Here is a 113635-nt window from a genome sequence, read left to right as displayed (position 1 = left end):
AGGATCCGCTGGGCCCGCTGTCCTCCGCATCCCCCAACCGCGTGGCGCCGCTGCCCGTGGAACGCTGGACACCGCCCACCCGGCCGGGACCGCTGCCGGCGGCTGCGCGGCGTCGCGCCGCCGCCCTGGCCGCCGCCCAGGAACGCGTTGCCCTCCGCCTCGATGAAGTCCGTTTGGACGTTGCCCGCCAGCTCCAGGCGGTGTCCTCGGTACCTGGCGTGGGGGAGTCTTCCGCCGCCATCTATCTCGACGTCAACGGCTGAAATCTCCTCAGCTCAAATCTTCGAAAGAACTGTTGCATTTTCTCCTAACGCGGCGCTGACCAGTGCCGATAACCACTGTAAGAGCACGGATCGCTCGTTTACCGGCCACGGATCGGCCACCCCCACCTTCCCAGGCAGGACTCTGTGCTCGAATCCGTGACTTCCGCCGCCTTGGCCAGTGCCATGGACGGGCTGGCATTGCGCCAGCGGACCATCGCGAACAACATCGCGAACGTCAACACGCCGAATTACCACGCGAAGCGCGTCAGCTTTGAGGATGCCCTCGCGGAGTCGGTGAAGTCCGGGGACGGCCACATCCAGGCAACCACGGCGTCATCCTTGGAGCCCACCCAGCTGAACGGCAATAACGTCAACCTGGACACCGAGACCCTGTCCAACATTGACACCGTGCTGCGGTTCCAATTCGCTGCCCGCGCCGTCAATAACGAGTTCACCGCCGTGCGCTCCGCCCTGAGGACCAGCTGATGACCTTCGACATGATCGGCATCGCCGGCTCCGCCCTCACCGTCCACCGCAAGTGGCTCGATGCTGTCTCGGACAACCTCGCCAACATGAACAACGCCTCCGCCACGTCCGGCCCTGCCTTCCGAGCCCGCTACGTCGAGGCCACAGAAGGCTCGGAGGGCACCGGCGTGTACGTCAAGGGCACCCAGCTCGGCAACGCCGAGGGCAGGATCGTCTACCAGCCCGACCACCCGCTGGCGGACGCCAACGGCAACGTGAAGTACCCGGATATCGACATGGCCGAACAGATGGGTGCGCTCATCATCGCCCAGCGCGGCTACCAGGCCAACGCGCAGGTTGTGGACCGCGCCCGCGAAACGTACATGGCTGCCCTTGAGATTGGACGCTCCTAATGACTGTCGCCCCCATCGCCCCCGTCCAGGGTGTCCTGCCGACCGACTACGTCGGGGGAGCGGCCCCCGTAGCGGGCACGGACGGTTCTGCCTTTGCCACGTCCCTCACCGGCGCGGTGGATAACCTCCAGCAGCTGCAGTCGACGTCGAACCAGCTGGCTGTCTCCGCCGTGACCGGCAACCTGGACGACATCCACAACGCCACCCTCGCCGCAACCCGCGCCCAGGTGACGCTGGAGCTCATGGCCACCGTGCGCAACAAGGGCGTTGACGCGTTCAACGAGATCATGAGGATGCAGGCCTGATGCCTCCGCAGATAACCGCTTTCTTCCAGCGCTTCGGCGCTGGCCTGAAGAGCTTCACCACCGGCCAGCGGACGTTGGCCGTGCTTGGCGCCGCCCTGCTGGTGGTGGGCGTTGTGGCCTTGTCCGCCTGGCTCACCCGCCCGGTGCTCACCCCGCTGTTTTCCGGCCTCCAGACCACCGACGCCAACGGCATCGTCGAACAGCTCCGCAAGGACAACGTTCCGTACGAGCTCAGCGACGGCGGATCCACCATCATGGTGCCTCAGGACAAGGTTTACGACGAGCGCCTCAAGGCCGCGGCCGCCGGCCTGCCGACGGCCGCCGCCACCGGTTACTCCCTGCTGGACAAGATGGGCGTGACGTCCTCGGAGTTCCAGCAGTCCGTCACGTACAAACGCGCCCTCGAAGGCGAACTTGCCAGCACGATCTCCGCGATGGACGGCGTCAAGACCGCCGCCGTCCGGCTGGCCATCCCCGAAAAGACCGTGTTTGTGGCCAAGGCCCCGGACACAACCGCCTCGGTGTTTATCGACACCGACGCCGGCACCACCCTGTCCGGCGACAAGGTGCAGGCGATCGTCCATCTCACCTCTGCCGCCATCGAAAACCTCAAACCCGCCAACGTCTCGGTGGTCGATTCCCAGGGCAATGTGCTCTCCACCGTCGGCGGCGGGGCCGCCGGATCGTCCACGAAGCAGGCCAGCGACTACCAGCTGCGGACCTCCGACGCCGTCAGGGCCGTCATGGACCGCGTGGTGGGCCCGGGCAACTCCACCGTCGCCGTCGCTGCCGACGTCACGGGCGAATCTGCGCAGCAGAAGAGCGAGACTTTCTCCAACACGGCCGGCGCCCTGCCGCTGAGTGAATCCTCCAAGACCGAGAAATACACCGGCACCGGGGGAGGCGCCGCCGGCGTCCTCGGCCCGGACAACATCGCTGTACCCAGCGGCACGAGTGGCAACGGCAACTTCAATTCCTCCACCGAGACCAAGAACAACGCCGTCAACAAGGTCACCGAGGACCGGGTCATCCCTGCCGGTGCCATCAAGCGGCAGACCATCTCCGTGGCCGTCAGCCAGGCGGCCGCCGGCGGCCTGAACCTTGCTTCGCTGAAGAATCTCATCACCTCCGCGGCCGGAGCCGACACCGCCCGCGGCGATGTGGTCACGGTTGAGGTTGTCCCGTTCAGCACCGCCGCCGCCGACGACGCCGCCAGAGCGCTCGCCGATGCCAAGGCCAACGCCGAAGCCGAAAAGCAGGGCGCGTTCTTCGGAACCCTCGTTACCGCAGGCAGCATCCTGCTCGGACTGCTGATCCTGGCCCTGGTGGTCACGATCGTTCTGCGGCGCCGCCAGAAGCGCGAGCCTGTGGACCTCGGCGAACGCCTGGACCTGGAGATCATGCCGGTTGCCCCGCCCGTTGTGGCCCTTCCGCCCGCGCCGGCGACGTCGGCGATCCCGATCACCGCCCTTCCCCCGCTTCCGGGCCCGAGCACCGAGCAGTTGGAATCCGAGCGCCGCCGGTTTGAAATCGACAGCATGGTCGCCGCCAACCCGGAACGGGCCGCCGATTACCTGCGCGGCCTCATGGATGACAGGCAACCCGCATGAAACCAGCCGATACGCTCCTCACCGGCACCCAGCGCGCCGCCGTCGTCCTGATGCAGATGAGCCCCGAGAACGCCGCCAAGGTCATGGCCCAGTTCACGGACAACGAGGCGGAGGAGATCGCCGGGGAGATCGTCAAGCTCCGCAAAGTGGACCCGGACGTCACCGAGCAGATCATGAAGGACTTCCACCAGACCGCGCTGACCAGCCCGCGCCAGGCCCGGGGCGGCCGGGAACTGGCCGAGGGCCTGCTGGAGGCGTCCTTCGGCTCGGAAAGGGCCGCCGGACTCATGAACCGCCTGACGGTCAACATGGCCGGCAAGTCCTTTGAATTCCTCGAAGACATCGAACCTGTGCAGATCCTGGCCCTGATCGACGGCGAACTGCCGCAGACCATCGCCCTGGTCCTCGCCCACCTCAGCCCGCGTAAGGCCTCGGCAGTGATGTCCGGGCTGCCCGGCTCGCTGCGCGCCGACGTCGCCCTCAGCATCGCCACCATGGGATCCGGCGCGCCCGAAGCAATCGGGATCGTCGCCGACACCCTCAAACTCCGCGGCGGCGCCGCCGTCTCCCAGCAGGCTTCGAAGGTGGTCGGCGGCATCCAGCCGCTGCTGGAGATCATCAACCGGACCGACGCCGGCACGGAACGGTCCGTGCTGGACGGCCTGGACCTGCTCGATCCCGACCTTGCGGTGGAGATCCGGGCCCAGATGGTGACGTTCGACGACATCGTGAAGCTGGAGCGCCGTGACGTGCAGCTGGTGCTGCGCGGACTCGACGCGGCCGTCCTGGCGATGGCCATGAAGGGTGCCTCCGAGCCGGTCTTGGAAACCATCACCACCAACGTCTCCGGGCGCAACCTGGAAATCCTCGAATCCGAGATCGCCGCCCTGGGACCGCTGCGTGCCTCGCAGATCGAGGAGGCGCGTGCCGCCGTCGTCCGGTCCATCCGCGAGCTCGAGGCCGAGGGCCAGATCACCATCCAGCGCGGGGACGAGGAAGACTATGTCTACTGACAGCGGCGCTGTCCCTGCCCCGGCGCGGATCGTCTTTCCCTCGCTGCGGGCGAGCGGCCCGGCCGCCGAGCAGGCCGGCTACACCGAAGGCCACGCCGCAGGCTATGCCGCCGGTGTGCGCGCCGCCGCGAAGGAACAGCGCCGCTGGCGGGACCGGATGGCCGCCGAGCAGGCCGCCTCCCTGGCCGCCGGGCAACAGGACCTGGACCGGGCCGTGCGTGCCCTCGCCGTGGCCCGGACCGACTTCGCGCACCGCAACGTGCAGGCCCTGCAGGATGCCGAAGAAATCCTGGCCCGCACGGCGCTGGAATTGGCCGAGGCCATCCTCGGCTACGAACTGGCCGAAGGCACGCGGACCGCACGCGCCGCCTTGGCCCGCGCCCTCTCCGGAAACGACGCCGCCACGGTGCTGGCCATTCGGCTCCACCCGGCGGACATCGAGGTCCTCAGCGGGGAAGGGCAGGAACGGCCCGCCGGGCTGCCGCTCATCGCGGACCCCTCCCTGGGCCGCGGCGACGCGAAGGTCGAATACCAGCATGGCTGGTTCGACGCCAGCCTCCGCGGCGCCCTCGGGCGTGCCCGGGCGGCCCTCTTGGGAGATGCAATGTTGGCCGACAACGGCCACGCCGACGCCGATCCGTCCGCCGGCATTGCCGCCGGAGTTCCCGGCGGATTTGGCAGTGAATTTAGCAGTGAATTTACCGGTGCCGGTCCCGGCGGCACTTACCGGGGCCACGCATGATCGCCGAGTGGCGCCCGAAGGGTGCCGACTATGCCGCCGCGCTGGCCGCGGCCGCCCCGCAGAGGGTCGGCGTCGTCACTTCGGTCATCGGGCTGGGCCTGGAAGTGTCAGGACTGGACTGCGCGCTGGGCGACCTCGTGACCGTGGGGGAGAACCCGGGCCTGGACGCCGAAGTTGTCGCGGCGCTGGACGGTTCCGTGCGCTGCATGCCGCTGGGGCGGCTGGCCGGCGTGGCTGCCGGTGACGCCGTCCGCGCCAAGGGCGGCGCGGTGCTGGTTCCCACCGGTAAGGGTCTGTTCGGCCGGGTCCTTGACGGCCTGGGACGCCCGATCGACGGCAAGGGCCCCCTGTTCAGCGGACCGCGCGTGCCGATCGACAACGAAGCACCGAACGCCATGAAGCGCGCCCGCATCGACACCGCGCTGCAAACCGGCGTGCGCGTCCTGGACACCATGACGACGCTCGGCAAGGGCCAGCGCATGGGCCTTTTTGCCGGCTCCGGCGTCGGCAAATCCTCCCTGCTCTCGATGATCGCCCGCGGTACCGACGCCGAGGTCTCTGTGATCGCCCTCGTCGGCGAACGCGGCCGCGAAGTCCGCGAGTTCCTCGAGGACGACCTCGGCGCCGCCGGCCTGGCGCGCTCCGTGGTGGTGGTCGCCACGTCCGATGAACCCGCCCTCATGCGCATGCGCGCAGCCTTCACCGCCACCCGGATCGCCGAGTCCTTCCGTGACCAGGGCCAGGACGTGGTCCTGATGATGGACTCCCTCACCCGCGTGGCCATGGCCCAGCGCGAGATCGGGCTCTCGGCCGGCGAGCCCCCGGCCACCCGCGGCTACCCGCCGTCGACCTTTTCCATCCTGGCCCGGCTGCTGGAGCGGGCCGGCACGGCCGAAACAGGCTCCGTCACCGGCATTTACACCGTGCTGGTGGACGGCGACGACCACAACGAGCCCATTGCCGACGCCGCCCGTTCCATCCTGGACGGCCACGTGGTCCTGGACCGCAAGCTTGCCGTCACGGGGCATTTCCCGTCCGTGGACGTGCTCGGATCCGTGTCCAGGGTGGCCACCAAGGTCAACTCCCGGCCGCACCTCGAGGACGCGGCCACTCTCCGCCGCGTCCTCGCGGCCCGCAAGGCGGCGCAGGACCTGATCGACGTCGGCGCCTACCAGGCCGGGACCAACCCGCTGGTGGACGCCGCGCTGAACCACGAGCACGACGTCAGCGGTTTCCTCCAGCAGCCGATGGACGAATCCACGGCCCACCCCGAGTCCTGGCAGCGGCTCGGCCACCTCACTTCGATCCTGGGAGCAGCAGCATGAACCGCGAATTCTCTCTGGCCGGCCTCCTGCGCCTCCGCCAGCTCCAGCAGGACCAGGCGGCGACAGGGCTGGCGCGCGCCCGCTCACGTTCCAGCTCCGTCCGGGTCCGCGAAGCCGCTGCCCGCCGCGAGCTGGCCGCCACGGATGATCCCATCTCCAGCTCGGCCTCCTTGCGCGCCGTGGCCGCCGCCCGGTCTTCCTCGCACAGCATGCTCGCGGACCTGCAGAGCCTCACGCACCTGGCCGAGGCCGACGAAGCCAACGCCCGCGCCGAGTTCATCGCTGCCCGCACGCGTTCCGTGGGGCTGGAAAAACTGCAAGCCCGCCACGACGCCGAGGTCAACTCCGCGGACCTGCGCGCCGAACAGTCGGTCCTGGACGAGATCGCCTCGACGCTCTGGCACCGCGATGAACAGCAGGTGAAGCCATGAGCATGACCGAAGCGATCGGCCGGATGCAGGGCATCCAGTCGATGATCGCGGAACTGAGCCGGCCGGCGGCAACGGAAGCAAGCGCAGCCGCGGTAAAAGCCGCAGCAGCGACTTCGCTTGCGACCGCCACGGGCACAGGCGACTCCGCCACGTTCACCCAGGCACTCGCCTCGGCACTGGGCGGGAGCGGCACAACGGATGTCGCCTCCCTCACCGACAACCTGGGCCTCGGCACCTCGCTGGGGCTCGGCGGCACGACGGCGGCCGGGACCGCCGCGCTCTCCGGCCCTCAGGCAACAGGAACCGTCCATACCGGTGGTGCCGCGACGGGCAACGACGTCGTGGCAGTGGCTAAGAAGTACATCGGTGTTCCCTATGTGTGGGGCGGGACCAACCCGGCCACCGGCATGGACTGCTCCGGCTTCACCCAGCGGGTCTTCAAAGACCTCGGTGTGGAGATTCCCCGCGTGGTGAGCGACCAGATGCGCCAGGGCACCCCGGTGGCCTCCCTCGCCGAGGCGAAACCCGGCGACCTGCTGGTGAGCTTCGGCGGCAACCACATTTCCATCTACCTGGGCAACGGAAAGGCGATCGACGCTCCCGTGCCCGGCAAGACCATCCAGATCCGCGATGCTTGGGAACAGCAGTCCAACCTGACCTCCATCCGGCGCATCGTCCCTGCAGGGGCGGCATCATGAAGGCCTCGGCATCGGGGGATCTCGCGGCTGCGCTGGCCGCCGCCACGGTTCACGCCCGCGCGCAGCATGGTGCGCGTTCGCGGCCCGAAACCGGGAAAACAGACGCGGGCTCCTTCGACACCGTCCTCAACGATGTCCAGGGCGCGCCGGACACGTCTTCGGATAAGACGGCGGGCAGCCGTGGACACGTCGGAACGCCGTCGGCTGCTAAGGGTGCCGGCCACGAGCCTGCCCTCCGGGCCGAGGACGGGGGCTCGGCCGCCGCTTCGGCCGTCGACGGCGCCGCCGTCAACGCCGCCGCCGTCGTCGCCGGCTCCATGCCGTCTGCAATCGCTGCCCAGCAGGGTGCGCCGCCGGCCGTTGCCGGTCTCGGGACGCCGGACTTCGAGGCCGTGTCGACTTCCACGGCAGTGGCGACGACGCCCCCGACGGTGGCCGTCGCCCTGACGCGCGGGCAGCCCGACCCGCGCCTTTCGGTGCCGGGCGCCGCCCTCGCTGGAACCGCGCAGCCGGCAGCCCCGCAGAATGCCGGGGCTCAGGCAAACGGGGCTCAAGCAATCGGAGTTCAGGCAAGCGCGGCTCAAACAAGGACAGCTCAGGCAGATGCGGTTCAGACAGTGGCATCTCAGCGCGGGATTACCTTTCCCGCCGCGACGGGGCTAACTCCGGCTGACAGCGGCACCGCAGTCCCGGGCGACGCTTCGGATGCGCCGCAGTTGGTTACCTCGCAGCCACCGGCGGGCTCAGGCTCCTTGAGTCCCTTGGGGGTCGGTTCAGCCGGCCCGAATACCTCGCCGACCGCTGTGCTGGCCGCCGTCGGCGCAACGGCCGCCGTGGCCGCCGTGGCTGCCCCGCGGGTCGTCGCTTCGGTGACCGCGCCGGCGGCGTCGGTAACGGCTGCGGATGCCAACGGCACGGTCGGCTTCCTGACCGGCCTTCCAGGCGTCGCACCGGCGGAAACCAAGCCCGTCGACAACATGGCTGTCGACAACACGGCCCCGGCAGCCCCTTCCGCAGCGGTAGCCGCTGCCGGCACGGCGGTCCCGGGCGCGGCGCCGGTCGGCCAGCCGTCGTCAGCCCCGGTCCCGGCAGCAACGCCACAGCCAGCCTCAGCCGCGCCCCAGACCGCTGCTGCCCTCCAGCCGCAACTCGTCAAGCCGCTCTTCACGCTGGTCGGCGCACCCCACGGCCAGCACGTCATGACCCTCAATGTGAGCCCCGAGGACCTCGGGCCGCTGACAGTTCGGGCGCATATCGACGCCGCGGGGGTCCGGATAGAGCTCTTCGCTGCCGGCGACGCGGGCCGCGAGGCCGTCCGGGGGATTCTGCCCGAGCTCCGCAAGGAACTCACGGGCGCAGGCTTCGGCGCGAGCCTGGACCTCTCCGAACACAGCGGACCGGGCGGCGCAGCCCAGGACCGTGCAGGGCAGGGAACGGCAGGCCGGGGCGGTGCAGGCGGGGACCCCGGTGGGAACGATGCCGGCCAAGGCAGCCGCAACGGACCCGGCGAACCGCGCGGCGGTAACCGCTGGGACGGCCTGGCCGACAACGCCGCCCTACGCAGCGCCACGACCTTGAACGGCCCCCAGACCACCCTCGACATTCTTGTCTGACACGAAGGAACGCGACTCATGACGATCCAACCCATCGCATCCCAGCCGATCGCGCCGCAGACGGTCACGCCTCAGCCGGTCGCCGGCGCGGGGGCCGATACGGCAGCGTCCGCAGTACGGTCCCCCGTCCAGACCATGGATGCAAACGTCTTCATGACCTTGCTCGTGGCCCAGATGAAGAACCAAAACCCGAGCGCCCCCATGGACACCAACCAGATGATGAGCCAGACCATCCAGCTGTCCATGATGGAGAAGACGACCGAAATGACCACCAATAGCAAAGAGGCATTTTCCCTCCAGATGCGGTCCGCCGCAGCCCAACTGATTGGCCACACTGTCGACTACACCCTCGGCGACGGCACAACGGGGACCGGTCTCGCCGGCTCAGTTTCCTACGCCGGAGCAGTTCCGACCGTCAAGGTCGGCGATCGTTCCGTTCCCCTCGACTCCATCACCGGGCTCACCGCGCCGGCCGCTTCCTGACCAGTTCTCCACCCGTAGAAAGGCAGTTCCCATGCTCCGCTCGCTGTACTCCGGAATCTCGGGCCTTCGCGCCCACCAGACCATGCTGGACGTCACCGGCAACAACATCGCCAACGTCAACACGGCCGGATTCAAGGCCTCGACCACCCAGTTCCAGGACACCCTCTCGCAGATGACCCAGGGCGCGTCCGCCCCGCAGGCGCAGTCCGGCGGCAGCAACCCGGCCCAGATCGGCCTCGGCGTCCGTGTGGCCGGTGTCAGCACCAACTTCAGCCAGGGCTCCTCGCAGAGCACCGGCCGCGCCACCGACATGATGATCTCCGGCGAGGGCTTCTTCGTCACGAGCAAGGGCGGCCAGCAGCTGTTCACCCGTGCCGGTTCATTCAACTTTGACGCCGCAAGCCAGCTGGTCAGCCCCGACGGCGGAATCCTCCAGGGCTGGACCGCCAAAAACGGTGTAATCAATACGGCCGGAGCCGTCGGCGACATCACCCTGAACCCGAACAACATGGTCGCCACGGCCACCTCGAAGGTCACGCTGGACGGCAACTTGCCCAGCGACTACACAGGCGCTCCCATGGACCGCGTCGTCAAGGTCTACGATGGCGTCGGTGCCGAGCGCAACGTGACCCTGACATTCGCCACGGCCGCCGGCGGCGGCTGGAGTGTTAAAGGCGTTGACGACAATGGCGCCACCGCCAACATCACCCTGACGCAGGGGACCGACGGCACCTTGACGCCCAGCGGCCCCTTCGTCATCGGCGCAGGCGCGAACGCGATCACCGTGGATCTCTCGAAGGTCTCGGGCTATGCCACGATGAACTCCCTCATTGTCAGCGGCCAGAACGGCTCCGCCACGGGCAAGCTGGAGTCCTTCACCCTCGGCAACGACGGCTCCCTGATCGGCTCGTTCAGCAACGGCACCAAGCAGGTCCTTGCCAAGATTGCCCTGGCCAAGTTCACCAACCCCACCGGTCTGGAAAAGGCCGGCGGCTCCTCTTACGTAGCCACCGCCAACTCCGGCGGAGTCCAGCTGGGCGGCGCCGGCGATCCCGGCATCGGCTCCCTGGCCGGCGGCTCCCTGGAGATGTCCAACGTGGACCTGTCCCAGGAGTTCACCAACCTGATCGTCGCCCAGCGCGGCTTCCAGGCCAACGCCCGCATCATCACCACCTCGGATGAGGTCCTGCAGGAACTGACCCAGCTCAAGCGCTAGTTCCAGGACGCCCCGCCCTCGGGGTTGCCCTATCCTCCGCGTTGCCCTATCACGTATGGCTGCCAAAGAGCGGCCGAAGCAGCCATACGTGATAGGGCATCGGAGGAAGGGGAAGGGGCGTGCAGCGGCGCCCTCCGTCAGGCGGCCTGCCAGGACACAGGAAGCTGTTTCACTCCATAGACGATCGTGCTTTCCATCCGCTCCAGCTGCGCCTCGGGCTCTACGGCCAGCCCGGGCAACCGGGAGAGCACGGCCTGCAGCGCGATCTTGGCCTCGAGCCGGGCCAGGGGAGCGCCGAGGCAGAAGTGGACGCCCTGCCCGAAGGCGAGATGACGGTTCGGTGAGCGTCCGACGTCGAACACGTCAGGGTGCGGGAACTGCTCCCCGTCACGGTTCGCCGAGCCGATCCAGGCCACGATCGGCGACCCCGCGGGGATCGGCAGGCCGCGCAGCGTCGTATCGACGGCGGAGATCCGGTACATGGACTGGACGGGGGAGCGGTACCGCAGCACCTCTTCGATCGCCTGCGGGAGCAGGGCCGGCTCGGCGATCAGGCGCTCCGCCGTGCCCGGGGCTTCGCTGAAGCACAGCACCGCATTGCCGATCAGGTTGGTGGTGGTCTCGTTGCCGGCAACGAGCAGCAGGCTGCAGAATCCGAGCAGCTCGATGACGGTGAGTTTCTGCCCGTCGATCTCGGCCCCGAGGAGTGCGCTGATGAGGTCATGGCCCGGGCGGCGCCGCCGCTGCTCGATCATGCCCATGAAGTACTCCGCCATTTCCCGGTGTGCGGCCATGTGGCCGGACTCGTCGGCGCCCGGGCGGGTCTGGCTCACGATCACGTCGGACCACTCCTTGAAGCGGTCCCGGTCCGCGGCCGGGATGCCCATCAGCTCCGCGATCACGATTACCGGCAGGGGATAGGCCAGCTGGTCGATCAGATCCGCGGCGCCGGCAGCAACTACCGGGTCCAGCAACTCGTCGGTGAGTTCCGAGATGCGCGGGCCGAGCGCTTCCACTGACCGAGGCGTGAACGCCTGGGACACCAGGGAACGCAACTGGCGGTGCCTGGGCGGGTCCGTGTTGATCAGGCTGGCGGCGAAGAGCTGGCCCGTTTCGGAGGGGTTGTCCCCGCCGATCCGGGAAGAAAACGTGGCGTGCTCGGACAGGACCCGCTGCACGTCGTCGTAGCGGAACACGTGCCACACGCCGGTCTCCTGATCCTGGAAAACGGGTTCACTGTGCCGCATGGCTTCGTAGCGGGGAAACGGGTTCAACGGCTGCTCCAGAGCCGGAAATGACACCATGGCTGGCCTTCCTGACGAGGCGGGCGGCCGTCTCTTCCTGGCAATGGACCAACTGCAAGGGACGAACTGCGTCCAACAGGGCGGGCCGCGTGGCCCCGTCAGCTCCCACGCTAATACCGCGCCACAGCCTTGGCACGGGCCATCCGGCCCACGTCGGCCGCCCTGCGGAACCGGCGCGTCGCCAAGGTGCCTAACGAAGGGGCCGGTCCTGCCGACAGTACGGAGGAGAACACCCTTCCCCTCACAGAGCAGAATCGGCCCATGATCGTCGTCACACGCCTCAACGGAACGCGCTTCGCGGTCAATCCGGACCTTATTGAGCGCATCCACGAGAGCCCGGATACGCATTTGGTGACGCTCGACGGCGCCGCTTACGTGGTGCTGGAAAGCCTCGCGGAAGTTGTCGAACTCATCGCCGACTACCGGGCGTACATCCTGAGCAAGGCCCGGGACTTTCCGGCCATCACCGGATATCCGCTAAGCCTGGTCCGGACCGACGATCCGGATGAGGACCCCTACGACGACGGCGCTGGCCCCACGGCGCCCGCACAACCCAGAAAGTAACGATGGATCCCGCAACAGTCATAGGACTGCTCCTCGCCTTTGGCTCCGTTATCGCCATGGTGACCATGGAAGGCGGCAGCGTCACCGCGCTCCTGCTGCCGGCCCCCATGGTCCTGGTCTTCGGTGCCACCCTCGCCGTCGGGATCGCAGGCAACACCCTCAAAGACGTCATTCAGGCCTTCAAAGCCCTCCCCAAGATGTTCGTAGGCAAGACGTCTAAACCGCAGGAAAGCATCGACCAAGTGGTCCGGTTCGCGGAAAAAGCGCGCAGCGAGGGCTTGCTGTCCCTGGAGGAAGAAGCGGCCAGCGTCAAAGATCCTTTCCTGACGCGCGCCCTGCAGAACATTGCCGACGGCACCGACGCCGAAGAACTCCGGATACTGATGGAGGACGAGATCGACTCGAAGTCCCGCAGCGACCACTCCAACACGAAATTCTTCGCCAGCCTCGGCGGTTACGCACCCACCGTCGGCATCATCGGCACCGTGGTGTCCCTGACCCACGTCCTGGAAAACCTCTCCACCCCGGACGAGCTCGGGCCCATGATTGCGTCGGCATTCGTCGCCACGCTCTGGGGCCTGTTGTCCGCCAACTTCCTCTGGCTTCCCTTCAGCGGCCGCCTTGCCAGGCTGTCGGAGCTGGACGTCGAACGAATGACCCTGCTGATGGAGGGCATGCTGGCCGTTCAGGCCGGCGCCCAGCCCCTGCTGCTCGCCGAAAGGCTGCGCTCCATGGTTCCGGACCACCAGCTCAAAAGCAGCGACAGCAAGAAGGCCGGCGGCAAGGACAACTCCGACACGCTGGATCAGGCCGCGTGAGCTCCAGGCGGCGCGGGCGGAAGAAACCGGAAGAACACCACGTCGACGAGCGCTGGATGGCGTCCTACATGGACATGGTCACCGTGCTGATGTGCATGTTCATCGTCCTGTACGCCATGTCCAGCGTGGACGCCAACAAGTTTGAAAAGCTCCGCAACTCCCTGGCCACCGGCTTCGGCGCCGTCGCGTCGGAAACCGTGGATACGGCGTCGGGCACCGTAGTGCCGCCGGACCTCGTGGATAAGGACCTTGAGGCGTTCGCCGCCGTCAAGGGCGCGGCAACCACATCCCCCGAGAACATGACCGAGGCGATCAAGGAAGTGGACCGGCTCAAGGCGCTGCAGGCGAAAATGCAGGCCGGACTGGCAGTCGCCAAATTGAGCGAGAATGTCGAGTTCCAGATCGATCAGCGCGGCTTGACGGTCAAACTCGTCGGATCACAGGCCTTCTTCGAACCCGACCGGCCCGAGCTCACCTCCCGGGCAACCCGGGTGCTGCAGGTCATCTCCCCGGTCCTGAAGCCGGCCAGCATGGAAATCATGGTCGAGGGCCACGCCGCGAACGGCATCACGGCCTACCCCTCCACCTGGGAACTGTCCTCGGCGCGCGCCGTCAACGTCCTGCGCTACATGGTGGACAACGGCCGCATTCCCCCCGGCACCATCGGCGCCGTCGCGTTCGGATCCGCCCGCCAAGTCAACGACGACTCCACCCCCGCGCTCATGGAGCGGAACCGCCGGGTGGACATCGTGGTCCTTTCCGACAAGCCCGACATCGTCCGGGCGCTGATTCCGGAGGCGCTGAAGCTCAGCAAGAAATAGGCCGTCTATTGCTTGCGGCGTATTGCCTGCTGGGTTTTGCCTTCGGCGGATTGCCTAAGACGTTCTGCTTACGCCACGAGTTCCCTTGCCGATAGTGGAAACCGTGAGTGTTCTGGATGAGCGGGAAGTGGCACGGGAGCGGACCGTCAGCGTCTATGACTTCCGCCGTCCCGCGACGCTCGCCCGCGAACACAGCCGAGTGCTGGAGCTCGCCTTCGAAACCTTCGCCCGCCAGTGGGGCACGCAGCTCACCGCCAAGGTCCGCGTCAAGTCCGTGGTGCGCCTTGAAGACGTCAGCATGCTCAGCTACGACGAATACGCCGCCTCGCTGCCCGCCGTCACGGCCATGGTCCTGTGCACCGTCGAGGCCCACGATTCCAAGCTCGTAGTGCAGTTCCCCGGCCCGGCCGCCCTCGGCTGGGTCAACCGCATGCTCGGCGCCTCCCACGATTCGCCCATGCCGGACCGCAAGTTCACCCAGATCGAGCAGGCGCTGATCAAGGGCCTCATGGACGAGGCCCTCGAGGACCTCGGCTACTCCCTGGGCCCGCTGCTCAGCGAGGCCGTCCGGGTGGACACGATCCAGTACAACTCCCAGTTCGCCCAGGCCGCCGCGCCGAGCGAACTGATGATCGTCGCCTCGTTCACCATGAGCGTCGGCGACGTCAACGCCCCCGCCACCTTGGCCGTTCCGGCCGGCGTCCTGCTGGGACGGCTCAAGAAGGTCAACCCGACCGACTCCCGCGACGACGCCGCCGCGCGCGTCAGCGCCCAGCTGGAGCAGGTGCCGGTGGAACTGTCGGTACGGCTCTCGACGTCGTTCGTTACCCCGAGCCAGGTCCTGGGACTCGCCGTCGGCGACGTCCTGACCCTGCCGCACCTGGAAAACCGGCCCTTTGACCTCACCCTGGACGGAACCCGGCTGGCCACCGCCGCCCCGGCCCGCAACGGCTCCCGCGCGGCCGCAGTAATTGTCACAATCGAGGAGAACCAACGATGAGCATCACCCTGACCAAGCACGAATTGTCGGCGGAACGGCTCGTCGAGGAGCTGCCGAGCCCGGTGGCCCTGAAGGTTGTCGCCCTGGTGCCTGCCCGGTCCGCGGCGGCGTACGCCCGGCAAGCGGTCACGGCGACCTTCGTCGGCGCGGTGACCGCCGACCTCGCCCTCATGCTCAGCGACCGCACCTTCCTCGACGAGGCCGCCGGGGCAGGGTCCCAGCTGGGGCACGTCTCCGTAACCGATGTGCTGCGCCCCGCGATGGAAAGCGCCAGCTCAGTCTTCGGGGCCGGTGTCCTGTCCGACCTGCGGGAATCCGACGTCTCCGGGCTCCTCTCGGACCCCGACACGGCTGTCTTTGAACTCTCCGACGGCAGCAACGCCGCGGCCTGGTTTGCCGTCCGGCTCCGCGAACACGGCAACAGCCAGGACCGCGCCGGGGACTTGTTCGCCGGCGGCGACAAGGTGGCCGGCCGGCTCGGCCGCATCAACAACATTGAAATGGCCCTGACCGTGGAGATCGGGCGCACCCGGATGTCGGTCCGGGACGTGCTGTCGCTGGAGCCGGGCAAGATCATCGAGCTGGACCGCTCCGCCGGCGCCCCGGCCGACGTCCTGCTCAACGGCCGCCTGATCGCGCACGGCGAGGTTGTGGTCCTCGACCAGGACTACGCGGTGCGGATCACCCGGATCCTCGATGTCGCCGAGGGGCTCAGCTGAATGGACGCACTGATCCTCGGGCTACGGGTACTCGTGGCCCTGGGCGCGGTGCTTGGCCTCATGTGGTTCCTCCAGCGCCGGCTGGGCCAAGGCGCCGGGCGGCGCCGGGCTGACCGTGCCTTGACCATCGTCAGCCGGCAGAGCCTCGGACAAAAAGCCTCCGTGGTGGTAGTCGACGCCGCCGGGCAGCGCTTCCTCCTGGGCGTCACCGAGCACGCCGTCAACGTCCTGCACACAGGGGACGTCCCGCCCGAACCCGAAGAAGTCCCGGTTCCCGGCATCAGCCGCGGCCTCGGGGATTTCGCCCGGATCCTCGCCGAGTCCAGCCCGCTCGCCGGAAACAACTTCAGCCGCCAGCCGGCCAGGCCGGCAGGTGGCGCCGCCGACGCCGGTGGCGCCGCCGACGCCGGTGCCGCCGACGGCCCCGACGCCGCCGACGGCCCGGACGGCGTCCGGGACCTGCCGCCCTCCCGCCGCAGCTCCCTGCACGGCAACACCCATGCCCGCGGCCCCGCCGCCCGTGGCGGCGCCAGCGGCGCTTCGGGCCATCCGCCCCTGCACGGTTCCATCCTGGCCGGCTCCACGTGGAAGCAGGCTGCCGCCGCTCTCAGGAGCGGACGCCGCAATTGATCTCCCCGCTCGCCACCGGCACCACCCGCCCACGAACAGCTGTCGCGCGATCCCTCAGGCTCCTGGGCCTGGGATTCGCCGTCGTGCTGTTTGCCCTCCTCCTGCTGTGGCTCAATGCCCCGGCGGGCCACGCCGCACCCATCGACCCGGTACCGCCGGCGCCGCCGATCGATCCTGCCAATCCCGGCGGCGGGAACGTCAACATCCAGATCAACGGGGCGGACGGCAAACCCTCCTCCGCAGTCCTGACCTTGATCGGGATCACGCTCCTGGCCGTTGCGCCCTCGCTGCTGCTGATGATGACGTCCTTCACCAAGATATTCGTGGTCCTGGCAATGACCCGCAATGCGCTCTCCCTGCCGTCCATCCCGCCGAACCAGGTCCTGGCCGGGCTGGCCCTGTTCCTCTCGATCTTTGTGATGTGGCCCGTCATCAATGAGATGAACACGCTCGGAATCCAGCCCTACCTCAATGGCAAGCTGGACTTCAACGGCGCGGTCAGCGCCGCGTCGGGTCCGCTGCAGCACTTCATGCTCGCCCACACGCGGGAAGAGGACATCGCCCTGATGTCCCGCGCCGCCGGGGCCGAGAACCCGGCCACTCCTGAGGCCGTCCCGCTGCAGACCCTCATCCCGGCGTTCATGATCTCCGAACTCCGTGCCGCGTTCATCATCGGCTTCGTCATCTTCATCCCGTTCCTCGTGATCGACCTCGTGGTGTCCGCTGCCCTGATGTCCATGGGCATGATGATGCTCCCGCCGGTGATGATCTCTCTGCCCTTCAAGATCCTCCTGTTCGTGCTCGTGGACGGCTGGGGCCTGATCATCACCGCGCTCATCCAGAGCTATGCGGGCTCAGGATGAACGCCAACGCGGTCCTGGACATCTGCCTCCAGGCCATGATTGTGGCCGCGAAGCTCGCCGCGCCGGTGCTGGTCACGGCGCTGGTGGTGGGCCTGGCCATCTCCCTGCTGCAGTCCATCACGCAGCTGCAGGAAGCCACCCTGTCCTTCGTGCCGAAGGCGGCCGCGGTCGCGGTGGCCCTGATCGTCTGCGGACACTGGATGATTTCGGAGATGGTCTCGTTCACCAACGACCTCTTCGCGAAGATTCCGTCCCTGCTCGGAGGCCTGTGAGGTGGGCATTCCCATCGACCCGACCTGGCTGGAAGTCCTGCTGCTGGCCACGGTCCGGATGACCGCGTTCCTGATCGTGGCACCGCCCTTCTCGCACCAGGCCTTCCCGGGGCGCGTGAAGGCCATGCTGGGACTGGGACTCGGCCTGGCGGTGACGCAGCGCGTAGTCGGCGGCTACACGCCCCGCGACACCGCCGCGTTCGTCACCGGTGTGGTCCTGGAGCTCGTCACCGGGCTCGTCCTGGGATTCCTGGTCCTGGTGATCTTCTCCGCCATCCAGTCCGCCGGCAGCCTGATCGACCTTTTCAGCGGGTTCCAGATGGCGCAGGCCTACGATCCCCAAATGATGGTCAACGGTGCACAGTTCACCCGGCTTCTGCAGATGGCGGCGCTTGCCCTGTTGTTCGCCTCCGACGGCTACCAGCTGGTCATCACGGGCCTGACCGGCAGCTTTGCCGCCCTGCCCTTGGCCGGGGGGATAGACCTGGCCCAGCCGGTGCAGGCCATCATCACGGCAGTGTCCGGCATGTTCCTCGCCGCCGTGCAGATCGCCGGGCCCCTCCTGGTGGTCCTGTTCCTTGCCGACGTCGGGCTCGGCCTGCTGACCCGCGTGGCGCCGGCGCTGAACGCCTTCTCGCTCGGCTTCCCGCTCAAGATCCTCCTCACCCTGATGCTGGCCAGCTTCATGTTCCTGGCCCTGCCACGGATCGTTTCCAGCCTCGCGGGGCAGGCGGCCAAAGCCGTGCTGGGGGTGGGCTGATGGCGGATTCACAGGAAAAGACCGAGCAAGCCACCGACAAACGGATGCGGGAGGTCCGCTCCAAGGGCCAGCTGTCCCGTTCCCAGGACCTCACCGCGTGGCTCGGCGTCGGCGCCGCCGCGCTCATGCTGCCCAGCACCGTGGACCGGGCCGCCAACGCCGCCACGGACCAGCTGTTCAGCGTCCGCGGGATCATGTCCGCCCCGGATCCCGGCAAAGCCGTCCGGGCGCTGGAAGACGGGTTCGCGTCCATCGCCGGGATCGTCGGGCCCCTGCTGATCGTCGTGTTCCTGGCCGTCCTCGCCGGCTCCGCCCTCCAGGGCGGTGTGCACCTGAAGAAATTCAGGCTCGAGTTCGAACACTTCAACCTGCTCGGAGGGATCAAGCGGATCTTCGGCGCCCAGGCGGTGTGGGGCGGCCTCAAGGCGCTGCTGAAGGCCAGCGTGGTGGGGCTGGTGCTCTACACCGTGGTGCAGGGGCTGGTTCCGGTGCTGCTGACCGCCGGCGGGCTGCCAATCGCCGGAGTGGTGCAGGCCGCCGGAGGCGGTATTTCTGCCCTGGTCCAGTTCGCGGTGGCCGCTGGAATCGTGCTGGCCGCGGCGGACTTCTTCGTCGTGATGCGGCGCAACCGCAAGAAGACCCGGATGTCCAAGAAGGAAATCCAGGACGAGAACAAGAGCAGCGAGGGCGATCCGCTCATCCGGTCCCAGCGCCGGGCGCGTCAGATGGCGATGAGCCGAAACCGGATGATCGCGGCGATCGGCGACGCCGACGTCGTCCTGGTCAACCCCACGCATGTGGCGGTGGCCCTCAAATACGAGCCCGGCAAGTCCGCGCCCCGCGTGGTGGCCAAGGGCTCCGGCCATGTGGCTACGAGGATCAGGGAAGAGGCCGAGGAGAAGAACGTGCCCATGGTCCAGGACATCCCGTTGGCCAGGGCCCTTCATGGAGCCTGTGAGCTGGGGGACGAGATCCCGGTGGACTTCTACCGGGCGGTGGCCGGCGTCCTCGCGTTCGTCATTGCGCTCAAGGCCCGCGGTGCCGCCGCCGGGATGCACCGCATGACCAGCACGGTTGCGGCCGTATGAGACACGGTGCGAAACACAGCAGGAAACACGGTGCGCAACGCGCGAAACACAGCGCGCAACGCAGCGTGACGGGCAGGATGAAAACTTTGGGAATCAGCGTCTGTGAAAGGACCGCACCATGAACAACAGGCTGAACCGGCTGGTGGTGCCCATCGGCATTGTGGGGATCGTGCTCCTGCTGGTGGTTCCCGTACCCGCGCCGCTGCTCGACTTCCTCATCGTCTGCAACATCCTGCTGGCACTGCTGGTCCTGCTGACCAGCATGTTCGTCAAGAAGCCGCTGGACTTCTCCGTGTTCCCGTCCCTGCTGCTGGTGGCCACGCTGTTCCGGCTCGGCCTCAACGTCGCGTCCACCCGCCTGGTCCTGGGCAACGGGTACGCCGGGCAGGTCATCGAAGCCTTCGGCAAGGTAACGGTCGGCGGCTCCATGATCATCGGCGCCGTCGTGTTCCTCATCCTCGTGGTGATCCAGTTCGTCGTGGTCACCAAGGGCGCCGAGCGGGTGGCCGAGGTGGGCGCGCGCTTCACCCTCGATGCCATGCCAGGCAAGCAGATGGCAATCGACGCCGACCTCAACGCCGGGCTCCTCACCGACACCCAGGCCCGGGAACGGCGGGCCGAGGTCTCGGCCGAGGCCGACTTCTACGGCGCCATGGACGGCGCCTCGAAGTTCGTCAAGGGCGACGCCATCGCGGGCATCATCATCATCATCATCAACTTCGTCGGCGGCATCGCCATCGGCATGGTGCAGCGCGGCCTCGAAATCGGCGACGCCCTGAACACCTACGGCCTGCTGACCATGGGCGACGGACTCGTCACACAGATCCCGGCGCTGCTCATGGCCGTCTCCACCGGCATGATCGTGACCCGGTCCAACGCAGAGTCGGACATGGGCCGGACGGCGTCCACGCAGCTGCTGCAGTCGCCGAACGCGCTCATGATCGCCGGCGTGGCCGCCCTCGCCATGGCCATGATCCCCGGCATGCCGCCCATCCCGTTCGTCGTCGTCGGAGTCGGCCTGATCATCGCCTCCCGCCGGACCGCGGCAAGCCAGCAGCTCGCGGAGACAGCCCGGGAGGCTGAGTCGACCGCGCTGAACTTCCCGGAAAAGGATCCCAACGAGAAGCTGCTGGAAGACATGCGCATCCACCCCGTGGAGATCCTGCTGGCACCGGACCTTGTGGACATGGTCTCCGGCGCCTCCGACGACCTCCTGGCCCGGGTCCGGTCGCTCCGGCACAAGATCGCCATGGAACTGGGCCTCGTCATCCCGCCCGTGCGGACGCGGGACAGCGTGGACCTGCCGCCCGCCACGTATGCCATCCGGATTGCCGGCGTGGAAGCCGGCCGCGGCACGGCCCCCGGCGGCCAAATGCTCGCCCTGGGCGACAACCTCGACTCGCTCCCCGGCCCGGCGATGATTGAACCCGTGTTTGGGCTCGCCGGGAAGTGGATTCCGGGGGAAATGCGCCACAACGCCGAAATGACGGGTGCGACGGTGATCGACCGGGTCTCCGTCCTGGTCACCCACCTGTCCTCGATCGTCGCGGCGAACGCTGCCCGGCTGCTGTCCCGCGAGGACGTGCGCGTGCTGACCGAGGGAGTGCGCAAGCAAAGCCCCTCCGCCGTCGACGAACTGACCCCGGCCCTGCTCTCCCTCGCCGAGCTGCAGCGCGTCCTCCAGGGCCTGCTGGATGAACAGGTGCCCATCAACGACCTCGCCCGGATCTACGAGGCACTCACGCTCCGCGCCAAGATTTCCACGGATCCGGAATCGCTCGTGGAGGCCGCCCGGCAGGCACTCGGCCCCGCCCTCACGGCCAAGTTCATGGACGGCCCCGTGCTCAACGTCATCATGATCGATCCCGTCCTGGAGCAACACATGCTCGAGGACATGCGGCCCGCCGAAGGCGGCAGCCAGATCGTCATGGGGCAGGACAGGCTCGACGCCGTGCTGCGCTCGGTGCGCTCCGCCGTCGACGCCGCTGCCGCCGCCAACCGCCAGGCCGTGCTCGTGTGCGCACCGGCGCTCCGGCCCGCCATCCACCGCCTCATCGGCGCGCAGCCCGGGTCCGTGCCCGTGCTGTCCTACCGCGAGGTGACCTCCGCCAACGTCCGGATCGAAACAGTAGGAGTGGTGCGCCATGCCGAACCTCTATCGGCTTAAGGGAGCCTCGCTTGAGGAAATCCGCCGCAAAGCAGAACAGCTGTACGGGCCCGCGGCCCGGATTGTGTCCGCCGAACGCGTCAGCAGCCCAGGAATCGCCGGGCTCTTCGCCCAGGACCGGTACGAGGCCATGATCGAGATCCAGTCCAAGCACGAGGTAGTCACCGGTGAGGTAGTGCCCGACGCCGACATCCTGGCCGGGACCGAGCCGGGCACGGCCGCCAGTGGTCCCGCCGGGGAGGCCGACGCCGGGACGGCTTCCGCGGGCAATGTCCCCGGCGCCGGGAAGTACGACGCCGACGCCGCGGCTGTAGCGGCGGCCCCGCCCGCCGTCGGCCCGTCCGATCACCTCCCGTCCGGTCACCTCCCGTCCCATCACCTTCAGGGCGCCGCCATCGCCGCCCTGCTGGAAGAGGCAGACGCCGTTGAGCTGAGCCTGCACCGGACCGCAACTGCGGGCGTATCCACCGAGTCACGGGACTTCGCCGAACTTCTGGAACAGCTCGGCACCGGGCTCCGGACCCCGGCAGAACCGGCCGTCGCCTTCAGTAACCCCGGCGTCCCGGCCTCCGCCGCTGCGCCGCCTGCCGCGCCCGGCAACGCAGCGGGCAGCGCGCTGAGCGCCCCAGCTCCGCTGACCGGCGTCGGCGATCTCGTGGTCCTGGTCGGGCTGGGGGAGGACGCCATGGACACCGCCCTGGCTATGTCCATGGCGGCCGGCGGTGCCGATGTGCGGACCGCCGGCGAGCTCTCCGCCTATGGCCACCTGCACGTCGACGGACGCCAAAGCGCCACGGCCGCGCGCGCCCACGCGGTGGTGACGGAGCGCACCGTCATGGTGGCGTTCGGACTCGGCAAAGCCCGCAACGCCCTGGCCCGGGTGCAGTCCCTGGCCGCGCTTTCCGCCGACCAGGTCTGGGTAGTGGTCGACGCCGGACGCAAGCATGAGGACACTGCGCGCTGGGTCGGTGTGCTGTCCGCCCAGCTCAACGTGACCGCCGTAGCGGTGGTCGGCGCCGCGGAGACCGGGTCACCCGAAAGCGTCAACGGCCTGGGATTGCCCGTCGGCTGGATCGACGGGCGCCCGGCAGGGCCGGATCCGACATGGCAGGGCCGGCGCGAATCGTCCGGCGCTCCCCGCGCTGAAGGGTAGATTGAGAGGATGCTGGTACTTACACGCAAGCCGGGCGAACAGATCATGATCGGCGACGGCATCGTCATCACGGTCCTGGAAGGCCGCGGCGACGGTGTTCGGATAGGCATTGAGGCGCCCCGCGGTGTGCCCATCCAGCGCCGGGAAGTCATAGAAGCCATCGCGGCGGCAAACCTCGCGGCGGCGGAAGCTGGCCCGGACGCCGAGGAGGCGCTGCGCGGGCTCATGCCGCCGCGCGCCACTCCCGCCGAGGGCTGAGGACCCGCTCCGGATCAGTCATGGTCCCCGCCCAGATACTGGGCCAGGAGCGGCTGGGCTGAACGCCGGACCACGGCCAAGGACCGCTCTAGGTTTCCGCCGGTGGTTAGCTGATCCAGCAGTCCGGCCGTGCCCGCCGGACCGGGGCGTCCCGGCAGGGGGAGGGTCCGCAGCACCTCTTCGTTCACACGTGCTGCGTCGCCCAGCCGCGCGAGGAGTACGTGCAAGGCGTCCAAATGCTCGCGCAGGATCTCGGACCAGGGCCCGGCGGGTGCGGCCGCAATCAGTTCGACGAGCGTGGTCTGTGCCGGCAGGCCCCATTGGGCCGCCACTGCAGCAGATTCAACACTCCGGGCCAGGGCTTCGAAGCGCAGGCGGTCCAGTACGGTCTCAATCTCGGACGCCATGAAGTTCAGCCATTCCAGATTCCCCGCAACGACGTGCAGACGCTGCGTTTCCAGCCTGAAAAGGAGCAGCTCCAGATGCCGCCGCTCCTGCCACAGTGCCGCGGAGAGATCACTTGCGCTCATGGGCCCCATTCTCTTTCCGCCCCGTGAATCACAGCAACAGGGCGGTCACCGCATTTTTTGCCAAGCTTTTCCCTGAGGGTACACGCAGATCTTGGATCAGGTGATAGGTTTCCACCATGGGTGCTGCGCCCTACTTGCGAACGCTGACTCTCATGGGGGGAGCAACGGTCGGTTTGGGTGCGGCTCTCGGCGTTTTAAAGGGTCGAGGACCCTTCGGATCCGGTCTCATGGGGGGACACAGTATTGAATCGCGTGGAACGCAACGAGATGGTCACGCAGCACCTTCCGCTGGTGGGGTATCTCGTCTCAGATTTGTGCTCGAAGGCGTCACACCTTTCTCGCGATGACTTGGCCTCAGCCGGTGCCATAGCCCTGATCACGTCGGCCGATTCGTTCGACCCGGACCTCGGGGTGCCCTTCGGCGCGTTCGCGCGCCGACGCATCCTTGGCGCCTTCGCGGACGAGATGCGGGCCAGCGACTGGGCCACCCGCTCCGCCCGCCGGCGGATCAAGGAAACCATGTCGGTGCAGGAAACCCTGGCGTCCGCCCTGGGCCGCACCCCCACGGTGGAGGAGATCGCCTCCGCCCTGGGCGTCCAGCAAAGCGTTGTGGAGGCCGCGCTCGCGGATGCTTCGCGCACGCTGACGCCCCTCGATGAGGCCGTGGTGGATACCCTCGCCGCCGAAACCCTCACACCGGAACACTCCGTGCTCGCGGACGAACGGCTCCAGTACCTGCGGGCGGCCGTGAAATCCCTCCCGGACCGGATGCGCTACGTGGTGGAGGAGATCTACTTCGGCGACCGGACGGTCAAGGACCTGGCCGCGGAACTCGGATCCACGCACGCCGCGGTGTCCCAGCAGCGTTCGGAGGCCATCCGGCTCATGCGCGACGGACTTACGGTCCACTACGCCGACGACCCCGAGCAGCCGTTCGAACCCCAGTCCAGGATCACCCCTCGGCGCCGCAACGACTACCTCACGCAGCTCTCCGACTCCACCGCCGGCGGCATCACACGGCCCGTGTTCCCCCGGGGGCCGCTCCTTAACGAGGCAGTCTAAGCCTCCCCGAAACGGTTAGTAAGCCGACTTAGTAAGCTGACCGAGAAATTCCTCCCCGAACCGTCGCGGCCCGTTGCTGCCCTGCGGTAGCGTCGGAAGCATCGGCCGGGGTGCCAGCAAGTGGCGCGCGCGGCCCGCACGGTACCGGTTCTATCGAGGAGGACGCATGAAAGCAACACCTACACTGACGGCCAACCTGCAGGCGGTCCTAGTGGACCTGATCGAACTCCACGTTCAGGGCAAGCAGGCGCATTGGAACATCGTGGGGACTAACTTCCGGGACCTTCACCTCCAGCTGGACGAGATCGTCGACGCCGCCCGGGAATTCGCGGACGACCTCGCCGAGCGCATGCGCGCCCTCCACGCCCTGCCGGACGGCCGCAGTTCCACGGTTTCCAAGTCCACGGCACTCGCCGAGTTCCCCGCGGGCCTGATCAACACGAAGGACGCCATCGAACGGATTGTCGCGGCGCTCGAGGCGGCCGTCGGCACGATGCGCAAAGTGCACGATGAAGTGGATGAGGAAGACCCCACCACGGCCGACCTCCTGCACGCGTTCATTGCCAAGCTTGAGCAGTATGCCTGGATGGTGAATGCCGAGACCATGCGGGCAAACGCCAGCGTGACCACTCCGGACAGCAAGTAGGGACTGGCCCCACCAGGCCGCCCTTAAAAACATCAGCGTCCGGCGCCGGGATTCTCCCGGCGCCGGAGGCCTTTGTTTAAATGCGACTGTGCCCGCTATTTGGCCTTCGGCACCGTCCGCAGGACAACGGCGGCGAGGACGCAGGCCCCGGACATCAGGACCAGCGCGATTGACGCCGTGACGTGGACGCCAGAGTCGAAGGCCGTGCGCGCGGCCGCCGTCACTGCCTCCGCCAGGGGAGCCGGAAGCATCCGGGCGAGCTCCACCGCGCCGGCGAGGGTTTCACCGGCCTGGCTGGTGGCCGCGGCCGGGGCGAGCTCGGTCACGCCCGCGGGGAGCCGGAGGTTGCCCTGGTAAGAGGCCGTCAGGATCGAGCCAAGGATCGCCGTGCCCAGCAGGGACCCGACTTCATAGCCGGTCTCGGAGATGGCGGCGGCGGCCCCCGACTTGTCGGCAGGCGCCGCGCCCAGGATCAGGTCATTGGAGATCGTCTCCGCGGCGCCCACCCCCAGGCAGAGAACCATCAACGCAGCCAGGAGCACGGACGGGCCGTGGCTGTGGTCGCCGAATGCCACCAGGAAATAGCCCGCCGCGCTCAGCAGCAGCCCGCCGGCCACAACAAAGCCGGGCCGCACCTTGCGCACCAGCGGCACCACGAGCAGCCCCGCAACAACCGTGGCGATGAGGGCCGGGACCATGGCGACGCCGGAGGCCGAGGGGGACTGGCCCTCCAGCAGCTGCAGGTGCTGGGCCAGGAACAGAATGAAGCCGTTGAAGGAGAACAGCGCCAGGACGTTGGCAATGATGGCCGTGCTGAAGATCCGGTTGCCAAAGAGGCTGACATCGAGCATCGGCGCCGTACCTTCCCCGCGGGCAAGTGCGCGCTGCCGCCGGATGAACACGTAGCCCATGAGCAGGCCGGCTCCGACGCTCGCGAAGGCCTCGGGTGCAGGCCCGTGGGTGGCGAGGGTCTTGATCCCGTAGACAACGGGCACCATGACCAGCAGGGACAGGACAATGCTGGGCACGTCCATGCGGCCGGGCTTCGGGTCGCGGGATTCCGGTATCAGCGCCGGACCAAGCAACAGCAGGGGCAGGATGATCGGCACCGCGACCAGCAGGACGGCGCCCCACCAGAAGTGTTCCACCAGCCAGCCGCCGAGAATCGGGCCGAGGGCGGCGCCGCCGGAGAAGCCTGCGGCCCAGATCGCCACGGCCAGCCTGCGCCGGTTGGGCTCCGGAAAGATGTTGCGGATCAGGGAAAGTGTGGACGGCATGAGCATGGCGCCGAAGAGGCCAAGCCCGGCGCGGCCGGCGATCAGCCATTCGGCGCTCGGTGCGAACGCCGTCGCGGCCGAGACCGCGGCAAACCCCGCGCTGCCCACGAAGAGCAGCCGGCGCCGGCCGATCCTGTCGCCCAGGGAGCCCATCGCGACCAGGAGTCCGGCCAGGACCAGGGGATAGGCGTCGATGATCCAGAGCAGTTCGACGCCAGAAGCGGACAGGCTGGTGGCGATGGCCGGCAGGGCGAACGTCAGGGCGGTGTTGTCCACGGCCACAAGCAGGACCGGGAACATCAGCAGGGCCAGCGCCACCCAGTCGCGCCACGGCGCCCCGGGACCGGTGGCCGACGGGGCGTTGGTGGCTGCGGTGATCGATGTGATGCTCATAGGACGTAACTATACCGTCTGGACGGTACAGTTAAGAAATGCGCGGCCGGACAGGCATGATGGGAGGCATGCCCAGGAAACCCGTCGCCCGCGAGGCCGTCCTCGATGCCTTCGAATCCCTGCTCATCGAGGTCGGTGAGCGCGCCGCGACGCTGGACGCCGTCGCGCGCCGGGCCGGCGTCTCCAAGGGTGGCCTGCTCTACCACTTCCCGACCAAGGAGGCGATGATCGCGGTCCTGCTGGAACGGCTGGACCGGCATCTCGCTGCGGATGTTGCAGCGATGGCGGCGGCCCCCGAAGGGGCGGCGGCGTACTTCATCAAGTCCTCGGTGTGGGCGGACACGCCGATGGACCGGGTCTTCGTGGCGGCCACGCGGCTCGCCGAGGTGGCGCACGGGGAGACCCTCCGCCGCTTCGCCGCCGGCCAGGCGAGCTGGCTGGAGCTGCTGGCGGCCGACGTCGGGCCCGCCATGGCGAAGGCCGTTCTGTACATGGGGGACGGGCTGTACTTCAACGCCATGCTGGTCCGGGGCCCGGGTGTGCCGCTTCCGGAGGTCGAGGCGGATGTCGAGAGCCTTCTGGCCGCCGTCGAAAGGCTGCGCCGCTGACACCCGCCGCGCCGCCTACCCCTCACCCACCCCCCGTCGCCGAACTCGCCGGAGGCCCGCGAGTTCGCCGGGAAGTTCCGGCGACCTCGCACGCTTCCGGCGAATTCGCGTTGGCGGACTCACGTGGGGGGCGGCTTGTCGCCCGTAACCTGGGTCCGCGGCCGGCAGGGAGTTTGCGGACGCGCGCCCGGCGTAGGACAATGAGAGCTGTGACTGTTGTCACCCCCAATTGAATACGCCTTTGATCTGCGGCGGGAGAGTCCTGCAAGTAGGTACAAGCAGGCGCCGTAGGAGCAAATCCTCCCCAGGAATCTCTCAGGCCCATGTACCGCCGCGGCAAGGCAACTCTGGAAAGTAGCAGGCGTGTCCCGGACATGCCGTGCTCACCGACGGTGCAAGCGGAGTCCCTGAATCGCAGGCTGCGCGGAAACTCTCAGGTCCAATACAGAGCGGGGAGGAACCCAAATCAATGTGGCGTACCCTGCGCCGCCTGAGTTATGGAGTTCCTTGTGACTGTTACCCCAGCCTCCACGTCCTTCGTTGACCGGCACATCGGCGCGCGCCGCCAGGCCGACGTCGACGCCATGCTGAAGGCTGTCGGCTACGACACCGTCGACGCCCTGGTGGACACCGCCGTTCCGAAGGACATCCGTCAGGACGCCGACCTCGCGCTCGCCGCCGCCCTCAGCGAAGTGGAAGTCCTCGCCGAGCTGCGCAAGCTGGCCGCGAAGAACAAGACCGCCGTGCAGATGATCGGGCAGGGCTACTACGACACGCTCACCCCGCCGGTGATCCGCCGCAACATCCTCGAAGCCCCGGCCTGGTACACCGCGTACACGCCCTACCAGCCGGAGATCTCCCAAGGCCGGCTCGAGGCGCTGCTGAACTTCCAGACCATGGTCCAGGACCTCGTCGGCCTGCCGATCGCCAACGCCTCGCTGCTGGACGAAGCCACCGCCGTCGCCGAGGCCGTGCTGATGATGCGCCGCGCCAACAAGAACAAGACGGCCCACGACGGCAAGACCGTCCTCGACGCCGACTGCCTCCCGCAGACCATCGCGATCGTCAAGGGCCGCGCGGAAGCCCTCGGCTTCGAGGTCGAGGTCGCCGACCTCTCCAAGGGCCTGCCCGACGGCGTCATCAACGGCGTCGTCCTGCAGCAGCCGGGCGTCTCCGGCCGCGTGTTCGACCACACCGCCGTGATCGCAGAGGCCAAGGAACGCGGCGCCCTCGTCACCGTCGCCGCCGACCTCCTCTCCCTGACGCTCATCACGTCCCCGGGCGAGCAGGGGGCTGACATCGCCGTCGGCTCCGCCCAGCGCTTCGGCGTCCCGCTGTTCTTCGGCGGCCCGCACGCGGCCTACATGGCCGTGCAGAAGGGCCTCGAGCGTTCCATGCCCGGCCGCCTCGTGGGTGTCTCCAAGGACAACGCCGGCGTCCCGGCCTACCGCCTGGCCCTGCAGACCCGCGAGCAGCACATCCGCCGTGAGAAGGCCACGTCCAACATCTGCACCGCCCAGGCGCTGCTGGCCATCGTGGCTTCCTTCTACGCCGTCTACCACGGCCCCGACGGGCTGAAGGCAATCGCCCAGTCGGTCCACGTCCACGCCAAGACCATCGCAGCCTCCCTGAAGGCCGCCGGTTTGAACGTGCTGCACACCTCCTTCTTCGACACAATCACCGTCTCCGTGCCGGGCCGGGCAGCAGAGATCATCGCGGCCGCCGACGCCCGGGGCGTCAACCTGCGCGCCATCGACGCCGACACCGTCGGCATCTCCGCCGATGAGGGCACGACGGTGGCTATCGTCGCAGACGTCATCGCCGCGTTCGGCGCGTCGGTGACCGACACGGCCGAAGGTTTTGGCCTGGACCCCGCCGTCGAGCGCACCTCCGACTACCTCCAGCACCCGGTGTTCAACACCCACCGTTCCGAAACCCAGCTGCTGCGCTACATCCGCCGCCTCTCGGACCGCGATCTCGCCCTGGACCGCACCATGATCCCGCTGGGCTCGTGCACCATGAAGCTGAACGCCACGGCCGAGATGGAAGCCATCTCCTGGCCGGAGTTTGCCTCCATCCACCCCTTCGCCCCGGAATCCCAGACCGCCGGGTGGCGCGAACTGATCGAGGACCTCGAAGCCCAGCTGACCGAGATCACCGGCTACGACCAGGTCTCCATCCAGCCGAACGCCGGTTCCCAGGGCGAACTCGCCGGCCTGCTGGCGATCCGCGGCTACCACCTCTCCCGCGGGGATGCCCAGCGCAACATCTGCCTCATCCCGGCCTCCGCCCACGGCACGAACGCGGCCTCCGCGGTGCTCGCCGGCATGAAGGTCGTCGTCGTGGCCACCGCCTCCGACGGCACGATCGACCACGCGGACCTGACCGCCAAGATCGAGGCCAACAAGGACGCCCTGTCCTGCATCATGATCACCTACCCGTCCACCCACGGGGTGTACGACGCCGACGTCCGCGAGGTCTGCGACGCGGTCCACGCCGCCGGCGGCCAGGTCTACATCGACGGCGCCAACCTCAACGCCCTCGTCGGGCTGGCCCAGCCCGGCATGTTCGGCGGCGATGTCTCGCACCTGAACCTGCACAAGACCTTCTGCATCCCGCACGGCGGCGGCGGACCGGGCGTCGGCCCGGTCGCGGCCAAAGCCCACTTGGCACCGTTCATGCCGGGCAACGCAGCCGACCCGGCCAACGGTGCCGACGGCACCCCGATCTCCGCCTCCCGTTACGGCTCGGCCGGCGTCCTGCCGATCTCCTGGGCGTACGTGAAGCTCATGGGCGGCCGGGGCCTCACCGAGGCCACCAAGTCGGCCCTGCTCGCCGCGAACTACATCGCGGCCCGCCTGAACGACTCCTTCCCGGTGCTCTACACCGGCGAAGGCGGCCTCGTGGCCCACGAGTGCATCCTGGACTTGCGCGAACTCACGGCCAAGACCGGCGTGACCGCCGAGGACGTGGCCAAGCGCCTGATCGACTACGGCTTCCACGCCCCCACCCTCGCGTTCCCGGTGGCCGGCACCCTGATGGTGGAGCCCACCGAATCCGAGGACCTGGGCGAGATCGACCGCTTCATCACGGCCATGGTCGCCATCCGCGCCGAGATCGACCAGGTGGCCCACGGCGACTTCACCGTGGAGCACAGCCCGCTGCGCAACGCCCCGCACACAGCCGCTGCCGTCATCAGCACCGACTGGACCCGCGAGTACCCGCGCGAGCAGGCCGTCTTCCCGGTCCACACGCTCAAGCAGGACAAGTACTTCCCGCCGGTCGGACGCATCGACGGGGCCGCGGGGGACCGCAACCTGATCTGCTCCTGCCCTCCCCTCGAATCCTTCGAAGACCACTCCGACGACTCCGCCAACTCCGACTCTGACAACTAGGGACAGCCAACGATGACTGAGAACTACACGGCACTTTACGAAGAGCACAAGAAGCTCGGCGCCTCCTTCACGGACTTCGGCGGCTGGCAGATGCCGCTGAAGTACAGCTCCGAACTCGCCGAGCACCACGCCGTCCGCAAGTCCGCGGGCCTGTTCGACCTCTCCCACATGGGCGAAGTCTGGGTCACCGGCCCCGACGCCGCAGCCTTCCTGGACTACGCCCTCGTGGGCAAGATCTCCGCGATGGCCATTGGCAAGGCCAAATACTCGCTGATCTGCAACGAGGACGGCGGCATCATCGACGACCTCATCACCTACCGCCGGGGCGAGCAGAAGTTCCTCGTGGTCCCCAACGCGGGCAACGCCAAGGTCGTGGCAGCTGCGCTGGCCGAGCGCGCTGCAGGTTTTGAAGTGACGGTCCAGGACGCGTCCGCCGAGACCTCGTTGATCGCCGTGCAGGGACCCAAGGCCCAGGAGATCCTGCTGCGCCTGGTCCCCGCCGCGCAGCACGAACTCGTCACCGGCTTGAAGTACTACGCCGCCGTGGACGTCCCGTTCATGTTCGGCGGCGCCAGCCAGGACCTCCTGCTGGCCCGCACGGGCTACACCGGTGAAGACGGCTTCGAGATCTTCGTCGCGAACGACGACGCCGCCGCTCTCTGGCAGGCGCTCGTCGCCATCGCCGAAGACGGCGAGCTGACACCCGCCGGGCTCGCGTCCCGCGACTCGCTGCGCCTCGAGGCCGGCATGCCCCTCTACGGCAACGAGCTCTCCCTTGAGGGCGATCCGTTCGCCGCCGGCCTGGGTCCCGTCGTCGCGCTGTCCAAGGAAGGCGACTTCATCGGCAAGGCCGCACTGGCCGCCAAGAAGGAAGCCGGCGCCGGCACCACCACGGGCCGCAAGCTCGTCGGGCTCAAGGGCCTTGGACGCCGGGCCGGCCGCGGCCACTACCCGGTCCTCAAGGACGGCAACGTCGTCGGCGAAGTCACCTCGGGCCAGCCCAGCCCCAGCCTCGGCTACCCGGTCGCCATGGCCTACGTCGATGTCGAGCTCACCGAGCCCGGCACCGCCCTGGATATCGACCTCCGCGGCAAGGCCGAACCCTTCGAAGTGGTCGCACTGCCTTTCTACAAGCGCCAAAAGTAGCCCGCCGCGGCCTGTCCCGGTGTCTGTCTTGTGGCCGGCACCGGGGCTGTCCGTCTGAGTTTTCACGCGTGCTCGCTCGCTTGACCCGCCGTCCCCCCAACCTCGCAAGCTCGGTTAGGGAACCCTGACGGCGGCCGCTCGCTTAGACGCACGCTTCCGAAAACCCAGCCCGGCCAGCCCCTCGGGGGCACGTCACCTTCGAGACATCACGCCACATGCGAACCACCGGGAACCGGCGCCTTCGAAAGCCAAGGTGCTGGGGGATATACCGCCTACTGCGGCTCGGCTTGTCCCGCCGGGTGCCACGCCAAGCTCGATCATTGGGGGTTGAGCTTGATGACACCCTTAAAGCCGCGGAGCAGCCAGGCTCTAGAAGAATACGCAAGGCCACGGTTCTTCCGAGGAACCGGTGGCCCCGAAAACTGAACTGAATAGCGGCGGGTGAGGGGATTCCGGAAGCGTGCGTCTAAGGGGGGCCCACACCGTCAGGGTTCCCTGGCCGAGCTTGCGAGGCCAGGGAGACGGTGGGGAGCGTCGCGTCCGCCCAGCGGGCGCCTTCGCGACCGAGCACGCGGAGGAATTGCCTCATCTGCCACCCAACCCAGCCGCAATTGTTGCGGCCCCACGACTTTTCAAACGTAAAGGAAAAACACATGGCAAAAGTTGCCCCTGGACTGCAGTACTCCGACGAGCACGAGTGGGTTGCGCGGGAGGCCGGGAATGTCGTGTCCATCGGCATCTCCGCCGTCGCCACGGACGCCCTCGGCGACATCGTCTACGTGGACCTGCCCGAGGTCGGCTCCGCAGTGACCGCGGGGGAGACCTGCGGCGAGGTCGAATCGACCAAGTCGGTTTCGGACCTCTACGCCCCGGTGACGGGGGAGGTTACGGAGATCAATGACGCCGTCGTGTCCGATCCCGCGCTGATCAACAGCGACCCGTACGGCGCCGGCTGGCTGTTCAAGGTCGCCGCCGAATCGGACGGCCCGCTGCTCTCCGCCCAGGAATACGCTTCCAAGAACGGTGGCGAACTGTGAGCGCGGTAACCGCGGCCGCCGGCACAAGCACCGTCGCGTTTGAGCAGGTCGTCTCCGCGAGCCTGGACGCGGACCTGTCCGCCTTGGATCCGGAGATCGCCGCGAGGATCGACGCCGAGCTGACCCGGCAGCGCGACGGGCTGGAGATGATCGCTTCGGAGAACCACACCGCCAGGGCAGTGATGCAGGCGCAGGGCTCCGTGCTGACGAACAAGTACGCCGAGGGCTACCCGGGCAGGCGCTACTACGGCGGCTGCGAGCACGTTGACGTGATCGAACAGCTCGCGATCGACCGGGTCAAGGCTTTGTTCGGCGCCGGGTACGCGAACGTCCAGCCGCACTCGGGCGCGCAGGCCAACGCCTCCGTGATGCACGCCCTGATCCGTCCGGGCGACACCATCATGGGCCTGAACCTGGCGCACGGCGGGCACCTCACGCACGGCATGAAGATCAACTTCTCCGGCCGGCTCTACAACGTGATCCCGTACCAGGTCCGTGAGGAGGACCACCGGATCGACATGGCCGAGGTGGAGGCCCTGGCCCGGGAGCACAAGCCGGCCCTGATCGTTGCCGGCTGGTCCGCCTACGCCCGGCAGCTCGACTTCGCCGAGTTCCGCCGGATCGCCGATTCCGTGGGCGCGTACCTGATGGTGGACATGGCCCACTTCGCCGGGCTGGTGGCGGCCGGGCTGCACCCGTCCCCGGTCCCGCACGCCCACGTCACCACCTCCACGACGCACAAGACCCTCGCCGGTCCGCGCGGCGGCATCATCCTGAGCAACGACGCCGACATCGCCAAGAAGATCAACTCGGCGGTGTTCCCCGGGCAGCAGGGCGGCCCGCTGGAGCACGTCATCGCGGGCAAGGCCGTGGCGTTCAAGATCGCCGCGTCCGAAGAGTTCAGGGAGCGCCAGGAGCGTGTCCTGGCCGGTGCCAGGATCCTCGCCGAGCGCCTTATCCAGCCGGACGTGACCGCGAAGGGGATCAACGTGATCTCCGGCGGCACCGATGTGCACCTGGTCCTGGTGGACCTGCGCGAGTGTGAGCTCAACGGGCAGGAGGCCGAGGACCGGCTCGCGGAAATCGACATCACCGTCAACCGCAACGCTGTCCCGTTCGATCCGCGCCCGCCCATGGTCACCTCCGGGCTGCGCATCGGCACCCCGGCGCTGGCGACCCGCGGCTTCGGCGAGGCGGCCTTTACCGAGGTTGCGGATATCATCGCCGAGGCTTTGATCGCCGAGGCCGGCGCGGACCTGTCCGGCCTGCGCGCCCGGGTGGAGGCCCTCGCCGCCGCCCACCCGCTCTACCCCTCAGTTGATAACCTCGCCTAAGCGACGTATGACTGAAGTAGCAGCAGTACAGAAATAGCAGCAGTACAGATCACGACGCCGGGTTGCCGCACAAGCCGCCGCCCGGCGTCGTGCATCCGGCGGGACGCACCGCCCACCCGGCGGCCGCGCCGCCTACCGGCAAGACCCTCTGCCGGGCCACAGCAAGACCTAGTTAGGAACCGACAATGGCTGTTGGAGTGTTCGACCTCTTTTCCATCGGGATAGGGCCATCCAGCTCGCACACCGTGGGCCCGATGCGGGCTGCCGCGGTCTTCGCCGAAGAACTCAAAGCCTCCGGGGACCTGGAGAAGGTCGCCTCGCTGCGGGTGGACCTGTACGGCTCCCTTGCCGCCACCGGGCACGGCCACGGCACCATGACGGCCATCCTGCTCGGCCTCGAGGGCTTCCACCCCGAGCAGATCCTGCCCGAGGAAGTGGAAGACCGGCTGGCCACGATCGCGGAGACCGGCACCCTGCAGTTGGCCGGAGCCGTTGCCCTGCCCTACGGGGTGAAGGACATGGTCCTGCGGCCGCTGACCATCCTGCCCCGGCACACCAACGGAATGACGTTCACCGTCGCCGACGCCGCCGGCGAAACCCTGCACCAGGCCACGTTCTTCTCCGTCGGCGGCGGCTTCATCGTCCGCGAGGGCGAGGAGGACGCGGCACTGAAGGAACTCGCGGAGTCGAAGAAGGAACTTCCCCTGCCCTTCCGCACGGCCGCTGAACTGCTGGGCCGCTGCCAGTCCAAGGGCCTCTCGATCGGCGAGATCATGCTGGTCAACGAGCGCGCCTCCCGCACCGAGGCGGAGATCCGGGCGGGCCTGCTGCACATCTACTCGGTGATGGAGGGCTGTGTCGAGGTCAGCCTCAAGCGCACCGGGCTGCTGCCCGGCGGGCTCAAGGTCCGCCGCCGCGCGCCCGACTGGCACGAGCGGCTCATGAAGGAAACCCTGGATCAGGACCCCGACTTCCGGGACCCGAAGTACTGGCAGGAATGGGTCAACCTGATCGCCCTGGCCGTGAACGAGGAAAACGCCTCCGGTGGGCGCGTGGTCACCGCCCCCACCAACGGCGCCGCCGGCATCATCCCGGCCGTGCTCTACTACGCGCTGCACTTCGCCCCCGGCATGGACCAGGCAACCCAGGCCGACCGCGACGACACGATCGTCAAGTTCCTGCTGACCGCCGGCGCCATCGGCGTGCTTTACAAGGAGCAGGCCTCGATTTCCGGCGCCGAGGTCGGCTGCCAGGGCGAGGTGGGCTCGGCGTCCTCGATGGCGGCCGCCGGCCTGGCCGAAGTCATGGGCGGCACCCCCCAACAGGTGGAGAACGCCGCGGAAATCGCGATGGAACACAACCTGGGCCTGACCTGCGATCCGATCGGCGGCCTCGTCCAGGTCCCGTGCATCGAACGCAACGCGATCGCCGCCGCCAAGGCCATCAACGCCGCCAAGATGGCCCTCTGGGGCGACGGCACGCACCGGGTCTCCCTCGACGAGGTCATCGTGACCATGCGCGAAACCGGCAAGGACATGTCCTCCAAATACAAGGAAACCGCGATGGGCGGCCTGGCCGTCAACGTGGTGGAGTGCTAGGGAGCTGACTAAGGCTGGCTGGCGCTGAATGGCGCCGCTAGTTGTGTAACCGCTCTAGTTATGCAATGCGGCCCATAGATTCAGCGAGGCCGCGAACACGATCCAGGACAGGTAGGGCAGCATCAGCAGTCCTGCCGTCCGGCTGATCGGGCCGAAGAGCACCACCGTCACGGCTACGGCCACGGCCAATCCCACGATGATCCCGAACGCGATCCACAGCGCCGGCGTCCCGAGCACCGGGTACAGGGCAAAGAAGACCGGGGTCCAGAGCAGGTTCAGCACCAGCTGCACGCCGTAGACCGTCAGGGCCGCCTTGGACCCCTCGGCGTGGCTGCGCCAGACCAGCCACGCCGCGACTGCCATAGCGGCGTACAGGACCGTCCAGACCGGACCGAAGACCCAGTTGGGCGGGGACCAGGGCGCCGTGTCCGCTGCGGCGTACCAGCCGTTGACGTGCTTGGCCGTGGCCAGGCCGCCGAGGGCCGCAACGAGCGCCGACGCGCCGAGGAACAGGAGCAGCGCGATCACCTGGGAACCGCGGCCTGCTCCCCGCGACCGGCCGCCGGGCGCCCCGGGACGGCCTTCCAGCGGTTGTTGCTGAGCCTGCATGAGACCAGCGTAACCGCCCTGCCCGGACCGGCGGCAGGGTACGGACCGATAGACTTGGGGCTGCATGTCCGCATGCCGCCGAAGCTCGTACCGCAATGATTGGATACCGCACCCTTGCGAGAATTCACTGCCCGCTTTGCCTCTGCCGAGGAGATTGCCAACTGGGATGCCCACGTCACCGCGAACCCCAATGGCGGCAATCTTCTGCAATCGGAAGCCTTCGCCGAGGTCAAGCAGCACTTTGGTTGGAAGCCCCTGCACCTTGTTTATGAGGCGGCCGATTACACGAGCTACAACCTGGTCCTGGAGAAGTCCTTTCCGCTTCTCGGGAAGCTCTGGTACCTCATCAAGGGGCCCGATGTGGTGTGCGTCGAGGACATCCCCGGGATCGCAGCGGCGAACGCGGACTTCGTAAAAAGGGCCAAGCTGGGCGTCTTCGCGATCAAGATCGAGCCGGATATCGTCCTGTCCGACGACGCCGCGCGGATCCTCGAGGGGGCGGGCCTGGTCAAGACCCACAACCTGCAGCCCAACGACTCCACTGCGCTGCTCGACATTGCGCCCGAGGAAAACCAGTTGCTGCGCAATCTCCATTCCCGGGGCCGCAATGCCGTGCGCCGCGCCATCCGCGAGGGCGTGGAGGTCCACAATGTCGAGCCCACGGAAGAGAACTTCCGGGCCATGTATGCCCTGATGACCACCACGGTGGAAGCCAAATCCCAGGTTCGGGTGCGCGAGTACGAGTACTACCGCCAGTTCTGGAGCAACTTCCTGGCCCGTGACCAAGGCAGATTGCTCTTCGTGTACGAGAACGGCGTGCCCTCGGTTGGCGCGTTCGTGATCAACTACGGCCGCAAGGGAACGTACAAAGACGGCGGCTCCCTGCAGAAGCGTGGCCAGTATGGCGACTCCCACCTCGTGCAGTGGACTGCGATCGGCCAGGTCAAGGAACTCGGCTGCACCGAATACGACTTCTGCGGCACGCCGCCAAGCGACAAGCTCAAGGACACGTCGAACCCGTTCCATGGGCTGGGCCTGTTCAAGACCAGCTTCAGCAAGACCGTGACCGACTTCGTCGGCTGCTATGACCAGGTCCTGAGCCCGCTGAAGTACAAAGTCTGGATGACGGCGGGGGAGCGCGTGGCACGCCAGCTCTACACCCGGCGCACGGGCCAGCAGTTCTACTAAACAGCCGACGAGGACAGTGAGGAGGCCGGAATGAACAACGGATACGACGGCCACCGCAGGCCGCCCACGGACGGCCTGCCCAGGACGCAGCCGATGTCGCCCGTGGAGGTGCGCCAGAACGCAGCCGCGAAGCGCATGTTGCGCAGGCTGGTACAGGGCGAGAACCCGCCGACGGCGCCCATGAGCATCGTGGACCGGCTCGCCGGCAGCCCCTATGCAAACCCGATGATCCAGGTGGGCGGCGTAGATGCCTCTGCCCGCAAGACGATCGACTTCGCACTGCATCTGGCGGAATCGATGTTCCGGTACGGCGCCGGAGCCCTCGAAGTCGAGACAAGCATCATCGCCATCACGGCCGCCCTGGGACTCAAGAACATCGAAGTGGACATCACCAACCAGTCGGTGGCCATCAACTATGCCCCCAAAGACCAGACGCCCATCACCCTGCTGCGTGTCGTGCGGTCCTGGACCAACAACTACGCGGGCCTGGCCAAGGTGCACCAGCTCGTCACGGACATCGTCTCCGGCGGCGTGGGACGCGAGGAGGCTGTGCGCCGGCTCGACGAAATCACCCACAGTTCCAAGCCATTCCCGCGCTGGATGGTCACTGTGGCATTCGGCGTGTTCTCTGCCGTCTTCGTCGGTGTTCTCGGCGGCGACCTCGGAGCCTCTGCCGTCGCCTTCCTCTCCAACCTCCTGGTGAGCCTGCTGGCCAGGCAGCTGGGGCGGTGGCGCACACCTGACTTCTTCGTCACCGCCTCGTGTTCCTTCCTGGTCACCTTCCTCGCCCTGCTTTTATGGCGTTTCGGCGGCCTGGTAGGAATCCAGATACCTCCGGCCATCGTGGTGGTCGGCGGAATCCTGCTGCTACTGCCGACCGGACGGCTCGTCTCCTCGGTGCAGGATGCAATCAACGGCTTCCCGGTCACGGCGGCCGGCCGTTTCCTCTCCACCATGCTGACCTTCGGCGCGCTCGTGACCGGCATTGCCGTCGGCTTCGTGGTCGGGGACATGACCGGCATGGAGTCGATCGATGTCACCGAAACATTCCCTCCGGCGTATCCGTGGTGGGCGCTTGGCATCATGATCGCCATCGCCGTGCTGATGATCGGTATCACCGAACAGACCAGCTGGACGCTGCTGCTGCCGACGGCGGCCGTGGGGGTGGTGGGCTATCTGGTCCTGATCGGCGGTGACGCCCTGGGCATCGGACCCCGCTTCGCCCCGGCCGTCGCCGCTGTGGTGATTGGCCTGCTGGCCCGCGTGGTGGCCCTCCGGATGGGCGCTCCCCAGCTGGTCGTCGCCGTCCCCGCAGCCCTGATCCTGCTCCCGGGACTCACTATATTCCGGTCCATGTATGTATTGACCATCGAGGAATCGGAGATTCTCATGGGCGCCGGCGGGATGCTCAACGCCGGGGCGATCGTGCTCGGTGTCGCTGCCGGCATCGTGCTCGGTGACACCTTGGCGCGGCCCCTGACGCGGAGCCTGGCGAGCAACGAGCGGCGCAGGGCCCGCCGCCGCTAAGTGGTGCGGATGGATCTGGTAACGCTAGATCTTGCCTGGTTATATCTTGCCTATCGGGAGCTTCTTCTCCGCCTGGAAGTCGTCCTCCACCCGGCCCTTGGCCCAGTAGCCCGAGAGGGAAACCTGGGCCCGCTCCAGCCCGCGCTGCACGTAGAAAACCTCCCGCAGGCCCTTCATGTAGCCCCGCTCGCCGTGGGCAAAGACCTGCACCCGGCCCTCGGGCCACTCGGCGTCGCGGACGGCCGTGACCAGGAGTTCGCTCTCTCCGGCGGGCACGCCGCCGCGCAGCAGCCAGCGCAGTTCGACGCCGGCGGGCCCGGCGATGGCCTGGATGTCGGCGTCGCTGTCCACTTCGAGCAGGGCGAGGCCGCGGGCATCCTCCGGCAGGGATTCGATCGCGGCGCCGATGGCCGGCAGCGCGGATTCATCGCCGGCAAACAGGTACCAGTCCGCCGCAGGATCCGGGTTGTAACCGCCGCCCGGGCCCGTGAAAGTCAGGCGGTCGCCGGGCTGGGCCAAGGCCGCCCAGGGGCCAGCGAGGCCCTCGTCGCCGTGGATCACGAAATCGATGGCCAGTTCCTGCGCCGCCGGGTCCACCCAGCGGACCGTGTAGGTCCGGGTGTGCGGCCACTGACTGCGCGGCATGGCTTCCCTGATGGCCCACAGGTCCAGCGGCTCCGGGTAGTCGATGCCGGGTTGCGGAAAGGCGATCTTGACGTACCGGTCCACATAGTCGTTGTTGACGTACGCGGCGAAGCCTGGGCCGCCGGCGATGATCCGGACCATGTGCGGAGAGAGCTGTTCTCTGCGCAGGACGGTCAGGTCCGTCTGGGGACGCGAGTTCCGGGTGGCGGTGGTGGCGGCGGGGACGGAGGTCATGCAGCTAAGCCTAACCAAGAACCCAGGCCGGGAACTCGGGACGGAAGTCTGTTACGGCAGCGGCGGCAGTTCCCAGTCGACCGTTCCGTTGCCCTGTTCCTGCAGCAGGGCGTTGGCCCGGCTAAACGGCCGGGACCCGAAGAAGCCGCGCGAGGCCGAGAGCGGGCTGGGGTGGGCGCTGGCGATCACGGCAGCGGACCCCAGCAGCGGCCGCACGGACTCGGCATCCTTCCCCCACAAGATCACCACAAGGGGAGCATGGCCCGCACCGGAGGCGGACGCCCGGTCCGCGACTGCCCGGATGGCCGTCGCCGTGACGGCCTCCCAGCCCTTGTTCCGGTGCGAGCCCGCCGCGCCGGCCCGGACACTGAGCACCCTGTTCAGCAGCAGTACGCCCTGCTCCGCCCAGCGGCCAAGGTCACCGTGGACGCGCGGCGGCAAGCCGAGATCGGACTGAAGTTCCTTGTAGATGTTCGCCAGGCTACGGGGGATCGGCCGGGTGGCACCGTCCACGGCGAAAGACAGCCCCACGGCGTGCCCCGGCGTCGGATAGGGATCCTGGCCCACCACCAGCACCCGGACGCCGGCCAGCGGCTGCCGGAAGGCCCGCAGCAGATTTGGCGGCGACGGCAGCACGCCATGCCCGGCTGCCACTTCGCCGGCAACGAAGGCCAGGGCTTCCCGTAACTGCGTCTCCACCGGCGCCAGCGGCTCTGCCCAGTCCGGAGCGACCAGTTCGCTCAGCGGCCGGCCCGCCAGGTCGGCGAAGCTGAGGTCACCGGCAGCGCCGGTTTCCAGCTCGAACAGCGCGTCGGAGTCAAACTCGGAATCAAACACAGCACCCATTCTTCCGCAGGCGTCACCCGCTCCGGTACCCCGCCGAATGACAACCCTGTCATTCGGCCGTAGCATGGGACTGACTTTTACCCGATCCAGCCAGGAGTGTGTCGTGGCCGAAACAGCGCAAGAGCACGTGCTCGCGGGGGAATCTGCCGGATTCTCCGCTGCCGGCGCAGGTCTTGACGGGGTGTCCGCGGAGTCTCCGCTCAGCGCCCGCGACCAGCAGATGCTGGCCCTGGAGCGGCAGTGGTGGAAATACGCGGGGGCCAAGGAACAGGCCATCCGCGAGCTGTTCGATCTCTCCGCCACGCACTACTACCAGATCCTCAATGCCCTCATCGACACCGAGGATGCCCTGGCCCACGACCCCATGCTGGTCAAGAGATTGCGTAGACTACGTACATCACGCCAACGTGCCCGCACTGCCCGCCGTCTGGGAACAGATTCGTAAAGTCGCGTCACGAGCAGCCGGATGCGCACGTCCTGTTGCGTCCGTTCCGGCCTCGGGCACCCGTATGAAATCAGCAAGGACGTCGTTTTACCATGACCAAATACGCTCGGGATGAATTTGATCGAGTCCCGGAGGGCTCTACCCGGCAGGGTGTCCACCGGTCCGTCGCCGCATCGCGCCGCCGGAGCCTGACGCCCATCTTGGCGGCGGGTTTCGTGGCGCTGGCCATCGGCCTGGTGGCCTTCCTGATCCTGCCGAAGCTCGGATTCCCCGCAGGCCAGGCCGCGGCCGTGACGGCCGGTAACAGCGCAACCGCAACGAGCCCGGCGAGCCCCAGCCCCGCGCAGAGCCCGAAGCCGGCCGGCACGCAGCCCGCCGCGGCAGCGCCGTCGTCATCGCCTTCGGCGACGCCCAGCGCCACAGCCGCCGGTGTGGACAAGACGGCGCCGGTGACGATCTACAACGGGACCACCACTGCTGGTCTCGCCAGCCGGGTCGGCGGTACCGTCAGCTCCAACGGCTGGACCGTGGGCCAGAAAGGGAACTGGCGCGGTGCCCCGCAGCAGACGTCGGTGATTTTCTACAGCGGTATGGAACAGAAGGGCAATGCGGCGGCACTCGGAACGCTCCTGGGCATCGACACCCTCGTGGACTCCGCCGAGTTCAACTTGCCCCTTGTTGTTGTGCTCGGCCCCGGCTACCAGTAGCCAATTCCGGTTACGCCTCAATAACTATTCGGCGGCAGACCTGCCCGCCACAGCGTCCCGGGGGGACGCTGTGGGTACAGTATCTGCGGATTTCTCTTCGCAGTCCGCGGCGCACATCGAGGTGGGCCGCACGCAAGCTAGCTGAAAGTGTGGACACCATGGCACTGGGAACCGTCAAATGGTTCAACGCCGAAAAGGGCTACGGCTTCATCACCGTGGACGGTGATGAGAACGACGTCTTCGTGCACTGGTCCGCGATCGTTGGGGAAGGCTACCGCGCCCTGGACGAGGGCCAGCGGGTGGAGCTGGAAGTCGGCGAGGGCGAAAAGGGCCCGCAGGCTGAAAGCGTCCGGCCCGCCTAGTGGCACTCGCTGCCGTCAAGAACGCCCCGCGGGCCGCGGCAGGGCGCCTGGGAGGAACTTTGCCGCTGGGCAGCGCCCTGGCGGCGGGCACACTAGCCGCCGTGGCCCTGACGGGCTGCCTGGGCCCTGCAGGCAGCGCCCGCGTGGCCAGCGCCGACGCCAGCGGTGACGGCACCCTGCGCATCGGCCTGATCCTGGACAATACTGGGCGGCAGAACTTCCTCAACGCCCCCCAGCTCGCGGCGGCCAAACTCGCCGTCAAGGAGATCAACGCGGCCGGTGGCCACAAAGGCAGACCGGTGGAGCTGCTGCCGGAAACGGTCAGCACGGACACCGCCGCCCAGGCGAAGGCGCTGGTCGCCGCCAAGGCTGACGTGGTGATCGGTCCGACAGATTCCAGCCGTGCCCCTGCCGCGATCGACGTGCTGGCCAACGCCAAGGTGGCCGTCATCTCGCCCGCCAACTCGGCCAGCGCGCTCAGCAACTACAAGAGCGGCGGCTACTATTTCCGTACCTCGGCGGCCGACATCGCCCAGGCGTCCGTCCTCGCCAAGCTGGTCAAAGACGGTGGCGCCAAGACTCTGGCGGTGCTGCATGAGGAAGGCGAATACGGCAAGGACGTCGCCGCCGCTGTCGCGGGTGCTGCGACACAATCCGGACTGGAAGTCGTGGCGGACGCGGAGTTCACTCCCGGCCAGGCACAGCAGGCTGCCGCCACAGCGAAGTCCGCAAATCCCGACGCCGTCGTCCTGATCTCGCGCGATGGCGCGCAGGGTGCCATCGCCGAACTGAACAACGCCGGCCTGGCCGGGAAGAAACTTGTCCTCAGCGACGGAGCAGTCAGCAAGTATGGTTCCGGTCTGGGAACGCGGGCGCTAGACGGCGCACGCGGGGTCCTGCCCGGCGTGTTCCCCTCCGCCACCTTCCAGAAGGACCTTGTTGCCGTTGATCCCGGGCTGGAGGACATGGTGTTTGGCGCTGAGACGTACGACGCCGTCATCCTCGCCGCTGTCGCTGCCGCCGCGGCCGAAGACGACGCCGGAACCTCCATCGCGGCGTCCCTCGTCTCTGTCTCCGGGGGAACTGCGCCAGCAGGGGGAAATGCCGCGGGCGGCCAGCCCGCCAGCCAGCCGCCCAGCCAGTCGTGCAAGAGCTACAAGAACTGCGTCGACGCCCTCCGGGCAGGCAATCGCCCGGACTATGACGGCCAGTCCGGGCGGATCAACTTCGATTCCCACGGCGACATCACCGAAGGGAACTACGTGGTCTATGCCTACGGCGGGGACAACCTCCCCACAATGAGCGGCACGGAGACGGCCAGCAGCAGCGGCGGCTGATCGCTCCTAGCGTATTGTGCCCGCGTGGCGGGCGGTTCGGGCCGGGCACTGCTTGCACTCTCCCCGGGGGAGTGCTAATTATTGAGTTAGCACTCCAGCGCACTGACTGCTAACACAACGCCCGGTCCGCCCGGCCGCGAAGTGGGGCAGCCGGTCCAGGAGCTAAAGGAACACCTTGCTGGGGTGAGATCCCTGACCCAGCGGCATACAGAGGCCGCGGGGTAGGGATCGTCCGTCGCGGGCACCACAGCGAAGGTTCATTCTTAACGACTGTCCCGAAAGGACTACTGCCGTTATGGCCAAGATCATTGCATTTGATGAAGAGGCACGCCGCGGTCTTGAGCGGGGCCTGAACATCCTCGCCGACGCCGTCAAGGTCACCCTCGGCCCGCGTGGACGCAACGTCGTCCTCGAAAAGAAGTGGGGCGCCCCCACGATCACCAACGATGGTGTTTCCATCGCCAAGGAGATCGAGCTGGACGATCCTTACGAGAAGATCGGCGCCGAGCTGGTCAAGGAAGTTGCCAAGAAGACGGATGACGTCGCAGGCGACGGCACCACCACGGCAACTGTGCTGGCACAGGCACTGGTCAAGGAAGGCCTGCGCAACGTCGCGGCCGGCGCTGACCCGTTGTCCCTCAAGCGCGGCATCGAGAAGGCTGTTGACGCCGTCACCATCGAGCTCCTGGCCTCCGCCAAGGAGATCGAGACCAAGGAAGAGATCGCCGCCACCGCGTCCATCTCCGCCGGCGACAACGAGATCGGCGCCCTGATCGCCGAAGCCCTCGACAAGGTCGGCAAGGAAGGCGTCATCACGGTCGAGGAGTCGAACACGTTCGGCCTCGAGCTGGAGCTGACCGAAGGCATGCGCTTCGACAAGGGCTACATCTCCGCCTACTTCGTCACCGACGCCGAGCGCCAGGAAACGGTCCTTGAGGATCCGTACATCCTGATCGTCAATTCCAAGATCTCCAACGTCAAGGAACTGGTTGCTGTCCTGGAAAAGGTCATGCAGTCCAACAAGCCGCTGCTGATCATTGCCGAAGACATCGAGGGCGAGGCCCTGGCCACCCTGATCGTCAACAAGATCCGCGGCACCTTCAAGTCCGTTGCCGTCAAGGCTCCGGGCTTCGGCGACCGCCGCAAGGCGCAGCTGGCCGACATCGCCATCCTCACCGGTGGCCAGGTCATCTCCGAGGAAGTCGGCCTCAAGCTTGAGACCGCCGGACTCGAACTCCTTGGCAAGGCCCGCAAGGTGGTTGTCACCAAGGACGAGACCACGATCGTCGAGGGTGCAGGCGACGCCGACCAGATCGCCGGCCGCGTGTCCCAGATCCGCGCCGAGATCGAAAACTCGGATTCCGACTACGACCGCGAGAAGCTGCAGGAGCGCCTGGCCAAGCTGGCCGGCGGCGTTGCAGTCATCAAGGCCGGCGCCGCAACCGAGGTCGAGCTCAAGGAACGCAAGCACCGCATTGAGGACGCCGTCCGCAACGCCAAGGCTGCTGTCGAAGAGGGCATCGTCGCCGGCGGTGGCGTTGCCCTGATCCAGGCCGGCGCCAAGGCGTTCGCGAACCTGCAGCTCTCCGGTGACGAGGCAACGGGCGCGAACATCGTCCGCGTTGCCATCGACGCCCCGCTGAAGCAGATCGCCTTCAACGCCGGCCTCGAGCCCGGCGTCGTCGTGGACAAGGTCCGCGGCCTGCCCGCGGGCCACGGCCTCAACGCAGCCACCGGCGAGTACGTCGACCTGCTGGCCGCCGGCATCAACGACCCGGTCAAGGTAACCCGCTCTGCCCTGCAGAACGCGGCTTCCATCGCCGGCCTGTTCCTCACCACCGAGGCCGTTGTAGCCGACAAGCCCGAAAAGGCTGGCGCCCAGATGGGCGGCGGCGACGACATGGGCGGCATGGGCGGCATGGGCGGTTTCTAACCCCCCGCGCTAGCCTCCACCGGCTGTTCGACGACGGCGGTCCCACCTTCGGGTGGGGCCGCCGTCGTCGGTTAAGCGCATCCCCGCCCAAACACCCTCCCTCACTTAACGCACTGATCCAGCCGACCCTCCCTCAGTTGTCGCAGCGATTTTGCCGACGCCCCCTCAGATATCACAGTGATCCTGCGAATGCTCCCTCACCTGAAAACGGCAGGTGAGGGAGCGTTGCGTGGGTGGGGGCCGGAGGTGAGGGAGCGTTGCGTGGGTGTCGGCAGGGTCTGGCAGGATAGGTCAGTGACGATTACAGCAGCGGCCGACGGTTCGGCCTTAGGAAATCCCGGCCCGGCCGGCTGGGCCTGGTACGTGAATGACGACTGCTGGCGGGCCGGCGGATGGCCCCACGGCACGAACAACCAGGGCGAATTAATGGCGGTGCTGGACCTGTTCCGGGCGACGGCACACGTACCCGGGGAAGACCTGCTGATCCTTTGCGACAGCCAGTACGTCATCAACGCCGTGACCAAGTGGATGCCGGGCTGGAAACGCAAGGGCTGGCGCAAGGCCGACGGCAAGCCGGTGCTGAACGTGGACCTCCTCAAGGAGATCGACCAGGCGCTCGTGGGCCGCAAGTACACCTTCGAATGGGTGCGGGGCCATGCTGGGCACGAGCTCAACGAAGCGGCAGACGTCCGTGCCCGGGCAGCGGCTACGGCGTACCAGCAGGCCGTGGCCGTCCGGCAGGGCCCCGGGTTCGGGACGCCGGAGGGCGGGACGCCGGCGGGCGAGATGCCGGAGGGCAAGACGCAGCCGGCAGTCCGCGCGGGCTCCGCGATGCCGCAGGCCGCCCCGCAGCCCGTCCCGTCGCAGACCGCCCCGCGGACGGAACCACAGGCCGCCCCGCCGCAGGCCGCATCCCGGGCGCAGACAGCCCCGGCGCCTTCGGGCCAGCAGGAACTCTTTGGCGCACCAGGGGCCTACGACGAACCGGACCTCTTCAGCGAACTCGAAGAAGAACCGGCCGTGGCCCTGGCGGAGACCAGCCCCGAAGCCGTCGTCGAGTCCCTCGAGCGGGAACTGCTCCGCCCGGAAACCCGGGCGGACCTGGGCCGCACGGGCGTCCTGCTCCATCCGGACTTCACCGAAATCGGCAGCTCCGGCCGGATCTGGACCCGCGACGCCATGATGATGTCGCTCGAGGACAACCCGGGCGGACCCGTGGACCTGGAGCTGTTGGGCGCGGACCGGCTGGGCGAGAAGACCGTGCTCCTGACCTACCGCAGCCACACCCGCGACGGATCAGCCCTGCGCAGCTCCCTGTGGGTCCTTGAAGGCGCGCAATGGCGGCTGCGCTTCCACCAGGGCACACCCGAGGCCTGACACCGCGTGACACCGCGTGAGGCTCACGTGAACCGCTGCGCATTGCCCAGTTCTGCCTGTGCGTAGGTGGCGGCCGCGGAATTCAGCGCGAGATTTATGGATGCCAGGGAAGCCTCGACCCTGCCCTGGGTCAGCGTCCACTCGGCGACCAGGGTTTGGAAGTTGGTTGCCGCGGAGCCGCGCCAGCTGCCCTGGAGTTCGTCCAGCCCTCGTTTCATGGCGTGGACGTCCGCGCTGATCCGCTCCACCGTGGCCTGCACGTTGGCGGACTTGAGCTGGAGGAGTTCCGTATCGACGGAGATGATGCTCATGGGAATGCCTCTCGAATGTTCGGGGAGGCAGCCGCGGCCCGGCGGAGCAGGGTGAACGTCAGCGGTGGGGGTCTGTGGTGAGAGTTTGCGGTGAGAGTCTGCGGTGAAGGCTTGTGGGGGAGCGGCTGCCTCGTCCGGATTTTCCGGACATCCCGAGCGTAAGCGGGCAGCGCACCAGCCGGACACTGCCGTCGGCTCCTATGTGGACAAGTCTGCCGTGGTCAGTTCCGTGGCGTCTTCGTTCAGGTACGGGATGCTGACTACCAGTGTGGCCCCGCCCCCGTCAGTCTCCCCGACCCGCACGGACCCGGAATGCGAGCCGACGATGGCGGCCACGATCGCCAGGCCAAGTCCACTGCCGCCGGTCTCCCGGGTCCGGGAGGTGTCCGCCCGGTAGAAGCGCTCGAAAATACGGGCCGCTTCGTCGTCCGGGACGCCCGGTCCGTGGTCCCGGACCTCGATCACGGACTGCGGTGCTCCGTCCGGTGCGGCCCGGACCCCGACGCCAATTTCGATCGGGGTGCCCTCCGGCGTGTACCGCAGGGCGTTGCCGACCAGGTTGCTGACCACCTGGCGCAGCTTGGCTTCGTCGCCCAGCACCGGGGCGGGCGCGGGGGCCGCCCCGTCAAGCCCGGTGAGGGTGATGGTGCGGCTGCGGTCGGTCGCCTGGGAGTCCACCACCGCGTCGCTGGCCAGCAGCAGCAGATCCGCGGGTTTCTGCTGCAGCGGGCGCTGCTCATCGATCCTGGCCAGCAGCAGCAGGTCTTCCACCATGGCTCCCATGCGCTTGGCTTCGCTTTCGATCCGCCCCATCGCCGTGGCCACGTCTTCCGGAGAAGACAGCGCCCCCTGCCGGTACAGCTCGGAGAACCCTCGAATGGTCACCAGCGGGGTCCGCAGTTCATGCGAGGCGTCGGCGGCGAAGCGACGCATCCGTGCCTCGGACGCCATCCGGGCGGCGAACGCTGTCTCAATGTGCGCGAGCATGGCATTGAGCGAGCTGCCCAGCCTCCCCACTTCGGTGTTGGGGTTTTCGATTTCCACGCGTCTGGAGAGGTCTCCGGCGGCGATCGCGGCGGCCGTCTTCTCCACCCGGGCCAGCGGCCGGAAGGATCGCGATACGGTCCACGTGGCAATGAAGAACGCCAGCACGAGCGTCAGCAGGCCCACCCCCACCACCACCAGGGCGGCATGTTCCATCACGGAATCGACGGGGTCCAGCGGCAGCCCGATCACGACGACCGCGCTGCGCTGGTTGTTGTCCACGACGCTCAGGGCCACAACCCTCCAGTTGCCGCCCTCGGAGCCGCGGACCTGGAAGGGTACCTGCTGGCGTTGCCTGGCCTCGACCGCGGAAAAGGTGCTGATGGCGGGGTGGGAGCCCTTGTCGCCGCCGAACGGAAGGGGCGGCAGGCCCGGGCTGAAGAGCATCAGGGAGTAGTCGGTGGGAACGGTGGAGCTGGTCTCCTGCAGCTGGGTGAAGGACTTCTCCAGCCGCACGGATTCGACGGCGGCCCGGAGCTTGTCATCCACCTGTCCCTGCAGGAAGCTGTGCAGCAGCGTCAGCGTGCCCGCGCCAGTGGCCGTGAGGGCCACCAGCATGAGCGCCATCATGATGGCCACCAGTTGCGACCGCAGCGAAGCCGATTTCCAGCGGTGCAGCAAGGTCAGCGCTTCTCGGCAGTCCGCAGAACGTAGCCGACGCCGCGCTTGGTCTGGATCAGTGCCGGGGCATCGGGATCGATATCCACCTTGCGGCGCAGGTAGGAGATGTAGGACTCCACGATCGAGGCATCGCCGTTGAAGTCGTACTCCCACACGTGGTCGAGGATCTGGGCCTTGGACAGGACCCGGTTCGGGTTGAGCATGAGGTAGCGCAGGAGCTTGAACTCGGTGGGGGACAGCTCGATCACGGTGCCGCCGCGGCGGACCTCGTGGGCGTCGTCGTCGAGCTGGAGGTCGTCGACCCGGATCACGGCGTCGTCGTCGACCTGGGGCTGCGTGCGCCGGAGCACCGCGCGGATGCGGGCCACCACCTCGTCGAGGCTGAAGGGTTTGGTGACGTAATCGTCCCCGCCGACGGTCAGGCCCGTGACCTTGTCTTCGGTGTCGTCCTTGGCCGTGAGGAACAGGACGGGGAAGTGTTTGCCGGCGGCTCGCAGGCGGCGGGTGACGGTGAATCCATCCATGTCCGGCAGCATGACGTCCAGCACTGCCAGGTCGGGGGCGTGCTCCTCCGCGGCGGCCAGTGCCTCGCGCCCAGTGCCGGCCGAGACAACTTCGAAACCTGCGAAGCGCAGGGACGTCGACAGCAGCTCGCGGATGTTCGGTTCATCATCGACGACGAGCAGCTTGGCTTCGGGTCCGTTCTTTTTCATGTTCCCATGATGCTCCCAGACTCTGGGAGTTTTCTGAATGGCATATGAGTGTTGCATGGGCCGCGCCTGTTGCGACACCCACCCCCTAGCCGGCGGTGCCGACGTCCTTGGCGTCCATGATCCGGTAGGCGTAGCCCTGCTCGGCGAGGAAACGCTGCCGCTTCGCGGCGAAGTCCTGATCCAGGGTGTCCCGGGCCACGAGCGAGTAGAATCGGGCGGAGCGGCCGTCCTTCTTCGGACGCAGCAGCCGGCCCAGGCGCTGGGCCTCCTCCTGGCGGGAACCGAACGAACCGGACACCTGGATCGCGACCGACGCCTCGGGCAGGTCGATGGAGAAGTTGGCCACCTTGGACACCACCAGGGTCTGCACCTCGCCCGCGCGGAAGGCGTCGAAGAGCCGCTGGCGTTCCTTGACCGACGTGTCGCCCTTGATCACCGGCGCGTTGAGGCGCTCGCCGATCTCGTCGAGCTGGTCGATGTACTGCCCGATCACCAGGAGCTGCTCGCCGGCGTGTTCGGCGACCAGCTCTTCCACCACCCGGGTCTTCGTCTCGGAGGTGGCGCACAGGCGGTACTTGTCGGCGTCCTCGGCCATGGCATAGGCCACCCGTTCGTCGCGGGGGAGGTCCACCCGGACCTCCACGCAATCGGCGGGGGCGATGTAGCCCTGGTTCTCGATGTCCTTCCACGGCGCGTCGTAGCGCTTCGGGCCGATCAGGCTGAAGACCTCGCCCTCCCGCCCGTCCTCCCGCACCAACGTGGCGGTGAGCCCCAGCCGGCGCCTGGCCTGCAGGTCCGCCGTCATCCGGAAGATCGGCGCCGGCAGCAGGTGGACCTCGTCGTAGATGATCAGACCCCAGTCGTTGCCGTCCAGGAGCTCCAGATGCGGGTACAGGCCGCCGCGCTTCGTGGTCAGGACCTGGTAGGTGGCGATCGTGACCGGACGAACTTCCTTGACGGAGCCGGAGTACTCGCCGATCTCCTCCTCGGTCAGCGACGTGCGCTTGATGAGCTCGTCCTTCCACTGCCGCGCGGCGACGGTGTTGGTCACCAGGATCAGCGTGGTGGTGGAGCTTGTGGCCATGGCGGCCGCCCCGACCAGCGTCTTGCCGGCGCCGCAGGGAAGAACGACGACGCCGCTGCCGCCGGCCCAGAAGTTCTCCGCGGCCAGTTGCTGGTAGGGCCGCAGCTTCCAGCCGGATTCGTTGAGCATGATGGGGTGCGGCGTGCCGTCCACGTAGCCGGCCAGGTCCTCGGCCGGCCAGCCAATCTTGAGCAGCAGCTGCTTGAGCTGGCCGCGCTGGGAGGAATGCACCACCACCGTCTCACCGTCGATCCGCGGCCCGAGCAATGGGGCGATCTTCTTGGCACGGCTGACTTCTTCGAGCACGGGGTAGTCGGACGTGCGCATGACCAGGCCGTGCTGCGGGTCCTTTTCCAGCCGGAGCCGGCCGTACCGGGACATCGTCTCTTCGACGTCGATCAGCAGGGAGTGCGGCACGGGAAACCGGGAGTACGTGAGCAGGGTGTCCAGCACTTTTTCGGCGTCCAGCCCGGCCGCACGGGCATTCCACAGCCCCAGCGGCGTCAACCGGTAGCTGTGCACATGCTCCGGGGCCCGTTCCAGCTCGGCGAACGCCGCGATGGCGTGCCGGGCCTCCGTTGCGAGTTCGTGGTCGACCTCCAGCAGGATGGTCTTATCACTCTGGACGATCAGGGGCCCGTCATTCACTGGAACAATTCCTCTGTAGCTTCTACGTCGATAATCCGGTGGATGGACAGGACCCGCTCGATCTCCTTGTCCGGATCGAACACCCGCACCCGCCCGCCATTCACAGCTACCGGAACAACCGTCTCGCGGCTGGCATTCCCCATGCTGTCCACGACGTTCATGACCACCCGCTGCCTGAGGCGGATCGCTTTCAGGAGGGTCTCCAGCCCCAGCTGGGTCGCTTCCTCGCTGCCCGGGGCAGCAGGCGGCGAGTGAGCGCCGGAGCCTGGTGCCCGGGAACCGTCACCGCGCAGCACGGCCAGTTGGGCGTCAATATCGGCCTCCGGCGGAGCGGTCCGCGGGGCGGTGTAGACGGGCCGGCCGCTGCCGGGACCCGGGGTACTGCGGCGCAGCCGGACGACGGCGGAGGGTGCTTCCTCCAGGATGGGGGCGAGGCCCAGGCCCCTGAGGACCTGGGCGGTTTCCCGGGGTGCGGCGTGTGAGATAACCACGGTGGGCGCGATGCGCACCAGCCCGAGGCCGGCGGCAGCCGGGGCGTTGAGCAGCTCCAGCAGGGCAGTCTCGTCCTCGCTTTGGATGAAGCTGGCGGCTGCCCCCACCCGAAGCCGGGAGTGGCGCGCGGCGGTGTCTTCGATGAGGTACCGGAGCGGCTGCGGAATGGCGGTGGCAGAATGCTGGCGCAAGAAGTCCAGGATCGCCGCTGCGTCCTGGCCGGCGTCGAGGGCCCGGCGGACGGAGGCGACGGAGAAACGGTAGATGGTTGCCGGGCCCTGGCCTTCTGCCGCCGCCATGGTCAGGAGCCGTTCGCTCAGTTCCGGATCGAGGTAGCCCGGTGCCACCGCCGTCAGATCCGCCTGCAGCAAGACATGCTGCAGGGCCGCCGGCAGGTGTTCGCCCAGGATCCCCAACGCCTCATCCGGCTGCTCGGCGGCGATCGCGGCGCCCAGCTGGCTGAGCGCCCCGGAGCCGATCAGGCCAAGCATCTCGGCTTCCGTGAGGATGCCACGGATCAGCGAGCTGAAACGCCGGGCCATCCGGGGCTGCGTCCACTCGGCTCGCTCCAGCACAGCGGCGGCATCGAGAACGGGGGCCCGCCCGTCGGGTGCCGCGGCTTCGAGGGTGAGTTCATTCAGGATTTCCAGGACCCGTTTACGGACCACCGGCGCGTCAGGCCGCTGCGCCTCGGCAGAGAGCGCATTGATCGTGGTCCCGGCCGGGCCCCGGTGGCCGGCCGGGCCCGGTGCGGCAGCATTCAGGGGCTGGCCCACGAGGGACGGCGCGCGCTCGCTGGCCAGCCAGGCATTGACCAGCCACAGCCACTGTTCCTGCCGCGGCAGTGCCAGCCACTCCAGCTGCGGCGGCTGCACCCACGCAGAACTGTCGACGTCCAGCCGCAGCAGGCCAGCCAGCCCGCAGAGCTCCGCGAGTACGCCGGCCTCGTGCACGTCGATCCGCAGGGAATCCGCCAGCCGCTTCATCTCCCGGACCCCGACGCCCCCGCTGCGCAGCGTCGCCAGAGGCTGTTCGCGCACGATGTAAAGCACCTCGCCCACGAGCCGCAGGGTCTCGGCAATTGCGCCCAACGCGGCGTTCCGGCGCAGCCCTGCGCTCGTGTGGCCTAGCTGGGGGACGGGCGGCACCAGGGAAAAACTCTCGATGACAAACCCGCCGCGCAGCGACACTCCGACGCTGTGCGGCAGTTCGACGTGGGCGGCGTCTAGGGGCACCAGCAGCCCCCGCGCCAGCAACCAGTCCACAGGGCCGACGTCGGCGCTTTCGTGGAGCACGGAAGCCCGCCGCTGCGCCTGCGGAACGGCGCCCATGGCCCAGTTTCCGAACCGGGCCAGCAGGGCGGCGGTCCGATCCGGTGCGGTGGTCAGGATTTGCTGGAGCGATTCCGGGGTCGCCGTCCAGTGCTGCAGCGACAGGGCCGCTTCCATCGGCGTCGTGGCGGGGGAGATGGACGATCCGCCACGGTGCAGTTCCCCCACCAGGTGCACCACGCGCTGCGCAAAGGCAGGCTGGAGCCGCACGAGTTCGGTGTAGCTGCGCCCCAGCCCGGCGGGGTAGATGCCGATCACATCCTTGAGGCTGCCCACCGGAAGGTAGTGGCGCTGCTTGGTGGCAGCGGCGGCCGCACCGTGCGGCGGATCGGCGCGGTGGACGAGGGCCAGTTCCTGCAGGGAATGGAGGAGCCGGTCTATGGCGGCAGCCGAGGAGCCGTTGATCAGCTTCTTCAGCATCGCCGCCGAGGCGCTGTGCCCGGTATCGGCGTTGGTGCACAGGTGCAGGGTTTCCAGGACCTGCATCTGCGGACGGTTGAGCCGCTCGAGCGCCCGCTGCACGCTGACACGTCCGCTGGCACGGGCGGCGAGGGCGGCGAAGTCCGGGACGCCGGGAGAAATCAGGTCCGGCCGCGCGGAGAACAGGGCCCGCAACGATTCGTCGCTTCGTGCCTGAAGTTCCTTGCTCAGCGCGCGGATGAGGGACATCGCTCCAACGTTACCTTTCGCCTGGCCCGCGCGGGCGGCGACGGGCGGCCACCGCGTCCACGACGAGCGCCAGCATGAGCAGGAATGCCACCGGGAGCCCGTAGAGGGCCACTGAGGTAATCCAGGCGGGCGCCACGACATTGTTGAAGGCCATGGCCATGACGGCGCCGACGGCAGCAAGAGACAACACAGCAAGCGTGGCCGCGATGATCATCAGGGGCCGCCGGTAACGCGTCAGTGTCATGTGGGCAACGCTAACAGTCCGGCATCGCCCGCGCCTCAAACCGTTAAAATGAACCAGGCAGGATAACCTTGGAGATACAGACCAACACGGTCCGGGCAGTCATACCCTGAACCCGCGTATCCATGCGGATGCGGTGGCCGCCGGCCGTGTCCCCGCAGAACGAAGAAGGTTGATTACGTGCCTACCGGCAAGGTCAAGTGGTATGACAAGGAAAAAGGCTTCGGATTCCTCGCGGGCGAGGACGGCCAGGAAGTCTTCCTGCCCAAGTCCGCGCTGCCCGAGGGTGTCACGGAGCTCAAGGCCGGCACACGCGTTGAATTTGGTGTAGCCGACGGACGCAAGGGTGCCCAGGCCCTGGGCCTGCGCGTGCTGGACAAGACGCCGTCCATCGCCAAGGCGAAGCGGCCCAGTGCCAGGGACCTTGCCCCGCTGGTGCAGGACCTCGTCAGCGTGCTGGACAACCTGTCCGGGACCCTGTCCGCGGGCAAGTACCCGGAAGGCAACAAGGGCAAGGCGATCGCGGCGGCCCTCCGTAAGGTTGCCGACGAGCTGGACGTGTAAGGCTCTTGATGACTCAGGAACCTGATCAGTTGCCGGCTCCGGATGCCGGATCCACCCTGCCCGCCGGATCCAAGGGAACCGGCTCAAAGCAGGGAAACCGCCCGCGGGCCGGCGTGCCCGTCTGGCGCACCGGCAAGCCTGACGTCTTCCTGGCCGCCGCCGTCGACGTCGCCCGCACCGCGGTGGAAAGCATTGCCCCCGCCGAGCAGATCGGCGAGCACATCGGGGTCCGCAGCGAAGGCGACCGCCTGGTGACCCACCTCTTCGAATCCAGGCTCCCCGGGTATCTGGGCTGGCAGTGGTACGCCGTGCTGACACGCAACTCGCGGTCCAAGGTGGTCACAGTGGACGAACTGGGCCTCCTGCCCTCCGAAGACTCCGTCCTGGCGCCGGCCTGGATTCCGTGGGCCGAGCGGGTCCGCCCGGAAGACGCACAGGCTGACGAGGGCTCCGACGAGGCGGCCGGCTCCGAATCGCCGTCGCAGGCATCCGATGCCGACGCCGACACCGCGGAGACCGACGACGAGCAAGATGCTGCCGATTCCGACGCCGCGGAGACCGACGCCGAGCGGGAACGCTCCGCGGGCGAGGCCGACTAACGGTTGAAAGCGTCCGGGAGCGTGTCTAGGGAGGGCTGGGGCTGATGTCCACGTTCAAGTCCCTGCACATCCTGAACTACCGCATCTGGTTCGTCGGTGCGCTCATCTCCAACATTGGCACCTGGATGCAGCGCACCGCCCAGGACTGGCTGGTGTTCGCCCACCTGACGGCGCACGATGCCGGGGCGGTGGGGATCACGATGGCCCTGCAGTTGGGCCCGCAGCTCTTTCTGGCGCCCGTGGCCGGACTTCTTGCCGATCGCTTCAACCGTAAGCGGCTCCTGGTGCTGACCCAGTCCGCAATGGCGCTACTGAGCGCCGGACTGGGCATCCTGGTGGTCTCGGGCGCGGCGCAACTCTGGCAGGTCTATCTGTTCGCCCTATTGCTCGGGGTGGTCTCCGCGGTGGACGCTCCCGTGCGGCAGACGTTCGTCTCGGAACTGGTCCAGGACGACTACCTCCCCAATGCCGTGGCCCTCAACAGCGCTTCCTTCAACGTCGCCCGGATGATCGGCCCGGCAGTCGCCGGCGTGCTCACTGCCGTTGTCGGGCCCGGCTGGGTCTTCCTCATCAACACGCTCACCTTCGTGGCCATGTTGCTGAGCCTGGCGAAAATCCCGGCCGCGTCGCTGCGGCAGCTGCCGCGGGCACGGGCGGGCAAGGGCAGGATCCGGGAGGGCCTGCGCTATGTCAGGTTCCGTCCGGACCTCATCGTGGTGCTCGTAGCGATCTTCATCGTGGGAACCCTGGGGCTGAACTTCGCCCTGTTTATCGCGGCCATGGTGGGTACGGAATTCGGCCTCGACGCGGGGGCCTTCGGCCTGATGAATTCGATCATGGCCATCGGCTCCGTCGCCGGGGCGCTGTTGTCCGCCGGCCGCGGCAAACCGCGGCTGCGGGTCATTTTCGGGGCGGCCGGGGCCTTCGGCGTGACTTCGGGCATCGCAGCGATGGCACCAAACTACTTCTGGTACGGCGTCGCACTGGTGCCCGTGGGGCTGTTCGCGATCACCATGATGACGAGCGCCAATGGGTACGTCCAGACCACCACGGACCCCGTAATGCGGGGCCGGGTGATGGCCCTCTACATGGCAATTTTCATGGGCGGAACTCCCATTGGGGCGCCGCTCGTCGGCTGGGTGGCAAACACCGCCGGCCCCCGCTGGTCCATGGCGGTTGCGGCAGGCGCCGGCCTGCTGGCGGCCCTGATCGGGCTGGTGTGGATCATCCGGGCGAGGCACCTGCGGCTCCACTTCAACCGCCGCGCGCGCGGGCTGCGGTACTTCCGCGTCGAAAGCGGGACCGGCGCAGCCGGCGCCAGCGCTGGTTCTCAGCAGGGTGCCCAGCCGGGTTCTGCGCAGGGTGTCCAGCCGGGCGGCCCGGCCTGAAACGACGGCGGCGCCGTCACGGCCTCGTGTTCAAATAGGCCGTGACGACGCCGCCGGATGCCGGCTACTTCTTCAGTTCAGCCACGACGAAATCGATGCACTCGAGCAGTGCCGAGACGTCGTTCGGCTCGATCGCCACAAAGGTGGCGATGCGCAGCTGGTTGCGGCCCAGCTTGCGGTACGGCTCGGTGTCGACAATGCCGTTGGCGCGGAGCACCTTGGCGATGGCCGAGGCATCGATCGATTCGTCGAAGTCGATCGTGGCGATCACGTTGGAACGGTCCTCGGCCTTGGCCACGAACGGCGTGGCGTAGCCGGACGCCTCGGCCCAGCGGTAAATGCGGCCGGCGGAATCCGCGGTCCGGCCGGCTGCGAAGTCCAGGCCGCCGTTGGCGTTGAGCCACTGCACCTGGGCATCCAGGGTCACCAGCGTGGCCAGCGCCGGGGTGTTGTAGGTCTGGTTGAGCCGAGAGTTGTCAATCGCCGTCTGGAGGTCCAGGAAGTCCGGGATCCAGCGGGTGCCGGCCTTGATCCGTGCCGCCCGCTCAAGCGCCGCCGGAGAGAACAGGCCAAGCCACAGGCCGCCGTCGGACGCGAAGTTCTTTTGCGGCGCAAAGTAGTACACGTCGGACTCCGCCACGTCCACGTCCAGCCCGCCCGCGGCAGAGGTCGCGTCCACCAGCACCAGCGACCCCTCGTCGGCGCCAGCCACGCGACGGACGGGGGCGGCCACGCCGGTTGAGGTCTCGTTCTGCGGCCACGCATAGACGTCGACGCCGGCCTCCGCCCGGGCGGAGGGGCGGGTGCCGGGCTCGGCCTTGATGATGGAGGACTCGGCGAGGAACGGAGCCTTGTTGGTAGCCGAGGCAAATTTCGAGCCGAACTCGCCAAAGGACAGGTGCTGCGCCTTGTTCTCCACGAGTCCGAAGCTGGCAATGTCCCAGAATGCCGTGGATCCGCCCACGCCGAGCACCACCTCATAGCCTTCGGGCGCGCGGAAGAATTCGCTGAGGCCGCTGCGTACCGAGCCGACCAGGTTCTTCACGGGTGCCTGGCGGTGCGAGGTCCCGAGCAGCTTCGCCGATGCCGCGGCGAGGGCCTCCATCTGTTCAGGCCGGACCTTGGACGGGCCGGCGCCGAACCGTCCGTCCTTGGGCAGGAGGTTGGCGGGGATCGTGATGCTGGTGTCGCTCACAGTGGCTCCAATTTTCGGCTGGTTCTTGGCGTGGCTGGGAGGTGGCCCGGAAGGGATGGCTACAACGGACACCCCTGTTTCATTCTGCCTGACAGCCCCCTGCGACACGGAAAAAGGCCTGTCACAGTCCGGTCATTGAGACGCCCGGGAACTGCCGGCGCGCGGGCGCCGGGAGAGCAGTCCCGGGCCGAACGAAAGATTATCCGGAGTAATTCAAAATAGGCTAGGCTGGCATGCGAACGTACGGCGGTTCTCGCCAGGGCGCATCCTGCATGCAGCCCGCACGCGGTACGGTGGGAATGACGCAAGGACTGCGCTCGAGGAGCTGAGCTGAATGACGGATCTGATCGATACCACGGAGATGTATCTTCGGACCATTCTGGAACTTGAAGAAGAAAACATCGTTGCCCTCCGCGCCCGCATCGCCGAACGACTCCGCCACTCCGGCCCCACTGTTTCCCAGACCATCGGCCGCATGGAGCGGGACGGGCTTGTGGTTGTTTCGGGCGACCGGCACCTTGAACTGACCGAAACAGGGCGGAAACGCGCAATCGGCGTCATGCGCAAGCACCGCCTCGCGGAACGCCTGCTCGCGGACGTGATCGGACTCGACTGGGCCTACGTCCATGAGGAAGCGTGCCGCTGGGAGCACGTCATGAGCGAACGCGTCGAGCGCCGAATCTTCGAGATGCTCAACCACCCGACAGTTTCGCCCTACGGAAACCCGATTCCAGGGCTTGCGGATCTTGGCGGCGTGCCCAATGGCGCCCCCGTGGACAGGCCTGTGAACCTCCTGGAGGCCATGGCCGGCTACGGTGCGGGTTCGCGGATCACGGTCAACCGGCTCGCGGAGCCGATCCAGGTGGAACCGGAGCTTCTGGCCCAGCTCGACGAGGGCGGAATCCGGCCTGGTGCGCTGGTCTCGCTGGAGCGGGTGGGGGAGTACATCTCGGTCCGCGTCCCCGATATCGAGGGCGCACTGGAGTTGCCGCCCGAGGTTGCCGCGCACGTCTTTGTAACAGTCGCCTGACCAGCGACAACGTGCCGGTCATGGGACGACCCATGAGTTCTGCACAATTGCGATTACGGATTTATTACCGGGCCGCTTAATCCCCTATAGTTAGTGGCCAGTGCCGATACCAAAGCGTTATCTGATCCGAAGCCGAGCCCTGCCAGCGGATCAGTCGCAGAACCACCTCCTGGCAGGGGCGGGGGAACCACTTTCGGCTGCTACTTAGGCAGCCTTGGGGTGAAGTCCGTCAGCGGCAAACAGCTTCCACCGAAGGATCCCCTGGGATGCCCCTGTGCCTGGCTGCTTGCAACGGCGGACCGGGTCTTTGATCTCTCTGACCCGAATCCGACAGCTAACTTCGCAGGCTATCCAGAGAGGAACCGTTCTTGACCACCCAGACCGCTAGGGGCCGTCGCCGCGCGACCGGTCCCGCTCCGGAGCCGCGCCCTGTCGTTGAGCATATGGTCGAACGCCCGCGCGATCCGCACCGCGATGAACGGCGTAGCCGGCGCAGTCCGTTCCGTCAGGTAACGGAGTTTGCCGCGGCCAGCGGAGTCGGGCAGAAGGCTGGGATCGCCCTGGCCGCTGCTGGTCTGGTTCTCACCGTGACGGTCCCGGTCACGAGCCCGGTGATGGCCTCGAATACCGGCGCATCCGGCGCCCTCTCCGCGGCCGTGCAGCCGGATGTCACCGCCGCCGCCGCAGCGAAGGTCGACTTCAGCCGCACCGCCATCACCACGACGGGCGATCCGGACGGGAAGCTCAAGCAGCTGCTGAGCGCCCAGTCTGTGGGCAGCATCACCCGCGCCGCATCCGCGGGCACGCTTGGTGCGCCGTTGGACCAGCTGGTCACGGCCTCGCCCTTCGGCTACCGCGTCAGCCCCATCACCGGAGGCGCGGGGGAGTTCCACCGCGGCCAGGATTTCGCTGCCCAGTGCGGCACGGCGGTCCATGCGGCCGCCAGTGGCACCGTGACCTTCAACGGATGGCATCCCTTTGGCGGTGGAAACCGGGTGGTCATCGACCACGGCAACGGCCTGGAGACCACCTACAACCACCTGTCCTCGGCCTCGGTCGAGGTCGGCCAGAAGGTATCGCGTGGTGACGTCATCGCGTTGAGCGGGACCACCGGCGCCTCCACGGGCTGCCACCTTCACTTTGAAGTGATGGTCAACGGCGACGTCGTTGATCCCCTCGGCTGGCTCTAAAGCCGATGGACCGCTCTCACGTTCTTGAGACACGCCGTGATCTGAATGTGACATTGGGTCCGGACTGCTGTAGGGTTTGAAGCACGCCAACTTTTCCGAAGTTGGCGCTCTTGAGTGGATTGCCTAGCTCTGCCACCGCTCAAGGTCCGTTCGCATTACATCGTCTGGCAGGGGCGGGGGAACCAATTTTGGCCTTCGAAAGAAGGCCTTGGGGTTAAGTCGCAAAGCTTCCCAGGAAGCAGCGCGGCCGGGTGACTCCCATCCGAATCCGACAGCTCACCTCGTAGGCATTGGGAGAGGCTACTTTCGTGTCTTCACGCCACAATTCTGCGCGCATGCGCACCGGCGAGACTCTGTCGAGCTCGCTGGAATCCATATCACGTGCCGCCCTTGCCGGCGCCCGGATTGGATCACGTTCCGCAGGCTCATTCTCTACCGAGCCCGGACAGCATGCAGTTTCCGCTTTTGGCGCGTCTTCGCAGTACACCCTTCGCTAAGTAACCCATTTCGGGGCGATCCGGCGTACCCCCAAGATGCCGGAGCGTCCTCAGCCCGCGCCCGAAAGCGCGCGGTCCAAGGATCACGAAAGAGAGAACTTAATGACTACTCGTGCAACCGTTGCACGGCACCGCGCCGAGGTCACCAAGACCAACTCGCTGGCTGTTATTGCCAAGGCTGTCGGCGACAACGCCGGCGGCATGGGCCGTCAGGCCGCGGTCATCGCCGCAGCTTCCGGTCTGGTTCTGACCAGTGGAATCGCAGCCAACGCTGCTGAGACCAATGTTCAGCGCGAATCCACCTCCGCTTCGGCCCTGGAAGTCCAGTCCGCCGCTCCGGCCACCATCTCGGCCGCTTCCACCATCGCGATCTCCTACGAGAAGCCCGCCGTGACCACGTCGCCGGCTCCCGTCGTCGAGGCTCCGGTCGTCGAGGCTCCCAAGCCCGTCGTGAAGGTCCAGGACGCCACGGCCTCCCGCGCCGGTGGCACTGAGCTTGGCGTCAGCGGCGGCGTCGCTGCCCAGGCTCCCGCCGGCATCGGAAGCGGCGCCGGCGCGACCATCGCCGCCGCAGCCTACGCACAGATCGGCGTGGCGCAGGACTGCACCGCCCTCGCCACCAACGCCCTGGCCGCGGCCGGCATCCACTACCACGGCTGGCCGGCAGGTTACCTGTCCCTCGGCCGCACCGTGAGCGCCGCCGAGGCACGCCCGGGCGACCTCGCCTACTACCAGAACGGTGGCGTGGGCATGGCTCACATCGCGGTCTACGTCGGCAACGGCATGGCAGTTCACGGCGGCTGGAACGGCGGCACCACCGCGCTGTACAGCGTAAACGTCGGCTCCGGCCCGGTCTTCATCCGCGTCGGCGGCTAGGCAAGACCCCCAGCATCTTCGAAAGACCCCCGCCTCTTGGCGGGGGTCTTTTGCGTTGTCGCGCGGTGAACTTTCCGCGCTGAGGACTGCGCCGCTGAAAAAATATTCGGTGATCCGGCACCTGAGTGTTTACTCTTGTGTTGTCGATCCATAGCCCGACCATGCAGAGGGCAGCCGGCCCTCGTGCCGCTGGCGGGTGCGGCCGTGAAGAGGTATGCGGATGCGCACTCTCGTTCTGAATGCTGGATATGAACCCCTGGCGGTCATCACTTTCCGCCGGGCGCTCGTCCTTGTCCTAACCGGAAAGGCCAGCGTGGTGGCCGAAGGGGACGACCCCGTTGTTGGCCCCCAGGATGTTTTGGGCCGCCCGTCCGTGATCCTGCTGAACCGCTACATCCGGCCGAGATACAACACCATGACAGCGGTGAGTCGGCGCGGCGTGCTCCGCCGCGATGCCCACCGCTGCGCCTACTGCGGCAAGGCTGCCCACACCATCGACCACGTCCAGCCAAAATCCCGGGGCGGGGCCGATTCCTGGGAGAACCTGGTGGCGGCGTGCCTGCGGTGCAACAACGCCAAGAGCGACCACACGCCGGCGGAGATGGGCTGGAAGATCGGTTTTGTTCCCGGCCCGCCAAAGGGCGCCATCTGGCAGATCAAGGAACTCGAGAAGCCAACGCCGGCCTGGGATCCGTTCCTGCTGCCTGAATCAGCTGCCTGAACTGCCGCTTGAATCAGCGCCCTGAACTGCCGCTGGAACTACTGCCGGGCACGTCACGCCTGATTCGGCGGCAGCCGGCGCCGCGCTAGGCTGAACCGGTGGAGTTCGATGCCATTATTCTCGCCGGGGGACGGTCCTCCCGCCTGGGCGGTGTGCCCAAATCCGGGCTCGTCTACGACGGCGCCACCCTCCTTGAGCTGTCACTGCGCGCCGCGGGCGCGGCGGGGCGCACCGTCGTCGTCGGTCCTGACCTCGGCGACCTGCCCCGGGGCGTGCTGACCTGCCGGGAAGACCCGCCCTTCGCGGGGCCGGCTGCGGCCATCGCCGCCGGATTGGCCGCGCTGGCCGCCGGCCACGCCGGCGGGCGCGAAGAAGCCGCGCCGGCGCCGTATACCCTGGTCCTTGCCTGTGACATGCCGCGCTCGGCCGAGGCGGTCCACGCCCTGGCTGAATCGCTGGCCGCGTTTGATGCAGTTGCGCCGGAACGGGACGGGGGCGACGGCGTCATGGCCGTCTCGGTCGATGGCCGGAAGCAGCCGCTCGCGGGGTTTTATGGCACGGCTGCGCTACAACGTTGCGTTGCGGACGCCGCGGGCAGGGGCGGCCTGGAAAACGCGTCGGTCTTCGCCCTTCTTGCTAGGCTGGACGTGCGGGAAGTTCGCGTTCCCCCCGGTTCCACGGATGACGTCGACACCTGGGATGACGCGTCCGCATTAGGGGTATCCGGGAGGATTCCAAACCGCGGTCCGGGCTCCGGTCCGGAACTCCGCAGCTGAACTCGACCATGGAGGCAAACGGTGAAAAGCCAGGATGAAACGCTGGAAGACTGGTGCCGTGCCCTGCTCCAGGCCCTGGAACTGGAAGACGTTGAGATCGACGTGAACGAGGTCCTCTCACTCGCCGGGGTGGCCGCCCACTCTGTGGTGCGCCCGGCTGCGCCGCTGACCACGTTCATTGCCGGCTTTGCCGCGGGTCTGGCCTCCGGCTCCGGGCAGGCCACGGACTCCGTGTCCATGGAGGCCGCGATGGCCGTGGCGCGCCGGCTCGCCAAGGACTACGCAGCCGCCGAAGCTTCCGGGGCATGACGGCTGCGGCCCCGGAGGGCAGCGGACCCACTGCCGAAGGTAAAGAGAACCTCAGGGACGGCGCTAAAGAGAACCTCAGAGAGGGCGTTAAAGGCGACCTCACTGACGGCCCCAAAGACCCTCAAAGCCCCGCGGATCAGGACGCAGCGGCCCCGGACACGGCGGACGAAGACGCTGCCGGCCAGGACACAGCGGACCCGGACAAGGCGGAGGAGCCGCGCAGGCACCTGGCCCACACGTGGCAGGAGGCCCGGCAACTCGCGTTCGACTGCGCCGTTCCCATCCCGGCCGCCCCCGTCCCGCTCCGGCAGGCGCTGGGCCGGACTCTCGCAGCCGACGTCGTTGCCCTGCAGGAGATGCCCCACTACGCTTCCTCTGCCATGGACGGCTGGGCTGTGAACGGCAGCGGTCCGTGGATCCTGGCCGAACCCCACCAGCGGCTGGCACCGCACGAAGCAAGTCCGATTGCCACCGGCGGCCTCATCCCGGCCGGGGCCAAGGCGGTGCTGCGCAGCGAAAGCGGCATCATCGGCGCCGACGAGGACGGCCTGCCCGTCCTGAAACTGGGCGGCAACGCGAAACCCGGGGATCCGCGGAACGGGGACCACATCAGGAAAGCGGGGGAGGAAGCCGCCGCCGGCGACGTCCTGATCAAACGCGGCACCGTCCTGAACCCCGCCCACCTGGCCCTCGCCGCGCTGGCCGGAAGCGACACCCTTCCGGTGCTCGGCAAGGCCGTGGTGCGCCTCGTCCTCACCGGCTCGGAGGTCGTGACGTCCGGGATGCCGGCACCCGGGCAGGTCCGCGACACTTTCGGGCCCCAACTGGCAGCGGTGGTGGGAATGCTCGGCGGGATCTGCACCGAAGAAGTGAAAATCGGCGACACCTACGCCGAATGGCTCGCCGCACTCGAAGACGGCGAACCTGCCGCTGAAAGTCTGCCTGCCGACGTCGTCATCACCACCGGGGGCACGGGTCGCTCGGGAACGGACCACCTCCGGCGTTCGGTCGCCGAGCTCGGCGGCCGCCTGCTGATCGACGGGGTCGCCATGCGGCCGGGCCACCCAGCCGTGCTGGCCGAGCTGCCGGACGGCAGGTACATCCTCGGCCTGCCAGGAAACCCGCTCGCGGCCATGATGGCACTGTCCACGATCGGAGCCCCACTCCTCGCGGCCCTGGGGCACGGACCCATCCCCCCGCTCAGCGAGGTGCCCTGCGGCTCGACCATTGACGCCGATCCCGGCCGGACGCGGCTCATGCCCTTCCGGCTGCTCTATGGCATGGCGTCGCCGGCGCAGCACACCGGCCCGGGAATGATGCGGGGCCTGGCCGCCGCCGACGGCGTGCTGGTGGTCCCGCCCCATGGCGTGCAACTGGGGGAACTGGTCCCCGCCTTCGCGCTCCCATGGGGTGCGCCGCTGCCTGACACTTCGGCAGCGCCCGCCGCGCAGAAGCCGGCGGCGAAGCGGACCGCCAGGAAAACCCCGGCCAGCGACGGGCCGGTGGACTGGAGTGCCCTCCTGGGCTGATCCCTGGCCCGCTGCACCGGCTTCAGGATCAGGCACTTAGAATGATGGAACCAGCCAAAGAATCAAGACAACCGCACAACAAGTTGCTTAGGAGCACCGGATGGGCCGTGTGACGCAGCGCCGCAAAGTGCACAAGATCGTCCTGGACGGGTCCCCGCAGGCCCTCGAATTCCCGGTCCGGCACCGGGAGGACGTCCTCGCCGTCGAGGAACCGCTGGAAATCCGGCTCGGAGACATGTCATTTTCCGTCACCATGCGAACGCCGGGCAATGACTTCGACCTCGTCGCAGGGTTCCTCGTCTCAGAGGGGATCATCTGGGCTCCCGAGCAGCTGGTCTCGCTCAGGTTCTGCGCCGGCGAAGACGCCGACGGCATCCAGACGTTCAACGTCGTGGAGGCTCAACTCCGGCCCGACGTCGTCCGGCCCGAGACCGGACGAAACGTCTTCACCTCCAGTTCCTGCGGCATCTGCGGGACGGACTCGATCGATGCCGTGCGCAAGTCCTCGCACTACAGCCCGGCACAGGATCCGTTGACGGTTCCCGTGGAAACGCTCGCAGCCCTCCCGGACGCCCTCCGGTCCGCCCAGGCAGTTTTTGACGTCACCGGCGGCGTGCACGCCGCCGGACTCTTCAGGATCTCCGACGACGGCTCGGCTGAGTTGCTGTGCCTCCGCGAAGACGTCGGACGGCACAACGCGGTGGACAAGGTGGTGGGCTGGGCGCTCCGCGAAGGCCTGCTGCCGCTCCGGGGCACCGTGCTTCAGGTGTCCGGCAGGGCATCGTTCGAACTTGTCCAAAAGGCATCCCTCGCCGGAATCCCGGTCCTCGCCGCTGTCAGTGCCCCCTCCAGCCTGGCCGTCGAGCTGGCCGAGGCCAGCGGGATGACCCTGGCCGGGTTCAGCCGCCGGACCAGCCTGAACGTGTATGCAGGCCAGCAGCGCGTCGCGGTCCCGACCCCCGCGGCCGGGTAGCGCAACACTTGGCCAACAGGTTCCTCTCCGCGTAAGTTTTATCCATCGATTGGAGCCAATCGGACCCCCAGCGCTGAAGAGGATCACATTGCACGACGACCGCCGTCTTACGGAAGTCCGGCTGGACCGCTTTCTGCGCGACCGCATCGCCCCGGCGGTCTACCCGCGCAGCGTCCCGCTGACACTGAGCAGCTGGGACGCACCGGACGAACCCGTGCCGGTGCTGGAGGCCCTGCGGCACGAGTTCACGCCGCAGGAACACGGCGCGGCTTGGGGCCGGCCGTGGAGCACCAAGTGGCTCCGGCTCCGAGGTGAAGTGCCGGACACCTGGGGAACCGCCGCGGGCACCTCGGTGGAAATCCTCGTGGACCTGGGTTTCAGCGGCGACCTGCCGGGCTTCCAGTGCGAAGGCATCGCCTGGCGGTCCGACGGCACCATCATCAAGGCCATCTCGCCACGGAACCAGTACATCCCGCTCAAGCTCCTGGGCACCGGCATGGCCGTCGACTTCTACGTCGAGGCCGCCGCCAACCCCGACTTGTCCCAGAACTGGACCTTCGCCGCCACCCCCTACGGCGACAAAGCGACGTCGGGCAGTGAGCCGAAATACCGCCTCGGCAGGATCGCCATCGCCGAACGCAACCAGGGGGTGTGGGAACTGCAGCAGGACATCCTCACTCTTTCCGGGCTGATGCACGAGCTGCCCATGGACCTGCCCCGCCGCCACGAAATCCTGCGGGCGCTGGAACGCATGCTGGACATCATGGACCCCGACGACGTTGCCGGTACCGCAGAGGCCGGACGGGCCGCCCTGGCCGCCGTCCTGTCCCGGCCGGCCTACGCCTCGGCGCACCAGCTCGTGGCCACGGGCCACGCCCACATCGATTCGGCCTGGTTGTGGCCGGTACGGGAAACCATCCGCAAGTGCGCGCGGACGTTTTCCAACGTCGTCGCGCTGATGGACGAGTATCCCGATTTCATCTTTTCGTGTTCCTCGGCCCAGCAGCTCGCGTGGATGAAGGAGTACTATCCGGAGCTCTTCGGGCGCATCCGGGACAAGGTCCGCGCCGGCCAATTCGTTCCCGTCGGCGGGATGTGGGTCGAATCGGACTCGAACATGCCCGGCGGCGAGGCCATGGCGCGGCAGTTCCTCGAGGGCAAGAGCTTTTTCCTGACCGAATTCGGGGTGGAGTGCCAGGAAGCATGGCTCCCGGACACGTTCGGGTATTCCGCGGCGCTGCCGCAGATCATCAAGGCCGCAGGCAGCCGCTGGTTCCTGACCCAGAAGATCTCGTGGAACCAGGTCAACAAGATGCCCCACCACACCTTCAACTGGGAGGGAATCGACGGCACCCGGGTCTTCACCCATTTCCCGCCGGTGGACAGCTACAACTCCGATCTCAGCGCCCGGGACCTGGCGCACGCAGAACGGAACTACCGGGACCACGGACGCGGAGGCACCTCGCTGGTTCCGTTCGGATACGGCGACGGCGGCGGCGGGCCAACACGCGAGATGCTGGCCGCGGCGCAGCGCACGGCGGACTTGGAGGGATCCCCGAAGGTGCGGATCGGCTCGGCAGCCAGCTTCTTTGGGCAGGCCCAGGCCGAGTATGAGCCCCTGCCGGTCTGGGTGGGTGAGATGTACCTGGAGCTGCACCGCGGCACCTACACCAGCCAGGCCAAGACCAAGCTGGGCAACAGGCGCAGCGAGCACCTTCTCCGGGAGGCGGAGCTCTGGAGCGCCACCGCGGCAGTGCGTGCCGGGCACAGCTACCCTGCTGCGGAGCTCAAGCGCCTCTGGCGGCTGGTCCTGCTGCAACAGTTTCATGACATCCTGCCGGGCAGTTCCATCGCGTGGGTCCACCAGGACGCCGAACGGAACTACGCCGCCGTCGAACGGGGGCTGGAAGCGATCATCACCGACGCCGCGGCTGCGGCCCTGGGCACCGGCAGCCGGGAATTCCTCCTCAACGCAGCCCCGCAGGAGCGCCAGGGCGTGCCGGCCCTGGCCGCTGCCGAGCCGGTCCGGCCCGGGCGGCCGGTAGAGGTCACCGAAGCGGACGGCGGCTACGTCCTGGACAACGGCGTCATCCGGGCCGTGGTGGATGCCAACGGTCTGCTGGTCTCGCTCTCAGACCGTGCCACCGGACGTGAGGCGATTGCTCCCGGCGAGTTCGGCAACCTCCTGGAGCTGCACCGGGACACGCCGAATGAATGGGACGCGTGGGACATCGACGCCTTCTACCGCCGGAACGTTGTCCGTCTGGTGGAGGCGCGTTCGGTGACGCTGGAGCGCGCCCCCGGAGGGGAAAGCCCGAACGCCGTCGTGGTGGTGGAACGGATGGCCGGCTCCTCGGCCGTGACCCAGCGGATAGCGCTCGCCGCGGGCGCCGACTCGCTCGCGATCACCACCCTCGTGGACTGGCAGGAGGGCGAAAAACTGCTCAAGCTGGGCTTTGCCCTAGACGTCAGGGCGGACCGCTCGGCGGCGGAGACGCAGTTTGGGCACGTCTTCCGCCCCACCCATGTCAACACGTCCTGGGAGGCCGCGAAATTCGAGATCTGCGCCCACCGCTGGATCCACGTCGCCGAGCCGGGCTACGGGGTGGCGATCTCCAACGGCTCCAGCTACGGCCACGACGTCACCCGCAATGTCCGGGAGGACGACGGCGGGACCACCACCACAGTGCGGGTCTCGCTCCTGCGAGCACCGAAGTTTCCCGATCCCGGCGCGGACCAGGGCAGGCACGAGCTGCACGTCACGATCCGGCCGGGCGCCACCATCGCGGACGCCGTCGAAGAGGGCTACCGCACCAATCTGGCCCCGCGGGTGGTGCAAGGGGCCCACGGAGTGGAACCGCTGGTCACCGTGTCCAACCAGGCCCTCGTCGTTGAAGCGGTCAAACTCGCTGAAGACGGCTCCGGCGACGTGATTGTCCGGCTGTACGAATCGCTGGGGGAACGGTCCACAGGCCTCCTGACGGCCAATTTCCCGGTCCGCGGGCTACACGCCGTGGATCTGCTGGAACGGCCCGTCGACGCCCCGGGCGTGACGGCGGGCCTCGATTCCGCCGAGCTCACGCTGCGGCCGTTCCAGCTGGTCACGCTGAGGTTTGTGCGCTGACGTCGAGCGAAAACAGCGCCTGAGGCTGCCGGGGTGGCGAACGAAAACCCCTTAAACAGGCTGAGTGGTAGCGGTCCCTGCGGACCGCTGCCACTCATCCCCCCAATGGCGCTTGGACGACTGCCTCTGCTTCGCACGGCTGATTTCCGTACACGAAGCGATTGCCGCTTTCACACATTCATGATTCTCTCACGGTCTAATGATTTTGTGAATGCCTACCCTTTGTTCTTGCGGAATGTTGCGCGAGCGTTACCAGATTCCTTGGCGGCGAGCCCGGAAGCCCAGAACAGTCCCAGGCCCAGGACATAGCCCACGACGGCCAAATAGTTGACCGTCTGCTGCGCGAGGATCCAGGTAACAGGGGCGAAGCAGGCGGGGACGCTGCAAGCGGTGGCGAGGGCGCCGAGGCATGTCAGGAGGGCCGCGGCACGCACCAGCCGCGGCAACTGGCTCCTGGTGGTGGCCAGCAATGCCGGCAGCAGGGCGACAGAGACAAAGGCGGGATAGGTGCGGCCTGCCGCGGCGTAGAACGGCGCCAGGACGGCATTTTGTCCACCGTTGTCCGTGATGTCCAGCATGCCGGCCGAGGATCCGCGGGTGTCCATGAGGAAGAAGGTCACCGCCACGGCGACAGCGCTGATGGCCAGGGCCCAGCGTCCGGGCGGCCCCGCAATGAGACGGTAGCCGCGCTCGTCTGCCAGTCCGGTCGCCAGGCGCAGCCCGACCAGCAGGACCGCCGCGAACACGAGGAAGCGCAAGATCAGGTGGGCGAGATTCCATCCCCCCAGTGCCCCGTCGATCGCCTCATAGGGGCCGGATACCGAGAGCAGGCTGCACAGGGTCGCGAGAACCAGTATCCAGAACACCGTCCTGTTGCGGCCGTGGATCGCATCCGGGACGCGGAGGAACAACACCACCGAGCAGATGATCAGCGTGCCCCATTGGAGGTACGCAATCATCCCGGTTTCTCGCATATCACTCACCTGCCCAGTCCCCAGACAATCAGGATTGCCGTTCTGGCCCGTTCATATTCCCACGCCTGCGCATTTCTGTTCCAGCGCTCATCTGTTCCAGCGCTCAGGGCGGTGGGCGCCATCCGCCCGGCCCCCTCGGGGGCGCACGCCTACCGGCGCAATGGCTTCCTTGCCGCCCGTACCCGTCCCACCCAGATCAGGGCAAGGCCCACTGCCAGGCCCAGTACGGCCGTGGAACTGATGACGTACTGCAGGTACGCAAGGCTACGCGGCAACATGTCGCTGAGTGACAGGACAATCATCGCGACCGCGCCGACCAGCAGCATCGCGGCACCCGCGCGTACCACCCGCGGCAGAATCCGGCGCTTCAGGACACCCAGGATTGGCGGCAGCAGGCACGCCGCCACATAGGAGGGATAGAACCTGCCGGCAACGGTATACAGCCGGATCAAGTCCGTGTTGTGGGGACTCTGGTCCGGCAGATGGGTCAACCCGGTGGAGGTGCCGGCGGTATTTGCCATCAGGAAGGGAACCACGGTGGCAACCGAAACTGCGGCGAGTACTGCCATGCCGATGGGGCCGACGATGAACCAGACGCTTCGCGCCGAGTCGAACCCCTTCGCGATTCGGTACCCGGCCAGCATGACGGCCCCGTAAATGACGAAGCGCAGAAGCAGATTGGCGACGTTGTGGCCGCCAAGGAACGAATCGAGGGCGGTGTAGCCGACGTCGATGCTTAGCGCCAGGGCGAAGGTCATGAGCACGAAGATGCCGAACAGGGAGCGGTTTTGGCCCCGGACGGCGCTGGGAACCCGGGCGGCCGCGAGGAGTCCACAGACAGCCAAAGTGGTCCACTGCAGGATCGCGATCATCCGAGATTCTCCCAGATCTTCTCTGTCTGGGCTTGTTCGTGCTCGTGGCGCCGCAGCGATTTTCCGAGCGCTTGAAGCCGCTCTCCGGCCAAAGCGGCAAGTTCTCCGTCGGAGAGTGCATCCAACGCTGACTGTTTCGCCCCCGGCACCCAGCCGGCCTCATCCTCAGTTATCAGGCCGGTGGCTACGAGTCCGCCCGTAAATCCAACGCCGGCCGCCCGGGCAGTCGCGACCACCAGTTCGGGTGACAGCCGATTGGCCGTCAGCTGGGCCGAATAGTTTTGCGGTGCGACTCCGCTGGCAGCCGAAACGCGGTGACGCAACTCGCCGTCGTCAATCGCGTCGACCCAATTCCGGACGGAAGTGGCGTGCGGGGCCGGGCTCAGCGCGCGCATGGAGGCACTGTCGCTGTCACCATAGCCGCCGTAGGCCGGGGACGACCGGGAAATGACCGCGCGCAACAGGTCCATGGTGGCAACCTGGCTGACGAGTTCGGCTGGGGTCGGCGGCTGCGGCGGGGCGCCGAGTTCCGCATAGTGGTCGAAGGACGCGAGTTCCGTCAGCGGGCTCAAATCCAAGGCCCGGCTGATGCTGACCAGGGTGGTTTCAGCCACCTTTCCGCGCACCAGCTGCTGCGCAAGGGTGGTGCGCTTGATCCCGGAGATCCTGCAGATATCGGCTGTGCTCGCGGACGGGGCAACCCGATGAAGCCACAGTTGGAACGCCTTTGCGGGTAGTGGCATCTAGGGCTTCCTGCGGAGTCGATGGGCAGTATGGCTACTGGCATGCGGTGGGGCAGCGGCGATTGAGGCGGGGGATCGAAGCGGCGTGGCGGTGAGGGCTGGGATTTTACGTGAGGTCCTAATTCAACTATGCTAGATGGTCGAACCCGCTGGTCCGTACACCCCCCAAGTCCGGACCGGCGGGTTCTTCTATGCCCGGCTAGTTTTCGGCCCGCCGGGACGGCCGGATGGAGCCCGTTCCCGGCCGCGGTGAGAGGATGAACTAATGACTGCAACCCTTGTTGCGAAGGACCTTTCCGGTGGTCACGACCACCGCACACTCTTCTCAAAGCTGTCCCTGACCGTGGCGCCCGGTGACGTCGTCGGCGTCGTCGGGGCCAACGGTGCCGGCAAATCCACCCTGCTGCGCCTGCTGGCCGGCGTCGACGATGCGCAGGAAGGCACAGTGAGCCTGGCCCCCGCCGACGCTTTTGTGGGCTGGCTGCCGCAGGAGCACGAACGCATTGCCGGCGAAACGGTCGGCGGTTACATCGCCCGGCGTACAGGCTGCGCACAGGCGACCCTGGAGATGGAGTCATCCGCAGAGGCGCTGGGCTCCGGCGCTCCCGGCTCCGACGACGCCTACTCCCTGGCCTTCGACCGCTGGATGGCCTCCGGCGCCGCCGATCTGGAAGACCGCGTCCCGCCCGTCCTGGCGGACCTTGGCCTGGAGGTGGGGACCGACGCCGGAATGACCGGGCTCTCCGGCGGCCAGGCGGCCCGCGTGGCGCTCGCCGCCCTGCTGCTGAGCCGGTTCGACATCGTGCTCCTGGACGAACCCACCAACGACCTGGACCTCAACGGCCTGGCCAAGCTCGAGGCCTTCGTGCAGGGCCTGCGCGGCGGCGCCGTCCTGGTCTCGCATGACCGCGAGTTCCTGGCGCGCTGCGTCACCACCATCGTGGAACTGGACCTCGCCCAGAACTCTGTGGCGGTGTATGACGGCGGCTACGAGGCCTATCTGGAGGAACGCGCCGTCGCCCGCCGGCACGCCCGGGAACGCTTCGAGGAGTACGCCAACACCAAGGCCGACCTCGTCTCCCGGGCCCGCACGCAGCGCGAATGGAGCTCCCAGGGCGTCCGGAACGCCATGAAGAAAAACCCGGACAATGACAAGATCCGGCGCGCGGCCAGCACCGAGTCCTCCGAGAAGCAGGGCCAGAAGGTCCGGCAGATGGAGTCCCGCATCGCGCGGCTCGAAGAAGTTGAAGAGCCGCGCAAGGAATGGCAGCTGCAGTTCAGCATCGGGGCGGCCCCCCGCTCCAGCGCCGTCGTGGCCACCCTGCGCGACGCCGTCGCGCAGCAGGGCGACTTCACCTTGGGCCCGGTGAACCTGCAGCTGAATGCGGGGGAGCGGATCGGGATCACGGGTCCCAACGGCGCCGGCAAATCCACCCTGCTCCGTCTCCTGCTCGGCGTCCAGCAGCCCGACTCCGGTGACGCCTCCATGGGCGCATCCGTGGCCATCGGGGAGATCGACCAGGCCCGCGGCCTGCTGGCCGGCGAGCTGTTGCTCGCAGACGCCGTCGAAGCCGTCCTGACGGACCAGACCCCGGCGGAGGTGCGTACCCTGCTGGCCAAGTTCGGGCTCAAAGCCGATCACACCAACCGTTCCGTCGACTCCCTCTCCCCGGGGGAACGGACCCGCACCGCCCTGGCGCTGCTGCAGGCCCGCGGCGTCAACCTGCTGGTGCTGGACGAACCCACCAACCACCTCGACCTGCCCGCCATTGAACAGCTCGAGGAAGCCCTCGACAGCTATGACGGCGCGCTGCTGCTGGTCACCCACGACCGCCGGCTGCTGGAAAACGTCCGCCTCGACGCGCGCTGGAACGTCGAGAACGGCGTCGTCAACGAATTGCACGCCGATGCCCCGAAAGGCAACACCAAATGAGCATGGACCGGGTCGCCTGGAGCTCCCTCTACAACATCACCCGCGCCTCCAGCGGTTCCAAGCCGTTCTCGAAAGCGACCCTGAAACGCGTCTTCAGCTTTGCCCGCCCCCACCGCGGCAAGCTGATCGCCTTCGTGCTGCTGTCCATTGTGATGGCCTTCCTGGCCGTCGCCACCCCCGTCCTCGCCGGGCAGGTGGTCGACGCGATCATCGCCCACGCGGATGCCGCCACGGTGATCTGGCTCGCCGTCCTGATCGCCATCGTCGCGGTCGCCGAGGCCGGAATCGGCCTCGTGACGCGCTGGATGTCCTCCACCATCGGTGAAGGCGTGATCGTGGACCTGCGCACGAAGGTCTTCGACCACGTCCAGAAGATGCCGATCGCGTTCTTCACCAGGACCCGGACCGGGGCCCTGGTCAGCCGGCTGAACAACGATGTCATTGGCGCGCAGTCGGCCTTTGCCGGCACGCTCTCCGGCGTGGTCAGCAATGTCGTGGCCTTGGCGCTGACCCTTGCGGTGATGCTGAACAAATCGTGGCTTGTGACCGTGCTCGCCATGATCCTGCTGCCGATCTTCCTGATCCCGGCCCGCCGCATGGGCTCCAAACTGGCCGATCTGCGGCGCGAGGCCGCCGAACACAACGCCACCATGGGCACCCAGATGACCGAGCGCTTTTCCGCGCCGGGCGCCACCCTGGTCAAGCTCTTCGGCCGCCCCGACGAGGAGTCCAGCGAGTTCGCCCTCCGGGCCGGCCGGGTCCGGGACATCGGCGTCCGCACCGCCATGCTGCAGTTCACCTTCGTTACGGCGCTGACGCTGGTCTCGGCCCTGGCCCTGGCGCTGGTCTACGGCCTGGGCGGCTGGCTCGCACTCGAGGGGCAGCTGGCCGCGGGCGATGTCGTGGTGCTCGCGCTGCTGCTCACCCGCCTGTACGCGCCGCTCACCGCACTTTCGAGCGCACGGGTGGAGGTCATGAGCGCCCTGGTCAGCTTCGAACGCGTCTTCGAGATCCTGGACCTCAAGCCGCTCATCCAGCAGAAGCCGGACGCGGTGGCCTCCCCGCCAGGTCCGCTCTCGGTGGAGTTCGACAACGTCCGCTTCGCCTACCCCTCGGCGGAGAAGGTCTCGCTGGCCTCGCTGGAGGACGTGCTGACCCTGGATACCCGCGGCGGCGAGGAAGTGCTGCACGGCATCAGCTTCCGGGTGGAGCCGGGGCAGACCGTTGCCCTCGTCGGCTCCTCGGGAGCGGGCAAGTCCACCATCGCACAGCTCCTCTCGCGCCTGTACGACGTCGACTCGGGCGCCATCCGCTTCGGCGGCACCACGCCCGGGACCGGCGTGGACGTCCGCGACCTCACGTTCGACTCGATGCGCGGGACCCTCGGCATGGTGACGCAGGACGGTCACCTGTTCCACGAGAGCATCGCCTCCAACCTGCGCCTGGCCCGCCCGGAGGCCACCGACGAGCAGATGTGGGATGCGCTGCGGCGTGCCCGGCTCGAAGACATGATCATGTCCCTGCCCGATGGCCTGGACACCGTGGTGGGGGAGCGCGGCTACCGGCTCTCCGGCGGCGAGCGGCAACGCTTGACGATCGCCCGGCTGCTCATCGCGCAGCCACGGGTAGTCATCCTCGACGAGGCCACCGCCGCGCTGGACTCCACGAACGAGGCCGCGGTCCAGGAGGCGCTGGGCGCCGCGCTGGAAGGCCGCACCGCCGTCGTGATCGCCCACCGGCTCTCGACGATCCGCGCAGCAGACGCGATCCTCGTGGTGGAGGACGGCTCGATCGTGGAGCGCGGAACCCACAGGGAGCTCCTCGCCGCCGAGGGCCGCTATGCGGAGCTGTACCGCACGCAGTTCTCTGAGGCCAGCGCGGCGGCCCAGGAATCTGTGCCCGGGTAGCCAGCCGGGGTGGCTTGGGGCCGGTGCTGGTCCTAGCCCGCTGACGGTTTGGCGGACAGGGCCGGGAGCACATGGTCCGTCAGCAGCGGGGCGAGGTCACCGGGCAGTTCGGCGGCCAGGTCCAGCCAGCGGATCTCGGCGATTTCCGCCGAGGGCCGGGCGCTCCACACCCCCGGAGCCGTGAAGACGGTGGCCTCGATCTGGGTGGCTGCCTCGTTGGCGGCATCCGCCAGCCAGCAGCCCAGCAGATCCAGCCGGTCCGGGGCCAGCACGATCCCGACTTCTTCCTGGAGCTCACGCGCCGCTGCCTGCGCCGCTGTTTCGCCCGGCTCGGGTTTGCCGCCGGGATGCATGAACTTGTCCGTGCCCCGTTTGCGGACGGTCAGGAGGCGTCCGGAGCGATCGAAGACGCAGACGGCGGAGACGACAATGCGCGGGTTCACTCAGCACGCCTAGGGTCCTGCGCGGCGCCTGGTCCTGCTTCCAGCCGGTGCAGGACGGTCTCCAGCAACTGGTCCTTGGCGGGCCCGGTGACGTCCCAGCGGTAGCCGCATGCGTCCGGCCCGAGGAGCGTGTACGTCACGCGGTACGTGTCAGGGTCGCACCAGTGCACATCCTGGTTGGCCTGCCCGGTAAAGCCCATGCGGTGGAAAGGGCGGCCGTCCGGGAAGTGCACGTCCAGGACATCGGGCGTGTCCGCCGGCTGCAACAGATATTCGCGGCTCGCCGGCCCGGTGAACGGCGCGCCGCTCACGGAGGCCCAGCGCACGGTGCCTTCTTCATGCCACAACAGGCCGCCGTCGTCGTGGGCCGTGAAGCGTACGACGCCGGTGAAGGTTCCGCTGGTCCCGGTGTTGCGGTCCAGCAGTGTGCGGTCGACGGACCAGGAGCCGCGCAGGTAGGCGCGGAGGTCAAAGTCCGGACCCGTGTCCGGGGTTTCGTCCGGGGCAGGAATGTTCAAGTGCCCTCGATTGGAATCGAACCAACGACACCGGCTTTAGGAGAGCCGTGCTCTATCCACTGAGCTACGAGGGCGGGCATCCGGGGCGGGCGGCCTGGGGCCGGTCCGGTCGGACACGGATATAAGCATACAAGGTGAGCGCGCGTACTACGCTCTTGGCATGACTGCAGGAACCACCGAGCTTTCCGCCGGAGCCCTCTACTACCCGGATGTGGCAGCGACCCGGTTTTATGTCGGGGCGCTGGCGAAGCTGAGCGTGCTGCAATATTTCGTGGCGGAGGCGGCTGTGATCGGCGCCTGGGCGGGAGAAGAACCATACAGCCGCCGCACGGGCTTCATTAGCGATCTCGGCGCCCTGGCGTGCGGGGAATTCGACGGCAGGGATGTCTGCTCGCCGGCGCATCTGCTGATGAACGCGTCCTTTGTGGTTCAAGGCCTCGGCATGATGATCGGGGCGATCCTGCTCGGCTCGGCGCTCCTGTGCTGTGCCGCGCGGCCCGGCGTGCCCGTCAGGCGCGGCCGGGTGCCCGGCAGGGTGCCGGGCAGGGCGCCGGGCAGGGCGCGCTGGGCCGCGGGAGGGGTGGCAGCGGGCGCCGCCCGGCTGCTGACCGGCACCGCCGGTGCGGGAACGATCATCGTGGGGCTGGTGCCCGAAGACACGGGATCGGCCTGGCACGTGGCCGGCGCCCTGATGTACTTCGCAGCCGGGGCCCTGGCGCTCTTGGTCCTCGGCTGGCTTTGGCTGCGGCAGACGCCGCTCGGGTGGCTCATCCTGGCCTGCGGCGCCGTAGCCCTGGCGGCGCTCATTGCGGGCGGGCTGACGGGCATGCACGTGCCGGAACCCGGCACCCTGGAGCGGCTTATGGGTTACCCCATAACTGTTGGCATCGCCGCGGCCGGTCTCGTCACCGCCCAGCGGGTCCGGCAGGAGCGCACGTTACGGAGGGCGTCATAATCGGCCGGAATCGCCGGGGCGGACGAGGATCCCGGCACCTCGGGGTGTCTTTGTCTCACAAGCGTCTGAGCTTGCATTATCCTAAGGTCACTCACCGGAAAGTTCCGGGGCCTCGTGCGCGAGCAGTCTCTGGCGCACGCCGAAATGACGACTTTGTAGTCTATGGGGACAAATGTTCGATCAGCTAGTCTCGCCGCGCATTGCCGCAGCCATTGCATTCGTCGATCCACGACCGGAACAGCAGCCCCATGACCGCTGAAGCGCTCGCAGCACCCGATGAGAGGTTCCCCGACGAAGCTACGGCGACTCCGGGTCCTGCCCCCGAAACGGATCCTGTTTCGGCGGACGGCACTGCCTCCGCCGTGCGCACCGGCGCGGCGGCTCCGATCGGCCTCAGTGTGGTCGACCGTGGAATCATTAAAATTGTTCTCCCACCCAACGAGGAGATCGCGGGGGCCGAAGCGCGGGTAGCCGGAGGGGCTGTCCGCGCACTTGCCGACGGCCGGCGCGTGCCTGTGCTGATTGTCATCACCGGGGTGGTCGGCGTCAGCGTCGAGGCACGGCACGTGTACACCGGCTCGATTGCTGCTTCGGCGTTTGCAGTAGTGGGCGAGAGTCCTGTGGACCGGGTCATCGCCCACTATCTTCTCAGAGCCGGGAACGAGACGATCCCTGCACAGTTCTTCACGTCCGAGACCGAGGCCGTCGAATGGTTAGGGCAGTACACGAGTGAAGACTGATCCGCCGGACCCAAGGCTCCACGCCCTCGTGGAGGGAATCGTTCGGATTGCCGGAGGCGACCTGAGCACCAGGATCCCGCATTCCGGAGCCCGCGACGACGTCGCCGCCGTCATTGCCGGTATCAACTTGATGGCCGATGATCTGCAGACCATCTACCAGGAGCTGGAGGAGCGGGTCGAGAGCCGCACGGCCATGCTGCGGGCGGCGCAGGTGGAACTCGAACGCATGGCGCTCACCGACCCCCTGACCCAACTCGCCAATCGGACCGCACTGAACTCGGTCCTCAGCCATGCCCTGGCGGAGTCCTCGCGCGGTGAGATGCCGCCGGCTCTCCTGATTCTCGATCTCGATTCTTTCAAGGGCATTAACGACACCCTGGGACACAGCGCCGGCGACGATGTCCTGCGGGTGATCGCGCGCCGGCTCCAGGACGCCGTACGCGAAACGGATACCGTGGCGCGTCTGGGCGGCGACGAATTCGCCGTCATGTTGCCGAAGTCCAATCTGGTCCGGGCACGGAGGGTGGCGAACAGGATCCTCACGGCGCTTAGCGAGAGCCTCGACGTCGGGGACCTGAAAATCACGTGCGGAACGAGCATCGGCCTGCGGATCGCGGAACCCGGCCAGTCCGTTGACGACCTGGTCATGGAGGCCGACACGGCCATGTACGCGGCCAAGGCGCAGCAGCACAGCAGCATCAAAGTGTTCGAACCGGCCCTGTTGTACGCCCGCCGGCTGCAGAGCGTCATGATTACGGAAATGCGCGAAGCCATCCGGCAGGACCAGCTGACCCTGCACTACCAGCCGGTGGTGGACCTCGCCTCGGGCCGGATCGAGGGCGTCGAGGCGCTGGTCCGGTGGAACCACCCGGAGCGCGGCCTGCTCATGCCGGACCAGTTCATTCCCCTGGCCGAGGAAACCGGCATGATCGTGGACCTGGGCCACTGGGTGCTGCGCAATGCCGTGCGTCAATTACGCGACTGGCAGCAGGAACTGCAGGTGGACAGCACGTTCAATGTCCGCGTCAACATTTCCACCACCGAACTTCAAAATCTCGACCTGATCGAACATGTGCGCGACATTCTCAGGGAAACCGGCGTGGATGCATCAAACCTGATCGTCGAGCTGACGGAGTCCATGGCCGTCAACGGCGGGGACGTCGACCAGTATTCGCTCAACGGCCTGCGGCGCCTCGGCGTGCAGCTTGAAATCGATGACTTCGGGACCGGCTATTCCTCCATCAGCTACCTGCGCAAACTTCCCGTCAACGTGGTCAAGATCGACCGGAGCCTGATCAGCGGCCTGGGCGATGACGAGGAACAGCGGGACTTTGTGGCCGCGGTGCTGCACCTCATCCACGCCTGCGGCCTCAAAGCGTTGGCCGAGGGCATCGAGACGGTGGAGCAAGCCGACATGCTCCGGGAGATGGGCTGCGGCAGCGGTCAGGGCTATTATTTTGGCCGGCCCGCGCCGGCCGAGGAAGTTGTGGACCTGATCAGCCTGGGCAGGGCGCAGTAGGACGTACTCTTACGGCAGCGAACCACGGCGGTTGTGCCTTGATAGCTTGTTGCCGGGCAAAACAATAGCTCGTTGCCGGGCAAAACAAAGGGCGGGAGCCGGAAGTAGATCCGGTCCCCGCCCTTTGCGGTTCCTGACTCGTTTACTTCGTGGTGGAGTTCGGCCACCACTCCATAGCCGATACCGAGCCCTGACCCGAGTTGTCACCTGTTGCCGAGATGGCAGCAGAAGCGGAAAGGCCCGCTGCGGCAAGAGCACCGGCGACAAGGAGAGTTGCGAGAGTTTTCTTCATGAGGACTCCTGATACGTAAGAGACTGATGGGGCTCGTGTGATGCGAGTTCAGTATAGGGTCATTCGACAAGCCATGAAGTAACAATCTGTCGAGCGACCACAAATCCTGTGTTATCCACGCGCACGCCTGCGCCGCTCTTGCGGGAATCCTGCATGCGACTAACTTGCGCGCTTGGCCATTTCCACTGCCGGGGCAACGGATAATTGAGTTCATGCAACTAGATTCTCTTCCACCCGCATACTTCGTTGCCGAGCTTCAGGCCCGGCAGTACCGGGAAGAGCATGACTTCCGTGCTGCCTCCCGCAGTGCCGGGGAAGCCGCCGAGATTGCTCTAGCCGCTGAGGATTGCGCTGCGGAATGGGACATGAGGTTCTTCCAAGTAGAGAACTTATTGGATGCCGGGGAGTACGACGAGTCCGCCAGACTTGCTGCTGTTTTGGTCGCGGGTTCGTCAGCAGCCCTTTCAGCGCAGCTCCGGGCAAGAGCCCACATCCTTATGTCGCAGGCCAAGCACCGTGCCGGGTTTCTGGAAGAGGCCGCTGCATCGGCACGCACAGCCGCGGACCTCACTGCGGACGACGCAGACCTCGAAACAAACGTCAAAGCTCGGCATGCCTTGATTGCTGCGCAGGCAGACTCCGGCCTACTGGAGGAAGCCTGGGCTGAGAGTCTGGTCCTCGCCAGCATCATTTCTGACGATGTAGACGAACAATTGGCCGGCAAGGCGTACTGGGTCATCGGTAACGTTGCGTTTCTGTGCAACATGGTGGAAGAGGGTTTGCGGTATCACGAACTTGCCGCCGCGACATTCTCGCCGGCCCGGAACCTGGACGTCTGGGCAAAGTTCAACAAGGCGTCTGCCGCGATGCGACTGGCTGCAGACATCGCTGACGCAGATACGTTACGTTGCATCGAGCGCGCAGAACTGGCCACGGATGTTATAGGCGGAAGCCCGAATGACTTCAACCTACTGAAATTGAATCGTGCCCACTGGACGTACCTGGCCGGCGACGTCGAAGCCGCCATCAGTGTCCTGAACGATCTCTGCGGACTGGAAGAGGGACTCTCACCCCAGCGGACGGGTGAGGCCTGCCTGCTCCTCGGCAGGGCGTACATCGCAACGGGCGACAAGATTGCAGCGCGGCGGGCGCTCGCGGAGGCGGCCGCACATTTCGAAAGTGCCGGCGCTCCTCACCGGGCCCAGCAGACCCGTGACTTCGTCAAGGCCGAACTGGGCGGGCGCTCGTTCAAGTCGTGGCTGGTTCGTGTGATGGGTTCTGGCCGCAGCTGATCCCATTTTCCTGGGCATGTCCTCCGCTGCCGCCCAGGACTGGACATAACGGGCCCATGTCCAGTGGTCGGTGCCAGGGCTGGGCAAGTCCTGCCGCCGTGGCTGTGGACGTGAGTCACATGTCCATCGAGAACGCCTAGGGCTGGGCATGTCCCTTGGCCGGACCTGTGCCTTGATCGGCGGAGGCTGTCTTCCGGCCAAGGAGCACGGCAGCGCCGCCGGCCACGAGGCTCAGCGCCAGAAGTGCCCAGCCCGCCACCGTGAGCATGGACGCCAGTGCGACCTGACCGCCGTCGAGGCTGCCTGTGGACAGCATTCCGTCGATCACTGTGTTGCCCCACAGCCTGACCGCCGCGAAGAGCAGCGGCAGCGACCACAGCGCCCAGCGCAGGGATTTCCGTGCCACGTTGGTTCCGATCAGCAGCAGCCAAGTGAAGCCAAAGATCAGCGGGAAGAGCGTGCCGGCGGTCTTGTGGACGTAGCTCAGCTGGCCCCGGGCGTCGGCGTCCATGGCCGCGCGCAATTGCTCCACGAACCCCTGGTCAAAACCGCCGACCATCGAGTCGGGCATTGCCTGGCCGCCCGACAACTGAGTGAGCTGGTTGAGGGTGAGGAGGTGCAGGTACCAGAACAGGAACAGGCTGACGACGACGCCGGCGATCACAATCAGATTGCTGTTGCTCTGTGCCTTCTGCGGTGTCCGGTCGGTGGTCGGATTGATCACCGGCGGGAGATGGTGCTGGGGGACCGCCGCGTTAGCGCCGTGCTTCTTGATCCGCTGCGCGGGTGTCTTGGCCATGGCTCCATTATCGCCCGTCCGGCACGGCCGCCCGCCACAGCCGCCCGCACGGCCATTCGGAACAGCCGCCCGCGCCGGCTGTTCACTGCCAGTGGGCGCCGATAGTCTGGGACGCGTGACCGAACTAGGAAAACACCGGCTTGGCCGGCACAGCACGGCAGAACTCGACCCGTCACTGGACGACTACCAACTGGCTGAGGCCCTGGTCCGCGAGGCCGGGACGCTGGCGCTGTTGATGCGGCAGGCGGGGCTTGAGGGCAGGCAGAAGACGTCGGTCTCGGACGTGGTTACTGCCGCCGACCACGCCGCCGAGTCTTATGTGCTGGAACAGCTTCGACGCTGCCGGCCCGATGACTCCGTCCTGGGCGAAGAGGGCGCCTCCGTGGCAGGCAGCAGCGGCCGGACCTGGGTCATTGATCCCGTCGACGGGACTTTCAACTTCCTGCATGGATCCACGTACTGGTGCTCGGCCATTGCCTTGAAGGATTCCTCCGGTGCAGGACTCGGCGCCATCTTCCAGCCGGAGGAGGACAAACTTTGGCTGGGCGGGACGTCCCGGGCAGCAACGCTCAACGGCGAAAAACTGGTGACATTCCTCCCCGGCGCGTCGGGAGGCACGGGGCGGTCTGACACGCCGGTGTCTGAACTCGGCGCGGCAACGTACATCCACCCGACGTGGCTTGCCGATCCAATGTGTGCCATGCCCTGGCATGCTGCAGCGACGTCGGCGGCCGCGCTTCGCATGTTCGGGTCGGGCTCCTGCGACCTCGGCCGGGTGGCGGACGGGGAGCTCGGCTGCTGGTTCCAGCACAGCTGCCCTGAGTGGGACTGGCTGCCCGGGAAGGCAATCGTAGAGGCGGCCGGCGGCGCGACCGACGTCGTGCGCGTCAATGGACTCGACTGGTTCATTGCGGGAGGCGCGACGGCGGTGCGGCAATTGCGTGCCGCGCTCAGCTCGGGCGCCGTCAGCTAGGCTCCCCGCCGGCAGGACCTCGCTGGAGAGCATGCTCATTCCCAAGTGCAGTCTCCGTGGGACATGCTCATTCTTCGCTGCCGTGCCGGGGAGGGCATGCTCATTCCAAGGTGCCATCTCCGGGGGACATGCTCATTCTTCGCTGCCAGGGCTGGACATAAAGGGATTATGTCCACTGGGCGCGGGCAGGGGAGGGCATGTCCCGAGCGGCGGACGCCGCTGTCAGTGGCACCGCCTAGACTTGTTAACACCATGGATATGTTGTTTGACCCTTACGCCGACGGACCCTTCCAAGCTGCCTCCAGGACGGCGGCAGCCACAAAATCGTCCCTCGGAACAGGCTCGGCAGCGGTGGGTTCCGCTCCCGGCTGGGGCCCAAACAGCGCCGAGGGCGGCCACGAGGGGGACCGTCCGCCGCTTCCGAACGCCGCCGAACTCCTGGAGGGGCTGAACCCCGAGCAGGAAGAAGCGGTCAAGCACGCCGGCAGTGCCCTGCTGATTGTGGCCGGTGCGGGCTCGGGCAAGACCCGGGTGCTCAGTAACCGGATCGCCTACCTCATCGCCACGCGGCGGGCGCACCACGGCGAGATCCTGGCCATCACCTTCACCAACAAGGCCGCGGCCGAAATGCGGGAACGGATCGAGGCGCTGGTCGGCGGCCGGGCCAAGACCATGTGGATCTCCACCTTCCACTCCTCCTGCGTCCGGATCCTGCGCCGCGAGGCCAGGAATGTCGGGCTGAACTCCAACTTCTCGATCTACGACTCCGCGGACTCGCTGCGCCTGATCACGCTGGTCGCCAAGAACCTGGACCTTGACCCCAAGCGCTTCGCGCCCAAGGCCATCCAGCACAAGATTTCCGCGCTCAAAAACGAGCTGATCGACGCCGACAGCTACTCCTCCAGCGCCAACTACAACGATCCCTTCGAGCAGGCCGTCGCCGAGGTCTTCAAGGGTTACACCCAGCGGCTGCGCCAAGCCAACGCCATGGACTTCGATGACCTGATCGCCGAGACCGTCTACATGTTCCGGGCCTTCCCTGCGCTCGCCGACTCCTACCGGCGCCGCTTCCGCCATGTCCTCGTGGACGAATACCAGGACACCAACCACGCCCAGTACGCCCTGGTGCGCGAGATGGTCGGCGAGGGCCCTGACGCCGCCGAGCTCACCGTCGTCGGCGATTCAGACCAGTCCATCTACGCCTTCCGCGGCGCGGACATCCGCAACATCGTGGAGTTCGAGAAGGACTACCCGGACGCCCGCACCATCAAGCTCGAGCAGAACTACCGCTCCACCCAGACCATCCTCAGCGCCGCCAACTCGGTGATCTCCCGCAACCCTAACCGGCCGGAGAAACGGCTCTGGACGGCCGAGGGCGACGGCGAAAAGATCGTCGGCTACGTTGGCGAGAACGAACACGACGAGGCCCAGTTCATCGCGAAGGAAATCGACCGGCTCCAGGACGAGGGCAACCTGCGCCCCGGCGACGTCGCCATTTTCTACCGCACCAACGCCCAGTCCCGCTCGATCGAGGACGTCCTGGTCCGCGTCGGGCTGCCCTACAAGGTGGTCGGCGGCACCCGCTTCTACGAGCGCAAGGAGATCAAGGACGCGCTCGCCTACCTGCGCGTTCTGGTCAACCCGGACGACGACGTCAACCTCCGCCGCATCCTCAACGAACCCAAGCGCGGGATCGGCGACCGTGCCGAGGGCGCCGTCGCCTCCCTCGCGCAGCGTGACCGGACTTCCTTCATGGCCGCCGCCAGGCGAGCCGATGAAGCCCCGGGCATGGCGACCCGTTCGGTCAACGCCGTGCTGGGCTTCGTGAAACTCCTCGACGACCTCGCCGAGGTGGCCTCCGGCTCCGGCGCGGCCGAGGCGCTGGAAGCCGTGCTGGAACAGACCGGCTACCTCGCCGGGCTGCGTTCCAGCACCGACCCGCAGGACGAATCGCGGGTGGAGAACCTCGCCGAGCTGGTCGCCGTCGTCCGGGAATACGAACGCGACAACCCCGAAGGCTCGCTCGGAGCCTTCCTGGAGCAGGTCTCCCTCGTGGCCGACGCCGACCAGATTCCGGATGCCCCCGGCGCCGATATCGACGCCGCCGTCGCCGAAGCCAAGCGGCTCGGCGTCGTGACCCTGATGACCCTGCACACTGCAAAGGGCCTGGAATTCCCGGTCGTGTTCCTGACCGGCATGGAGCACGGACTGTTCCCGCACCAGCGCTCCGCCACGGATCCCAAGGAACTGGCCGAGGAACGCCGGCTGGCCTACGTGGGCCTGACCCGGGCCCGGAAGCGGCTGTACCTGACCCGCTCCGAGGTCCGCAGCATGTGGGGCCAGAGCCAGTACAACCCCGCGAGCCAGTTCATCGAGGAGATCCCCGCCGAGCTCGTCGAATGGAAGCGGGAAGGCGCCAGCCGCCAAAGCGGCGGTTGGGGGAGCGGCGCCGCGATCGGTTCCAGCCGGTACGGCGGATCGTTCTGGGGCGCCGGGACCGCCCGCGGCGCCGGTGCCAGCCCGTCCGCCGGCTTCAACGCCGATGTACCAGCCGCGGTGGCCAAGAACAGGGTCCAGCCGCAGAAGGAAGTCGTCGCCGTCAGTGTGGGGGACAAGGTCAACCACACCAGCTTCGGCAACGGCACCGTCCTTGCGGTGGAAGGCGCCGGGGACAAGACGGTCGCCAAGGTGAAGTTCGACATCGGCGAGAAGCGGCTGCTGCTGCGCTACGCGCCGCTTACCAAGCTGGACGCATAGCTGAACGCCAAGCTGGACGCCTAGCTGGACGCAGAGCTGAACTCATAGCGGGAGCCGAGAGGTTGGTCCGCGCCGGCACCGGAGACTGATCCGCCGTGCCGCACGCTGCCGGCAGAGCGGCCTGTTCCCGCGCACGTTACGAACGTGCATTTGCCGCGGCCGCCCAGGCCCTCGGCACGCCGTCGGACACCCCAAAAACCCCGTAATCTAGCGGTTTTTCTACGCTTCATAGAATAGTGTCCTTACTCACATAACGGGTACTCTGGAACGGGCTGGTCCGATCGAAGGACTAGAGTTCCCAGAGGAGCATTGCGCCGTGTGGCTCGTTTCCAAGCTTGTCGCAGGGCGCGTTTATTCCGCAGCCCGGTAACCGCGAGTACGTGGGGTCCGGCTGTACAGAAACTACTTCGACGTAGAAGGACACTAAACCGTGGACCTGTTTGAATATCAGGCGCGCGATATGTTCGAGGCGCACGGTGTACCCGTGCTTGCTGGCATCGTGGCGCACACCCCTGAAGAAGCAAAGGCAGCTGCCGAGAAAATCGGCGGCGTAACTGTCGTAAAGGCGCAGGTCAAGGCCGGAGGCCGCGGCAAGGCTGGCGGCGTCAAGGTCGCGAAGACCGCTGACGAGGCGCTTGAACACTCCACCAACATCCTCGGGATGGACATCAAGGGCCACACCGTCCACCGCGTGATGATTGCCCAGGGTGCAGACATCGCCGAGGAATACTACTTCTCCGTCCTTCTGGATCGGGCCAACCGCAACTACCTGGCCATGTGCTCGGTAGAAGGCGGCATGGAAATCGAGCAGCTCGCCGTTGAGCGCCCCGAGGCCCTGGCCAAGATCTCGATCGACCCGGCCGTAGGCATCGACCAGGCCAAGGCCGACGAAATCGTCGCCGCAGCAGGCTTCGCCGAGGAACTGCGTGGCAAGGTCGCCAGCGTAATCCTGAAGCTCTGGGACGTTTTCAAGAAGGAAGACGCCACCCTCGTGGAGGTCAACCCGCTGGTCCTGACCGGCGCCGGTGACATCGTTGCCCTCGACGGCAAGGTCTCCCTCGACGAGAACGCCGACTTCCGCCACCCCAAGCACGCTCACCTTGAAGACAAGGACGCTGCTGACCCCCTCGAGGCCAAGGCCAAGGCGCAGGACCTCAACTACGTCAAGCTGGACGGCGAAGTCGGCATCATCGGTAACGGTGCCGGTCTGGTCATGTCCACCCTCGACGTCGTTGCTTACGCCGGCGAGAACCACGGCAACGTCAAGCCCGCCAACTTCCTGGACATCGGCGGTGGAGCGTCCGCCGAGGTTATGGCAGCAGGCCTCGACGTCATCCTGGGCGACCCGCAGGTCAAGTCCGTCTTCGTCAACGTCTTCGGCGGCATCACCGCCTGTGACGCCGTCGCCAAGGGCATCGTCGGTGCACTGGCCGAGCTGGGCCACTCCGCGAACAAGCCGCTGGTAGTCCGCCTCGACGGCAACAACGTTGAGGAAGGCCGCCGCATCCTGGCCGAGGCCAACCATCCGCTGGTTACTCTGGCCGCCACCATGGACGAGGGCGCCGACAAGGCTGCCGAGCTCGCCAACGCAGCGAAGTAGAGGGACTCGACTATGTCTATTTATCTGAACAAGGACTCCAAGGTCATCGTCCAGGGCATCACCGGCGGCGAAGGCACCAAGCACACCGCCCTGATGCTCAAGGCCGGCACCAACGTTGTTGGCGGCGTCAACGCCCGCAAGGCCGGCACCACGGTCCTGCACGGCGACAACGAGATCACCGTTTTCGGCACCGTCAAGGAAGCCATGGCCGAGACCGGCGCTGACGTTTCCATCGTCTTCGTGCCGCCGGCCTTCACCAAGGACGCCGTCGTTGAAGCCATCGAGGCCGGCATCGGCCTCGTGGTGGTCATCACCGAAGGCGTGCCGGTCCAGGACTCCGCTGAGTTCTGGGCACTGGCCCAGTCCAAGGTTGACGCCAACGGCAAGCAGGTCACCCGCATCATCGGACCGAACTGCCCCGGCATCATCACCCCGGGTGAGGCCCTCGTCGGCATCACCCCGGCAAACATCACGGGCAAGGGCCCCATCGGCCTCGTCTCCAAGTCGGGCACCCTGACTTACCAGATGATGTACGAACTGCGCGACCTCGGCTTCTCCACCGCCATCGGCATCGGCGGCGACCCGGTCATCGGCACCACCCACATCGATGCCCTCGAGGCGTTCGAAGCCGACCCGGAGACCAAGGCGATCGTCATGATCGGCGAAATCGGTGGCGACGCCGAAGAGCGTGCCGCCGACTACATCAAGGCACACGTCACGAAGCCGGTTGTTGGCTACGTGGCCGGCTTCACCGCTCCGGAAGGCAAGACCATGGGCCACGCAGGCGCCATCGTCTCGGGTTCCGCGGGCACCGCCCAGGCCAAGAAGGAAGCCCTCGAGGCTGCCGGCGTCAAGGTCGGCAAGACGCCGTCCGAGACCGCCAAGCTCCTGCGCGAGGTCTTCGCGACCCTCTAGGTCCGCAGCACCACAGCACTACAGCAACGCGGGGTCACTTACGGTCCGTTCCACTCGGTGGGATGGGCCCGGAGTGACCCCGCGTTGTTTCTTTAAAGTACGACGGCGGCAGGCCACCTTCGCGGCGAGGGCGGCAGCCGCCGTCGTACTTTTTGGGTCGTTGAGTCCGGATCCCCTGCGGCCCTAGACCTTTGCCCCGGTGAGGAGTTCTTCGAGCCGTTCGTAGCTTTCGGACATGCCGCCCTCCATTCCGGACTGCGCCATACCGTCCCGCGCCTCCATGCTGGGGTAGACCGCGCGGGCGCTGAGCCGCGAACGGCCGGCGCCGAGGTCCTCGAAGGTCAGGAACTCAATGCTCACAACATCCGGGTAGCCGTCGAACTCGAAGGTCTGGATGGCGAAGTCGTTCTCGCGGACGGTGTGGAAGACGCCGCTGAAAACATACGCGCTGCCGTCCGGCCCGGTGTGGGTGTAGCGGTAGCCGCCGCCGGTCCTGAAGTCGTAGTGGCTAACGCTCATGGTCATCTGCCGCGGCCCGAGCCACTGGGCGACAAGCTCCGGGTCCTTGTGTGCCCGGAAGACCTCGGACACGGGAAAATCGAATTCGCGCTCGAAATCGATGAACGGCAGCCCCTCGGGGACAGTCAGTTTCAATGCGTTGCTCATGATGCATCCTTTGCCTGTGTGCCGCCACGGGCGGCGCGGTTTTCAAGCACGGCGTCAAGGCTGCGGAATTGCCCCTCGCGGACCAGCCGGTATTGGTCGATCCAGGCGGTGAGCGCTTCCAGCCGTGCGGGGTTCAGGTGCACGGGCCGGCGCTGGGCGTCACGGGTGCGCGTGACAAGCTGCGCCTGCTCGAGGACCTGGATGTGTTTCGAGACCGCCTGCTTGGTGATCGCGAAGGGCTCCGCCAGTTCATTGACGGTGGCCGGACCCCGGCTGAGCCGGGCAATGATACGGCGGCGGATCGGATCGGCGAGGGCCAGGAAGGCCGCGTCGAGCTCGCCGTCGTCGCGTGCTTCCACTCGGTTCCCACCTCCTCGTCCCAAGGTCTCCGCCAAAGGAACTCTGCCCAACCAAGAGGGTAATCAATTACTTCATTGATCAACCTCTAGGTTGTTAACGCTACGCCGGAGGCGCAGTCCGCACAAGACCCCAGCCGCCTGGAAATCCTTGCGTCGTTTCGTCCATATTTGTTAGTATGTCAGGACAAACTAACGAAGGAGATGCGAGTGCCTCTCGTGCGAATCGACGTCAACCAGGGCCGCACTGCGGAGCAGCTCCGCGGGCTCAGCCAGGGAATCCATGCTGCGATCGTGGCCGAATTTGGCATTCCGGAGCGGGACTACTTCCACGTGCTGACGGAACATCCCGCGGGGCAGATTGTCGCCCAAGATGCCGGTCTCGGCTTCGAGCGGACGCCGGATGTGGTGATGATCCAGATCTTCACCCAGGCCGGGCGCAGTCAGCCAATCAAGCAGTCCCTGTTTGCGGCCATTGCGGACAGCCTGGCCGCTGCGGGGGTGGCCGGCGAGGACGTGTTCATCGGATACGTCGAGAACACCGCGGGGGACTGGTCGTTCGGTTTCGGTCGGGCCCAGTACGTCACTGGAGAGCTTGGGGTCCCTGCCAGGTAACTTCCGCGGCGATTCCGGCACTTTCTGGCGCCGCCACGACACCCGCGCGACGGGGCAATTCTTACCCCCCGTGTCATGTTGTAAATATGTCAGTACAAACCTTTGACAGTACATAGATTCTGAGGCAAAGTAGTGGTTGTGGCCCGGCTCACGCCGGCGCCTAAGCACCGAATAAGCACCGAAGCTCAGGCTGCGCCAAGGTACCGAGTTCACACCAGAAAGGTCCACGATCACCGTGACCCACGAACTGCTCACGATCGGGCGAATAAGTGTTGATATCTACCCGAACGACATCGGGGTGGATCTGGAGGATGTCACGTCCTTCGGAAAGTACCTTGGCGGATCCCCGTCCAACGTAGCGGTCGCCGCTGCCCGCCACGGCCGGCGCGCTGCCGTCATCACCCGAACCGGTGACGACGCCTTCGGCAAATACCTGCATCGCGAACTGCACAAGTTCAACGTGGACGACTCCTTCGTCACGGCGGTCAAGGAATGGCCCACCGCGGTTACGTTCTGCGCCATCAAGCCTCCGGAAGACTTCCCGCTCTACTTCTATGGACGCTTCCCCACAGCACCGGATCTGCAGATCCAGGCCGAGGAGCTGGACCTGGACGCCATCCGGGACGCCGGAATCTTCTGGTCCACCGTCACCGGCCTCTGCCAGGAGCCCAGCCGGACCGCCCACCTCACAGCCCACGAGGCGCGGCCCCGCAGCGGGCTCAAGCCCGGCCAGTTCACCATCCTGGACCTCGATTACCGGCCGATGTTCTGGGCCTCCGAGGAAGAAGCCCGCGAGCAGGTCGCCAGGATCCTGCCGCACGTCACCGTCGCGATCGGCAACGACAAGGAATGCGCCGTCGCCGTCGGCGAGGGCACCCCGGATGAACAGGCGGACCGGCTGCTCGCGGCCGGCGTCGAAATCGCCGTCGTGAAGCTGGGCCCGGAAGGGGTCATGGCCAAGACCCGCACCGAGCGCGTGGTCTCCGCCCCGGTGCCGGTGGAAACCGTCAACGGACTCGGAGCCGGCGACTCCTTCGGCGGGGCCTTCTGCCACGGGCTGCTCTCCGGCTGGCCGCTGGCCCAGGTCCTCGACTTCGCCAACGCCGCCGGCGCCCTGGTCGCCTCCCGTCTGTCCTGCGCCGACGCGATGCCGACGCCCGGAGAAGTCACCGGCCTGCTCGCCGAACGCGGCCGCCTGGTACCGGGTACCTATGCCACCGAAGGAGCAGCCCTGTGAGCGTCAACCCAGCCGCCGCCACGCTTGCGGTGGGCGATGATCCCCGTCGTTATGAGCACCTGAGCATCATCCGGCTCGAAGATCCGGAAGCGATTGCCCGCGCCGCCAAGGCACGCCGCCGCCACCCCGGCGTCCGGGCCCGCAGGCAGAACTTCATCGTCGCCGCCGACCACCCCGCCCGCGGGTCGCTGGCGGTCGGCAATGACCCCGTGGCCATGGCAGACCGCCGGCAGCTCCTGGACCGCCTGCGGATTGCCCTGGCCAACCCGGACGTGGATGGCGTTCTGGCCTCGCCGGACATCATGGACGATCTGCTTCTGCTCGGCGCGCTCGAGGGTAAGCTGCTCTTCGGCTCGATGAACCGCGGGGGGCTCTCCGGGCTGGTGAACGAATTCGATGACCGTTTTACCGGGCACACCGCGGCCGCGCTCGAGGCCCTGGGCGCCGACGGCGGCAAGATGCTCACCCGCATCTGCCTCGGCGACCCAGACACGGTGGCCACCCTGGAAGCGACCGCGAGGGCCATCGACTCCCTCTCCGAACGCAGGCTGATCGCCATGGTGGAACCGTTCCTCTCCGTCCGCGAGAACGGAAGGGTCCGCAACGACCTCTCCACCAACGCCGTCATCAAGTCAGTCGCCATCGCCGAAGGCCTCGGCGCAAGCAGCGCCTACACCTGGATGAAGCTTCCCGTGGTGGCCGAGATGGAACGCGTCATGGCGTCCACCACCATGCCCACCGTGCTCCTGGGCGGAGACCCGGAGGGCAGCCAGGACGACGTGTTCGCCAGCTGGCAGGCCGCCCTCGCCTTGCCCGGCGTCCAGGGCCTGACCGTGGGCCGGACCCTGCTCTACCCGCAGGACGGTGACGTCGCCGGCGCCGTGGCAACCGCTGCCTCGCTGCTGCACCACACCGAACCAAGCCACACCGAATCCACGCGCACCGAATCGGGCCACACCGAATCCACCCGCACCGAAGAAGCATCGGAGTAACTTCCCATGGGAATCAGCACTGCACCAGGAACACGCAGAATGACAGTCGCCCAGGCCGTCGTCGAATACCTGTCCAAGCAGTACACCGTCGATTCGGTCGGCGGCCAGGACTTCCGGGAACGCTTGATTCCCGGTACGTTCGGCATCTTTGGCCACGGCAACGTTGCCGGCGTCGGCCAGGCCCTCAAGCAGTACCAGCAGCTCGATCCGACGATCATGCCGTACTACCAAGGCCGCAACGAGCAGGCCCAGTCCCACCAGGCCGTCGGCTTCGCCCGCCACACCCGGCGCCGCCAGACCTTCGCGATCAGCACCTCGATCGGCCCGGGTTCCTCAAACCTGCTCACCGGGGCGGCCCTGGCCACCACCAACCGGCTGCCGGTCCTGCTGCTGCCGAGTGATACGTTCGCCACCCGCGCCGCCGACCCCGTGCTGCAGCAGCTCGAACAGCCCTACGCCTACGACATCACCGTCAATGACGCCTTCCGGCCGCTGTCCAAGTTCTTCGACCGCGTCTCCCGGCCCGAGCAACTGTTCTCCGCGTTCCACCACGGCCTCCGCGTCCTCACCGACCCCGCCGAGACCGGCGCGGTCACGATCTCGCTGCCCCAGGACGTCCAGGCCGAGGCGTTCGACGTGCCCGAGGAGTTCCTTGCCGAGCGGGAATGGCGGATCCGCCGCCCGGACGCCGACGACGAGGACATTCGCCGCGCCGCCGAGGCGATCCGCGCCGCCAAGCGCCCGCTGATCATCGCCGGCGGCGGCGTGCTGTACGCCTACGCCAACGAGGAACTCGCGAAGTTGGCCGAATTGACCGGCATCCCGGTGGGCAACACCCAGGCCGGCGTCGGCGTTCTGCCCTGGGACCACAAGTTCTCCCTCGGCGCGATCGGGTCCACCGGCACGACGGCGGCGAACGCCTTCGCCGCCGAATCGGACCTCATCATCGGCATCGGCACCCGCTACGAAGACTTCACCACTGCGTCCCGGACGGCGTTCCAGAACCCGGACGTGAAGTTCATCAACATCAACGTCGCCCCGATCGACGCCTACAAGCACGGCACCTCGCTTCCGATCGTGGCGGACGCCCGCAAGGCCCTCGTGAAGCTGAATCGGGCCCTCGGCGGCTACCGCATCGGCGCGGACCTCGAGCAGCAGATCGCGAACGAGAAAAAGCGCTGGGACGCCACGGTGGACGAGGCGTTCGATACCCGCTTCACCCCACTGCCGGCGCAGAACGAGATCATCGGCGCCACGAACCGCGCCATGGACGCCCAGGACGTCGTGATCTGCGCCGCCGGCTCGCTCCCCGGTGACCTGCACAAGATGTGGCGCGTCCGGGACCCGTTCGGCTACCACGTCGAATACGCCTACTCCTGCATGGGCTACGAGATCCCGGGCGGCCTCGGCGTCAAGCGCGCGGCCCTCGCCGAAGCCGCGAAGGGCGGCGCGCAGCGCGACGTCGTCGTCATGGTGGGGGACGGCTCCTACCTGATGATGCACACCGAACTCGTCACCGCCGTCGCCGAGCGGATCAAGCTGATTGTGGTCCTGATCCAGAACCACGGCTACGCCTCGATCGGCTCGCTCTCCGAGTCCCTCGGCTCCCAGCGTTTCGGCACCCAGTACCGGGCCCTGGACGAGGAGCACCACAGCTTCGACGACGGCGACCGGCTCCCGGTGGACCTGGCCCTGAACGCCGAAAGCCTCGGCGTGAAGGTGATCCGGATCGAACCGGGGGAGAAGGTCATCGCGGAGCTCGAGCAGGCCATCCGCGACGCCAAGGCAGCGCCCGAACGCGGCGGCCCGATCGTCATCCACGTCGAATCCGATCCGCTGCTGGATGCTCCCAGCTCCGAGTCGTGGTGGGACGTTCCGGTCTCCCAGGTCTCTGAGCTCGACTCGACGAAACAGGCCTTCCAGACCTACACCGACCACAAGGGCCGCCAGCGCAAGCTGCTCGGCTGATCCCCCTTCGAACTTCAACCACTCAAGGACGAGTCTCATGACTACCACCACGCATCAGAGCACCAAAACCATCCGCCACTTCATCAACGGCGCTGAAACCGCAGGCGTGGGCACGCGCACCCAGCCGGTCTACAACCCCGCCACCGGCGCCGTCTCCGCAGAGCTGCGCCTGGCCAACCGGGCCGACCTGGACAACACTGTCGCGGCCGCACGTGCCGCCGCCGATTCCTGGGGCGACATCTCCCTGGCCAAGCGCACCGCCGTGCTGTTCAAGTTCCGCGAGCTCGTCGCCGCCCACGTGGACGAGCTCGCTCAGCTGGTCACGGCCGAGCACGGCAAGGTCCTCTCCGACGCGAAGGGCGAGGTCGGCCGCGGCCTGGAGGTCATCGAGTTCGCCTGCGGCATCCCACAGCTGCTCAAGGGCGACTACTCGGACCAGGTCTCCACGGGCATCGACGTCTTCTCCTTCCGCGAGCCCCTCGGCGTCGTCGCCGGCATCACCCCGTTCAACTTCCCCGTCATGGTGCCGCTGTGGATGGCCCCCATGGCGATCGCCACCGGCAACGCCTTCATCCTCAAGCCCTCCGAACGCGACCCCTCCGCCTCCATGCTGCTCGCCAAGCTGTGGAAGGACGCGGGCCTGCCCGACGGGGTCTTCCAGGTCCTGCATGGTGACAAGGAGACCGTCGACGGCCTCCTGACCCACCCGGACGTGGACGGCATCTCCTTCGTCGGCTCCACCCCGATCGCCCGGCACGTCCACGAGACCGCCACCGCCCACGGCAAGCGCGTCCAGGCCCTGGGCGGCGCGAAGAACCACGCGATCATCCTGCCCGACGCTGACCTCGACAACGCCGCCGACCACTTGGCCGCCGCCGCCTTCGGCTCCGCCGGCGAGCGCTGCATGGCCATCTCTGTCGCCGTCGCCGTCGGTGAGGCAGCGGACCTGCTGGTCAAGAAGGTCGAAGAGCGCGCCCTGGCCGTCAAGGTCAACAACGGCACCGCCCCCGGCGCCGACATGGGACCTGTCATCACCCCGGCATCCAAGGAACGCATAGTCCGGATCGTCACCGAGGCCGAAACTGCTGGCGCCGCCTTGGTGGTGGACGGCCGTGACCTCGTGGTCCCCGGCCACGAGGACGGCTTCTGGGTCGGCCCCACCGTCCTGGACCACGTCAAGTCCGAGATGACCGCCTACACCGAGGAAATCTTCGGGCCCGTCCTCGTCGTGGTCCGCGTGGAGGACCTCGACGCTGGCATCGCCCTGATCAATTCCAACCCCTACGGCAACGGCACCGCCATCTTCACCTCCTCCGGCGCCGCGGCCCGGAAGTTCCAGCGCTCCGTTACGGTGGGCATGATCGGCATCAACGTCCCGCTGCCCGTGCCCGTGGCTTACCACTCCTTCGGCGGCTGGAAGGCCTCACTGTTCGGCGACAAGCACATCTACGGCCCGGAAGGCGTCTCCTTCTACACCCGCGGCAAGGTAGTCACCTCCCGGTGGCCCGAACCGACCCACGCCTCCGGCGCCTCCTACAACTTCCCCTCCAACTGACTACCCAACTAGCGCCTCGACTAACCACGATCGATTGCTCCGCAACCGCCGTTTTGAGGGTCCAAAACGGCACCTGCGGAGCAACCGATGAGAAGGAATCGAAATGACTGAGAACAAGCTGATCATTGGCACCGCGCCGGACTCCTGGGGGGTCTGGTTTCCGGATGACCCCAAGCAGACCCCGTGGGAACGCTTCCTCGACGAGGTCGCCGAATCCGGCTACAAGTGGATCGAACTGGGCCCCTACGGCTACCTCCCCACCGATCCGGCACGCCTGGCCGAAGAGCTCAAACAGCGGGACCTCAAGATCTCGGCCGGCACCGTGTTCACCGCTTTCCACCGTGGTTTGGACCAGTGGGACACCGCGTGGGAACCGGCCCGTAAGGTCGCCGAGCTCACGGCCGCGATGGGCGGGGAACACATGGTGGTCATCCCGGCGATGTGGCGCGACGACGTCACCGGGGAAGCCGTGGAGAGCGGCGAGCTCAGCGAAAAGGCCTGGGACGACCTCTTCGCCGGCCACAACCGCCTGGGCAAGACGCTGCTGGAGGACTTCGGCCTGAAGCAGCAGTTCCACTCGCACGCAGATTCCCATGTCGGCGCGCAGGAGGACATCGAAACCCTGCTCGCCGCCACGGACGCCAAGTACGTCAACCTCTGCCTGGACACCGGCCATGCCGAATACTGCGGGGCCTCCAGCCTTGAGCTGATCAAGAACTACCCGGACCGCATCGGCTACCTGCACCTGAAGCAGATCAATCCGGACATCCTCAAAAAGGTCAACGCGGAAAACATGACCTGGGCCGCCGCCAACCTGGCCGGCGTCATGACCGAACCGCCCAACGGCCTGCCGGACCTGCGCGCCGTCATCGAAGCCGTGGAGGCGCTGAACCGGCCGATCTTTGGCATTGTCGAACAGGACATGTACCCCGTGGCCTTCGACGTCCCGATGCCGATCGCCAAGCGCACCCGCAACTACCTGCTCTCCTGCGGCTCCCGCACCGCCGTCAACTAGAACTCGAAGGAACCCACCATGACAAAGATCCTCCGCGTGGCAGTCATCGGCGCCGGCCGTATGGGCGCAGACCACATCCAGCGGCTCAACTCCCGCATCCACGGCGCGGAAGTCGCCGCCGTCGTCGACGTCGACCTGGCCCGGGCGCAGGCCGCCGTCGAGGGCATCCCGGGCGCCGTCGCCCTGGCTGACGCCGAGGAAGCCCTCAACAACGGCGACGTCAACGCCGTGCTGATCGCCACCCCCGGTTTCCTGCACGAGGACATCCTGCTCAAGGCGCTCGCCAGGGACATCCCGATCCTCTGCGAGAAGCCCCTTACCCCGGATGCCCGGTCCTCCTGGAAGATTGTCGATGCCGAGCAGAAGCTGGGCCGCAAACGCATCCAGGTCGGCTTCATGCGCCGCTTCGACGCCGAATACGCCGCCCTCGGCAAGATCATCCGCGACTCCGAACTCGGCGAGTTGCTCATGCTGCACCACCAGCACCGGAACCCCACCACCCCGCCGGGCTTCACCAACGAGATGCTGATCAACGACTCCGTGGTGCACGAATTCGACGCCATCCGCTACTTCACCGGCGAGGAAATCACTAGCGTGCAGGTCCGCCTCGGCAAGGCCACACGGAATGCGCCAGCCGGGCAGCACGACCCGCAGCACGTGCTGATCGAGACCGAGTCCGGCGTCCTGGCCGACGTCGAGATCTACGTCAATGCGAAGTTCGGCTACGAGGTGGCCACCCAGGCCTCCTTCGAGGACGGCATCGTCAGCATCGGCGGGGACAAAGGCCCGTACACCCGCAGCAACGGCCGCTGGGGCGGCGAGGTCACCCCCGGCTTCGAGGAGCGCTTCGGGGCAGCGTACGACGTCGAAATCCAGTCGTGGGTGGACGCCGCCCTGCGCGATGAGATCGGCGGCCCAACCGCCTGGGACGGCTACGCCACGGCCGCCTGCTGCGAGGCCGGCGTCGAGGCGCAGAAGAACGGCGAAAAGGTCGCTGTAAAGCTTAACGCCAAGCCCGCCCTTTACCGCTAGGAACCCGGCCGGCCCGCACGACTGCTAAGAACACGGAGCCGGCCGGCCGCACGTTCGCCAGATCGACAATGGAGTGTTCAACGTGAAAATCGCCCTTGACCCCACGCCGTTCCACCACAGCCACGAACTCCTCGAGTTCCCGCGACTTGTTGCCGACCTCGGCTACAAGTACATGCAGATGACCCCGCACGCCGATTTCATCCCCTTCTTCAACCACCCGAAGGCCGACGACGAGCTTGTGGGCAAGCTGAACAAGGCCTGCAAGGACGCGGGAATTGAAATCGCGTCGGTGCTGCCCGTGCTGCGCTGGTCGGGACCGGACGAGGACGCACGCGAGGCCGCCGTCCGTTACTGGAAGCGCGCCATCCAGATCACTGTGGACCTGGGCGTTGGCACCATGAACACCGAGTTCAGCGGCCGGCCGGAGAAGGCCGAGGAATCCGAGCGGGCCTTCTACCGCTCCATGGAGGAGCTGCTCCCCATCATCGAGCGCGAGGGAATCGACCTGCTGATCGATCCGCACCCGGACGACTTCGTCGAGGAGGGACTGGCCGCGATCCGGGTGATCCGCGGGCTGAACTCGAAGAATGTGGGCCTGGTCTACGTGGCCTCGCACAGCTTCCACATGAAGGACGCACCGCTCGAGATCATGCGGGCCGCCGGCGACAAGCTGCGCCTGGTCCACGTCGCCGACACGATGGACCACCACGCCTCGCACGGGCTGCGCTACATCACCAACCCTCCCGGCAACCCCGTCCGGGTGCACCAGCACCTGAAAATCGGCGACGGCGACGTCAACTGGGACGAGTTCTTCGGCGGCCTGCAGGAAATCGGCTTCCTGGACCGCGACGACACGGTGATGGTGTCCAGCGTCTTCGCCGAGGACGACAACGCCGCGGAAGTCTCCCGGTACCAGCTGGAGACCATGAAGCAGCGCGTCCAGAAGGCGAGCCTATAAAGGTGACCGCCAAAACGGCATGCACAAAGCCCCGCCCGGGATTCGTCCCGCGGCGGGGCTTTCTGCGTTGCGGCAGTAGTGGCGGTGTCGCGCTAGGCGGTTGTAGCTAGACCCCGGCGTGCAGGCGGGGGAGGGCGTCGACCAGAGGTGCCAGTTCCGGCACCTCCTGGGCCTCGGCCAGCGCCCGCTCCAGCGTGGCGTCGTGGACCGGCCTGCTCTGCTCGAGCAGCGAGATGCCGCTGGGGGTGAGCTCGGTGTAGATCCCGCGGCGGTCATCCGCGCACAGGATCCGGGTCAGCAGGCCGCGGTCTTCGAGCCTGTTGACCAGGCGCGTGGTGGCGCTCGCGCTCAACGCGGTGGCGCGGGCCAGCTGCTGCATCCGCATGTGCCAGCCGTCCTGCCGGCTCAGGGCGTCCAGCACGGTGTACTCCACTACGGAGAGCTGCGCCTCGGCCTGCAGGGAACGCTCCAGCTCGGCCTCGATCAGCCCGTGCAGGGCCGCCAGGGTCCGCCAGCCTTGCGCCCGGACCTCGACGGCGTCGTCCTTGATGCCCATCTGGTGAATCCCTTCAGCTCGTGTGCCCGGCGGGGGTTCTGCCCGGCACATCAAATAATAGTTGCTTGCGCGGTGTATCTTCTTGCGCGGTGTAACTGCTTGTGCAAGAATAAATAACGCGTCTGCAACTACTAGCTTACGCGCCATACTCCATCCCGTACAGCTTTGTAAGGAGCACCTCCATGCCTGTTGGCCTGATAGCCCTCGCCCTCGGCGGGTTCGGCATCGGACTCACCGAGTTCGTCATCATGGGCCTGCTGCCGCAAGTGGCCGCAGACTTCCGCGTCACTGAGGCCACCGCCGGCTGGCTCATCTCCGGTTACGCGCTCGCCGTCGTGGTCGGGGCGCTTGGCCTCACTGCGGCCGTGACGCGATTCGACCGCAAACCCGTGCTGGCCGTGCTGATGGTGCTCTTCATCGCGGGCAATCTGGTCTCGGCGCTCGCGCCCGACTATTCGATGATGATGGCCGGCCGCATCATTGCCGCGCTGTCGCACGGGGCGTTCTTCGGCATCGGCGCGGTGGTGGCCGCCAGCATGGTGGCGCCCAATAAAAAGGCCGGCGCGATTGCGATCATGTTCACCGGCTTGACGGCGGCGAATGTGCTCGGTGTCCCGTTCGGCACCATGCTGGGACAGGCCGCGGGCTGGCGCTCCACGTTCTGGGCGATCACGATCATTGGCGTCCTCGCCCTCGTGGGCATCTTGACGCTCGTACCCAAGACAGGGTCCGGGGACGCCGGCACTGGCAGCCTGCGCGGCGAGCTCCGTGCCTTCCGGTCCGGCCAAGTCTGGCTCTCCATCCTGGTCACCATCCTCGGCTATGGCGGCATGTTCGGCGCCTTCACCTACATTGCGTTCACCCTCACCGAGGTCACCGGTTTCACTGCCACCACGGTCCCGTGGCTGCTGATCCTCTTCGGCGTCGGGCTCTTCATTGGCAACACCGTGGGCGGCAAGGCGGCCGACAAGAATGTGGACCGCACCCTGCTCGTAGTGCTCGCCATCCTGGTGGTGGTGCTCGTGGTGTTCGCCCTGACCGCCGGCAACCAGCCGGTGACTATCGCCTCCATGGTGTTGCTGGGCGGCTTCGGCTTCGCCACCGTTCCGGGGCTGCAGATGCGCGTCATGAAGTACGCCAGCAGCGCTCCCACCCTTGCCTCCGGCGCCAACATCGGCGCCTTCAACGTCGGCAATGCCCTGGGCGCCTGGATGGGCGGCGTCACCATCACCGCCGGCCTCGGCTACACGTCGCCGATCTGGGCCGGCGCCGGGATCACCCTGCTGGGCCTGGCGGTGATGGCGTTCGCGGCAGCCGCTGCCAAGAAGCACGACGCCGGTCGGCCGGCCGACGTCGACAGCGCCGAGACCGAGTTGCAGCCGGCATAGCGGCCTGGCTGTGGCCGGTCGCACTGCAGCCGGCCCAGCATCTGAACGGCCTAGCGGCCGAACGGCAGCCGCGGGTCCAGGTCCTGGCCCTCCCAGGTCTGGCGGATCCAGCCGTGGTGCGGGTCATCGCTGATGAGCCAGTCGCGGACCGGACCCGGTCCGGCCATGACGTTGAGGTAGTACAGGTCGTAGCCGGGGGCGGCCATGGCGGGACCGTGCCAGCCGTAGGGCACCAGGACCACGTCGCCGGTCCGGACCTCGGCCGCAATATCAATGGGCCGCTCGTCGGAGGCGTAGACGCGCTGGTAGCCGATGGCGTCGTCGGCGCCCGGGCGCTGCGGCGCACCGGGCGCCACACGCGTTTCGAAGTAGTAGATCTCCTCGAGGCTGGTCTCGCCGTCCTTTTCCTCATCATGCTTGTGCGGGGGATAGGAGGACCAGTTTCCGGCCGGCGTGAGGACCTCGCAGACGATGAAACGGTCCGCCTCCAGCGCGGCGGGGGTGCCGAAATTGTGGACCTGGCGGGAGCAGTTGCCGGCTCCGCGCAGTTCCACCGGCGTCTCGGCGGCGATGATGAGGCGGGTCGGGTAGGAGGCTTTGGCCGGGGCGGTGGCTACCGCCACCCGTCCGCCGTCGGGTGAGGTGATGACCACCGCCTTGCCGGCTCCCGTGTAGAGCACATCGCTGGGGCCGCTAAAGACGCTGTTCCGGCCGGTCAGGGGATAGTCCTGCCCGTCCACGGTCGCCACGAAGGAACCGTTGAGCGGGATCACGATGCGTTCTTCCGCCGCGGCGTCCAGTCCGACGGCGCCGCCGGCCGCCAGTGTGGCGACCTTCAGCCCGGTGTGTGCCCAGCCGTCCACCTCCAGTGCCGAATCTGACGTCCCGATGGAAATGTCCCACTTGCCTTCGGCGGCGGTGCCGAGCGGATAGACCCAGTTGGCCATGGAAGCTGCCCTTTCGTCGTCGCGCCGGAGGAACGCGCGTGTGTGTGCGGGGTTGGAGCCGGTGTCGTTCGCTGTTGGGCGCCTTTTGCGACGCCCTATCGCTGGGCGCCATATCTCTGGACTCATATCGCTGAGTCCTTATCTTTGGACCAGTGTCATTTCGAAGCTGTAGGAATCCGCCCGGTACACGTGGTGGCCGGTTTCCACCATGCGCCCGGTGTCGTCCACTGCGGTCCGCTCCATGGTGACCAGGGCGGACCCGGGCGTGGTCTCGAGCAGCGGCGCCTGGTAGTCGTTGGCGATCATGGCACCAATCCGTTGCGAGGCCAGACGGAAGTTCACGCCGCCGTTGCGCAGGATGGCGTAGAGGCCTTGCGAGCCCAGGCTTGCCTCGTCGATGGCGGTGATGTCGTCCCGGACCCAGTTCTCCATCAGGGCCAGCGGCTTGCCGCCCACTTTCCGGAGCCTGGTGAAGTGGTAGACCTTGGCACCGGCCGGAAGCTGCAGCGCCGTCCTGATCACGGCGTCCGCCTCAACGTGGGAGAAGCTGAGCACGTCGGTGGTGGGTTTGCTGCCGTTGTTGCTCAGGTCGTCGTAGAGGCTGGAAAGTTCCAGCGGGCGGCGGACCTGGCTGGAGACCACCTGGGTGCCGACGCCGCGCTTGCGGACCAGGAGGCCGGAGCGAACGAGCTCATCCATGGCCTTGCGCATCGTAGGCCGGGAAAGGTTGAGCTGGGCGGCCAGATCGATTTCATTTTCCAGCCGGCTGCCGGGCTCCAGCAGCCCCGTGTGTATCGCGGCCTCGATGCCCTGCACCACTTGGTGGTACAGCGGCACCGGGGAAGAGCGGTCGATCCGCAGATTTAGTTGATTCGCCACTGGGCTTGCTCCCTTGTGCTCCGCGGCGGCCGAAGCGCCGGCCTGTCCGCGCATGTCAGGTTATGTTCGCTTGATAGGACATACTACCTTTTTCTGATAGTAGCAGGGCTGTCACAGACAGCCAAGGGCCGCGCTGAGGAGCCGGGAGAGTAGGGGCTGAGCGGTCGGCGCCGGAGAGGTCAGGTCCGCAAAATTGGCGACTTCATCGCTTTGTGTTACGTCAAAACATCCTAATGTCAGGACAAACTATTGACAACTGTGATTGGAGTCACCATGATCTGTTGTAGATGGCTCACAGACTGACGCGATGAAGCGGTCGGCGTGGCCCGGAATCAAAGGAGATTGATCGTGACCAAGTTCTCGTGGCGGAAGGCGACCCTCGTGGCGGCCGTTGTACCCATGCTGGCCCTGAGCGCGTGTTCCAGCACCGGCGGCAAGCCCGCAGACTCAGGCAATGCGGCTGGCGGAGGCCAAGTCGCCTCGACGCCCCGGATTAAGATCGCCTTGATCACCCACGCTCCAGCCGGTGACACATTCTGGGACACCGTCCGCAAGGGTGCCGAGGAAGCGGCGGCGAAGGACAACGTGGAACTGCTGTACACCGGTGATCCGGAAGCCGGCCGGCAGGCCCAGCTGATCCAACAGGCCGTCGACCAGAAAGTGGACGGCATCGCCGTAACCCTGGCCACGCCGGACGCGCTGAAGGATTCGCTGAAGAAGGCCGCTGACGCGGGCATCCCGATCGTCAGCCTGAACGCCGGCGAAGGGGTCTCCGAGGCGCTCGGCGCCTTCACCCACTTTGGCTCCAACGAGCAGCTCGCCGGTCAAGCCGTGGGAGCCAAGCTGGCCGAGGGCGGGTACAAGCACCCGATCTGCGTGATCCAGGCGCAGGGGCACGTGGGACTCGAAGCCCGGTGTGCCGGCGTGAAGGCCAAGGTACCCGGGACAGAGATCCTGTACGTGAACGGTGCGGACATGACCTCGGTCGAGTCCACGGCGACCGCGAAACTGCAGGCCTCCAAAGATGCTGATGTCATCATCGGCCTGGGCGCCCCCATCACCCTGACCCTCCTGAAGTCCGTGGCAACCGCGGGAAGTTCGGCCAAGGTTGCCAGCTTCGACCTGAACAAGGAACTGGCCCAGAAGATCGACGACGGCAGTGTCCTGTTCACGGTGGACCAGCAGCCGTGGCTGCAGGGCTACAGCGCAGTCGATGCGCTGTGGCAGAACAAGCGCGGCGGATTCAAGATCGGCGGCGGCCAGCCCGTCCTGACGGGACCCGCGATCGTCGACAAATCAAATGCGGCCGATGTCCTGAAGTTCGCCGAGCAGGGTATCCGCTAACAGCCCGCTGGCCGGGCCGGTTCGCGCCGGCCCGGCAGCAAGGAGAATCATCATGACCATCACCCAGACAAAGACCACGTCGCCGGCGCCCGATGAGCGCGTCGCCAAGCGCAGTCCGTTCCAGAAACTTCTCGGACGTCCCGAGGTCGGTGCCCTGGTGGGCGCTATCGTCCTCTTCATCTTCTTCGCCTTGGTTTCCCCGACGTTTACCCAGCCCGGTGCCCTGGCGACCATTTTGTACGGCAGCTCCACGATCGGGATCATGGCGGTGGGGGTGTCCTTGCTGATGATCGGCGGGGAGTTCGACCTCTCCACCGGTGTCGCCGTGATCACCTCGGCGCTGACGGCGTCGCTGTTTAGCTGGTACTTCACCACGAACGTCTGGGTCGGCGTCGGTCTGGCGTTGGTGGTGTCCCTGTCCATCGGCTTCATCAACGGCTGGATCCTGATCAAGACCAAGCTGCCCAGCTTCATCGTCACCCTTGCCACGTTCCTGATGCTGACCGGCCTGAACCTGGGCCTGACCCGCCTTATCGGCGGCTCGGTGGCCTCACCTTCGATCTCCAACATGGAGGGCTTCGACTCGGCCCGGGCGATCTTCGCCTCCTCGGTGAACATCGGCGGCGTCGACATCAAAATCACGGTGTTCTACTGGTTCGCGCTCGTCGCGGTGGCCACCTGGGTGCTGATGCGGACCCGGGTGGGCAACTGGATCTTCGCCGTCGGCGGCGACGCGAACGCAGCCCGCGCCGTGGGCGTGCCAGTCAAGGCCACCAAGATCGGCCTGTTCATGGCCGTGGGGTTCTGCGCCTGGGTGCTGGGCATGCACAACCTCTTCGCCTTCGACACCGTGCAGTCCGGTGAGGGCGTGGGCAACGAATTCCTCTACATCATCGCCGCGGTGATCGGCGGCTGCCTCCTCACCGGCGGCTACGGCTCGGCGATCGGCGGCGCGATCGGCGCGTTCATCTTCGGCATGGCCAACAAGGGCATCGTCTACGCGCAGTGGAACCCCGACTGGTTCAAGTTCTTCCTGGGCCTGATGCTGCTGCTGGCCACCATCGTCAACCTCATCGTCAAGCGCCGCGCGGAACTGAAGTAAAGGGGCCTAGAGAACATGAATGCCAAAGAGATCGACCAGCAAACGCTGCTGCAGAACGAAAAAGATCCCCTCACGCACACCCCGGTGCACCTGCTCTCCCTCGACGGGGTCGGCAAGCACTACGGCAACATCATCGCCCTGTCCGATGTCACCATGGCGGTGGACAACGGCCGCGTCACCTGCGTGCTGGGCGATAACGGCGCGGGCAAGTCCACGCTGATCAAGATCATCGCCGGCCTGCACCAGCACGACGCCGGGGTGCTGAACATCATGGGCGAGGAACGGAAGTTCGATTCACCCCGTGACGCCCTGGACGTCGGCATCGCCACCGTCTACCAGGACCTCGCGGTGGTGCCCCTGATGCCGATCTGGCGGAACTTCTTCCTCGGCTCGGAGATGACGTCCGGTTTTGGCCCGTTCAAGAGCATGGACGTCGAGAAGATGAAGGACATCACGCTCAAGGAACTCGCCGAGATGGGCATCGACCTGCGCGATGTGGAGCAGCCCATCGGCCAGCTCTCCGGCGGTGAACGCCAGTGCGTCGCGATCGCCCGGGCCGTGTACTTCGGTGCGAAGGTCCTGATCCTGGACGAGCCCACCGCGGCCCTGGGCGTGAAGCAGTCCGGCGTGGTCCTGCGCTACATCCTCCAGGCCCGCGACCGCGGCCTCGGGGTCATCTTCATCACCCACAACCCGCACCACGCCTTCCCGGTCGGTGACCGCTTCCTGTTGCTCAAACGCGGCAAGTCGATCGGCTACTACGACAAGAAGGACATCACCCTGGACGAACTCACCGCCCAAATGGCCGGCGGCGCAGAACTCGCCGAGCTCGCCCACGAACTCGAACAACTCGGCGGCCACGGTGACGTGGTCAAGGAAGTCCAGGGCGAAGTCGCCGACGTGGCCCAGACCACCGGCAAGACCTACGAGTAACTGCCGTCCCAATTCTCGAAAGGACAAGCCTTTGGCTTACCTCAACCGCAACCCGTCCGACGTCGCCCTGCCCGTGCGGATCGGACTCATCGGCTCCGGCTGGATGGGCGCCTTCCACGCCGAGAGCATCGCCCGCCGGGTTCCCGGCGCCGTCCTTGCCGCCATCGCGGATCCCAACCTTGAATCCGCCGAGGCGCTGGCCGGCGCCTTGGGCACCACGAAGGTGACCGCCGACGCCGCCGACCTCCTCGCCGACCCGGAGATTGACGGCGTCGTCATCGCCAGCCCCGCGCGCTTCCACTCCGCCCTGATCGGCCAGGCCGCAGCCGCCGGAAAGCACGTCTTCTGCGAGAAGCCCGCCGGCCTGGGACTCGAGGAGCTCGACGCCGCCCTGGCCGCCGTCGAAGCCGCCGGGGTGCACTTCCAGATCGGCTTCAACCGCCGGTACGCTGCGGACTTCCAGGCGGCCAAGAAGGACCTCGCCGCCGGAATCGTGGGGGAGCCGCAACTGCTGCGCTCGCTGACCCGGGACCCGGGCACCGGAAGCATCGGCCACGCCGCAAGGATCCCGGCGTGGACCATCTTCCTCGAGACCCTGATCCACGACTTCGACACCCTGAACTGGTTCAACGAAGGCGCCGAACCCGTGGAGGTCTACGCCGTTGCCGACGCGCTCGTGGAACCGGGCCTGCGGGACCAAGGCTTCCTGGACACCGCCGTCGTGACCATCCGCTACAGCAACGGCGCGATCGCCGTCGCCGAGGCGAACTTCAGCGCACTGTACGGCTACGACATCCGCGGGGAGGTCTTCGGCTCCAAAGGCATGGTCCAGGCCGGCCGCGCCACGGAAACCGCCGCCCGCCGGTACACCGCCGAGGGGATGTCCGCCGACACCCCACGGCTGAACGTCGAGCTCTTCCGGCAGGCCTACACGGATGAGCTCGTGGACTTCGCCGACGCCGTGCGCGCCCAGCGCGACGGCCGGCGTGACGGGCGCAGTGACGATACAGCGCCGGCGCCGAAGCCCTTCAGCCTCACCCCGGGAGCCAACGACGCCCGGCGGGCGCTGGCCATGGCGCTGGCCTGCATCGAGTCGGTCAAGCAGGGCACCCCGGTGGCGGTCAAGGAGAGGGCGGTCCTGTGATGCGGCTCGCCGTCTGCGCTGAGATGGTCTTCACGGACCTGCCGTTTACGGAGCGCGTGCGCCGGCTCCACGAGGCCGGCTTCGACGTCGAGCTCTGGGACTCGCGGTCCAAAGACATCGGCGCGCTCAAGGCCACCGGTGCAGTGTTTTCATCCATGACCGGATACACCTCCGGCAGCCTCGTGGATCCGGACACGGCGGAAGACGTGGTGCGGACCGCGGAGTCCCTGATCCCTACCGCCCTGGAGCTTGGCGTCAGCCGGCTGGTGGTCCACCCGGCGGAACTCGTCGACGGCCACGCGGCCCGGCCGGTCTACCGGTCCAACGGCCAGATGTGGTCCACCGGCGCCCGGACCCTGGAACGGCTCGGGCAACTCGGTGAGAAGTACGGGGTGACGTTCTGCCTAGAGAACCTCAACACCGTCCTGGACCACCCCGGCATCCCGCTGGCCCGGGCAAAGGACACCCTGGCGCTCGTGCAGGCCGCCGGGCACCCGAACGCCAGGCTCATGCTGGATCTGTACCACGCCCAAATGGGGGAGGGGAACCTGATCGAGCTCGTCCGCAGTGCCCTGCCGTACATCGGCGAAATCCAGGTGGCGGACGTTCCTGGCCGCTGCGAACCCGGAACCGGGGAAATCAACTACGCGGCCGTCGCCAGGGTGCTCGCGGACGCAGGCTACGAAGGGACCGTGGGCATGGAAGCGTGGGCCAGTGGAGACAGTTATGCGGCCCTGGAGGCGTTCCGTTCGGCGTTCACCGTGGCCGCCAAGGCCGCCGCATGAAGGAAGTCGTTCTCGGACTCGTCGGGGTCGGACGGATCGGCGTTATGCACGCCAACAACATCGCCGCCCTCAACGAGGTCCTGAATCCGCAGGGCATCAGCGTCCGGCTCCGGCTCACGGACGTCGCCGAAGAGCATGCCCGGACGGTGGCCTCCGGTCTCGGCGCGGAATTCCTGCCGTCGGTGCAGGCGCTGCTTGGCTCCGGGCTGGACGGCCTCGTCATCGCCACCGGAACGGGAACCCACCCCGAGCTCATCAAGGCGGGTGTGGACGGCGGGATCCCGGTCTTTTGCGAGAAGCCCGTGGCCCTGAACGTGGCCGATGCCCTGCCTGTGCTCGACTACATCCGGGACCGGCAAGGCGTTGTGCAGATCGGGCATCAGCGCCGGTTCGACGCCGGCTACCTGGAAGCCCGCCGCGCTTACCAGGCCGGCGAGCTGGGCTGGATCCACTCCCTGCGCGCAGTCACCTGCGACATGACGCCGCCACCGGTCGAGTTCCTGGCCGGCTCAGGCGGGTTGTTCCGGGACTGCTCGGTCCACGATTTCGACATCCTGCGCTGGCTCACGGGCCGCGAAATCGTCGAGGTGTACGCCAAGGGCTCCAACAACGGGGATCCGGCCATTGGTGAGGCCGGCGATGTGGACACGGCCCTCGCGCTGGTGACGTTCGACGACGGCACCTTGGGAACGGTTTCCGCCACCCGCTACAACGGGGCGGGCCACGACGTCCGGCTGGAAATTCAGGGCTCCCGGAGTTCGCTGATGGTGGGTCTGGACGACAAGGCGGCGCTGGCCTCCGCCGAAGCCGGAGTCCCGTTCCCCGCGGGCACCCCGCACGTGACGTTTGCCGAGCGGTTCGAGAAGGCGTACCGGTCCGAGATGGCCGCCTTCGTCGAACTGATCCTTGGCCGCCGGGAGAACCCCTGCACCCCGGAAGACGCCGTGGCGGCCTCCCGGGTGGCCGATGCCGCCCAGGAATCGCTGGCCACCGGCGTGCCGGTCCGCGTGGCCCTGAGCGTCGCCAGGTGAGCGTCGCCGGCTGACCGCGGTCATCTGCTCTCAGGGGCGGGTACGGCACACCTCGACGAAGGCCCGGAACGGCGCGAGCCGCTCCCCGGCCGGGAGTTCCAGGGCCTCGGGGTGCCACTGGACCGAGGCCACCCAGCGCTCCGGATCCTCCAGCGCCTCGACAGCCCCGTCCTCCGCCACGGCCGTCACCCGCAACCCTCCGGCCACCCGGGCCACGGCCTGATGGTGGCCGGAGGCGATCTTCACGCTCACGGCACCGGATTCGCGCCCGTACAGGGCGGCCACCTTGGAGCCGGCCTCGACGCCTACCTCGTGCCAGGCCCACGGGCCGGCCCCGTGCACCGGCGCGGGCTCGTGGTGCGCCACCGTCCCCGGCGCCATGTCCTGGATCAGGGTCCCCCCGTAGAGCACGTTGAGCAGCTGATGCCCGCGGCAGATGCCGAGCACGGGCAGCCCGGCGTCGATCGCAAGACGTGCCACGGCGACGTCCAGCGCGTCCTGGGCATGGTTGACGTCGTAGCAGAGATCGGTTTGTTCCTCGCCGTAGAGGCCGGGGTCGAGGTCGCCGCCGCCGGGAAGAACGACGCCGTCAAGGGACGCCAGCGCATTGGCGAGGCCGCCGTCGTCGTGCCCCGCAGCGGTGAGCAGCACCGGTTCGCCGCCGCCCTCACGCAGCAGTTCCACGATGTACTCGAACAATCCGTTGGCTTCCGCCACGCGCGGGTCGGGATCGGCGGAGCTGCTGAGGCGGACGGGAACGCCGATGCGCGGCCGGCCGCCGGGGAGGTTGCGGGAAGTCTGCATGCCTCATTCTGCAACACGATCCGGGACTAGGATTGCCTGATGAAAGCCCGCTATCTCGTGTCCCGCAGCCGGTACATCGCCGCTGCCCCCGGTGCCATCTTCGACGTGCTCGCCGCGCCCGCCCTTCACAGCGTGATTGACGGCTCGGGCACCGTGAAGGGCGCCCAGCCGCGCGGGCCACGGCGGCTGTACCTCGGCGCCAGGTTCGGCATGCAAATGAACATGCGGGTGAACTACAAAATCCTCAACAGGGTCTGCGAGTTCGACGAAGGCAACCGGATCGCGTGGCGGCACTTCTACGGCCACGTGTGGCGCTACCTGCTCGAACCATCCTCGGGCCCTGACGGCACCGCCGGCACCCTGGTCACCGAACAATGGGACGCGCGGCGGGTCCGCGGCAAGAGCCTGCTCCGGCTGGCCGGCTACCTGCGCCGCCATCCGGCCAACCTGGAACAGACGCTGGCCAAGCTCGACGCCTACATGGCCGCGCACCCGGACTTGGGTAATGTGGACGGTAGCACGAAACGCGACTGAAGGTGGGAACTGGGATGGGCCGCAGGACACTGGTCGACGATCTCGTCGACGGCCTGCTAAACGAAATCCTGGACGGAAAGCTCCAGCCCCACAACGCGATTCCGCCGGAGGCAGACATCGCCACGGCCTACGGCGTCAGCCGGCTGACCGTGCGCGAAGCCCTCAAGGCGCTCCGCGCACAAAACATCCTCTACGTGAAGGCCGGCAGGGGAACCTTCGTCAACCCCACGGACAACTGGACCGGCCTCGACGCGATCTTCAAGGCGGCCTCGCACGGCAACGCGGCCGAACAGGTCTCGGTGGGACTGATTGAGATGCGCCGCATGGTGGAGACCGGGGCCGCCGCGCTTGCCGCCAAACGCTACACCCCGGAGCACGCCGAGCGAATGCGCGAGTGCATCGAGGACATGAAGCGGTTCCACGAGTCAGGCGACCTGGACCGCTTCGTCGAGGCGGACATTGGCTTCCACGACGCCGTCCTGAGGGCCTCCGGCAACCCGTTCGTCCGGGCCCTGTTCGGCCAGCTGGGCCAGTTGCTGTACATCACCCGACGCGAAACGTCGGCAGTCGGCGTGATCCAGCAGCATGCCATCGATTACCACCAGCGGGTCATGGACAGCATCCTCAGCGGCGACGCCGAGCGCTCGCGGCAGGCGATGGATGAGCACATGGACCAGACCAATGAGGACTACGAACGCTACGTGCGGGGCGCCAAGTCCTGACGTCCACCCCGGGCTATTGACGTAACCCGCATCACATTCTAAGATCGTGCCTAGACCTTGAATCAGATGTCTGACATCTGACTCAACAAGAGTCCTGCAGCACGCGCTTCCAAGCGGGCAGGATGACCTACCCCCAATCCACCGATTTCCTCACCCGGCACAGCCGCAGGGCAGGAAAACACGTAAGAAGGTCGATGATGACTTCATTAGCCCCCAAGTCCTTCGGACTCGGCGAACTGGGCGACCGCACGCTCCGTAAGGTCCGCCGCCGCGTCATGCCCCTGATTGTCCTGCTCTACTTCGTTGCCTACCTGGACCGCAACAACGTCGGATTCGCCAAACTCACCATGAGCGAGGACATCGGCCTGAACTCCGCTGCCTACGGCCTTGGCGCCGGCATCTTCTTCCTCGGGTACGCCCTCCTGGAGGTTCCCAGCAACGCGGGCATGTACCGGTTCGGAGCCCGCAAGTGGCTGGCCCGCATCCTGATCACGTGGGGCATCTTCGCCACCGCCATGTGCCTGGTGAACGGCGAAAGCACCTACTACATCGTCCGGTTCCTGCTCGGTGCCGCCGAGGCAGGCTTCTTCCCGGCGATCCTGTTCTACCTGACGCTGTGGTTCCCCGCCGCACAGCGCGTAACCGTGCTGGGCATCTTCATCCTCGCCCAGCCCGTGTCCAATGCGCTCGGCGCCCCGGTATCCGGGCTCTTGTTGCAGATGGACGGCGTCATGGGCCTCCAGGGCTGGCAGTGGCTCTACATCATCGAAGGCATCCCGGCGATCGTCCTCGGACTCCTGACGCCCATCCTCATGACGGACCGCCCGCGGGACGCCAAATGGCTCAACGCCGACGAGCGCAACTGGCTCACGGCCACCATGGACGCCGAACTGGCCGCCAAGTCCCAGTCGGGCAAGCACAACTTCATGGCCGGGCTCAAGGACAAGCGCACCCTGGTCTACTCCGCCCTGTACTTCGGCCTGGTGTGCGGGATCTACGGCCTGGGCCTGTGGATGCCCACCATCGTCGCCGCCCTCGGCAAGTTCTCCACCGCCGAGGTCGGCTTCATCGTCTTCATCCCCTATGCCGTGGCCGCAGTATTCGTCTACTTCTGGAGCAAGCGTGCGGACCGGACCGGCAAGCGTGCCTGGCACTCCGCGGTCAGCATGGTGCTCGCCGGCGTGGGACTCCTGGCCGCCGGCTACCTGCTGCCGGTCAACCCATTCCTTGCGATGGTCGGCCTGACACTCTCGGCCATGGGGATCTACGGGGCCATCGCCCCGTTCCTCTCGATGCCCTCCGCGGCCCTGACCGGTGCGGCCGCCGCTTCCGGACTCGCCCTGGTGAACTCCCTCGGAAACCTCGGCGGCTTCGTCTCCCCGTACGCCGTCGGACTCCTCAAGGACGCCACCGGCAGCAACCAGAGCGGGCTGCTGTTCCTGTCCCTGTGCCTGTGCCTCACCGCCGCGGCCACCTACCTCTACGCCCGCAGGCGCCCCGAGGGCGACGCCGCCCTTGACCCCGCGGTCGCCGCAGCGGCTGCCGCCGTCGTCGTCCCGGCCAAAGTACCCTGATCCCGAACTCCCTGAAGGAATCTTCGTCATGACAGCAATTACCCCTTTCCCCACTGAACGCACCGTGGTCCTGACCGGTGCCGCGTCGGTCCGCGGCATCGGCCGCGCCGCCGCGGACCGCCTGGCCAGCGAGGGCTGGTCCATCGCAATCCTGGACATCAATGCCGAGGACGCCAGCGCCGCTGCCGCCGAGATCGGTTCCAGCCGTGCGGTCAAGGCCATCGGCGTCGGCGCGGACGTCTCCGACGCCGCGTCGGTTGACCGGGCCATTACCGAGATCGAGGGCTCACTGCCCCCGATCGTGGCCCTGGCCAACCTGGCTGGCATCAGTTCCCCGACGCCGTTCATGGAAACCACGGTCGAAGAATGGGACAAGGTCTTCGCCATCAACATGCGCGGATCCTTCATCGTCTCCCAGCGGGTGCTCAAGGGCATGATCGAGCGCAAGCTCGGGCGGATCGTGAGCATCTCCTCGATTTCGGCCCAGCGGGGCGGCGGCACTTACTCCAAGGTCGCGTACAGCGCGTCCAAGGCCGGGATCATCGGATTCACCCGCGCCCTGGCCCGCGAGGTGGGCGAATTCGGCGTCACCGTCAACGCCATCGCCCCCGGCCCCATCGATACCGACATCATGGGCGGCACGCTGAGCGAGGACCGCAAGGCGCAGATGTCCGAGGGCATCATGATGGGACGGGTCGGCAGCCGCGAGGAAGTGGCGGCCCTCATCGCCTTCCTGCTCGGCCCGGACGCCGGTTACATCACCGCGGCCACGTATGACATCAACGGCGGCCTCCAGGTCTCCTAACCGACCTTCCACCACCCAGTTGCGCTATCACTTTTAGGCCTTAGAATCCCGGCAGAGTCATATGGTCGCAGCAACGCTCTGACTGATGGAGCGTTTGATGGTCAATGTGTTTTCCCTGGATGCGCGCACTGAGTTCTTCGATCTGGTGTGCGCAGGGATGTCGATTCTTGCTGCGGCCCGGCGTGTCGGAGCCACTCATGGGACCGGGAGGAACTGGTGGGCCCAGTCTGGCCGGATGATGACTGTGGACATGGGGCCCGTCGGGGGTCTTTCGGATCCGGCGCCCACGGCCGAAGGGCCGGGGGG

The 113635-nt window shown here is 67.2% G+C and carries 109 protein-coding genes, 1 tRNA gene and 3 riboswitches (1 of these 113 cut by a window edge); of the genes, 84 read left to right on the top strand and 26 right to left on the bottom strand.

The window, feature by feature from the left end; translation table 11 throughout:
• The 13 genes from BLS42_RS15695 to BLS42_RS15635 all read left to right on the top strand — a co-directional run.
• Positions 1-263, top strand: the 3' portion of a protein-coding gene (locus BLS42_RS15695) for a hypothetical protein (RefSeq protein ID WP_090582792.1). 163 nt of this gene lie to the left of the window's left edge; only the last 263 of its 426 coding nucleotides appear in the window; its start codon lies beyond the left edge, outside the window; its stop codon occupies positions 261-263.
• Positions 264-407: 144 nt separating this feature from the next.
• Entirely contained in the window at positions 408-749 is a 342-nt protein-coding gene (gene flgB, locus BLS42_RS15690; RefSeq protein ID WP_090582791.1) for a flagellar basal body rod protein FlgB, read from the top strand.
• Complete coding sequence (locus tag BLS42_RS15685) at positions 749-1141, top strand: flagellar basal body rod protein FlgC (protein ID WP_090582789.1); 393 nt, start codon at positions 749-751, stop codon at positions 1139-1141. Before flgB ends, BLS42_RS15685 begins: the two co-directional genes overlap by 1 nt.
• The gene (gene fliE / locus BLS42_RS15680; protein WP_090582787.1) at positions 1141-1446 is read left to right on the top strand and encodes a flagellar hook-basal body complex protein FliE; all 306 of its coding nucleotides are present in this window, start codon (positions 1141-1143) and stop codon (positions 1444-1446) included. Before BLS42_RS15685 ends, fliE begins: the two co-directional genes overlap by 1 nt.
• Positions 1446-3056, top strand: coding sequence for a flagellar basal-body MS-ring/collar protein FliF (gene fliF, locus BLS42_RS15675; protein WP_090582785.1), 1611 nt, complete (start codon positions 1446-1448; stop codon positions 3054-3056). The genes fliE and fliF overlap by 1 nt, the downstream gene beginning before the upstream one ends.
• Positions 3053-4069, top strand: coding sequence for a flagellar motor switch protein FliG (fliG, locus tag BLS42_RS15670; protein WP_090582783.1), 1017 nt, complete (start codon positions 3053-3055; stop codon positions 4067-4069). The genes fliF and fliG overlap by 4 nt, the downstream gene beginning before the upstream one ends.
• Positions 4059-4811: a FliH/SctL family protein gene (locus BLS42_RS15665; RefSeq protein WP_090582781.1), complete on the top strand. Its 753-nt coding sequence runs from the start codon at positions 4059-4061 to the stop codon at positions 4809-4811. The genes fliG and BLS42_RS15665 overlap by 11 nt, the downstream gene beginning before the upstream one ends.
• The gene (locus BLS42_RS15660) at positions 4808-6136 is read left to right on the top strand and encodes a FliI/YscN family ATPase (RefSeq protein WP_090582779.1); all 1329 of its coding nucleotides are present in this window, start codon (positions 4808-4810) and stop codon (positions 6134-6136) included. The genes BLS42_RS15665 and BLS42_RS15660 overlap by 4 nt, the downstream gene beginning before the upstream one ends.
• Complete coding sequence (locus BLS42_RS15655) at positions 6133-6567, top strand: flagellar FliJ family protein (protein ID WP_090582777.1); 435 nt, start codon at positions 6133-6135, stop codon at positions 6565-6567. Before BLS42_RS15660 ends, BLS42_RS15655 begins: the two co-directional genes overlap by 4 nt.
• Positions 6564-7265 carry a C40 family peptidase gene (locus BLS42_RS15650; protein ID WP_090582775.1) on the top strand — a complete coding sequence of 234 codons (702 nt, stop codon included), beginning with the start codon at positions 6564-6566 and terminating at the stop codon, positions 7263-7265. Before BLS42_RS15655 ends, BLS42_RS15650 begins: the two co-directional genes overlap by 4 nt.
• Positions 7262-8878 carry a flagellar hook-length control protein FliK gene (locus BLS42_RS15645; protein WP_090582773.1) on the top strand — a complete coding sequence of 539 codons (1617 nt, stop codon included), beginning with the start codon at positions 7262-7264 and terminating at the stop codon, positions 8876-8878. The genes BLS42_RS15650 and BLS42_RS15645 overlap by 4 nt, the downstream gene beginning before the upstream one ends.
• An 18-nt stretch (positions 8879-8896) precedes the next feature.
• Entirely contained in the window at positions 8897-9361 is a 465-nt protein-coding gene (locus BLS42_RS15640) for a flagellar hook assembly protein FlgD (protein ID WP_090582771.1), read from the top strand.
• Between the two features lie 31 nt (positions 9362-9392).
• Complete coding sequence (locus BLS42_RS15635; protein ID WP_090582769.1) at positions 9393-10577, top strand: flagellar hook protein FlgE; 1185 nt, start codon at positions 9393-9395, stop codon at positions 10575-10577.
• Between the two features lie 137 nt (positions 10578-10714).
• On the opposite strand, the gene BLS42_RS15630 is transcribed toward BLS42_RS15635, so the two are convergent.
• Positions 10715-11881, bottom strand: a complete 1167-nt coding sequence (locus BLS42_RS15630) for a cytochrome P450 (protein ID WP_090582767.1) — start codon at positions 11879-11881, stop codon at positions 10715-10717.
• Positions 11882-12142: 261 nt separating this feature from the next.
• Between BLS42_RS15630 and BLS42_RS15625 the strand changes: the two genes are divergently transcribed.
• From BLS42_RS15625 to BLS42_RS15565, 13 genes are all read left to right on the top strand, one after another.
• Positions 12143-12445: a flagellar FlbD family protein gene (locus BLS42_RS15625; RefSeq protein WP_090582763.1), complete on the top strand. Its 303-nt coding sequence runs from the start codon at positions 12143-12145 to the stop codon at positions 12443-12445.
• 2 nt (positions 12446-12447) lie between these two features.
• On the top strand, positions 12448-13263 hold the full coding sequence (locus BLS42_RS15620) for a motility protein A (RefSeq protein ID WP_090582761.1): 816 nt from the start codon (positions 12448-12450) through the stop codon (positions 13261-13263).
• A complete protein-coding gene (locus BLS42_RS15615; RefSeq protein WP_090582759.1) occupies positions 13260-14084 on the top strand; it encodes an OmpA/MotB family protein in 825 nt (274 codons plus the stop codon). The genes BLS42_RS15620 and BLS42_RS15615 overlap by 4 nt, the downstream gene beginning before the upstream one ends.
• 103 nt (positions 14085-14187) lie before the next feature.
• On the top strand, positions 14188-15084 hold the full coding sequence (locus tag BLS42_RS15610; RefSeq protein WP_256336501.1) for a flagellar motor switch protein FliM: 897 nt from the start codon (positions 14188-14190) through the stop codon (positions 15082-15084).
• Entirely contained in the window at positions 15081-15803 is a 723-nt protein-coding gene (gene fliN, locus BLS42_RS15605; protein ID WP_090582757.1) for a flagellar motor switch protein FliN, read from the top strand. Before BLS42_RS15610 ends, fliN begins: the two co-directional genes overlap by 4 nt.
• Positions 15804-16433, top strand: a complete 630-nt coding sequence (fliO, locus tag BLS42_RS15600) for a flagellar biosynthetic protein FliO (protein WP_090582755.1) — start codon at positions 15804-15806, stop codon at positions 16431-16433.
• Complete coding sequence (gene fliP, locus BLS42_RS15595) at positions 16430-17296, top strand: flagellar type III secretion system pore protein FliP (RefSeq protein ID WP_090582753.1); 867 nt, start codon at positions 16430-16432, stop codon at positions 17294-17296. The genes fliO and fliP overlap by 4 nt, the downstream gene beginning before the upstream one ends.
• On the top strand, positions 17293-17568 hold the full coding sequence (gene fliQ / locus BLS42_RS15590; protein WP_090582752.1) for a flagellar biosynthesis protein FliQ: 276 nt from the start codon (positions 17293-17295) through the stop codon (positions 17566-17568). The genes fliP and fliQ overlap by 4 nt, the downstream gene beginning before the upstream one ends.
• A gap of 1 nt (position 17569) precedes the next feature.
• Complete coding sequence (locus BLS42_RS15585; protein ID WP_090582749.1) at positions 17570-18328, top strand: flagellar biosynthetic protein FliR; 759 nt, start codon at positions 17570-17572, stop codon at positions 18326-18328.
• Positions 18328-19416: an EscU/YscU/HrcU family type III secretion system export apparatus switch protein gene (locus tag BLS42_RS15580; protein ID WP_090582747.1), complete on the top strand. Its 1089-nt coding sequence runs from the start codon at positions 18328-18330 to the stop codon at positions 19414-19416. Before BLS42_RS15585 ends, BLS42_RS15580 begins: the two co-directional genes overlap by 1 nt.
• Before the next feature lie 118 nt (positions 19417-19534).
• Positions 19535-21583, top strand: a complete 2049-nt coding sequence (locus tag BLS42_RS15575; protein WP_090582745.1) for a flagellar biosynthesis protein FlhA — start codon at positions 19535-19537, stop codon at positions 21581-21583.
• The gene (locus tag BLS42_RS15570; RefSeq protein WP_090582744.1) at positions 21561-22736 is read left to right on the top strand and encodes a hypothetical protein; all 1176 of its coding nucleotides are present in this window, start codon (positions 21561-21563) and stop codon (positions 22734-22736) included. The genes BLS42_RS15575 and BLS42_RS15570 overlap by 23 nt, the downstream gene beginning before the upstream one ends.
• A 9-nt stretch (positions 22737-22745) precedes the next feature.
• Complete coding sequence (locus BLS42_RS15565; protein WP_090582742.1) at positions 22746-22994, top strand: carbon storage regulator; 249 nt, start codon at positions 22746-22748, stop codon at positions 22992-22994.
• Positions 22995-23008: 14 nt separating this feature from the next.
• Here the strand turns inward: BLS42_RS15565 and flgN are convergent, their stop codons facing one another.
• Positions 23009-23524 carry a flagellar export chaperone FlgN gene (flgN, locus tag BLS42_RS15560; RefSeq protein WP_176803458.1) on the bottom strand — a complete coding sequence of 172 codons (516 nt, stop codon included), beginning with the start codon at positions 23522-23524 and terminating at the stop codon, positions 23009-23011.
• A 243-nt stretch (positions 23525-23767) separates the two neighbouring features.
• Here flgN and BLS42_RS15555 point away from each other — a divergent pair, with 243 nt between their 5' ends.
• The gene (locus BLS42_RS15555) at positions 23768-24586 is read left to right on the top strand and encodes a sigma-70 family RNA polymerase sigma factor (RefSeq protein WP_256336498.1); all 819 of its coding nucleotides are present in this window, start codon (positions 23768-23770) and stop codon (positions 24584-24586) included.
• A 166-nt stretch (positions 24587-24752) separates the two neighbouring features.
• Positions 24753-25232, top strand: a complete 480-nt coding sequence (locus BLS42_RS15550) for a Dps family protein (RefSeq protein WP_090582738.1) — start codon at positions 24753-24755, stop codon at positions 25230-25232.
• 95 nt (positions 25233-25327) lie between these two features.
• Here BLS42_RS15550 and BLS42_RS15545 read toward each other — a convergent pair whose 3' ends face one another.
• Positions 25328-26902 (bottom strand): MFS transporter, encoded by a 1575-nt coding sequence (locus BLS42_RS15545; protein ID WP_090582736.1) that lies wholly within the window; start codon positions 26900-26902, stop codon positions 25328-25330.
• Positions 26903-26970: 68 nt separating this feature from the next.
• Here BLS42_RS15545 and BLS42_RS15540 point away from each other — a divergent pair, with 68 nt between their 5' ends.
• From BLS42_RS15540 to BLS42_RS15515, 6 genes are all read left to right on the top strand, one after another.
• Entirely contained in the window at positions 26971-27510 is a 540-nt protein-coding gene (locus BLS42_RS15540; RefSeq protein WP_090582858.1) for a TetR/AcrR family transcriptional regulator, read from the top strand.
• 242 nt (positions 27511-27752) lie between these two features.
• A riboswitch (glycine riboswitch) is annotated at positions 27753-27851 on the top strand.
• 156 nt (positions 27852-28007) lie between these two features.
• A complete protein-coding gene (gene gcvP, locus BLS42_RS15535; RefSeq protein WP_176803456.1) occupies positions 28008-30905 on the top strand; it encodes an aminomethyl-transferring glycine dehydrogenase in 2898 nt (965 codons plus the stop codon).
• 12 nt (positions 30906-30917) lie between these two features.
• On the top strand, positions 30918-32051 hold the full coding sequence (gene gcvT / locus BLS42_RS15530) for a glycine cleavage system aminomethyltransferase GcvT (protein ID WP_090582732.1): 1134 nt from the start codon (positions 30918-30920) through the stop codon (positions 32049-32051).
• A 653-nt stretch (positions 32052-32704) separates the two neighbouring features.
• The gene (gene gcvH, locus BLS42_RS15525; protein WP_090582730.1) at positions 32705-33088 is read left to right on the top strand and encodes a glycine cleavage system protein GcvH; all 384 of its coding nucleotides are present in this window, start codon (positions 32705-32707) and stop codon (positions 33086-33088) included.
• Positions 33085-34422 (top strand): serine hydroxymethyltransferase, encoded by a 1338-nt coding sequence (gene glyA, locus BLS42_RS15520; protein WP_090582728.1) that lies wholly within the window; start codon positions 33085-33087, stop codon positions 34420-34422. Before gcvH ends, glyA begins: the two co-directional genes overlap by 4 nt.
• A gap of 185 nt (positions 34423-34607) precedes the next feature.
• Positions 34608-36020, top strand: a complete 1413-nt coding sequence (locus tag BLS42_RS15515; protein ID WP_090582725.1) for an L-serine ammonia-lyase — start codon at positions 34608-34610, stop codon at positions 36018-36020.
• A 54-nt stretch (positions 36021-36074) separates the two neighbouring features.
• On the opposite strand, the gene BLS42_RS15510 is transcribed toward BLS42_RS15515, so the two are convergent.
• On the bottom strand, positions 36075-36629 hold the full coding sequence (locus tag BLS42_RS15510) for a TspO/MBR family protein (RefSeq protein WP_090582723.1): 555 nt from the start codon (positions 36627-36629) through the stop codon (positions 36075-36077).
• 114 nt (positions 36630-36743) lie between these two features.
• Between BLS42_RS15510 and BLS42_RS15505 the strand changes: the two genes are divergently transcribed.
• A complete protein-coding gene (locus BLS42_RS15505; RefSeq protein WP_090582721.1) occupies positions 36744-37817 on the top strand; it encodes a lipid II:glycine glycyltransferase FemX in 1074 nt (357 codons plus the stop codon).
• Positions 37818-37847: 30 nt separating this feature from the next.
• Positions 37848-39344 carry a threonine/serine exporter family protein gene (locus BLS42_RS15500; protein WP_090582719.1) on the top strand — a complete coding sequence of 499 codons (1497 nt, stop codon included), beginning with the start codon at positions 37848-37850 and terminating at the stop codon, positions 39342-39344.
• A gap of 39 nt (positions 39345-39383) precedes the next feature.
• Here BLS42_RS15500 and BLS42_RS15495 read toward each other — a convergent pair whose 3' ends face one another.
• Together BLS42_RS15495 and BLS42_RS15490 are read right to left on the bottom strand one after the other, a co-directional pair.
• The gene (locus BLS42_RS15495; RefSeq protein WP_090582717.1) at positions 39384-40223 is read right to left on the bottom strand and encodes a siderophore-interacting protein; all 840 of its coding nucleotides are present in this window, start codon (positions 40221-40223) and stop codon (positions 39384-39386) included.
• 51 nt (positions 40224-40274) lie between these two features.
• Entirely contained in the window at positions 40275-41069 is a 795-nt protein-coding gene (locus tag BLS42_RS15490; protein ID WP_090582715.1) for a uracil-DNA glycosylase, read from the bottom strand.
• A gap of 103 nt (positions 41070-41172) precedes the next feature.
• Between BLS42_RS15490 and BLS42_RS15485 the strand changes: the two genes are divergently transcribed.
• The 6 genes from BLS42_RS15485 (at position 41173) to BLS42_RS15460 (ending at position 47230) form a co-directional block, all read left to right on the top strand.
• Entirely contained in the window at positions 41173-41514 is a 342-nt protein-coding gene (locus tag BLS42_RS15485; RefSeq protein ID WP_090582713.1) for a DUF3263 domain-containing protein, read from the top strand.
• A gap of 92 nt (positions 41515-41606) precedes the next feature.
• The gene (locus tag BLS42_RS15480) at positions 41607-42221 is read left to right on the top strand and encodes a LytR C-terminal domain-containing protein (protein ID WP_090582711.1); all 615 of its coding nucleotides are present in this window, start codon (positions 41607-41609) and stop codon (positions 42219-42221) included.
• A 158-nt stretch (positions 42222-42379) separates the two neighbouring features.
• Positions 42380-42583: a cold-shock protein gene (locus BLS42_RS15475; RefSeq protein ID WP_143019218.1), complete on the top strand. Its 204-nt coding sequence runs from the start codon at positions 42380-42382 to the stop codon at positions 42581-42583.
• Positions 42584-42642: 59 nt separating this feature from the next.
• On the top strand, positions 42643-43920 hold the full coding sequence (locus tag BLS42_RS15470; protein WP_090582856.1) for an ABC transporter substrate-binding protein: 1278 nt from the start codon (positions 42643-42645) through the stop codon (positions 43918-43920).
• A 295-nt stretch (positions 43921-44215) separates the two neighbouring features.
• Positions 44216-45853: a chaperonin GroEL gene (gene groL / locus BLS42_RS15465; RefSeq protein WP_090582707.1), complete on the top strand. Its 1638-nt coding sequence runs from the start codon at positions 44216-44218 to the stop codon at positions 45851-45853.
• Between the two features lie 294 nt (positions 45854-46147).
• A complete protein-coding gene (locus tag BLS42_RS15460) occupies positions 46148-47230 on the top strand; it encodes a ribonuclease HI family protein (protein ID WP_090582705.1) in 1083 nt (360 codons plus the stop codon).
• A 23-nt stretch (positions 47231-47253) separates the two neighbouring features.
• Here the strand turns inward: BLS42_RS15460 and BLS42_RS15455 are convergent, their stop codons facing one another.
• The 6 genes from BLS42_RS15455 to BLS42_RS15430 all read right to left on the bottom strand — a co-directional run bounded on the left by BLS42_RS15455 (position 47254) and on the right by BLS42_RS15430 (position 54387).
• Positions 47254-47541, bottom strand: a complete 288-nt coding sequence (locus tag BLS42_RS15455) for a WXG100 family type VII secretion target (protein WP_026538909.1) — start codon at positions 47539-47541, stop codon at positions 47254-47256.
• A 198-nt stretch (positions 47542-47739) separates the two neighbouring features.
• Positions 47740-49206, bottom strand: coding sequence for an ATP-binding protein (locus tag BLS42_RS15450; RefSeq protein WP_090582703.1), 1467 nt, complete (start codon positions 49204-49206; stop codon positions 47740-47742).
• A gap of 2 nt (positions 49207-49208) precedes the next feature.
• Positions 49209-49919 carry a response regulator transcription factor gene (locus BLS42_RS15445; RefSeq protein ID WP_090582702.1) on the bottom strand — a complete coding sequence of 237 codons (711 nt, stop codon included), beginning with the start codon at positions 49917-49919 and terminating at the stop codon, positions 49209-49211.
• Positions 49920-50004: 85 nt separating this feature from the next.
• A complete protein-coding gene (locus BLS42_RS15440) occupies positions 50005-51651 on the bottom strand; it encodes a DNA repair helicase XPB (protein ID WP_090582700.1) in 1647 nt (548 codons plus the stop codon).
• Positions 51648-54143 (bottom strand): helicase-associated domain-containing protein, encoded by a 2496-nt coding sequence (locus BLS42_RS15435; RefSeq protein ID WP_090582698.1) that lies wholly within the window; start codon positions 54141-54143, stop codon positions 51648-51650. Before BLS42_RS15435 ends, BLS42_RS15440 begins: the two co-directional genes overlap by 4 nt.
• A gap of 10 nt (positions 54144-54153) precedes the next feature.
• Entirely contained in the window at positions 54154-54387 is a 234-nt protein-coding gene (locus BLS42_RS15430) for a hypothetical protein (protein WP_090582696.1), read from the bottom strand.
• A gap of 177 nt (positions 54388-54564) precedes the next feature.
• Between BLS42_RS15430 and BLS42_RS15425 the strand changes: the two genes are divergently transcribed.
• The 3 genes from BLS42_RS15425 to BLS42_RS15415 are packed head-to-tail and all read left to right on the top strand — an operon-like array spanning position 54565 to position 56935.
• Positions 54565-54948: a cold-shock protein gene (locus BLS42_RS15425; RefSeq protein ID WP_090582694.1), complete on the top strand. Its 384-nt coding sequence runs from the start codon at positions 54565-54567 to the stop codon at positions 54946-54948.
• 8 nt (positions 54949-54956) lie between these two features.
• The gene (locus BLS42_RS15420; RefSeq protein WP_090582691.1) at positions 54957-55547 is read left to right on the top strand and encodes a DUF3027 domain-containing protein; all 591 of its coding nucleotides are present in this window, start codon (positions 54957-54959) and stop codon (positions 55545-55547) included.
• Positions 55548-55591: 44 nt separating this feature from the next.
• On the top strand, positions 55592-56935 hold the full coding sequence (locus BLS42_RS15415; RefSeq protein ID WP_090582689.1) for an MFS transporter: 1344 nt from the start codon (positions 55592-55594) through the stop codon (positions 56933-56935).
• Positions 56936-56999: 64 nt separating this feature from the next.
• Here the strand turns inward: BLS42_RS15415 and serC are convergent, their stop codons facing one another.
• A complete protein-coding gene (gene serC, locus BLS42_RS15410) occupies positions 57000-58130 on the bottom strand; it encodes a phosphoserine transaminase (protein WP_090582687.1) in 1131 nt (376 codons plus the stop codon).
• A gap of 334 nt (positions 58131-58464) precedes the next feature.
• Between serC and BLS42_RS15405 the strand changes: the two genes are divergently transcribed.
• The 9 genes from BLS42_RS15405 (at position 58465) to BLS42_RS15365 (ending at position 69155) form a co-directional block, all read left to right on the top strand.
• Positions 58465-59160, top strand: a complete 696-nt coding sequence (locus tag BLS42_RS15405; protein WP_090582685.1) for an iron-dependent transcriptional repressor DtxR — start codon at positions 58465-58467, stop codon at positions 59158-59160.
• A 120-nt stretch (positions 59161-59280) separates the two neighbouring features.
• A riboswitch (cyclic di-AMP (ydaO/yuaA leader) is annotated at positions 59281-59524 on the top strand.
• Positions 59525-59528: 4 nt separating this feature from the next.
• Positions 59529-60350, top strand: coding sequence for a M23 family metallopeptidase (locus BLS42_RS15400; RefSeq protein ID WP_090582683.1), 822 nt, complete (start codon positions 59529-59531; stop codon positions 60348-60350).
• Positions 60351-60470: 120 nt separating this feature from the next.
• A riboswitch (cyclic di-AMP (ydaO/yuaA leader) is annotated at positions 60471-60654 on the top strand.
• A 295-nt stretch (positions 60655-60949) separates the two neighbouring features.
• Positions 60950-61723: an NlpC/P60 family protein gene (locus tag BLS42_RS15395; protein WP_090582681.1), complete on the top strand. Its 774-nt coding sequence runs from the start codon at positions 60950-60952 to the stop codon at positions 61721-61723.
• Positions 61724-61943: 220 nt separating this feature from the next.
• A complete protein-coding gene (locus BLS42_RS15390; RefSeq protein ID WP_090582679.1) occupies positions 61944-62444 on the top strand; it encodes an HNH endonuclease in 501 nt (166 codons plus the stop codon).
• A gap of 98 nt (positions 62445-62542) precedes the next feature.
• Positions 62543-63220 carry a molybdenum cofactor guanylyltransferase gene (locus tag BLS42_RS15385; protein WP_090582677.1) on the top strand — a complete coding sequence of 226 codons (678 nt, stop codon included), beginning with the start codon at positions 62543-62545 and terminating at the stop codon, positions 63218-63220.
• 21 nt (positions 63221-63241) lie between these two features.
• Entirely contained in the window at positions 63242-63529 is a 288-nt protein-coding gene (locus tag BLS42_RS15380; RefSeq protein WP_090582675.1) for a DUF6457 domain-containing protein, read from the top strand.
• Entirely contained in the window at positions 63526-65058 is a 1533-nt protein-coding gene (locus BLS42_RS15375) for a molybdopterin molybdotransferase MoeA (RefSeq protein WP_256336497.1), read from the top strand. Before BLS42_RS15380 ends, BLS42_RS15375 begins: the two co-directional genes overlap by 4 nt.
• Positions 65059-65158: 100 nt before the next feature.
• Complete coding sequence (gene fdhD / locus BLS42_RS15370) at positions 65159-66031, top strand: formate dehydrogenase accessory sulfurtransferase FdhD (protein ID WP_090582673.1); 873 nt, start codon at positions 65159-65161, stop codon at positions 66029-66031.
• 88 nt (positions 66032-66119) lie between these two features.
• Entirely contained in the window at positions 66120-69155 is a 3036-nt protein-coding gene (locus tag BLS42_RS15365; RefSeq protein ID WP_090582671.1) for an alpha-mannosidase, read from the top strand.
• 215 nt (positions 69156-69370) lie between these two features.
• Here the strand turns inward: BLS42_RS15365 and BLS42_RS15360 are convergent, their stop codons facing one another.
• From BLS42_RS15360 to BLS42_RS15350, 3 genes are all read right to left on the bottom strand, one after another.
• The gene (locus BLS42_RS15360) at positions 69371-70138 is read right to left on the bottom strand and encodes a hypothetical protein (protein WP_143019217.1); all 768 of its coding nucleotides are present in this window, start codon (positions 70136-70138) and stop codon (positions 69371-69373) included.
• A gap of 140 nt (positions 70139-70278) precedes the next feature.
• Positions 70279-71001 carry a hypothetical protein gene (locus tag BLS42_RS15355; RefSeq protein WP_090582668.1) on the bottom strand — a complete coding sequence of 241 codons (723 nt, stop codon included), beginning with the start codon at positions 70999-71001 and terminating at the stop codon, positions 70279-70281.
• Positions 70998-71744 carry a hypothetical protein gene (locus BLS42_RS15350; RefSeq protein ID WP_090582666.1) on the bottom strand — a complete coding sequence of 249 codons (747 nt, stop codon included), beginning with the start codon at positions 71742-71744 and terminating at the stop codon, positions 70998-71000. Before BLS42_RS15350 ends, BLS42_RS15355 begins: the two co-directional genes overlap by 4 nt.
• Before the next feature lie 265 nt (positions 71745-72009).
• Between BLS42_RS15350 and BLS42_RS15345 the strand changes: the two genes are divergently transcribed.
• Both BLS42_RS15345 and BLS42_RS15340 read left to right on the top strand, forming a co-directional pair.
• Complete coding sequence (locus BLS42_RS15345; RefSeq protein WP_090582664.1) at positions 72010-73677, top strand: ABC-F family ATP-binding cassette domain-containing protein; 1668 nt, start codon at positions 72010-72012, stop codon at positions 73675-73677.
• Entirely contained in the window at positions 73674-75584 is a 1911-nt protein-coding gene (locus BLS42_RS15340) for an ABC transporter ATP-binding protein (protein ID WP_090582661.1), read from the top strand. The genes BLS42_RS15345 and BLS42_RS15340 overlap by 4 nt, the downstream gene beginning before the upstream one ends.
• A 32-nt stretch (positions 75585-75616) precedes the next feature.
• Here the strand turns inward: BLS42_RS15340 and BLS42_RS15335 are convergent, their stop codons facing one another.
• The 3 genes from BLS42_RS15335 to BLS42_RS15325 all read right to left on the bottom strand — a co-directional run bounded on the left by BLS42_RS15335 (position 75617) and on the right by BLS42_RS15325 (position 76619).
• The gene (locus BLS42_RS15335; RefSeq protein WP_090582659.1) at positions 75617-76027 is read right to left on the bottom strand and encodes an NUDIX hydrolase; all 411 of its coding nucleotides are present in this window, start codon (positions 76025-76027) and stop codon (positions 75617-75619) included.
• The gene (locus tag BLS42_RS15330) at positions 76024-76545 is read right to left on the bottom strand and encodes a DUF6314 family protein (RefSeq protein WP_090582658.1); all 522 of its coding nucleotides are present in this window, start codon (positions 76543-76545) and stop codon (positions 76024-76026) included. The genes BLS42_RS15335 and BLS42_RS15330 overlap by 4 nt, the downstream gene beginning before the upstream one ends.
• Before the next feature lies 1 nt (position 76546).
• A tRNA-Arg gene (locus tag BLS42_RS15325) sits at positions 76547-76619 on the bottom strand.
• An 86-nt stretch (positions 76620-76705) separates the two neighbouring features.
• Here BLS42_RS15325 and BLS42_RS15320 point away from each other — a divergent pair.
• The 4 genes from BLS42_RS15320 (at position 76706) to BLS42_RS15305 (ending at position 81343) form a co-directional block, all read left to right on the top strand.
• Positions 76706-77500: a DUF998 domain-containing protein gene (locus BLS42_RS15320; RefSeq protein ID WP_090582656.1), complete on the top strand. Its 795-nt coding sequence runs from the start codon at positions 76706-76708 to the stop codon at positions 77498-77500.
• Between the two features lie 248 nt (positions 77501-77748).
• Complete coding sequence (locus BLS42_RS15315; protein ID WP_090582653.1) at positions 77749-78240, top strand: DUF7793 family protein; 492 nt, start codon at positions 77749-77751, stop codon at positions 78238-78240.
• Complete coding sequence (locus tag BLS42_RS15310) at positions 78230-79759, top strand: putative bifunctional diguanylate cyclase/phosphodiesterase (protein WP_090582651.1); 1530 nt, start codon at positions 78230-78232, stop codon at positions 79757-79759. Before BLS42_RS15315 ends, BLS42_RS15310 begins: the two co-directional genes overlap by 11 nt.
• A 504-nt stretch (positions 79760-80263) precedes the next feature.
• Positions 80264-81343, top strand: coding sequence for a hypothetical protein (locus tag BLS42_RS15305; RefSeq protein ID WP_090582649.1), 1080 nt, complete (start codon positions 80264-80266; stop codon positions 81341-81343).
• A 136-nt stretch (positions 81344-81479) separates the two neighbouring features.
• On the opposite strand, the gene BLS42_RS15300 is transcribed toward BLS42_RS15305, so the two are convergent.
• A complete protein-coding gene (locus BLS42_RS15300) occupies positions 81480-82142 on the bottom strand; it encodes a hypothetical protein (RefSeq protein ID WP_090582647.1) in 663 nt (220 codons plus the stop codon).
• 115 nt (positions 82143-82257) lie between these two features.
• Here BLS42_RS15300 and BLS42_RS15295 point away from each other — a divergent pair, with 115 nt between their 5' ends.
• The 4 genes from BLS42_RS15295 (at position 82258) to sucD (ending at position 88387) form a co-directional block, all read left to right on the top strand.
• Positions 82258-83115 carry an inositol monophosphatase family protein gene (locus BLS42_RS15295; protein ID WP_090582852.1) on the top strand — a complete coding sequence of 286 codons (858 nt, stop codon included), beginning with the start codon at positions 82258-82260 and terminating at the stop codon, positions 83113-83115.
• Between the two features lie 252 nt (positions 83116-83367).
• Positions 83368-85872, top strand: coding sequence for a DNA helicase PcrA (gene pcrA, locus BLS42_RS15290; RefSeq protein WP_090582645.1), 2505 nt, complete (start codon positions 83368-83370; stop codon positions 85870-85872).
• A 430-nt stretch (positions 85873-86302) separates the two neighbouring features.
• Positions 86303-87472, top strand: coding sequence for an ADP-forming succinate--CoA ligase subunit beta (sucC, locus tag BLS42_RS15285; protein WP_090582643.1), 1170 nt, complete (start codon positions 86303-86305; stop codon positions 87470-87472).
• Positions 87473-87484: 12 nt separating this feature from the next.
• Positions 87485-88387 carry a succinate--CoA ligase subunit alpha gene (gene sucD / locus BLS42_RS15280; protein ID WP_090582639.1) on the top strand — a complete coding sequence of 301 codons (903 nt, stop codon included), beginning with the start codon at positions 87485-87487 and terminating at the stop codon, positions 88385-88387.
• 183 nt (positions 88388-88570) lie between these two features.
• On the opposite strand, the gene BLS42_RS15275 is transcribed toward sucD, so the two are convergent.
• Together BLS42_RS15275 and BLS42_RS15270 are read right to left on the bottom strand one after the other, a co-directional pair.
• Complete coding sequence (locus BLS42_RS15275; RefSeq protein WP_090582637.1) at positions 88571-89053, bottom strand: SRPBCC family protein; 483 nt, start codon at positions 89051-89053, stop codon at positions 88571-88573.
• Positions 89050-89412 (bottom strand): ArsR/SmtB family transcription factor, encoded by a 363-nt coding sequence (locus tag BLS42_RS15270; RefSeq protein ID WP_090582635.1) that lies wholly within the window; start codon positions 89410-89412, stop codon positions 89050-89052. The genes BLS42_RS15275 and BLS42_RS15270 overlap by 4 nt, the downstream gene beginning before the upstream one ends.
• A 207-nt stretch (positions 89413-89619) precedes the next feature.
• Here BLS42_RS15270 and BLS42_RS15265 point away from each other — a divergent pair, with 207 nt between their 5' ends.
• The 8 genes from BLS42_RS15265 to BLS42_RS15230 all read left to right on the top strand — a co-directional run bounded on the left by BLS42_RS15265 (position 89620) and on the right by BLS42_RS15230 (position 98781).
• Positions 89620-90024, top strand: a complete 405-nt coding sequence (locus BLS42_RS15265; RefSeq protein WP_090582633.1) for a tautomerase family protein — start codon at positions 89620-89622, stop codon at positions 90022-90024.
• A gap of 235 nt (positions 90025-90259) precedes the next feature.
• Entirely contained in the window at positions 90260-91261 is a 1002-nt protein-coding gene (gene iolC, locus BLS42_RS15260; protein WP_090582631.1) for a 5-dehydro-2-deoxygluconokinase, read from the top strand.
• On the top strand, positions 91258-92253 hold the full coding sequence (locus BLS42_RS15255; protein WP_090582629.1) for a Cgl0159 family (beta/alpha)8-fold protein: 996 nt from the start codon (positions 91258-91260) through the stop codon (positions 92251-92253). Before iolC ends, BLS42_RS15255 begins: the two co-directional genes overlap by 4 nt.
• A gap of 39 nt (positions 92254-92292) precedes the next feature.
• The gene (iolD, locus tag BLS42_RS15250) at positions 92293-94221 is read left to right on the top strand and encodes a 3D-(3,5/4)-trihydroxycyclohexane-1,2-dione acylhydrolase (decyclizing) (RefSeq protein WP_090582627.1); all 1929 of its coding nucleotides are present in this window, start codon (positions 92293-92295) and stop codon (positions 94219-94221) included.
• A gap of 37 nt (positions 94222-94258) precedes the next feature.
• Entirely contained in the window at positions 94259-95776 is a 1518-nt protein-coding gene (locus BLS42_RS15245; RefSeq protein WP_090582625.1) for a CoA-acylating methylmalonate-semialdehyde dehydrogenase, read from the top strand.
• Positions 95777-95879: 103 nt separating this feature from the next.
• Positions 95880-96791 (top strand): sugar phosphate isomerase/epimerase family protein, encoded by a 912-nt coding sequence (locus BLS42_RS15240; protein WP_090582623.1) that lies wholly within the window; start codon positions 95880-95882, stop codon positions 96789-96791.
• An 18-nt stretch (positions 96792-96809) separates the two neighbouring features.
• A complete protein-coding gene (locus BLS42_RS15235; protein WP_090582621.1) occupies positions 96810-97823 on the top strand; it encodes a Gfo/Idh/MocA family protein in 1014 nt (337 codons plus the stop codon).
• 82 nt (positions 97824-97905) lie between these two features.
• Positions 97906-98781 carry a sugar phosphate isomerase/epimerase family protein gene (locus BLS42_RS15230; protein ID WP_090582619.1) on the top strand — a complete coding sequence of 292 codons (876 nt, stop codon included), beginning with the start codon at positions 97906-97908 and terminating at the stop codon, positions 98779-98781.
• 106 nt (positions 98782-98887) lie between these two features.
• On the opposite strand, the gene BLS42_RS15225 is transcribed toward BLS42_RS15230, so the two are convergent.
• On the bottom strand, positions 98888-99337 hold the full coding sequence (locus BLS42_RS15225; protein ID WP_090582617.1) for a MarR family winged helix-turn-helix transcriptional regulator: 450 nt from the start codon (positions 99335-99337) through the stop codon (positions 98888-98890).
• A 182-nt stretch (positions 99338-99519) separates the two neighbouring features.
• On the opposite strand from BLS42_RS15225, the gene BLS42_RS15220 reads away from it, so the two are divergent.
• Complete coding sequence (locus tag BLS42_RS15220; RefSeq protein ID WP_090582615.1) at positions 99520-100725, top strand: MFS transporter; 1206 nt, start codon at positions 99520-99522, stop codon at positions 100723-100725.
• Positions 100726-100775: 50 nt separating this feature from the next.
• Here BLS42_RS15220 and iolB read toward each other — a convergent pair whose 3' ends face one another.
• Together iolB and BLS42_RS15210 are read right to left on the bottom strand one after the other, a co-directional pair.
• Complete coding sequence (gene iolB / locus BLS42_RS15215; RefSeq protein ID WP_090582613.1) at positions 100776-101672, bottom strand: 5-deoxy-glucuronate isomerase; 897 nt, start codon at positions 101670-101672, stop codon at positions 100776-100778.
• 138 nt (positions 101673-101810) lie between these two features.
• A complete protein-coding gene (locus BLS42_RS15210; RefSeq protein ID WP_090582850.1) occupies positions 101811-102551 on the bottom strand; it encodes a GntR family transcriptional regulator in 741 nt (246 codons plus the stop codon).
• Between the two features lie 348 nt (positions 102552-102899).
• On the opposite strand from BLS42_RS15210, the gene BLS42_RS15205 reads away from it, so the two are divergent.
• Genes BLS42_RS15205 through BLS42_RS15180 form a run of 6 tightly spaced genes read left to right on the top strand, consistent with a single transcriptional unit; the run spans position 102900 to position 108890 of the window.
• Positions 102900-103895, top strand: coding sequence for a substrate-binding domain-containing protein (locus tag BLS42_RS15205; protein WP_090582611.1), 996 nt, complete (start codon positions 102900-102902; stop codon positions 103893-103895).
• A gap of 52 nt (positions 103896-103947) precedes the next feature.
• Complete coding sequence (locus BLS42_RS15200) at positions 103948-104997, top strand: ABC transporter permease (protein ID WP_090582609.1); 1050 nt, start codon at positions 103948-103950, stop codon at positions 104995-104997.
• Positions 104998-105012: 15 nt separating this feature from the next.
• Positions 105013-105930 (top strand): ATP-binding cassette domain-containing protein, encoded by a 918-nt coding sequence (locus BLS42_RS15195; RefSeq protein ID WP_090582607.1) that lies wholly within the window; start codon positions 105013-105015, stop codon positions 105928-105930.
• Positions 105931-105961: 31 nt separating this feature from the next.
• On the top strand, positions 105962-107074 hold the full coding sequence (locus BLS42_RS15190; protein ID WP_090582605.1) for a Gfo/Idh/MocA family oxidoreductase: 1113 nt from the start codon (positions 105962-105964) through the stop codon (positions 107072-107074).
• Positions 107074-107859 (top strand): TIM barrel protein, encoded by a 786-nt coding sequence (locus BLS42_RS15185; RefSeq protein WP_090582603.1) that lies wholly within the window; start codon positions 107074-107076, stop codon positions 107857-107859. The genes BLS42_RS15190 and BLS42_RS15185 overlap by 1 nt, the downstream gene beginning before the upstream one ends.
• On the top strand, positions 107856-108890 hold the full coding sequence (locus BLS42_RS15180; RefSeq protein WP_090582601.1) for a Gfo/Idh/MocA family protein: 1035 nt from the start codon (positions 107856-107858) through the stop codon (positions 108888-108890). The genes BLS42_RS15185 and BLS42_RS15180 overlap by 4 nt, the downstream gene beginning before the upstream one ends.
• 30 nt (positions 108891-108920) lie before the next feature.
• On the opposite strand, the gene BLS42_RS15175 is transcribed toward BLS42_RS15180, so the two are convergent.
• Positions 108921-109694: a gamma-glutamyl-gamma-aminobutyrate hydrolase family protein gene (locus BLS42_RS15175; protein WP_090582599.1), complete on the bottom strand. Its 774-nt coding sequence runs from the start codon at positions 109692-109694 to the stop codon at positions 108921-108923.
• 39 nt (positions 109695-109733) lie between these two features.
• Here BLS42_RS15175 and BLS42_RS15170 point away from each other — a divergent pair, with 39 nt between their 5' ends.
• From BLS42_RS15170 to BLS42_RS20415, 5 genes are all read left to right on the top strand, one after another.
• The gene (locus BLS42_RS15170; RefSeq protein WP_090582597.1) at positions 109734-110228 is read left to right on the top strand and encodes an SRPBCC family protein; all 495 of its coding nucleotides are present in this window, start codon (positions 109734-109736) and stop codon (positions 110226-110228) included.
• A gap of 14 nt (positions 110229-110242) precedes the next feature.
• A complete protein-coding gene (locus BLS42_RS15165) occupies positions 110243-110950 on the top strand; it encodes a FadR/GntR family transcriptional regulator (protein WP_090582595.1) in 708 nt (235 codons plus the stop codon).
• Positions 110951-111144: 194 nt separating this feature from the next.
• Entirely contained in the window at positions 111145-112524 is a 1380-nt protein-coding gene (locus BLS42_RS15160) for an MFS transporter (RefSeq protein ID WP_371129589.1), read from the top strand.
• A gap of 28 nt (positions 112525-112552) precedes the next feature.
• Positions 112553-113329 carry an SDR family NAD(P)-dependent oxidoreductase gene (locus BLS42_RS15155; protein WP_090582591.1) on the top strand — a complete coding sequence of 259 codons (777 nt, stop codon included), beginning with the start codon at positions 112553-112555 and terminating at the stop codon, positions 113327-113329.
• A gap of 97 nt (positions 113330-113426) precedes the next feature.
• A partial coding sequence (locus BLS42_RS20415; protein ID WP_218122120.1) for a hypothetical protein occupies positions 113427-113635 on the top strand: 209 nt, incomplete at its 3' end.

The sequence above is a fragment of the Arthrobacter sp. ov407 genome, from assembly GCF_900102895.1.
Classification (GTDB): Bacteria; Actinomycetota; Actinomycetes; order Actinomycetales; family Micrococcaceae; genus Arthrobacter.
The sequence above is the reverse complement of the archived record's forward strand: the minus strand, read 5'-3'. Positions and strand labels throughout refer to the sequence as shown.

Excerpts from the sequence above, each read along its gene's own strand:
- BLS42_RS15685 (WP_090582789.1), top strand. The coding sequence starts at position 749 with ATGACCTTCGACATGATCGGCATCGCCGGCTCCGCCCTCACCGTCCAC.
- fliE (WP_090582787.1), top strand. The coding sequence starts at position 1,141 with ATGACTGTCGCCCCCATCGCCCCCGTCCAGGGTGTCCTGCCGACCGAC.
- fliF (WP_090582785.1), top strand. The coding sequence starts at position 1,446 with ATGCCTCCGCAGATAACCGCTTTCTTCCAGCGCTTCGGCGCTGGCCTG.
- fliG (WP_090582783.1), top strand. The coding sequence starts at position 3,053 with ATGAAACCAGCCGATACGCTCCTCACCGGCACCCAGCGCGCCGCCGTC.
- BLS42_RS15665 (WP_090582781.1), top strand. The coding sequence starts at position 4,059 with ATGTCTACTGACAGCGGCGCTGTCCCTGCCCCGGCGCGGATCGTCTTT.
- BLS42_RS15660 (WP_090582779.1), top strand. The coding sequence starts at position 4,808 with ATGATCGCCGAGTGGCGCCCGAAGGGTGCCGACTATGCCGCCGCGCTG.
- BLS42_RS15655 (WP_090582777.1), top strand. The coding sequence starts at position 6,133 with ATGAACCGCGAATTCTCTCTGGCCGGCCTCCTGCGCCTCCGCCAGCTC.
- BLS42_RS15650 (WP_090582775.1), top strand. The coding sequence starts at position 6,564 with ATGAGCATGACCGAAGCGATCGGCCGGATGCAGGGCATCCAGTCGATG.
- BLS42_RS15645 (WP_090582773.1), top strand. The coding sequence starts at position 7,262 with ATGAAGGCCTCGGCATCGGGGGATCTCGCGGCTGCGCTGGCCGCCGCC.
- BLS42_RS15640 (WP_090582771.1), top strand. The coding sequence starts at position 8,897 with ATGACGATCCAACCCATCGCATCCCAGCCGATCGCGCCGCAGACGGTC.
- BLS42_RS15635 (WP_090582769.1), top strand. The coding sequence starts at position 9,393 with ATGCTCCGCTCGCTGTACTCCGGAATCTCGGGCCTTCGCGCCCACCAG.
- BLS42_RS15630 (WP_090582767.1), bottom strand. The coding sequence starts at position 11,881 with ATGGTGTCATTTCCGGCTCTGGAGCAGCCGTTGAACCCGTTTCCCCGC.
- BLS42_RS15625 (WP_090582763.1), top strand. The coding sequence starts at position 12,143 with ATGATCGTCGTCACACGCCTCAACGGAACGCGCTTCGCGGTCAATCCG.
- BLS42_RS15620 (WP_090582761.1), top strand. The coding sequence starts at position 12,448 with ATGGATCCCGCAACAGTCATAGGACTGCTCCTCGCCTTTGGCTCCGTT.
- fliN (WP_090582757.1), top strand. The coding sequence starts at position 15,081 with ATGAGCATCACCCTGACCAAGCACGAATTGTCGGCGGAACGGCTCGTC.
- fliO (WP_090582755.1), top strand. The coding sequence starts at position 15,804 with ATGGACGCACTGATCCTCGGGCTACGGGTACTCGTGGCCCTGGGCGCG.
- fliQ (WP_090582752.1), top strand. The coding sequence starts at position 17,293 with ATGAACGCCAACGCGGTCCTGGACATCTGCCTCCAGGCCATGATTGTG.
- BLS42_RS15580 (WP_090582747.1), top strand. The coding sequence starts at position 18,328 with ATGGCGGATTCACAGGAAAAGACCGAGCAAGCCACCGACAAACGGATG.
- BLS42_RS15575 (WP_090582745.1), top strand. The coding sequence starts at position 19,535 with ATGAACAACAGGCTGAACCGGCTGGTGGTGCCCATCGGCATTGTGGGG.
- BLS42_RS15570 (WP_090582744.1), top strand. The coding sequence starts at position 21,561 with ATGCCGAACCTCTATCGGCTTAAGGGAGCCTCGCTTGAGGAAATCCGC.
- BLS42_RS15565 (WP_090582742.1), top strand. The coding sequence starts at position 22,746 with ATGCTGGTACTTACACGCAAGCCGGGCGAACAGATCATGATCGGCGAC.
- flgN (WP_176803458.1), bottom strand. The coding sequence starts at position 23,524 with ATGAGCGCAAGTGATCTCTCCGCGGCACTGTGGCAGGAGCGGCGGCAT.
- BLS42_RS15550 (WP_090582738.1), top strand. The coding sequence starts at position 24,753 with ATGAAAGCAACACCTACACTGACGGCCAACCTGCAGGCGGTCCTAGTG.
- BLS42_RS15545 (WP_090582736.1), bottom strand. The coding sequence starts at position 26,902 with ATGAGCATCACATCGATCACCGCAGCCACCAACGCCCCGTCGGCCACC.
- BLS42_RS15540 (WP_090582858.1), top strand. The coding sequence starts at position 26,971 with ATGCCCAGGAAACCCGTCGCCCGCGAGGCCGTCCTCGATGCCTTCGAA.
- gcvP (WP_176803456.1), top strand. The coding sequence starts at position 28,008 with ATGGAGTTCCTTGTGACTGTTACCCCAGCCTCCACGTCCTTCGTTGAC.
- gcvT (WP_090582732.1), top strand. The coding sequence starts at position 30,918 with ATGACTGAGAACTACACGGCACTTTACGAAGAGCACAAGAAGCTCGGC.
- gcvH (WP_090582730.1), top strand. The coding sequence starts at position 32,705 with ATGGCAAAAGTTGCCCCTGGACTGCAGTACTCCGACGAGCACGAGTGG.
- BLS42_RS15515 (WP_090582725.1), top strand. The coding sequence starts at position 34,608 with ATGGCTGTTGGAGTGTTCGACCTCTTTTCCATCGGGATAGGGCCATCC.
- BLS42_RS15510 (WP_090582723.1), bottom strand. The coding sequence starts at position 36,629 with ATGCAGGCTCAGCAACAACCGCTGGAAGGCCGTCCCGGGGCGCCCGGC.
- BLS42_RS15500 (WP_090582719.1), top strand. The coding sequence starts at position 37,848 with ATGAACAACGGATACGACGGCCACCGCAGGCCGCCCACGGACGGCCTG.
- BLS42_RS15495 (WP_090582717.1), bottom strand. The coding sequence starts at position 40,223 with ATGACCTCCGTCCCCGCCGCCACCACCGCCACCCGGAACTCGCGTCCC.
- BLS42_RS15490 (WP_090582715.1), bottom strand. The coding sequence starts at position 41,069 with ATGGGTGCTGTGTTTGATTCCGAGTTTGACTCCGACGCGCTGTTCGAG.
- BLS42_RS15480 (WP_090582711.1), top strand. The coding sequence starts at position 41,607 with ATGACCAAATACGCTCGGGATGAATTTGATCGAGTCCCGGAGGGCTCT.
- BLS42_RS15475 (WP_143019218.1), top strand. The coding sequence starts at position 42,380 with ATGGCACTGGGAACCGTCAAATGGTTCAACGCCGAAAAGGGCTACGGC.
- groL (WP_090582707.1), top strand. The coding sequence starts at position 44,216 with ATGGCCAAGATCATTGCATTTGATGAAGAGGCACGCCGCGGTCTTGAG.
- BLS42_RS15455 (WP_026538909.1), bottom strand. The coding sequence starts at position 47,541 with ATGAGCATCATCTCCGTCGATACGGAACTCCTCCAGCTCAAGTCCGCC.
- BLS42_RS15445 (WP_090582702.1), bottom strand. The coding sequence starts at position 49,919 with ATGAAAAAGAACGGACCCGAAGCCAAGCTGCTCGTCGTCGATGATGAA.
- BLS42_RS15435 (WP_090582698.1), bottom strand. The coding sequence starts at position 54,143 with ATGTCCCTCATCCGCGCGCTGAGCAAGGAACTTCAGGCACGAAGCGAC.
- BLS42_RS15430 (WP_090582696.1), bottom strand. The coding sequence starts at position 54,387 with ATGACACTGACGCGTTACCGGCGGCCCCTGATGATCATCGCGGCCACG.
- BLS42_RS15420 (WP_090582691.1), top strand. The coding sequence starts at position 54,957 with ATGACTCAGGAACCTGATCAGTTGCCGGCTCCGGATGCCGGATCCACC.
- BLS42_RS15415 (WP_090582689.1), top strand. The coding sequence starts at position 55,592 with ATGTCCACGTTCAAGTCCCTGCACATCCTGAACTACCGCATCTGGTTC.
- BLS42_RS15405 (WP_090582685.1), top strand. The coding sequence starts at position 58,465 with ATGACGGATCTGATCGATACCACGGAGATGTATCTTCGGACCATTCTG.
- BLS42_RS15395 (WP_090582681.1), top strand. The coding sequence starts at position 60,950 with ATGACTACTCGTGCAACCGTTGCACGGCACCGCGCCGAGGTCACCAAG.
- BLS42_RS15390 (WP_090582679.1), top strand. The coding sequence starts at position 61,944 with ATGCGCACTCTCGTTCTGAATGCTGGATATGAACCCCTGGCGGTCATC.
- BLS42_RS15375 (WP_256336497.1), top strand. The coding sequence starts at position 63,526 with ATGACGGCTGCGGCCCCGGAGGGCAGCGGACCCACTGCCGAAGGTAAA.
- fdhD (WP_090582673.1), top strand. The coding sequence starts at position 65,159 with ATGGGCCGTGTGACGCAGCGCCGCAAAGTGCACAAGATCGTCCTGGAC.
- BLS42_RS15355 (WP_090582668.1), bottom strand. The coding sequence starts at position 71,001 with ATGATCGCGATCCTGCAGTGGACCACTTTGGCTGTCTGTGGACTCCTC.
- BLS42_RS15350 (WP_090582666.1), bottom strand. The coding sequence starts at position 71,744 with ATGCCACTACCCGCAAAGGCGTTCCAACTGTGGCTTCATCGGGTTGCC.
- BLS42_RS15345 (WP_090582664.1), top strand. The coding sequence starts at position 72,010 with ATGACTGCAACCCTTGTTGCGAAGGACCTTTCCGGTGGTCACGACCAC.
- BLS42_RS15340 (WP_090582661.1), top strand. The coding sequence starts at position 73,674 with ATGAGCATGGACCGGGTCGCCTGGAGCTCCCTCTACAACATCACCCGC.
- BLS42_RS15320 (WP_090582656.1), top strand. The coding sequence starts at position 76,706 with ATGACTGCAGGAACCACCGAGCTTTCCGCCGGAGCCCTCTACTACCCG.
- BLS42_RS15315 (WP_090582653.1), top strand. The coding sequence starts at position 77,749 with ATGACCGCTGAAGCGCTCGCAGCACCCGATGAGAGGTTCCCCGACGAA.
- BLS42_RS15305 (WP_090582649.1), top strand. The coding sequence starts at position 80,264 with ATGCAACTAGATTCTCTTCCACCCGCATACTTCGTTGCCGAGCTTCAG.
- BLS42_RS15300 (WP_090582647.1), bottom strand. The coding sequence starts at position 82,142 with ATGGCCAAGACACCCGCGCAGCGGATCAAGAAGCACGGCGCTAACGCG.
- pcrA (WP_090582645.1), top strand. The coding sequence starts at position 83,368 with ATGGATATGTTGTTTGACCCTTACGCCGACGGACCCTTCCAAGCTGCC.
- sucD (WP_090582639.1), top strand. The coding sequence starts at position 87,485 with ATGTCTATTTATCTGAACAAGGACTCCAAGGTCATCGTCCAGGGCATC.
- BLS42_RS15275 (WP_090582637.1), bottom strand. The coding sequence starts at position 89,053 with ATGAGCAACGCATTGAAACTGACTGTCCCCGAGGGGCTGCCGTTCATC.
- iolD (WP_090582627.1), top strand. The coding sequence starts at position 92,293 with ATGACAGTCGCCCAGGCCGTCGTCGAATACCTGTCCAAGCAGTACACC.
- BLS42_RS15245 (WP_090582625.1), top strand. The coding sequence starts at position 94,259 with ATGACTACCACCACGCATCAGAGCACCAAAACCATCCGCCACTTCATC.
- BLS42_RS15240 (WP_090582623.1), top strand. The coding sequence starts at position 95,880 with ATGACTGAGAACAAGCTGATCATTGGCACCGCGCCGGACTCCTGGGGG.
- BLS42_RS15235 (WP_090582621.1), top strand. The coding sequence starts at position 96,810 with ATGACAAAGATCCTCCGCGTGGCAGTCATCGGCGCCGGCCGTATGGGC.
- BLS42_RS15225 (WP_090582617.1), bottom strand. The coding sequence starts at position 99,337 with ATGGGCATCAAGGACGACGCCGTCGAGGTCCGGGCGCAAGGCTGGCGG.
- BLS42_RS15220 (WP_090582615.1), top strand. The coding sequence starts at position 99,520 with ATGCCTGTTGGCCTGATAGCCCTCGCCCTCGGCGGGTTCGGCATCGGA.
- iolB (WP_090582613.1), bottom strand. The coding sequence starts at position 101,672 with ATGGCCAACTGGGTCTATCCGCTCGGCACCGCCGCCGAAGGCAAGTGG.
- BLS42_RS15200 (WP_090582609.1), top strand. The coding sequence starts at position 103,948 with ATGACCATCACCCAGACAAAGACCACGTCGCCGGCGCCCGATGAGCGC.
- BLS42_RS15195 (WP_090582607.1), top strand. The coding sequence starts at position 105,013 with ATGAATGCCAAAGAGATCGACCAGCAAACGCTGCTGCAGAACGAAAAA.
- BLS42_RS15185 (WP_090582603.1), top strand. The coding sequence starts at position 107,074 with ATGCGGCTCGCCGTCTGCGCTGAGATGGTCTTCACGGACCTGCCGTTT.
- BLS42_RS15180 (WP_090582601.1), top strand. The coding sequence starts at position 107,856 with ATGAAGGAAGTCGTTCTCGGACTCGTCGGGGTCGGACGGATCGGCGTT.
- BLS42_RS15175 (WP_090582599.1), bottom strand. The coding sequence starts at position 109,694 with ATGCAGACTTCCCGCAACCTCCCCGGCGGCCGGCCGCGCATCGGCGTT.
- BLS42_RS15170 (WP_090582597.1), top strand. The coding sequence starts at position 109,734 with ATGAAAGCCCGCTATCTCGTGTCCCGCAGCCGGTACATCGCCGCTGCC.
- BLS42_RS15165 (WP_090582595.1), top strand. The coding sequence starts at position 110,243 with ATGGGCCGCAGGACACTGGTCGACGATCTCGTCGACGGCCTGCTAAAC.
- BLS42_RS15160 (WP_371129589.1), top strand. The coding sequence starts at position 111,145 with ATGATGACTTCATTAGCCCCCAAGTCCTTCGGACTCGGCGAACTGGGC.
- BLS42_RS15155 (WP_090582591.1), top strand. The coding sequence starts at position 112,553 with ATGACAGCAATTACCCCTTTCCCCACTGAACGCACCGTGGTCCTGACC.